The sequence below is a fragment of the Streptomyces sp. SID14515 genome (genome assembly GCF_010548505.1).
Classification (GTDB): Bacteria; Actinomycetota; Actinomycetes; order Streptomycetales; family Streptomycetaceae; genus Streptomyces; species Streptomyces caviscabies.
Genome location: NZ_JAAGMH010000097.1, coordinates 285,880 through 401,222, shown reverse-complemented (window position 1 = coordinate 401,222; position 115,343 = coordinate 285,880). Strand labels below are relative to the sequence as shown.

Annotated in this window: 92 protein-coding genes and 9 pseudogenes (1 of these 101 running past the window's edge); 47 read left to right on the top strand and 54 right to left on the bottom strand. The window is 69.2% G+C overall.

What is annotated here, in order from left to right; translation table 11 throughout:
- Positions 1–157 precede the first annotated feature (157 nt).
- Positions 158–1,048, bottom strand: a complete 891-nt coding sequence (locus G3I54_RS21905) for a nucleoside triphosphate pyrophosphohydrolase family protein (protein WP_164616559.1) — start codon at positions 1,046–1,048, stop codon at positions 158–160.
- 115 nt (positions 1,049–1,163) lie between these two features.
- Here G3I54_RS21905 and G3I54_RS21900 point away from each other — a divergent pair, with 115 nt between their 5' ends.
- The 4 genes from G3I54_RS21900 to G3I54_RS21885 are packed head-to-tail and all read left to right on the top strand — an operon-like array spanning position 1,164 to position 3,655.
- Positions 1,164–1,439: a phosphopantetheine-binding protein gene (locus G3I54_RS21900; RefSeq protein ID WP_164616558.1), complete on the top strand. Its 276-nt coding sequence runs from the start codon at positions 1,164–1,166 to the stop codon at positions 1,437–1,439.
- Positions 1,436–1,861: a helix-turn-helix domain-containing protein gene (locus tag G3I54_RS21895; RefSeq protein ID WP_164616557.1), complete on the top strand. Its 426-nt coding sequence runs from the start codon at positions 1,436–1,438 to the stop codon at positions 1,859–1,861. Before G3I54_RS21900 ends, G3I54_RS21895 begins: the two co-directional genes overlap by 4 nt.
- Positions 1,858–2,775 (top strand): ImmA/IrrE family metallo-endopeptidase, encoded by a 918-nt coding sequence (locus G3I54_RS21890; protein WP_164616556.1) that lies wholly within the window; start codon positions 1,858–1,860, stop codon positions 2,773–2,775. The genes G3I54_RS21895 and G3I54_RS21890 overlap by 4 nt, the downstream gene beginning before the upstream one ends.
- 52 nt (positions 2,776–2,827) lie before the next feature.
- Entirely contained in the window at positions 2,828–3,655 is an 828-nt protein-coding gene (locus G3I54_RS21885) for a hypothetical protein (RefSeq protein ID WP_203686847.1), read from the top strand.
- Between the two features lie 86 nt (positions 3,656–3,741).
- Here G3I54_RS21885 and G3I54_RS21880 read toward each other — a convergent pair whose 3' ends face one another.
- Positions 3,742–4,758 carry a nucleotide kinase domain-containing protein gene (locus G3I54_RS21880; RefSeq protein WP_164616555.1) on the bottom strand — a complete coding sequence of 339 codons (1,017 nt, stop codon included), beginning with the start codon at positions 4,756–4,758 and terminating at the stop codon, positions 3,742–3,744.
- Positions 4,759–4,806: 48 nt separating this feature from the next.
- Here G3I54_RS21880 and G3I54_RS21875 point away from each other — a divergent pair, with 48 nt between their 5' ends.
- Positions 4,807–5,097, top strand: coding sequence for a hypothetical protein (locus G3I54_RS21875; RefSeq protein WP_164616554.1), 291 nt, complete (start codon positions 4,807–4,809; stop codon positions 5,095–5,097).
- Positions 5,098–5,806: 709 nt separating this feature from the next.
- Here the strand turns inward: G3I54_RS21875 and G3I54_RS21870 are convergent.
- The 11 genes from G3I54_RS21870 to G3I54_RS21825 all read right to left on the bottom strand — a co-directional run bounded on the left by G3I54_RS21870 (position 5,807) and on the right by G3I54_RS21825 (position 19,723).
- The gene (locus G3I54_RS21870) at positions 5,807–6,364 is read right to left on the bottom strand and encodes a hypothetical protein (protein WP_164616553.1); all 558 of its coding nucleotides are present in this window, start codon (positions 6,362–6,364) and stop codon (positions 5,807–5,809) included.
- Positions 6,364–8,889 carry a type II toxin-antitoxin system prevent-host-death family antitoxin gene (locus G3I54_RS21865; RefSeq protein WP_239144473.1) on the bottom strand — a complete coding sequence of 842 codons (2,526 nt, stop codon included), beginning with the start codon at positions 8,887–8,889 and terminating at the stop codon, positions 6,364–6,366. The genes G3I54_RS21870 and G3I54_RS21865 overlap by 1 nt, the downstream gene beginning before the upstream one ends.
- A gap of 401 nt (positions 8,890–9,290) precedes the next feature.
- Complete coding sequence (locus G3I54_RS21860) at positions 9,291–9,692, bottom strand: XRE family transcriptional regulator (RefSeq protein WP_343240381.1); 402 nt, start codon at positions 9,690–9,692, stop codon at positions 9,291–9,293.
- 168 nt (positions 9,693–9,860) lie between these two features.
- A complete protein-coding gene (locus G3I54_RS21855; protein ID WP_343240380.1) occupies positions 9,861–11,873 on the bottom strand; it encodes a helix-turn-helix domain-containing protein in 2,013 nt (670 codons plus the stop codon).
- Positions 11,874–11,877: 4 nt separating this feature from the next.
- On the bottom strand, positions 11,878–12,651 hold the full coding sequence (locus G3I54_RS39625; RefSeq protein ID WP_239144472.1) for a hypothetical protein: 774 nt from the start codon (positions 12,649–12,651) through the stop codon (positions 11,878–11,880).
- Positions 12,648–13,757 (bottom strand): hypothetical protein, encoded by a 1,110-nt coding sequence (locus tag G3I54_RS21850; RefSeq protein ID WP_164616550.1) that lies wholly within the window; start codon positions 13,755–13,757, stop codon positions 12,648–12,650. Before G3I54_RS21850 ends, G3I54_RS39625 begins: the two co-directional genes overlap by 4 nt.
- A 292-nt stretch (positions 13,758–14,049) precedes the next feature.
- Positions 14,050–14,877, bottom strand: a complete 828-nt coding sequence (locus G3I54_RS21845; protein ID WP_164616549.1) for an ATP-binding protein — start codon at positions 14,875–14,877, stop codon at positions 14,050–14,052.
- On the bottom strand, positions 14,871–15,656 hold the full coding sequence (locus G3I54_RS21840) for an ATP-binding protein (protein WP_164616548.1): 786 nt from the start codon (positions 15,654–15,656) through the stop codon (positions 14,871–14,873). The genes G3I54_RS21845 and G3I54_RS21840 overlap by 7 nt, the downstream gene beginning before the upstream one ends.
- The gene (locus G3I54_RS21835; RefSeq protein ID WP_164616547.1) at positions 15,653–17,305 is read right to left on the bottom strand and encodes a transposase; all 1,653 of its coding nucleotides are present in this window, start codon (positions 17,303–17,305) and stop codon (positions 15,653–15,655) included. The genes G3I54_RS21840 and G3I54_RS21835 overlap by 4 nt, the downstream gene beginning before the upstream one ends.
- Before the next feature lie 593 nt (positions 17,306–17,898).
- Positions 17,899–18,897, bottom strand: a complete 999-nt coding sequence (locus G3I54_RS21830) for a hypothetical protein (protein ID WP_164616546.1) — start codon at positions 18,895–18,897, stop codon at positions 17,899–17,901.
- A gap of 334 nt (positions 18,898–19,231) precedes the next feature.
- Positions 19,232–19,723, bottom strand: coding sequence for a hypothetical protein (locus G3I54_RS21825; protein WP_164616545.1), 492 nt, complete (start codon positions 19,721–19,723; stop codon positions 19,232–19,234).
- A gap of 379 nt (positions 19,724–20,102) precedes the next feature.
- Here G3I54_RS21825 and G3I54_RS21820 point away from each other — a divergent pair, with 379 nt between their 5' ends.
- The 4 genes from G3I54_RS21820 to G3I54_RS21805 all read left to right on the top strand — a co-directional run bounded on the left by G3I54_RS21820 (position 20,103) and on the right by G3I54_RS21805 (position 22,654).
- Entirely contained in the window at positions 20,103–20,294 is a 192-nt protein-coding gene (locus G3I54_RS21820; RefSeq protein WP_164616544.1) for a hypothetical protein, read from the top strand.
- A 44-nt stretch (positions 20,295–20,338) separates the two neighbouring features.
- Complete coding sequence (locus tag G3I54_RS21815; RefSeq protein ID WP_164616543.1) at positions 20,339–20,725, top strand: hypothetical protein; 387 nt, start codon at positions 20,339–20,341, stop codon at positions 20,723–20,725.
- Between the two features lie 397 nt (positions 20,726–21,122).
- Positions 21,123–22,070 carry a hypothetical protein gene (locus G3I54_RS21810; RefSeq protein WP_239144471.1) on the top strand — a complete coding sequence of 316 codons (948 nt, stop codon included), beginning with the start codon at positions 21,123–21,125 and terminating at the stop codon, positions 22,068–22,070.
- 17 nt (positions 22,071–22,087) lie between these two features.
- Positions 22,088–22,654, top strand: coding sequence for a hypothetical protein (locus G3I54_RS21805; RefSeq protein ID WP_164616542.1), 567 nt, complete (start codon positions 22,088–22,090; stop codon positions 22,652–22,654).
- A 52-nt stretch (positions 22,655–22,706) separates the two neighbouring features.
- Here the strand turns inward: G3I54_RS21805 and G3I54_RS21800 are convergent, their stop codons facing one another.
- On the bottom strand, positions 22,707–23,549 hold the full coding sequence (locus G3I54_RS21800; protein WP_164616541.1) for a nucleotidyltransferase domain-containing protein: 843 nt from the start codon (positions 23,547–23,549) through the stop codon (positions 22,707–22,709).
- 1,616 nt (positions 23,550–25,165) lie between these two features.
- Between G3I54_RS21800 and G3I54_RS21795 the strand changes: the two genes are divergently transcribed.
- From G3I54_RS21795 to G3I54_RS21785, 3 genes are all read left to right on the top strand, one after another.
- Complete coding sequence (locus G3I54_RS21795) at positions 25,166–27,100, top strand: PQQ-binding-like beta-propeller repeat protein (RefSeq protein WP_164616540.1); 1,935 nt, start codon at positions 25,166–25,168, stop codon at positions 27,098–27,100.
- Between the two features lie 584 nt (positions 27,101–27,684).
- Positions 27,685–29,772, top strand: a complete 2,088-nt coding sequence (locus G3I54_RS21790; RefSeq protein WP_164616539.1) for an AAA family ATPase — start codon at positions 27,685–27,687, stop codon at positions 29,770–29,772.
- A gap of 38 nt (positions 29,773–29,810) precedes the next feature.
- Positions 29,811–31,670 carry an ATP-dependent helicase gene (locus tag G3I54_RS21785; RefSeq protein WP_164616538.1) on the top strand — a complete coding sequence of 620 codons (1,860 nt, stop codon included), beginning with the start codon at positions 29,811–29,813 and terminating at the stop codon, positions 31,668–31,670.
- A 78-nt stretch (positions 31,671–31,748) separates the two neighbouring features.
- On the opposite strand, the gene G3I54_RS21780 is transcribed toward G3I54_RS21785, so the two are convergent.
- Positions 31,749–33,173 (bottom strand): competence protein CoiA family protein, encoded by a 1,425-nt coding sequence (locus G3I54_RS21780; RefSeq protein WP_275407999.1) that lies wholly within the window; start codon positions 33,171–33,173, stop codon positions 31,749–31,751.
- A 136-nt stretch (positions 33,174–33,309) separates the two neighbouring features.
- Here G3I54_RS21780 and G3I54_RS21775 point away from each other — a divergent pair, with 136 nt between their 5' ends.
- On the top strand, positions 33,310–34,329 hold the full coding sequence (locus G3I54_RS21775; protein ID WP_164616536.1) for a hypothetical protein: 1,020 nt from the start codon (positions 33,310–33,312) through the stop codon (positions 34,327–34,329).
- A 126-nt stretch (positions 34,330–34,455) separates the two neighbouring features.
- Here the strand turns inward: G3I54_RS21775 and G3I54_RS21770 are convergent, their stop codons facing one another.
- The 3 genes from G3I54_RS21770 to G3I54_RS21760 form a co-directional block, all read right to left on the bottom strand.
- Positions 34,456–35,091: a hypothetical protein gene (locus G3I54_RS21770; protein ID WP_164616535.1), complete on the bottom strand. Its 636-nt coding sequence runs from the start codon at positions 35,089–35,091 to the stop codon at positions 34,456–34,458.
- 759 nt (positions 35,092–35,850) lie between these two features.
- The gene (locus G3I54_RS21765) at positions 35,851–37,395 is read right to left on the bottom strand and encodes a hypothetical protein (protein ID WP_239144470.1); all 1,545 of its coding nucleotides are present in this window, start codon (positions 37,393–37,395) and stop codon (positions 35,851–35,853) included.
- 22 nt (positions 37,396–37,417) lie between these two features.
- Positions 37,418–38,020, bottom strand: a complete 603-nt coding sequence (locus G3I54_RS21760; RefSeq protein ID WP_164616534.1) for a DNA-binding protein — start codon at positions 38,018–38,020, stop codon at positions 37,418–37,420.
- 545 nt (positions 38,021–38,565) lie between these two features.
- Here G3I54_RS21760 and G3I54_RS21755 point away from each other — a divergent pair.
- The 4 genes and pseudogenes from G3I54_RS21755 (at position 38,566) to G3I54_RS21740 (ending at position 42,171) form a co-directional block, all read left to right on the top strand.
- Positions 38,566–38,856 carry a hypothetical protein gene (locus G3I54_RS21755; protein WP_164616533.1) on the top strand — a complete coding sequence of 97 codons (291 nt, stop codon included), beginning with the start codon at positions 38,566–38,568 and terminating at the stop codon, positions 38,854–38,856.
- Between the two features lie 29 nt (positions 38,857–38,885).
- Positions 38,886–39,389: pseudogene (locus tag G3I54_RS39620) on the top strand (IS5 family transposase); the annotation flags it as partial.
- A gap of 1,043 nt (positions 39,390–40,432) precedes the next feature.
- Entirely contained in the window at positions 40,433–40,972 is a 540-nt protein-coding gene (locus G3I54_RS21745) for a DUF4365 domain-containing protein (RefSeq protein ID WP_164616531.1), read from the top strand.
- Positions 40,969–42,171 carry a hypothetical protein gene (locus G3I54_RS21740; RefSeq protein ID WP_164616530.1) on the top strand — a complete coding sequence of 401 codons (1,203 nt, stop codon included), beginning with the start codon at positions 40,969–40,971 and terminating at the stop codon, positions 42,169–42,171. Before G3I54_RS21745 ends, G3I54_RS21740 begins: the two co-directional genes overlap by 4 nt.
- A gap of 68 nt (positions 42,172–42,239) precedes the next feature.
- On the opposite strand, the gene G3I54_RS21735 is transcribed toward G3I54_RS21740, so the two are convergent.
- Complete coding sequence (locus G3I54_RS21735; protein ID WP_164616529.1) at positions 42,240–42,689, bottom strand: hypothetical protein; 450 nt, start codon at positions 42,687–42,689, stop codon at positions 42,240–42,242.
- A gap of 757 nt (positions 42,690–43,446) precedes the next feature.
- On the opposite strand from G3I54_RS21735, the gene G3I54_RS21730 reads away from it, so the two are divergent.
- Positions 43,447–44,628, top strand: coding sequence for an endonuclease domain-containing protein (locus G3I54_RS21730; protein ID WP_164616528.1), 1,182 nt, complete (start codon positions 43,447–43,449; stop codon positions 44,626–44,628).
- A gap of 255 nt (positions 44,629–44,883) precedes the next feature.
- Here G3I54_RS21730 and G3I54_RS39040 read toward each other — a convergent pair whose 3' ends face one another.
- Positions 44,884–45,138, bottom strand: a complete 255-nt coding sequence (locus G3I54_RS39040; protein ID WP_203686845.1) for a hypothetical protein — start codon at positions 45,136–45,138, stop codon at positions 44,884–44,886.
- A gap of 313 nt (positions 45,139–45,451) precedes the next feature.
- Here G3I54_RS39040 and G3I54_RS21720 point away from each other — a divergent pair, with 313 nt between their 5' ends.
- Positions 45,452–46,198 carry a hypothetical protein gene (locus G3I54_RS21720; RefSeq protein WP_164616527.1) on the top strand — a complete coding sequence of 249 codons (747 nt, stop codon included), beginning with the start codon at positions 45,452–45,454 and terminating at the stop codon, positions 46,196–46,198.
- Between the two features lie 366 nt (positions 46,199–46,564).
- Here G3I54_RS21720 and G3I54_RS39615 read toward each other — a convergent pair.
- From G3I54_RS39615 to G3I54_RS21690, 7 genes and pseudogenes are all read right to left on the bottom strand, one after another.
- Positions 46,565–47,003: pseudogene (locus G3I54_RS39615) on the bottom strand (hypothetical protein); the annotation flags it as partial.
- An 806-nt stretch (positions 47,004–47,809) separates the two neighbouring features.
- A complete protein-coding gene (locus G3I54_RS21715) occupies positions 47,810–48,400 on the bottom strand; it encodes a hypothetical protein (protein WP_239144469.1) in 591 nt (196 codons plus the stop codon).
- A 152-nt stretch (positions 48,401–48,552) separates the two neighbouring features.
- Positions 48,553–50,190 (bottom strand): hypothetical protein, encoded by a 1,638-nt coding sequence (locus G3I54_RS21710; RefSeq protein WP_239144468.1) that lies wholly within the window; start codon positions 50,188–50,190, stop codon positions 48,553–48,555.
- Positions 50,191–50,556: 366 nt separating this feature from the next.
- Positions 50,557–50,982 (bottom strand): hypothetical protein, encoded by a 426-nt coding sequence (locus G3I54_RS21705; protein WP_164616526.1) that lies wholly within the window; start codon positions 50,980–50,982, stop codon positions 50,557–50,559.
- 503 nt (positions 50,983–51,485) lie between these two features.
- Positions 51,486–52,130 (bottom strand): hypothetical protein, encoded by a 645-nt coding sequence (locus tag G3I54_RS39610; RefSeq protein WP_239144467.1) that lies wholly within the window; start codon positions 52,128–52,130, stop codon positions 51,486–51,488.
- A gap of 759 nt (positions 52,131–52,889) precedes the next feature.
- Entirely contained in the window at positions 52,890–53,504 is a 615-nt protein-coding gene (locus G3I54_RS21695) for a hypothetical protein (RefSeq protein WP_164616525.1), read from the bottom strand.
- A 988-nt stretch (positions 53,505–54,492) separates the two neighbouring features.
- On the bottom strand, positions 54,493–55,137 hold the full coding sequence (locus tag G3I54_RS21690) for a ScbR family autoregulator-binding transcription factor (protein WP_164616594.1): 645 nt from the start codon (positions 55,135–55,137) through the stop codon (positions 54,493–54,495).
- A 481-nt stretch (positions 55,138–55,618) separates the two neighbouring features.
- Between G3I54_RS21690 and G3I54_RS39035 the strand changes: the two genes are divergently transcribed.
- Together G3I54_RS39035 and G3I54_RS39030 are read left to right on the top strand one after the other, a co-directional pair.
- Positions 55,619–55,933: a hypothetical protein gene (locus G3I54_RS39035; protein ID WP_203686843.1), complete on the top strand. Its 315-nt coding sequence runs from the start codon at positions 55,619–55,621 to the stop codon at positions 55,931–55,933.
- Positions 55,896–56,231, top strand: coding sequence for a hypothetical protein (locus G3I54_RS39030; protein ID WP_203686841.1), 336 nt, complete (start codon positions 55,896–55,898; stop codon positions 56,229–56,231). Before G3I54_RS39035 ends, G3I54_RS39030 begins: the two co-directional genes overlap by 38 nt.
- Positions 56,232–56,566: 335 nt before the next feature.
- On the opposite strand, the gene G3I54_RS21680 is transcribed toward G3I54_RS39030, so the two are convergent.
- From G3I54_RS21680 to G3I54_RS21660, 6 genes and pseudogenes are all read right to left on the bottom strand, one after another.
- Positions 56,567–57,193, bottom strand: a complete 627-nt coding sequence (locus G3I54_RS21680; RefSeq protein ID WP_239144466.1) for a restriction endonuclease — start codon at positions 57,191–57,193, stop codon at positions 56,567–56,569.
- A gap of 137 nt (positions 57,194–57,330) precedes the next feature.
- Positions 57,331–57,537, bottom strand: a complete 207-nt coding sequence (locus G3I54_RS21675; protein WP_164616524.1) for a hypothetical protein — start codon at positions 57,535–57,537, stop codon at positions 57,331–57,333.
- Positions 57,538–57,828: 291 nt separating this feature from the next.
- Positions 57,829–58,331, bottom strand: a pseudogene (locus tag G3I54_RS39605) (carboxyl transferase domain-containing protein); the annotation flags it as partial.
- A 676-nt stretch (positions 58,332–59,007) separates the two neighbouring features.
- On the bottom strand, positions 59,008–59,487 hold the full coding sequence (locus tag G3I54_RS21670; RefSeq protein WP_164616523.1) for a GNAT family N-acetyltransferase: 480 nt from the start codon (positions 59,485–59,487) through the stop codon (positions 59,008–59,010).
- A gap of 123 nt (positions 59,488–59,610) precedes the next feature.
- The gene (locus G3I54_RS21665) at positions 59,611–60,693 is read right to left on the bottom strand and encodes a protein kinase family protein (protein ID WP_164616522.1); all 1,083 of its coding nucleotides are present in this window, start codon (positions 60,691–60,693) and stop codon (positions 59,611–59,613) included.
- Between the two features lie 1,013 nt (positions 60,694–61,706).
- A pseudogene (locus G3I54_RS21660) lies at positions 61,707–62,248 on the bottom strand (acyl-CoA synthetase); the annotation flags it as partial.
- A 452-nt stretch (positions 62,249–62,700) separates the two neighbouring features.
- On the opposite strand from G3I54_RS21660, the gene G3I54_RS21655 reads away from it, so the two are divergent.
- Entirely contained in the window at positions 62,701–62,931 is a 231-nt protein-coding gene (locus G3I54_RS21655) for a hypothetical protein (RefSeq protein WP_164616521.1), read from the top strand.
- Between the two features lie 555 nt (positions 62,932–63,486).
- Positions 63,487–64,077, top strand: a complete 591-nt coding sequence (locus tag G3I54_RS21650; protein WP_164616520.1) for a TetR/AcrR family transcriptional regulator — start codon at positions 63,487–63,489, stop codon at positions 64,075–64,077.
- A 12-nt stretch (positions 64,078–64,089) separates the two neighbouring features.
- Here G3I54_RS21650 and G3I54_RS21645 read toward each other — a convergent pair whose 3' ends face one another.
- A complete protein-coding gene (locus tag G3I54_RS21645) occupies positions 64,090–65,109 on the bottom strand; it encodes an SMP-30/gluconolactonase/LRE family protein (protein ID WP_164616519.1) in 1,020 nt (339 codons plus the stop codon).
- A gap of 248 nt (positions 65,110–65,357) precedes the next feature.
- Here G3I54_RS21645 and G3I54_RS21640 point away from each other — a divergent pair, with 248 nt between their 5' ends.
- A complete protein-coding gene (locus G3I54_RS21640) occupies positions 65,358–67,172 on the top strand; it encodes an NAD(P)/FAD-dependent oxidoreductase (RefSeq protein WP_164616518.1) in 1,815 nt (604 codons plus the stop codon).
- A 30-nt stretch (positions 67,173–67,202) separates the two neighbouring features.
- Here G3I54_RS21640 and rph read toward each other — a convergent pair whose 3' ends face one another.
- The 3 genes from rph to G3I54_RS21625 form a co-directional block, all read right to left on the bottom strand.
- A complete protein-coding gene (gene rph, locus G3I54_RS21635; RefSeq protein ID WP_164616592.1) occupies positions 67,203–69,848 on the bottom strand; it encodes a rifamycin-inactivating phosphotransferase in 2,646 nt (881 codons plus the stop codon).
- Between the two features lie 455 nt (positions 69,849–70,303).
- Positions 70,304–70,981 carry a response regulator transcription factor gene (locus G3I54_RS21630; RefSeq protein WP_164616517.1) on the bottom strand — a complete coding sequence of 226 codons (678 nt, stop codon included), beginning with the start codon at positions 70,979–70,981 and terminating at the stop codon, positions 70,304–70,306.
- A complete protein-coding gene (locus tag G3I54_RS21625) occupies positions 70,982–72,166 on the bottom strand; it encodes a histidine kinase (protein ID WP_164616516.1) in 1,185 nt (394 codons plus the stop codon).
- A gap of 190 nt (positions 72,167–72,356) precedes the next feature.
- On the opposite strand from G3I54_RS21625, the gene G3I54_RS21620 reads away from it, so the two are divergent.
- The 3 genes from G3I54_RS21620 to G3I54_RS21610 all read left to right on the top strand — a co-directional run bounded on the left by G3I54_RS21620 (position 72,357) and on the right by G3I54_RS21610 (position 77,639).
- The gene (locus G3I54_RS21620) at positions 72,357–72,680 is read left to right on the top strand and encodes a hypothetical protein (RefSeq protein WP_164616515.1); all 324 of its coding nucleotides are present in this window, start codon (positions 72,357–72,359) and stop codon (positions 72,678–72,680) included.
- A gap of 113 nt (positions 72,681–72,793) precedes the next feature.
- Positions 72,794–74,272 (top strand): alpha/beta hydrolase, encoded by a 1,479-nt coding sequence (locus tag G3I54_RS21615; RefSeq protein WP_164616514.1) that lies wholly within the window; start codon positions 72,794–72,796, stop codon positions 74,270–74,272.
- Between the two features lie 370 nt (positions 74,273–74,642).
- The gene (locus tag G3I54_RS21610) at positions 74,643–77,639 is read left to right on the top strand and encodes a family 16 glycoside hydrolase (RefSeq protein WP_164616513.1); all 2,997 of its coding nucleotides are present in this window, start codon (positions 74,643–74,645) and stop codon (positions 77,637–77,639) included.
- Between the two features lie 65 nt (positions 77,640–77,704).
- On the opposite strand, the gene G3I54_RS21605 is transcribed toward G3I54_RS21610, so the two are convergent.
- The gene (locus G3I54_RS21605; RefSeq protein ID WP_164616512.1) at positions 77,705–78,289 is read right to left on the bottom strand and encodes a DUF998 domain-containing protein; all 585 of its coding nucleotides are present in this window, start codon (positions 78,287–78,289) and stop codon (positions 77,705–77,707) included.
- An 86-nt stretch (positions 78,290–78,375) separates the two neighbouring features.
- A complete protein-coding gene (locus G3I54_RS21600; RefSeq protein ID WP_239144465.1) occupies positions 78,376–78,723 on the bottom strand; it encodes a DoxX family protein in 348 nt (115 codons plus the stop codon).
- Positions 78,724–78,822: 99 nt separating this feature from the next.
- Here G3I54_RS21600 and G3I54_RS21595 point away from each other — a divergent pair, with 99 nt between their 5' ends.
- Positions 78,823–79,305: a MarR family winged helix-turn-helix transcriptional regulator gene (locus G3I54_RS21595; protein WP_164616511.1), complete on the top strand. Its 483-nt coding sequence runs from the start codon at positions 78,823–78,825 to the stop codon at positions 79,303–79,305.
- A gap of 20 nt (positions 79,306–79,325) precedes the next feature.
- Here the strand turns inward: G3I54_RS21595 and G3I54_RS21590 are convergent, their stop codons facing one another.
- Both G3I54_RS21590 and G3I54_RS21585 read right to left on the bottom strand, forming a co-directional pair.
- Complete coding sequence (locus G3I54_RS21590; RefSeq protein WP_164616510.1) at positions 79,326–80,132, bottom strand: alpha/beta hydrolase; 807 nt, start codon at positions 80,130–80,132, stop codon at positions 79,326–79,328.
- An 85-nt stretch (positions 80,133–80,217) separates the two neighbouring features.
- Entirely contained in the window at positions 80,218–80,967 is a 750-nt protein-coding gene (locus tag G3I54_RS21585; RefSeq protein WP_164616509.1) for a TetR/AcrR family transcriptional regulator, read from the bottom strand.
- Between the two features lie 190 nt (positions 80,968–81,157).
- On the opposite strand from G3I54_RS21585, the gene G3I54_RS21580 reads away from it, so the two are divergent.
- The 4 genes from G3I54_RS21580 to G3I54_RS21565 all read left to right on the top strand — a co-directional run bounded on the left by G3I54_RS21580 (position 81,158) and on the right by G3I54_RS21565 (position 86,207).
- Complete coding sequence (locus G3I54_RS21580; RefSeq protein WP_164616508.1) at positions 81,158–82,366, top strand: saccharopine dehydrogenase C-terminal domain-containing protein; 1,209 nt, start codon at positions 81,158–81,160, stop codon at positions 82,364–82,366.
- A gap of 133 nt (positions 82,367–82,499) precedes the next feature.
- Complete coding sequence (locus tag G3I54_RS21575) at positions 82,500–82,907, top strand: YciI family protein (protein ID WP_164616507.1); 408 nt, start codon at positions 82,500–82,502, stop codon at positions 82,905–82,907.
- Positions 82,908–82,914: 7 nt separating this feature from the next.
- Positions 82,915–84,060 (top strand): DUF6596 domain-containing protein, encoded by a 1,146-nt coding sequence (locus G3I54_RS21570; protein ID WP_164616506.1) that lies wholly within the window; start codon positions 82,915–82,917, stop codon positions 84,058–84,060.
- 218 nt (positions 84,061–84,278) lie between these two features.
- A complete protein-coding gene (locus G3I54_RS21565) occupies positions 84,279–86,207 on the top strand; it encodes an HtaA domain-containing protein (RefSeq protein WP_164616505.1) in 1,929 nt (642 codons plus the stop codon).
- 149 nt (positions 86,208–86,356) lie between these two features.
- On the opposite strand, the pseudogene G3I54_RS21560 reads toward G3I54_RS21565, so the two are convergent.
- A pseudogene (locus G3I54_RS21560) lies at positions 86,357–87,652 on the bottom strand (glycoside hydrolase family 6 protein); the annotation flags it as partial.
- A 626-nt stretch (positions 87,653–88,278) separates the two neighbouring features.
- Here G3I54_RS21560 and G3I54_RS21555 point away from each other — a divergent pair.
- Positions 88,279–89,415 (top strand): PQQ-dependent sugar dehydrogenase, encoded by a 1,137-nt coding sequence (locus G3I54_RS21555; RefSeq protein ID WP_164616504.1) that lies wholly within the window; start codon positions 88,279–88,281, stop codon positions 89,413–89,415.
- Positions 89,416–89,470: 55 nt separating this feature from the next.
- Here the strand turns inward: G3I54_RS21555 and G3I54_RS21550 are convergent, their stop codons facing one another.
- The gene (locus G3I54_RS21550; RefSeq protein ID WP_164616503.1) at positions 89,471–90,067 is read right to left on the bottom strand and encodes an XRE family transcriptional regulator; all 597 of its coding nucleotides are present in this window, start codon (positions 90,065–90,067) and stop codon (positions 89,471–89,473) included.
- A 285-nt stretch (positions 90,068–90,352) separates the two neighbouring features.
- On the opposite strand from G3I54_RS21550, the gene G3I54_RS21545 reads away from it, so the two are divergent.
- A complete protein-coding gene (locus tag G3I54_RS21545; protein WP_239144489.1) occupies positions 90,353–91,930 on the top strand; it encodes an MFS transporter in 1,578 nt (525 codons plus the stop codon).
- 89 nt (positions 91,931–92,019) lie between these two features.
- Here the strand turns inward: G3I54_RS21545 and G3I54_RS21540 are convergent, their stop codons facing one another.
- Positions 92,020–93,261: an MFS transporter gene (locus G3I54_RS21540; RefSeq protein ID WP_275408004.1), complete on the bottom strand. Its 1,242-nt coding sequence runs from the start codon at positions 93,259–93,261 to the stop codon at positions 92,020–92,022.
- A gap of 247 nt (positions 93,262–93,508) precedes the next feature.
- On the opposite strand from G3I54_RS21540, the gene G3I54_RS21535 reads away from it, so the two are divergent.
- Positions 93,509–94,435 (top strand): LysR family transcriptional regulator, encoded by a 927-nt coding sequence (locus G3I54_RS21535; protein WP_164616500.1) that lies wholly within the window; start codon positions 93,509–93,511, stop codon positions 94,433–94,435.
- 134 nt (positions 94,436–94,569) lie between these two features.
- Positions 94,570–95,199, top strand: coding sequence for an RNA 2',3'-cyclic phosphodiesterase (thpR, locus tag G3I54_RS21530; protein WP_164616499.1), 630 nt, complete (start codon positions 94,570–94,572; stop codon positions 95,197–95,199).
- 95 nt (positions 95,200–95,294) lie between these two features.
- On the opposite strand, the gene G3I54_RS21525 is transcribed toward thpR, so the two are convergent.
- Positions 95,295–95,951: a maleylpyruvate isomerase N-terminal domain-containing protein gene (locus G3I54_RS21525; RefSeq protein ID WP_164616498.1), complete on the bottom strand. Its 657-nt coding sequence runs from the start codon at positions 95,949–95,951 to the stop codon at positions 95,295–95,297.
- A gap of 210 nt (positions 95,952–96,161) precedes the next feature.
- Between G3I54_RS21525 and G3I54_RS21520 the strand changes: the two are divergent.
- Positions 96,162–96,737, top strand: a pseudogene (locus G3I54_RS21520) (MFS transporter); the annotation flags it as partial.
- Positions 96,738–96,789: 52 nt separating this feature from the next.
- Positions 96,790–97,371: pseudogene (locus G3I54_RS21515) on the top strand (TetR/AcrR family transcriptional regulator).
- Here G3I54_RS21515 and G3I54_RS21510 read toward each other — a convergent pair.
- On the bottom strand, positions 97,365–97,853 hold the full coding sequence (locus tag G3I54_RS21510; protein ID WP_164616497.1) for a MarR family transcriptional regulator: 489 nt from the start codon (positions 97,851–97,853) through the stop codon (positions 97,365–97,367). The pseudogene G3I54_RS21515 and the gene G3I54_RS21510 sit on opposite strands and share 7 nt — an antisense overlap.
- Before the next feature lie 112 nt (positions 97,854–97,965).
- On the opposite strand from G3I54_RS21510, the gene G3I54_RS21505 reads away from it, so the two are divergent.
- Positions 97,966–98,376, top strand: a complete 411-nt coding sequence (locus G3I54_RS21505) for an Ohr family peroxiredoxin (protein ID WP_164616496.1) — start codon at positions 97,966–97,968, stop codon at positions 98,374–98,376.
- Between the two features lie 154 nt (positions 98,377–98,530).
- Here G3I54_RS21505 and G3I54_RS21500 read toward each other — a convergent pair whose 3' ends face one another.
- Entirely contained in the window at positions 98,531–100,081 is a 1,551-nt protein-coding gene (locus G3I54_RS21500; protein ID WP_164616495.1) for an alpha/beta fold hydrolase, read from the bottom strand.
- Between the two features lie 94 nt (positions 100,082–100,175).
- On the opposite strand from G3I54_RS21500, the gene G3I54_RS21495 reads away from it, so the two are divergent.
- Complete coding sequence (locus G3I54_RS21495; protein ID WP_164616494.1) at positions 100,176–101,294, top strand: MerR family transcriptional regulator; 1,119 nt, start codon at positions 100,176–100,178, stop codon at positions 101,292–101,294.
- Here the strand turns inward: G3I54_RS21495 and G3I54_RS21490 are convergent.
- A complete protein-coding gene (locus G3I54_RS21490) occupies positions 101,283–102,194 on the bottom strand; it encodes a LysR family transcriptional regulator (protein WP_164616493.1) in 912 nt (303 codons plus the stop codon). The two genes, G3I54_RS21495 and G3I54_RS21490, sit on opposite strands and share 12 nt — an antisense overlap.
- Positions 102,195–102,449: 255 nt before the next feature.
- Here G3I54_RS21490 and G3I54_RS21485 point away from each other — a divergent pair, with 255 nt between their 5' ends.
- On the top strand, positions 102,450–102,944 hold the full coding sequence (locus tag G3I54_RS21485) for a hypothetical protein (RefSeq protein ID WP_343240379.1): 495 nt from the start codon (positions 102,450–102,452) through the stop codon (positions 102,942–102,944).
- A 20-nt stretch (positions 102,945–102,964) separates the two neighbouring features.
- Here the strand turns inward: G3I54_RS21485 and G3I54_RS21480 are convergent.
- Positions 102,965–103,735, bottom strand: a pseudogene (locus tag G3I54_RS21480) (SDR family oxidoreductase).
- A gap of 203 nt (positions 103,736–103,938) precedes the next feature.
- Between G3I54_RS21480 and G3I54_RS21475 the strand changes: the two are divergent.
- On the top strand, positions 103,939–104,547 hold the full coding sequence (locus G3I54_RS21475) for a TetR/AcrR family transcriptional regulator (protein ID WP_203686833.1): 609 nt from the start codon (positions 103,939–103,941) through the stop codon (positions 104,545–104,547).
- A gap of 75 nt (positions 104,548–104,622) precedes the next feature.
- Here G3I54_RS21475 and G3I54_RS21470 read toward each other — a convergent pair whose 3' ends face one another.
- On the bottom strand, positions 104,623–105,285 hold the full coding sequence (locus G3I54_RS21470) for a TetR/AcrR family transcriptional regulator (protein ID WP_343240378.1): 663 nt from the start codon (positions 105,283–105,285) through the stop codon (positions 104,623–104,625).
- Positions 105,286–105,502: 217 nt separating this feature from the next.
- Between G3I54_RS21470 and G3I54_RS21465 the strand changes: the two genes are divergently transcribed.
- Positions 105,503–107,401 (top strand): RICIN domain-containing protein, encoded by a 1,899-nt coding sequence (locus G3I54_RS21465; RefSeq protein ID WP_164616491.1) that lies wholly within the window; start codon positions 105,503–105,505, stop codon positions 107,399–107,401.
- Positions 107,402–107,594: 193 nt separating this feature from the next.
- Positions 107,595–107,807: a hypothetical protein gene (locus G3I54_RS21460; protein WP_164616490.1), complete on the top strand. Its 213-nt coding sequence runs from the start codon at positions 107,595–107,597 to the stop codon at positions 107,805–107,807.
- A 22-nt stretch (positions 107,808–107,829) separates the two neighbouring features.
- Here G3I54_RS21460 and G3I54_RS21455 read toward each other — a convergent pair whose 3' ends face one another.
- Complete coding sequence (locus G3I54_RS21455; RefSeq protein ID WP_164616489.1) at positions 107,830–108,276, bottom strand: SRPBCC family protein; 447 nt, start codon at positions 108,274–108,276, stop codon at positions 107,830–107,832.
- Positions 108,277–108,572: 296 nt separating this feature from the next.
- Here G3I54_RS21455 and G3I54_RS21450 point away from each other — a divergent pair, with 296 nt between their 5' ends.
- Both G3I54_RS21450 and G3I54_RS21445 read left to right on the top strand, forming a co-directional pair.
- The gene (locus tag G3I54_RS21450) at positions 108,573–110,786 is read left to right on the top strand and encodes an AAA family ATPase (RefSeq protein WP_164616588.1); all 2,214 of its coding nucleotides are present in this window, start codon (positions 108,573–108,575) and stop codon (positions 110,784–110,786) included.
- A gap of 60 nt (positions 110,787–110,846) precedes the next feature.
- A complete protein-coding gene (locus G3I54_RS21445; protein WP_164616488.1) occupies positions 110,847–111,968 on the top strand; it encodes an AI-2E family transporter in 1,122 nt (373 codons plus the stop codon).
- On the opposite strand, the gene G3I54_RS39595 is transcribed toward G3I54_RS21445, so the two are convergent.
- Both G3I54_RS39595 and G3I54_RS21435 read right to left on the bottom strand, forming a co-directional pair.
- Positions 111,898–112,263, bottom strand: coding sequence for an alpha/beta hydrolase-fold protein (locus tag G3I54_RS39595; protein WP_343240377.1), 366 nt, complete (start codon positions 112,261–112,263; stop codon positions 111,898–111,900). The genes G3I54_RS21445 and G3I54_RS39595 overlap by 71 nt on opposite strands.
- Positions 112,264–112,680: 417 nt before the next feature.
- Positions 112,681–113,175 (bottom strand): TetR/AcrR family transcriptional regulator, encoded by a 495-nt coding sequence (locus G3I54_RS21435; RefSeq protein WP_343240376.1) that lies wholly within the window; start codon positions 113,173–113,175, stop codon positions 112,681–112,683.
- 43 nt (positions 113,176–113,218) lie between these two features.
- On the opposite strand from G3I54_RS21435, the pseudogene G3I54_RS21430 reads away from it, so the two are divergent.
- Positions 113,219–113,338 (top strand): annotated as a pseudogene (locus G3I54_RS21430) (FAD-linked oxidase C-terminal domain-containing protein); the annotation flags it as partial.
- A gap of 42 nt (positions 113,339–113,380) precedes the next feature.
- On the opposite strand, the gene G3I54_RS21425 reads toward G3I54_RS21430, so the two are convergent.
- Positions 113,381–115,343 carry the 3' portion of an FUSC family protein gene (locus tag G3I54_RS21425; protein ID WP_164616486.1) on the bottom strand. The gene runs 140 nt beyond the window's last position, so 1,963 of the gene's 2,103 nt are visible here — the last part of the coding sequence; its start codon lies beyond the right edge, outside the window — the gene reads right to left on this strand; it ends in the stop codon at positions 113,381–113,383.

Here is a 115,343-nt window from a genome sequence, read left to right as displayed (position 1 = left end):
CCGCAGTGCGTTAGCCGCACGCCAACCACCGGAACGGGGCTGCTCCGTCGCCGTTCGGACAGGAATCCGGAACGCAGGGATGACCCGGCCAGCTGGACCAGCCTCCGTTACGCCGTGCAGCCTGGACGAGAACCTCGTGAAGACCCCATAGCGGCCCTCAGGTTCCGTCCGGGGGCCCAATGAAGGTCAGCGTCTGTTCGTCCAGGTCGAGTTCCAGTTGCCCTCCGCCGTGCTTGCGTAGTTGTTGCCAGGCCATGTATCCGGCCATGATCGCCTTCTCCCAGTCCGCGGCCCGCAGGACGCTGACTTCGAGGTGGGCGGTCATGTGGTCGATGGTGATGAGCAGTTCGTGATCGACGTGGCGGGCGCCGTCGAAGTAGTGGTGTCGGCTGGCATAGGAGAAGACGAGGGCGCTGATGCCCTCCTCGATGGCGATGGCGCGGCCTCCGTCTTCGGCTTCGTCCATGCCGGGGCGGCTGCGGCGTTTGCGGCCGAGGAGGAACCGGGTGACGGGTGACCAGCCCAGGACGGCCGCGTGGGCGAGGTGGAAGGCGTCGTGGAAACGGTAGTCGTCCTCGATGTGACTCGCGCTGGTGAGGGGGTCGCCGGCGCGAGTGCCGTCCTCGCGGGTGAGGACGATGACGGAACGGCCGTCGGGCTGGCGGGTGGGGGTGAACGTGACCGTGGCGCGGCGTGGCAGTTGTTCGTGGGCGGGGTAGTCGGCGTCGAAGTGGGGGCGTTCGGTGCCGGGGGTGGCGCGCCAGCGGTCCTTGGTCTTTTCGAGGCTGGCGGCGGCGATGTCTTCGAGGTCGAGCCCGAGGAGGTGGGCGAGGGTGGCGGTGTACCACAGGACGTCGCCGAGCTCTTCGCGCAGTTGGGGCTTCGAGAGGCCGGCGTCGTCGCCGTCGCGCAGGCGCTTCTTGTAAGCGGTGGCCACGGAGCCGACTTCGCCGACCAGGCCGAGCAGCGGCACCAGGGCGGGGTCGGCGCCTTCGGCGGCGGGCTGCAGGGTTTTGAGGGCTGCGTGCTGGTATCGGGCGAGATGCACACCTTCTCCAATGAACGATCTTCCAACACCCTTGTCGGATTTCCCGACATCGCCCTACACTAGGTCATGCCGGGCTCCTCGTCCGGAAGTTCAGCGAAGGGACCGGATGCGGAGCATGCCGACACAGAGCGTCCAGGAGATCGTGGACATCGTGATCGGCCTCCTTGCCGAGCACCAGAACAGGCCTCGCGAGGATGTGTACGAAGAACTGGCTTCCGGCGGGCGGCACTTGCCCGTCGACTCCGTTCTCGTCATGGAGATCCTGGCGCGCGTCGAGAAGCGCTTCGGGGTCAAGGTGCCGGCGGACGCGGAGGCCGGGCGATCTCTGCGCTCGGTATGGACGTTCGCCGAGACCGTGTACGACACCATGCAGGCCAAGGAGCAACCATGAACGGCAACGTGCCATCCCCGACCGGGTCCGACGACCAGGCCGAGCAGCGGGTTCGGCTGGGCTTGCGGCTGAAGAGCACGCGGGAGTACCTGGGGCTCTCCCAGCAACAGGTGGCCGAGCGTACGGGAATTGTCCGGTCGGCCGTCAGCGACATCGAGCGGGGGATGCGGAGGGTGGAAGTGATGGAACTACAGAAGCTCGCACGCCTCTACCGACTTCCCGCCTCGTACTTCCTGGACGAGGAGGAGGCAGCCGATGCGGGTGAGCACGCGCTCGCCGGTCTGCCGCGGACCGGGCGCCCGTTGAGTGAGGGCGACCGCATCGAGGTGGCGAAGTTCATCCAGTACCTGCACGCCCGGCGCCAGGCGGAAGAGGAGGATGGGGTGCTGCGCCCGTCCCTGGGCCCGGAGGGCGGTGCGTGAGCTGGAACGACGCTCATGGGGCCGCGATGATCGCAGCGGCCCAGGCTCACGACGAACTCGTCGCCGGGGTTGATGCCTACATTGACGTGTTCGGGGCCCTGCGCCGGGCGGGTGTGGAGGTGATGGGCCAGAAGCTCGGAGGCCTGCTGGGGCTGTACGTGGACGACAACAGCGGAGCCGCACCCGGCTGCCTGGTCAACACCGGCCTGGAGGAAGTGGCCATGCGGCACACGGCCGCGCACGAGCTGGGACACCACCGGATGTTCCACGGGACCAGCGTCGACCATCAGGACCAGGCATCCGGCCGGTGGGGCGAAGGGTGGCCGCAGCACGAGCGGGAGGCGGAAGCCTTCGCCTCCTGGTTCCTGATGCCCCGCCCCGCTGCACGGGCGGCGCTGGACCGCTGCGGCCTGGATCTCCCGGAAGCGCCTGCAGACGTGTACCGGATGGCCCGATGGCTCGGCGTTCCCTACGCAACTGCCGTGCGGCACCTCGTGCGGCTCAAGATGATCGACCGCCATATGGAGACGGAGTGGCTGAAACACTCCCCCGCCGACCTCAAGGCCCAGTTGTCCGGCGGCCTGCCGGTCGGCCGCCAGGCGCATGTCCACGTACTGACCGCTGAGGCGCACGGCGGCACACTGCACGTCACCTCCGGCGACTGCCTGCTGCTGGCGGTACCCGGGGGGCGGTTCGAGGATCTCCCTGCAGGAGTGAGCGCCGACGCTCCGGATGCGGCCGGGCAGCTGACCCTCCTCGGCATCCCTGCTCCAGAGCCCTCGCGGGCCCTGTGGGTGGGTGACGGCCTCGTCGAGGACACGGTCCTGAGCGCGGTCACTGACGGCTCCGGGCCGTTCCTCATCTCCCTGCGGCGCACCCCCGGCCGCGAAGGCTCCGATCACTTCTGGTCCTGACGCACTGCACCACCGCACGGCGCCTACCATCCGCCGATCAAGGAGCGAGCCGATGCACACCTTCACCGTCGACGCCCCGGACGTCTCCCGCGCATGGCTGGAGGCCTGTGCCCGCCTGTCCAAGGTCCCCGGGAAGAAGGCCTTCCACACCGTGGTGCGCATTGCGGAGCCGCTCAAAGAGGACGCCCACCTGCGCACCGAACTCGACCGGGTGCGGGCAGCCCGCAGCAAGGATCCGCTGTACTCGATCGACACGGTGGTCAACACGCTCTTCCCGGTCGCTCTGGCCGCGACCTGCAGCACCCACGAGGAGCTCACCGACCGATACCGCGCCTTCTACCCGCGTTTGCAGGAGGTCCGCCGCAATACGCACGGCACCTATTTCGGGCGGCTTGTTGCCTACCCCGGAACACTGGAGAAGCCGGAGCCGGTGGACCAGCTCGCACGGGTCATCCGGAGGCTCGCCAAGCTGCGCACGTCATCCAAATGGAGCGCGGTCTACGAAGCGGGAACTGCCCAGGTGACCGACGACGACAGGTGGGAGGACGGGCCGCATGAGTCCGAGGCCGTGATCCGGGCGGCTGCAATGGACACCCAGACACTGGACTTTCCGTGCCTGAGCCACTGCTCATTCCAGCTCGATGGATCGACCAATACCGTGCACCTGGCCGCGTACTACCGCAGCCACTACATGTTCGCCCGCGCCTACGGCAACTACCTGGCTCTGGGGCATCTGTGCGCATGGGTGGCACGACACGCTGGCCTCACCCCGGGAACCCTGACCGTGATGGCCGGGTGCGCACGTCTCGACTGCACGAAGCTGGAACTCGACGCCGTCCAGAACGCTGTGACCGCACCGCTCTTCAGCCTCGGCGCTTGATTCAAGAGCACTTCCGGCCGTCCAGGCACTCCTCTGGCACCGGCGTACCCCGAGGGGCTGCCATGCCGCTGGCGTTGCCCTGGCCTTCAGGTGTCGAGGCCCCACTTGGGCGGGAACCACGCCTTCACGGGGGCCGCGTCGTGCCGGTATGCCTGTTTGATCCGACTGCGGCCGCTGATGCCGGCGATCTCGGGATGCGCGACGCGTGCGTACTTGTCGACCTCGCAGAACAGGTTCTGGCAGTCGATGAGCTGCAGAGGCCGGCCCTTCAGCCCGGTGAAGGGCAACTGCAGGCGGGAAAAGTGCTGTTCCTGGGAGTCCGCCATGTAGCGGATGACGTCTGCTTCGATGCCGTCAGCCTCGGGCCCGAAGCACTTGCGGATACCGTCGCGCGCACCGGGACCGGGCACGACGAAGTCCATCTCCGAGAACTCCAGCTGCGGAGCGTAGTTCAGGTCGATGGTGAACTGGTATGCCAAGAACGGTCCGAGTGCCGGGTAGCTGAGCAGGACCTCGTAGGCCTCGCGCATCGTGCCAGCTCGCAGGAGGCGGTCGGGCGCGCCGGTGGTCATCATCAGCTCCAGCAGCCGCAAGTGGTTGCGGTGCTTGCGCTTCTGCCCCAACTGCGGCGGCGGAACGATATAGGCAGCCGAGTAGAGCCGCTCTCCCTGGGCGAAGGCGGATGACAGGACCCGGTCGTAGGCCTGGTAGTCGTAGGTGTCCCAGCGCACCTCCCCCACGGCGCGGGTCAAGCGCTGCCAGGTGGCTTCCTTGTTGAAGACCTTGAACAGAAGCGTGCGGAAGAAGACGTTCTCCCACTCCTGCGGCCCTTGATAGATCACGTCGCGGATCAGGGTCTGGCTGACACGGTCGGCGGCACGGTAGCAGTTGGTAAAGCGGTGGCTGGCCAGGATCGGGTCATCGGTCCAGGGCCTAGGCTTGCCCTCCAGCCGGGCCTCGTATACCGCCTGCCGGGCAGCGGCGAAACGCCAGTAGGTGGCGAACACTGGTGTCGGTTGCAGCGTCCGGCCCGCCACCCGCACCGCTTCGGGTGCAGCGTCCTCACGCGCGGAGGCTTGACGGTCTTGCAGCAACGTCACCATGCACGCAATATATATTCGATATATGACCGATGTCACCGAGGGGGTACCGTGGAATTGCTGTGCCATCAGCAGCGCCACCAGACCTCCGTGGTCTGGCCCGAGGACATCGACCGGCGGTTGAACATCCTCGTGCGCGCTGCAGCGGCAGCCGGTGAACGCACCTCCCGGGCAGAGCTGCTGGCGGCACTCGTCGCAGCCGCGGAAACGGACCCCGAGGTGCTCGCGTCCTTGCTGCACAATTACCGCCGCTTGCCGGCCGACGCCCTTGCCGAGGACCACGACCGCAGTGACCTTCCCGTGGTGCGCTCCCCCGGGCCGCGGCGCGCCACATCTTCCTAAACGAGCAGAACCCTCACCAGTCACTGGAGGCTGAAGAACACCAGATCGGACCCCGGATTCGGGGCCGGGCGCAATGGCCTCGTGGGCAACTGCAAGACCGACGTCCGGGATAGCAGCGGCCAGCCTCAGGATGTGTGCGTTCAGTGAGCCGCCAGCACGCTTGTCTAGGGGGGGACCGTTCTCGGGGAGACCGAACGCAGCAGTGCCAGCACTGCGGTGCCTGCAGCCACTTCGAGGGCGTGTCCGTCTCGGCCTCGCGGCAACGCCCTTCGCCCGCACCGCATCAGTGCGAACAGCACGACCGGGCTAGAAGACGGACAGGGCTGCGGTGGGGGCGGTGAGGCTGTAGAAAGCCGAGGCGTCCCGGCTTGGAACGCTCCAGCGGGCCTTGGACGACCCCCTGCTCCAGAGCGTTGCGCAGCACGGCCACCTGAACGGTGCACTCAAGGCGCGCTTCAGAAAGCGAGGGGCGCACGCGCTCCTGCTCGCTGCGGTTCGCCGCCAGACCATCAGCGACCCAAACGCACCACGCACCCTGCCACTTGGCTTCGGCGAGTGACGGTGAATTCCCTCGCGTCCATGGCAACGCCGGACTGCATCCGGGCTTGCGCGGGTGCAGCGATACGGGGACGGCGAAGACGTCCCGGACGTCGGTTCATCGAGACGCACCTATGGCGCTGACCGTGCAAGAAGTGCTCGAGCCGATGCCTCAGACCACCTGGTACCAGCTTCCGGGAAACTGCCAGCCGTCGGTCCCGTCGCCGATGTCCTCCACGACGATGTCATCGATGAAGTACTCCTCGAAGACTTCGTCGGTCAGCTGGCCTGCCAGCCAGGCCTGTTCGATTCGGGCCCACGCTCCGTTTCTGCCGTCGATGCGCAACGGGGCTTCGCCTCCAGTCCCGCGGTCCCGGATGTCGCGTGCGATCTGGACGGTGCCGGTGATGCGGAACTGGTGGACCTTGAAGTCCGGTGGCAGTGGTGTGGCTGGGGTCGTGGCCGCGTCTTCGTAGGCGGTTCTGATCTGTTCCTGGTAGCTGCGGCGCACGGCGTATTCGGGTTCCGACAGCCAGTGGATCAGAGTCCGGGCTGTGACGGTGAGGCCTGCGCGTTCGAGGGCTTCGTAGCCGTGGCGGGTTGCTGTCAGCTGGACGAGCTGAGCGTGCCACTGCTTGGCCCGGTAGGACGTGAGGCGGCCCGCCGGTCGGGCTCCGTGGTCGCGCAGCAGGTGGTTGAGGGCTTCGCCGAGGGTGGCTCCCTGGGCCATCAGGGGTTCTCCTGACCGTGCTTGACCTTGACCTCGCCGAAGCCGGTGCCGACCTTGTAGGTGTCGGGCGCTGTGCCGTCAGGGGTGTGGAAGACGGCCTCGTCGACGTTGCGCAGGGCGATCAGGGTGTGTCCGGCCTGGACTGCCTTCCATGCGGTGACCCAGTGCCGGACGGATGCTTCCGCGACGACGCTCATGCGCCAGTCGGGCCGCCAGAAGGGGGACTTCACCGTGTCGCCCTTGGGCCACAGCAGACGCAGTGCGATGGACAGCCGACGTTTGTACTGGTCGTAGGGTGCGCCTGCGGCGTCGACGAGTTCGGTCCGGGCGCGTCGGGCTTCCTTGTAGAAGTGCTGGAAGAGGCTCTCGTTGGCACGCCCGGTCCAGGAGTCGTGGATACGGAGGGGTTCGGTGATGTGCCCGGATTTGATGAGGCGTTCGATGAGCTGGATGTGGGAGGTGACGGCCCATACCCGGCCATGAGCGTCGGCCCGATCAGCGAGTCGTCCCAGCGGGTGGGGCATCTGGGTGTGGGCCCAGGAGGGGACGTCGATGTAGAAGATGCCGGCCTGGTCGCGGGTGCGTTCCGGAAGAGCCCCGGTGTGGAGGAGTTTGTTGGGGGCGAGGGGAACAGCGGAGCAGGCCGACGGATAGGAGCCGTTGCGGTCGATGGTGCACAGCGCGCCGGGAGCGAAGCTGTCGGGAACGATGAGGGTGTCGCGCTTGCCCGCGCCGTTGCGGACGCGCTCGACCTCCGGGTGGACCCAGCGCGGTTCACCGTCCATGAACTCGCGGAACAGCGTCCACGGCACGTTTTCACGCTGGTCGGCGCGGACTGCCGGGAGAGGGTGCATCTTGGAGCGGCTGATGCTTTCCCTCAGGATGCTCAAGCCGGGGAAGACCGCGTCCTTCGACTCGTGCTCGTCGCCCGGCTGCAGCTCCATCACCTCTTCCCCCGGCTCAGCGTCCTCTCGCTGGTGGGCGACCGTCGCAGCCGCGGCGGGGCGTGGTGCTGATGAGGCGGTCTGCTCCGGTTCGGCGGAGCGCGGAAGGGGCGATGCCGACGCGGTGGCGTAGGCGTTCAGCGCGGTACGCAGCTGCTGTTCCAGCGGGCCGTCGTTCAGCGCCGGGGGGTTGGCTGCCAGTTCGGCCATGGGGTCGCGCAGCGTGGCCAGCAGTCCTTCGTCGCCCTGGCTCTTCGCGTCCCGGAAGGCGGCCAGGATCTGCTGGGCGGGGGCGGGCAGGCCCTGGCGGGCGCCGGAGGTGAAGGGCAGAGCAGCGCGCAGGAGCTGGTCCTCGACATCGTGGGCCAGGGAGTGGTGGAGGTTGGTGAAGCGGGCGTGGGCCAGGTCCTCGTTGAGGCGGGCGGTGGCCAGCGGTCCGAAGTCCCTCTCAGCGACCGTGATTTCGGCGGTGCCGTCGTTCTTGCGGAGGGTGAGGTGGATGGTGACGTCCGGATCCAGCTGTTGGATGAGGTGCGGATCGTCGGTGTCGATGACCGCGAGCACGGGAAGTCCGGACTGCCGGGCCAGGCGCGTCAGCGTACGGGCGGCTGCGGGAAGCTGGTCCCCCGACAGGGGGATGTGAGCGGCCGGTGCGCATTGGAGGCGGTCCACGACAATCAGGGCCAGGTCGTTGACGTAGGGGGCGGTCTGGGCGATCGCCTCGGCGGTCAGTGCGCTGCCGTCGTCGATGAGGAGCGGGGCCTGGGTGAGGCGGGCCTCGGCTTTCTGCGCTGCAGTGTGCTCGTGTCCGGTGAGGGTGTTGGTGGCGAGCCGGCGGTAGTCGGCGCCGGTCTCTGCTGCCACGATCCGTCGCGCGACATCTGCTCGGGTCAGGCCGGAAGCGGCGTAGAGCACTCGTTGGTTGGCCACGAGCGCGGTGTGGCGCGCCGCAGCCAGGGCGAGGAGGCTTCCGCCTGCTCCTGGGGCTGCGGCGACAAGAACGAAGCGGCCGGGCTGAAGGCCGCCGACGGCGGCGTCCAGGTCCGCGAGCCCGAACTGCGGGGCGGGGAGCGCTACGGAGGTGCGGACTTCACCGATGACGTCGCCCAGGGCCGCCAGTCTGCGCGGGGTGGCGTTCGTGACTGACGAGGCCTCTTGAGCTACGCCCTCCGCCTGCGGGGGAACGCTCGGGCTGCCCGTGTGGCCGGTCGGCGGTTCAGCGTTGAGTGCCGGGCTGGAAGGACCTGGCGGTTGGGAGCGGGCGGGCAGGAGGACGGCCACGGGGACCGAGCGGCGCAGGAGGACTTGAGGGTCTCCCGCTGCAGCAGCTCTCACCAGGTCGCCCAGGTCTTTCTGCGCGCTGGTCAGGGTGTGCGTGGTCAGCCCCGATCCGGCGTCCCGTGCTGCGGGCAGATGATCCAGCGGAGCCAGCACTGCCTCGTCGTGACGTCGGCGCACGTAGGTGACCTGGCCCTCCTCGGCCGCCTTCACCCGGGCATGCAGGGCAGCACGAGCCTGCTCCACTGTCAGGGACTCTGGTTCGGCCGCCTGACGGCTGAGTTCGCCTCGGCTCATACTCATCCCCTCCGCATCCTCTCTCAACAAGAGCAAAGAAAAGCTAACACGTTCGAGTACGTTAGTAACGCTCATCGATAAGTAATGGGCGATGCTTTCATGCGTATTGGCGTCTCGGGAGCGGTGTGGCGTCTTGAGGTCACTGGAAAGGCGTGGTGCGGCGTTAGGAGACGACGACCGGTCCGCTAGGGCACTTGGCTGCAGATGTTGCAGTAGTGACCGTGCTGGCTCGGCTTAGCGGCACAGTGGGCCTGGCACCGCTGGGTGTCGGGTACGGGGCGAGGCCGGCAGGCGTATCCGCCGGGCATGTGTCCGAGAGAGCATCTGGCAGGGGTAGCTCGGCCTGTCCAGGCACACGAGGTGGTGCCTGGCTGACTTGGTTGAGAGACAGTAGGGGGCGGTGGCCGCTAGATACGGATGTCGATGTAGTCGATCTCGTGAAGCTCCACTCGCAGACCAGTTGCTCGATGCCCGCCGTCTTGGAAGTAGGAGTCTTGCAGTCCGGCGGCGATGAGCTGGGCCAACCGGTCTTCTCCGGCTCCTTCGGCATGGGCCTCGAGCAGGGGTGTCGCGTATTCGGGGTTGAGCCGCTGGGTGAGGCGGCGGGGACGGCTTTCATCGGTGGTTCCGCGGGCTGCGGTGTAGCCGAACGTGGCGCGTGTTTCAACGGTGAGGCCGGCGACGGCCGCTTGCCGGGCGGCAGCACGGTTGCGGGCGCGGGGTTGCCAGTGAGCTTCAACCTCTTGGCGGAGACGGGCGGCGAGGGCGGGTCGCGGCCGGACGCTCTGCCCGTTGAGATAGCGCTGCACGGTTCGGGGGCTGATGTTCAGTCGTGCTGCGACCCGGTGGGGTCTGCCTTTGTCCAACTTGAGGAGATAGCGGAGTTGGGCTGCGGGGCTGTGAGGCAGAGGGCGGGTGAAGTGTTGTGCGGTCGCGCGATTGAGGCTCTCCCCGATAGGTCCCACGGTCCTGTTCTCCTATTCTCCTTGCTGTGCAGCGTCCGGTCCGTGGATGTGGCGGGCAGGGTTGCCTCCTTCTCTTAGCAGGGCGGCTGCCCAGGACATGGGCTGTGTTCCTTCGTGTTTGGCCATGCCGGGCGAGACTCCGAGGCGGAAGGTGCCGGGCAGGGGCAGGCCGGTGTCCGGCGTCAGGGGAAGGAAGTCCAGCGGCGAGGGGCCGCCGCTGGGATAGACGACGCAGTCGGACAGGACGGCGAGGGGGTAGTGGCCGGCTGCGGCTAGCTTCTGGATTTTCCGGTGCATGTTGGTTCGGGCCTTGGAGATGACCGCAGCGCGGATGTCAGGCCGCCAGGTGGGCCGATCGAGGGCGGGCCAGGGTTGTCCGGGCTGGTGGTGGGCCCCTTGGGGACGTTCCCGGAGCTTGCCGATGCCTCCTTTGACGGTGGCTTTGATCGCCCTCAGGACGGCTGCTTGGCCAGGGTCCTGCTGGGTGTGGCGGGTCATGGCATCGAGGTACTGCGCTGCGTCGAGGTCGGTGGTGACACCGAGTTCGGCCATTGTCTGGACGTAGGCGTTGCGCAGGTGGGTGTACCAGGGGCTGAGGTAGGGGCCGCTCTCACGCCTGATCCATGCCTGGAGGGGCTCGGGGCTGTAGCCGAGCTCGTAGGCGTAGGCGAGGGTGGGCGTGGCGTACCAGGCGGGCTGTTGGGGTGGGTGGCCGTCAGGGGTGAAGGGGCTGGGTAGGCGGGGATCCTGGGGAATGTGGGAAAGGTCGACGAGCCAGCAGCCGGGGGTTTTGGGGTCGAAGTCTGGGTGGCGGACGTGGGTGGCACGGCCGAGTCCGACGGTGAGTCCGTTGGTTGCAGCGAGGAAGGCGGTGTTGATGTCCAGGCCCACGGCGAAGGGCTGGGCGGATTCCCGTTCGCTGATCAGGCCGGGGTCGCGGACCCAGTCGTAGGCTTCCTCGTCGAGTACGTCGCTGTCGTGGCGGCCGACGGCCGCGGGGTGCTCGGCGGGAGCTTCGGGTGGAGCGGGCGGGTGGGGGTCGGTGAGGGAGCCGGGCACCTCGCCCCGGTGCCAGGTGCCGGTTGCGGGGTCCTTGACTGGGCGAGTGGGTGGTCGCAGCGCCGTCATCAGTTCTTGGCCGTTGACTGCGGTGGACCCGCGCGGGGTGAGGACACGATGTGCATAGTCCCCCAGGGCTTGCGCGAGCTGGGCGGGAGGAAAGGAGGCGATGTTGTCCCAGGACCGCGCTTCGAAGGCATCCCAGGGGAGGATGGCGAGTTGGACGCACTGGCGTTGTCTGTTGCTGGTGGGGCGGTAGATCCGGGGCCAGGGGCCGAATCCTCGGTGGGTGAGCTGCCAGTTTTCGCCGACAAGTTCGGTCACGGCGGGATGGTCATCAGCAAGGCGCAGGGAGCGCCGGTCCTCGAGGAAAAGAGGTAGGCCGAAGTGGGTGGTCGCGCCGGCCGTGAGCACGATGAGAGGGCCGGCGTCCTTGCCGTAGCGGTGCAGGCGGGAGGCTCCCAGGTGGGTGTGGTGGAGGGTGAAGTTGACGAGTTGGCTGAGGGTGGTGGCCGGGCAGTGCAGAGTTGTGCCGTCGCTGAGGTAGGCGTTCTCTTCGCCGTCCAGGACTGCGAGGGGGCCGTGACCTGCCCGTTGCGCGGGCACCGCGCGGTGGGTGGGTGCGGAAGTCTGGGTCGACGCGGGGTTGGTGGCGGCGGGTTTTCGTGGCGCTGCGGGTGCCTGGGAGGTCGGGGTATGCGCGGGGGCTGGCGGGTGCAGCGGTGCCAGCGCGTCGAGGAACCGTGCGTAGGCGGCTCGTTGCGGCGGTCGGGGTTGGGCTCGTCCGCTTTCCCAGGCTTCGACGTCCTGGATGCTCACTCGGAGGGTTGCGGCGAGTTGCTGTTCGTCCACGCCTGCTGCTTCTCGTAGGCGTCGTCGTTCGTCCGGGTCGGGCAGGGCGTCGAGCTCTGCCTGCGCCAGCAGCGCGTCGACTGCGGCGAAGAGATCCGGCTGCTCGTATGTCACGGGATCACCTGGGGTCGGTTGTTTCTGCGACGGGAAGGTCGAGTGCGTATAGGACGTCGCGGTGGGGTGCGTGGTGCTGGGTGTTGCTGGTGGGGTCCAGGAGGCGTCGTTCGATGTGTGCTGGGAGGTCTTCGGCGGGTGTGGGGCCGGGGTGGGGGCCATGGAGATGGTGGTGCAGGACGGAGAGGAGGTGCGCGGCTTCCTGAGGGCTGAGGGCTGTGGGCCGGTGGCTGTGGTGGATCAGCGATGCGGTCTGGTGGGGGGTGAGGAGGTTGGGGACGGAGGTGAGCTGCAGGTGTTCCTTGGTGCGCAGCAGCCGGTGGGGTCCCGGTTTTGATCGCAGGCGCTTGCCGAGGTCGATGGCGGCGTGTTCGGTCCGGCCTGGGTGCCACAGCAGTACGTCGTTCACCGTGGTGCGCAGCAGCCGGTGGCCGGTTCCGGTGAGGAGGGCGGCGTGCAGGATGGTGGGGTCGTCGGCTTTGGTGGTGGGTGGTTCGGCCAGGGGGTAGGGCGCGCCGTCGGGGGTGTCGGGGTCGGCGAAGAGGTTTTGTGGTGTGGTGTCGAGGGCTTTGGCCAGGTGCAGGAGGCGGGCTGCGCTGGTTGCGGCGGGTGTCAGGAGTTGTTCGAGGCGGGCAGTGGGGACGCCGGTGATGTTCTGCAGGTCCGTGGAGGTGAGCCCGACGTCGCGAGCGCGTCTGCGGATGTACGCGTATCGGAATGAGGGTGTGCTGAAGGCGTTGTCGGGTTCTTCGGGTGTACGGGTGGGCTTTTTCGTCATGGCGCCTGCCGTGTGGTGGTGCGCAGTGGGGCGGCGATGTGCCAGCACCTGGCTTGCTGGTGCCAGTCGGGTGCCGGGTGCGGGTGCACGAGTGTGGGGATGGGGAGGGCGAGATCTTCGGTCAGGGCGGTGAGGCGGTGTCCGAAGGTGTTGGAGAACAGGCGGAAGTGCGCCGGGGCTTGTTCGCGCTGCCGAAACAGCAGGGCGGCGTGCAGGAGTGGGCGGGCGCGCGGGGGAACGGCGTAGACGGTGGTGGAGCGGGGCTCGTCGTCTGAAGGGCTCTGGCCGGTGGGGTGTCCGTGGATGTGGCCGTGCGCGGGCAGGTGGATGCGGCTGGCGTTGGCTGTCACGGAGTCGACGGTGGCTGAGGCGACGAGGTCGGGGTGGGCTCCGGTGAAAAGGAGCGTGGCAAGACCGGCTGCCTGGGTTGGGCCGAGAATGACGCTGAGGTGTTGGACGGTTTTCGGGGTGCAGGGTCGGGTGGTGATGCCGGGGCCGCCGGCGGCATCGAGGTCTTCGGGGACGTCCAGGAGCAGTCCGTTGCGCAGGAATCCTGCCTGGGCGCCGCGGATGCGGATGAGGGTGTGCTGGGGTGTGGGGCTGTTGTGGGTAAGGCGGGAGAGGAAGTACTGCAGGGATGGAATGTCGTTCCATGGAGTGCCGAGGTCCGGTGGGTGCGGGCGGTTGCTGTGGGGGCGCTGGGTGAGCCAGTGGGCTGCGGCCTGGAGGGCGGCCCGGTACTGACCGTCGGCCTGGTGTTGGTCTTCGGGCAGCAGGCGTCGTCGCAGGTCGGCCCGGAAGCCGGTCATGGGGGTGGTCGGCAGATTGGGGAATGTGTGGTGGTGGTCGGGTCCGGCCTGCTTGACACGGGTAGCGGGTGCGCCGTGGTGGGTGATGGCGGCTCGGAGCTCTTCCTCGCTGTGCAGGCCGGTGTGAAGGTCTGCTGAGGTGAGCAGGGAAAGCAGTGCCTGGTGGGCCCGGTCGCCGGAGGGGTTGGCGTGCAGGACCAGTTGGATGCCGGTGTGCAGGCGTAGGGCCGCGAGTTGCTGTGCCCGTTCGAGGGTGAGCAGATGTGCGCGCAGGATGGTCACCTGGTGGATGTTCATGGCGGTGATCCAGCAGCTCACGGCTCGCCACGCATCAGCTGCGGGCAGTGCGGGGGCCTTGGCTGCCGTCTCCAGGCGGAGGCGGCCCAGGGCACTCAGGAGGTCGCGGGCGAGGTAGGCGGAGTTTTTCGTCTGTGGAGTGGGGTCGACGGCGATACGCCCGGTTTGCGGGTCGGATGCGTGCAGGGCGGCCCGCTGGGGGCGTGGATCATCCGTGGGGTCCAGGAACAGCAGGACAGGAGGTGCTGCTGGTGCAGATGCCGGGTTGTCGGGCTGGAGGTGTGCCTCGGGGTCACCGGGCGAGTTTGGTGGCGAGGCGGTCCAGGTGGTGCTGGCGGGGATGAGTGTCTCCGGTGCGTGTGAGGAGGCGTTGCAGGTGGCGGGTGGCGCCGGCCCAGCGGCGCAGATTCCCGCGGCCGTGACGCAGGTCGAGGTCGCCGAGAGCGGCTGAGGGCACGTCCTGCCACAGGGGGTGGAGGAGGGTGGCGGCGTGGGGCATGTCGTTGGCGGCGATCGCCTCGGTGGTCAGCCATGCGCAGGTCCGGGTGGACAGCATGGGGTGGACGTCCACTGCAGTGCGCCGGTCGGTGCAGCTGTTGAGGACGATGCACAGGCCTTGGGCTGCGTCGAACAGGTAGCGCAGGTATTCGAGGCAGGAGTGGGACATCTGGTGGACTTCGTCGAAGAGCAGCACCGGCCGCTGGGTGTGCAGGACCTGCTGGATCAGGGCGTCGGCGAGTCCCGGGTCTTTAGGGGGCGTGCCCTCCAGGCCGAGGGCGGTGTGCAGGACGGCCCGCAGGTCTTGCGGGCCGGGGCGGGCGCGTTCAGCGCCCAGGACGTAGTGCGGGATCCCCAGGACGTCCAGGAGCGCTCTGGTGGAGAAGGTCTTGCCGGTGCCCGAGGGGCCTGACAGGTGCAGGAAGGCTTGGTCCCGTTGGGCTTGTTGCAGGCCTTCCCGGACGGCTTGGACGGCAGGGGTGTGCAACGGTCGGATGCCCGGGACGCCCAGGAAGTGCAGCTCGGGCTGCACGGTGGTGGGCAGGAGGGCGTAGAGGGGGTGTGGTTCTGGGAGCCGGCCCCGCAGTGCACCTTTGTTGAGGTCCTGGCCGGTGTTCAGCACTTGCGGAGAATCCACTCGACGAGCTCGCTGTCGATGGTCTTCTTTTTGAGGAGCTTCTTGCCCTTGATGGCATGTGCGGTGACGCTGACCCAGTTGCGGAAGCCCCCGCGGGTGAAACGGATGTCGAGGGTACGTAGGTGCTCCGGGTCGACGCCGTTCCAGACGGGATGGAAGTTCGGGATGGTTCTCAGGACCTCCTCTTCGGACATGGCCAGGACCTCCTGGCGGATGTGGATGCGTGACGCGAGGGCGGGGTCGCTCTGCATGGTGTCGTAGGCTTCCTTGCCTCCGACGAAGATGATGGTGGCCCGGGTCTTCTCCGGGCCGGTGTCCCAGAGCCTGCGGATGTATTCAAAGCTCTCGCGCTTGTATTGCTGTGCCTCGTCGCACACGATGACGTAGGGACGGCGAGGGAGTGCCTCGGTGAGGACTCGGTACATCTTGGTCGGCTCCCCGGGCATCACGCCGGGCAGGTGAAGCTGGTGGAAAAGCGCCTCTCGAACGTCCTTGGGCCCTGGACGTGACCGGGTGAACTCCAGCGTCAGCAGGAGCTGGGGATCGACCTGCTTGAGCGCTGCTTCCGTTCCGTAGGTCTTTCCCAGTCCGGCGTCACCGTAGATGACGCTCATGCACCGTGCGTCGATGGCGTCACGAACGTTGTCCTGGATTTCCATGAGTGTGTCGGTGGCAACGGTCACCGTGTCCTTCAGATCGAGGAAGGTCCGCGGCTGCCCGTTCTGCGGCTGCTGCTCATCGGGAGCGGGGGCGGTCGGGCTCATGCGTCGGTGTCCTCTGCTGACGTGGGTGTGCCCGGTAGGACCCAGTCGGGGGCCGCCGGGTGGGCCGGGATGTAGGGCGTGGAGCTGCGCCTGGGAGAGGGCGCGGGTGGGGTGGACTTGTTCAGCGCGGTCTTCGCCTGGTGCACAGTGAGAACCTTGGTGAGTTCTTTCGCTTCCTGGTCCGGCTGGGTCATGGGGGCGAAGCGGGTGCGTCGTTCCTTGGCCGCTTGGTTCAGGACTCGGCGTGCCCGGGCTTCCTGGTCTGCTCGGGCACGCCGCACTTCGCGGACGGTGTCGGGGCTGGCCCGGTCGGACAGCTCGCAGGTGCCCAGGTAGCGGCCGTCGCCGTCGTATTCGTACACCTCGATCTCGTCGTGGTGGTGCGGCAGCCAGAACACCCGCACGCGGTCCCCGATGCGCCCGGTGATGCAGGAGCCCATGTAGTAGCGGTCTCCCAGTTGAATGCCCTTGGCTGTGACGCGGTGTCCTTTGCGGTCGCTCTCGAGCATGAACTGGTGCAGGGCCCGGGCCGGCACGTCACGCACCGGTGCGGGATCGCTCTCCCATGCCTGGTCGGGGGTCATGCCAGTGCGTGAGTTGATGTGGGAGCTGTTGTAGTCCCGGATCCACTGGTCCAGGAGCGTGATGAATCCGTTGAGCGTCAGCGGAGGGTCGGCGTCGCCTGACCTGGTGCGGTGATCGAGCTGCTGGCTTTTGGTGTAGCGGGGAAGGTCGGCGAAGAACCTTGTTGTGACGGTCAGGTTCATGCGCTCGACACCACCTTTGAGGTGAGCCCTTTTCACAACGTGGACAGGGATGCCGAGGAGAGCGAAGGCCGCGGTGGCGGTCTTGGAGAGGAAGTCGGCGCCTCTGTCGATCCGGACAAGATCGGGGCGGCCGCCTGCCGGCCCGAACTTTCCGTCTCTGCGCATGGAACTGTGCATCGCTGACAGCACGGAGCCCCGGTGTGCCGAGACAGGTGTGACGGCGTATCCCATGACCCTGCCGGAGCCCCGGTCGATGAACCAGGTCAGCCACGGGCGGACAAGCCGCCGGTTGGGCAGGGCGATGTCGGCGGGCACCTGTTTGTGGTCGCCTTCCCAGACCTCGTTACGGTGAACGGCCGGGCGCTGGAATCGTGGGTTGCACGTCTCGGCTGCGGGAAGCCCCAGGCGGAGTGCTGCTCTTTGGGCCGGGGTCAGGTCGCGTCGCACCGCGCGCCGCACGGCAGACAGAGAAACGGGCTTCTCGCCCCTGGCCACCGCATCGACGGCCAGCTCTTCGTGGGTGCGCTTCACATTGCCGCGGTGATAGGCGAGAAGGACCTCGATGTCCTCGGTGATCTCGAACCGCTGACGTGGCTTACGGTCCAGGCGGCCTTCACTCTCGGCCTCTTTCAGCCAACGCCATACGGTCCGCTCGGATTTTCCCAATGCCCATGCGCAGCCCTGCACTTGTGCGGTGGACAAGGTGTGCGCCTGTCGCTCTGCAAGCAGCGCTGTCACGGCGGAAGCACGCAGCGAGGCAGGGCTGATTCCGAGGTCTTCCTCGACGGGTGCGGTTGGTTTCACCATGCCGGCGGTTGCGTCGTGCAGGAGACGCGTAATGCGGCATGCAGTGGCACTTCGCCGGGTGGGTCCGATGCGCATGAGCGCAGTGCGGGAGGGGTGGTGTCTGACGGAATGGCGCGTCCGGGCATCGCATGGCTCGGCGCAGCAGTAGGGGGCATCAGTCTCGGTGGTCTTTCGTGGCGGGCGTGTCACACGCCCTAGCCGGATGGCGCCTGAGCGGTCAGACAATTTGATCAGCTTGATCACCTGGATCGGCCTCGTTGATCACTGTTGTCGAGAACCGTTCGCTGATGCCGTGATGTAGCTGGCTACGCTTCTGGTTTCGGCCGGTCTTGAACAGCCAGGTGGGCTTTGGTTCCGTTTACTCAGCCTCAGGCCGATGTGTCGCGGACAGGTTCGGGCACCCGCCCCTTGGCCCCGTCGCCACACCTGCAGTAGCGGCCATGAAGTTGGTCAGCCCGTGTGACAGCAGGCAACACGGACAGGGGGCAGGGCCGTGTCTTCGCTCCCCCCCACCGTGCGCCCTGCGACGCCCGCAGTTCCGTGATCCTGGCCGGCACACGCCTCACAAGGGCGCCGCGTGCTGGGCTGGAGAGCCGCCAGGGCGAGAGCGCGAGAACAGTCCTCCCTGCGGCGCCGCGCAGGCTGCCAGCGGGCAGCTGCGAGGGGTTTCAGATTGGTCGTAGTCGGCAGCCGAGCAGCGCCTCTTCGACGGCCTCGTACTCACGGGGCATGAGGCTGAAGACAGATGATTGGCCGGGGGCTGCGGTCAGCTGCTGGTAGCGGCTTGCCGCGGCCACCAGAGGCTGCGCCCACGCCGGTGCCCAGCCGGTCAGCTCCGCTTCGGGCAGGCGGATGAGAGTGGCCTGGTGAGTGGTGCAGCCGGTCAGGAAACGCACCGCGACGATGGCGGCGTGGACCGGGTGAGCAATGTGAGCATGGATGCGATCAGCGGCCACGCTGTCCTGGCGGGCAGGGTCGGTCGTCTGCTTCTTCCTGGCCACGACTGGCTTGTAGGGCCGGATGCTGTCAGGAGCGGGACGTCGCGGCGGCGGGGGCAGATCACACCAGGGGGCCTTCGGACTGGCGGGGTAGACCGTGTATGCATGCCGCCATGGGGTGGGTTTGCCGGGAGAGGCGCAGTTGGGTGGAGCCAGGGCGTCCATGCTGTCGATGCTGCAGTGGTCGACGGAATCCAGGAGCCGCTTGAGCGGTGCCGGCGCACGCCCATGGATCACGAGGACGAGGCGTATCCCGAGCAGGGCACGCAAAGCAAGGAGCCCGGTCCACTGCGAGGGCCTGATCCCCTGTGCCCGGCAGATGACGAGGCGGGTGATGCCGAGTACGGAGATCCAGGCTGCCACCGCTCTCCAAGGAAGAACCGATCCCGACGCCCAGAAGTCGTACTGGGGAGCGTTCGTCAGGGGGGACTTGCCGAGCGCACGAAGGACATCGTGGGCGAGAGTGGCCCGCATGGTGCTGACCGGGGTGGGGTGGACGGTGATCTGGCCCTGGTCGGGGCGATGTGCCCCAAGAGCTGCAGCCATGACGCTGCGCTCGTCGCCGGGATCGTGCAGAACCTCGACCGGTGGCAGGCCTGCCTCTCCCCCGCCTGGCGCCCAGTGCACACCCCAGGCGTCCCTTGTGTTCTGCTGGAATTCGGTAGTCACAGTAGTCCCTGTGCGTGGCGGAGACCTCACGGGCGGTCTGGCTTAGGCCACGGCTCGTGAAGGGGAGAATGCACTGTGGTGGGTCGTTTGGTCGTGAGGTTGCTGACCGCGGTTGCTGCGTGTTACTTGCTTCCGGTTCTGGCAGGAGCTGGGCAGGAAGTACAGGCAGTGGCTTCCGCCGCGTGCCTCTTGGTGGCGCGAAGGGCTGGGACGGTCGGTCGCGGGGGACAAAGCTCGAGTTCGTCAGGAGCGCGGCTACGGTCTGACCAACCGCAAGCACCTTGTAGATAGAACGGTGCTCGGATCCTCGCACTGGATATCTGCAGTGGTGCGGTCAGTTGATCATTGCTTCCACCAAGACCGCATTGAGCGCGTCGCGTTGCGCAGCGGACCCGATGTCGGCGGGCTCGGGGTCACCGCTCAGCCCGCAGCACAGCACGACTGACTGCAGCTTCTCCGCCATGTCCCACATGGCCGGCGTCATCGGAGTCGACGGGACATGCAAAGCGACCGACTCGCCGTCTCCGGGAGGCATGCGGAACAGCCCTCTGAAAGTTCGGCGCTTGCTGTCGAAGATCGCTTTCCACTCGAAGTTTCTGGGCGGGACTGCCGGGGCTGGCCAAGCCGGCCAGCCGAAGTACTGCACAGTTTCCTCAAGTTGCTGCGCCTGCACGGCACTCAGAACGATGAGTACCACCCTTTCCTCCGCAAAGGTGACGGTGACCTCCCGCCCACGAGGGACGGCGCTCTCCAGGCCTCCGGTCCCCACCGCACAGTGCGTGACAGTCAAATTGACGGGATACGGAAAAGGCTGCGGGTGAGTCATAGACCCAGCATGGCGCAGCATCCCGGCCCCCTCGCACTGGAAGACGCATACGCACGGACATGACCGAAACAGGCGCCGAGAGGACCGAGTTCGAGTCACTTCATGCGTCTGTTGGACCAGTCGCATGCGTAACCGGGGGTCGTCCCTGCCAACCAGGGCCGGGACTGGTCGTGCCGACCGGATTGCACCGAGCCGACCCGCAGGACGGGCTCATCAGGGAGATGCGACCTCTACCCAAGGAGAAAGTGTCGGCGTGTGGTTGTGGCAAGTTCCCAGCCACGTCGTCGGCCAAGAGCCTGGGCATGTGGCTCAGCTCTACCGCCGGTTCGCGCTCCCACTGTCTACGCTGGCAGATCAGGCGGACTCGCGACGGAGGCATATGAGCATCGACTACGAAGCGGCACTACCGCACCTTCGCGTGAAGTTTGCGGAGATGGGTCTCTCGTTCGCCGACGGCACCTTGGCTCAGGCGGCTGCCATGGGGATCACGCAACTGGCTGGCGCAACGGTCCGATCGAGAACGCTCAGGCCGGGGAGCGCGGGAGGAGGAACGGTCTCCATGACGGCGTGATGTTCGCCCGGAACACCTGGGTCTTTCACCAAGCGTCGGAGGCTGTGCGCAGCACGGACCAGTACTCTCTCCTCAGCTTCGAAGACCGGATCCTTGACCGTAGTCTCGTCTGGCCGGGCACCCGCAGCACACTCAGTCGCTTCGGTTACGGAGCGCTGGGTGACATCAGAAAGCACGCCAAGGGCCGGGTCAACTATCTCCTCGAGTTGGAGGATGTTTACGGGCAAGGCAGCGAGGAGTTTCTCCTGCTTGCAGGAACCGGAGCGCTGATTCAGCAGGATCACTTCGGTATGCCCGGCTGGGAGCCGGTTGTCGAGCGGATGGCTATGAGACTCCGCGATGAGGACAAGGAGTTCGTGTCCTACCTGGCCGCAAGAGAATGCCTCGGCTTCGAGGCCCGGGCTCGCTACAGCGCCGTCCCTGGTACATGACGATCTGCCGCGCGTCGTGGAATCTCTTCGCCTCGCGCCGTACCGGCTCGATGCCCAGGTGCTGCAATGGTTTACCTGGAACCCCGTACTGACCCACAGGGCTGCGTAGTCGAGGTCCGAGGCCGTAGTTGTCACAGGCAGTTCCGGGAGCACTCGCTCATCCAGCAGCGCTGCAGGCCGCCTGGCCCCGGAGCAGTTCACAACAGCCAGACCGCATGCAGGACGGCACCGCACTGGTGGGTGCCGATGAGCCCGTAACACAGCGTCGGACAGCAGGCCGTGGCTGATGCTGTGACCGAATGCGGATCTCTGCCCTCCCTTGTCCGCCTACGATCTCTCCAGAATCTCGGCTCAGCGGCTCTAGGCTTACTGCTGAGCCGTAGGACTGAGGGGGTACATGGTGGCCACGCTGAACCACATGAAGGAACGCACGGTTGGCTTTTACGAGGTGGTGGTCGTCAAGGACGGGGCAGCCCAGCGCATCCCTGAACCGATGGACTGGGATGGGGCTCTCGCAGATCTGGCACAGGCGCCCGTCGGCGCCCGCTCCCACGAGGGTGAATCACGGCTTGTAGGCACCACATTCCCCCACAATATGGAAGACCATCTGCTGCTGCACCGGGTGAAGGACGCCGGCGAATGGCTGTCGGTCATCAACTTCGACACCGGTGACCTCCGCGAGCTCGAGCAGTCGGCACACGAGGGCTACCTCGACACGTCCGTAGTGTGCTTTCTGCCGTTCGGCAACATCGTGGGCATCATGCCGGGCGGCGTCTCCGCCCCCAGCCACAAGTCCCTGGAGACCTGGCTCAACGGCATTGACATGTTCCCCGGCAGCCAGCTGCGGCTGCTTCCCGTCGTCGCACATTCCGAGATCGAGAAACTCAAGTCAGCTGTGGGGGCAAGCCGCGTCGAGGTGAAGGTCCTGGGCAACAAGATGGGCGCGCTCAGCGAACGTGAGAGGCGAGGCGGACTCGCCCGGCTCCTGCGCGTCGCCAGCGAAGAGTACGGAGAGATCACGGTCACGATGGTCATCGCCGTCCCGCGGGGCAAGGAACTCAACGAGCACCGAGAGCACCTGCTGGCGGACCTCGATGAGATCGCCGACGTCGTCACCGGAGCTGAGCGGGCCCGGGCACGGCTGGTGTACTCCGACCCCGGCGGCCCTGAGCAGACCCGTCTCGTGGAGCTGGTCGAGCACAGCATCACCGCCAAGAAGCGGGTCCCGGCCACCGACGCCGAAGGCAACTCGATCCGGATCGTGTCAGCGGTGGATGCCATCCTGGCAGCAGCGGCCGAGCACGAAGACGCGCTTCGGCTCGCGGTGGACGCGGGGCAGTCATGACATAGGCGGGGGATCGTGTGGGCGTCCGTACGAGCATCATCGACAAGTGGGCCGATCGCACCTGGGTCGACTACCTCATCGCGGTGGCGGTCATCGGCGCCCACCTGGCCACCGTCCGGGCAACACGGTCGGGAGACTGGCTCACCTGGATCGATTCCTCGCAGCGTACGGACATGTACGGCGCAGCGATCGGTGCGGTCTCCGCGATCGGCGGTCTCAGCGCCATCGCCATCGCCATCTACACCAGCGCGAACGGCGAGCGGTTGCAGGCCGTGCGACAACAGCGGCGAGGCGAGCTCCGGCGGACCTGGCGCAGCCTGCTCCAGGGCACCGCACTGGCATGCGGCCTGCTCCTGACTGCCTTCTCGCTCGACCGGGACGCGGACCCCTTCTCGGTACGCTTCGTCTTCGAATACGCCATGGTCTTCGCTGCGATGCGGTTCGCCCGGTTCATATGGCTCTTCGACAGAATCATGGCCGTCTCCGATGCGGATCTGGTGGAGGAAGGATCCTCCGCGGTGGTTCCTGTACGCGATCCCAACTGGCTCGCACGCCGTCGCAGCCAGTACGACAGCAGCACGTGACCTGAGGATCCACCCGTGTAGCCGACGGGCGACAGCACTTGGCAGGTATTGGCTACTGACGAGTTCGCGGTTCGATGAGCAGGGCGTCCATGGGTTTGCTGCGATGCGGGCGCATGACTTCGAGCCAGGTGACGCCTCCGTCCAGGAGGCGCCCCATATGCCCGAAGCCGTTCCACCCCAGATCGATGAAGCAACGCTCGGCCTGTTGCTCCCGACCGGACAACCGCTTGCCGTGCAAGGTCACTTCTGTGAGATCCATGCCTCGCTGCTGCAGGGAAACCAGGGCACACATCGCTGCCTGTCGCAGGGGGCTCGTCTTCGTCCACCGCCGGCGTACGTGCAAAGCGGCTTCCGGGTCTTCGAGTTCGGCGTCGGTCAGCCTCAGCGGCGTGATGCTGATCTTGCCCTTCGCATGGCGGCCGTACAGTTCGATCCTCGCCGGGCGCGGCACCGGGGTCTCCAGCTCCTCGAACGCGGCCAGCATGTGGTCCCGAGGTGCAGTCCCGGCTTCCGGGTCCGCCTTCAGCGAAGCAAGGCGTTCGCGAGCCAGGGAGAACGGCTCACCTCTGCGCCAGAGCAAGAACAGTTCGAATTTCTCGTCGAGCAGGCTGCTGCGGCCGCGGAATTGGAAGGAGATTCCGCGTGTGCGGCCCCTGAGAGCCTGCCGCATCGCTACATACGAGTCACGCCCGTTGATCGACGCATCCAGCGACTCGCCCAGCCAGCGCTCGTCCGTGCCGTGCTCGATAACGACATCCACGTCGTTCGGCTCCAGCGCGCCTCGCGCGTACGAGCCGAAGACGTACACCTCCTCCACCAGGCCCAGTGGCCAGGCGCCGCCTTCAAGCCGTGTGATCATGTCAGCCAGCAGACGCGTCGCCCGCTCACGTTTCACCCCGCTGCTCCGTCGGCATAGGCGGCACGGAACTCCTGAGTCGTCACAAAGACAGAACCCGGTACCGAACGTGGTCTCCCATCCTCAAACGTTCGCCCCAGTACCTCCGCTGCAGCCCTCCCCCGCTTCCGCTCATACACCTCGATGGCCGCAGCGAATTCCTCAGGCACTTCACGCCGGTCCACCACACCCATGACAGCTACCTGAGGGAACGAGCCACCGAACGTCTGCAGTCTCGACCACCCCAACGACCGGCCGGCTTTCCGCATCGCCGAGCGGATCAGCTCGACCCCACCCAACCCGGCAGCCTCCTCAACGCCGAGCCGGAGCTCGTAAGATCCCCCGAAGCCACCTCCGCCCGGCGGACACGACCGACGCAACAACGGAACGAGGACAGCGGCTAGACGCTCATGGCGCGGATCACCCGCATAAGACGGCATCCACCGAGCGTAGTCAGACAGAACACTTTCCACCCAGCATTCCGCCACAGAGTGCTCCCACCGCAAGGTGGGGACTTCTCGAAGGCTCGCGGGCCCCGGAGCCTCAACCATCTCCAAAGGCGCTGCCGCATAAGGACGTTATCCAGCGGTTGCGTGAAGGCGCGGAGGAGAGCGATGAGGGTCACCGAGTGCCCGTTGCAGGGGCCAGTGCCCGTCCTGCACCACCTGGCGGGGCCCTGTCTCTGGAATGCAATCGCCTCGTGGCACCAGTACGGCACGAGGGCTCCGTCCGGACTTCTGAGCGTGTAGACAGCGAGACGGACGCCAGGCGCAGCCCGACCGGTACGGACTGGTGGCTGATCGCCCAGACGTCGGGCCCTCGTTCGCCGCGGTGTCGGCCGCGAGGTCCAGGTGCTGTTGGTCACCGTCTACAGACACACCAAAATGACGGTACGACAGCTCGTCTCGCGGTTCCCAGCACCTCACCGAGGCATCAACCGCATCGGCTCCCTGTTCTCGCTCAAGCCCCGCTAGCGCACCGTCCTCGTCGCGGACGCCCTCCGGTTCCTCAATCACTGGGTCGATACGACACCGCGCTTCGTCTTGGCCAGCTGGCCGTTGCCCGGTGACCCGCGAGGACTTCAAGGCGTTGGCACTGTCCGGAGCCAAAGGTAGGAGCATCGGCTTGGACGCGCTGAGAAGGAGCTACACCTCGACATCCGAGGCACGCCCAGCCGTCCTCCCCCAGACTCCCTGCCCCGTTCCGTAACCTATTCGGCCGATGCGGTGTTACCCCGGCAGTGGCCGCCTGTGACGGCCTCGGCTTCCGTCGCGGCCCGTGACCGCGACACGGTGCACACAAGAGCCGAAAGTGGCTGAGCAGCAGCACAGATTATTCCGGTGAGCGTTCGTTTCTGCAGCCGGGTCACGGGGCTGTGCTGCGGTGAAGGACGACGCATGAATCCCCACCACTATGCGAAGCAGAGGGCCAAGGCTCTGACGCGGCAGAATGGCGAGCCGTATGTAGTGAACTTGGCACGGGTCCTACGTGAGGAAGCCGCGGCTGCCTCTGGTGGGGCGTCTTCCGCAGGTCCGTATTCGACGGGCGGCGGCGGCACAGTGCTTGAGCACCGTTTCGGGGCTGTCATGCTGTCTCATCTCCTCACACGTAGGCCGGTGCCCGCGCTCGGAGATCACATCACCCCCACCCACGTACGGTTCCAGGGACGCAACATCAGCAAGGTCGACGACATCCTGGTCCGTGGGCGTAGCGCGACAGGTGCGGAGCATCTGCTGTCGGTCGGGGTGCGCCGCCGGCCGCGCCTGGTTCCCAGCGAGGCAGACTCGGTGCAGCTCATTCGTGCCTACCTGGATGTTGTGGTCGGAGACTGGCCGTTGCTGCAGAGCGGTCGACAGCGGCTGGCTCTGGCGGTCGTTCCGGCCTGCCAGCCGGCGCACCAGCTAGCGGATCTGGCCAGCATCGCGGCAGCGGAGCCGACCCCTGCTGAGTTCAGGCGGCGGATGGCCTCAGGCGGCGGCTACGCGAACAAGGGTGTACGCGGTCGTCTGGCCCAAGTCGACGCGTTGGTCGCCGCCGCCCTGCGTCCAAGGCCCGCCGGCGGAGCTGCATGTTCACCCCACGTGCTGACCTGGCGTCTGTTGAGCAAACTCTCCCTCATCGAACTGCGTCTGGAGGGAGCTGACCTATCCGACAGGACTGAAGCTGTCGCGCGCCTTCAGCAGCTCACACCCGAGGGGCTGCCCTCCGAGGCCGATGCTCTGTTCTCCCGCCTCGCGGAGCTGGTAGGCATCTACGCACCCGAGGGTGCGGAGGTTTCCCTATCTTCTCTGACAGCCGATCTTCATGGTCTTGCGTGCTTTGCCCCCCTCGCTGGGGCGAAGGGCGCCGTTGGAAAGGCGAAGGTCACCGGTGTGCCGCAGCAAGCGAAATCGCAAGAGTCACGGGGCCGAACAGGTTCAGGCCGCCAGCAGTTCACTCTGTGGCGCGCGCCGACCGTAAGCGGCAAGGCTCTGCAGCCGGTACTTGAGAGCGAGACGCTCGTGGTTCGGGACGGATACTGGCTAGTGGGGTTCGACAAAACCGCAGGAAAGCGGATCTGGGCGCTGCAGACGGCCTTCGACGCCCTACCGGTGACGGGTTCCGGTCAGGTCTTCGTGGCCGACCGAAGCGGCCGGGTGGTGCCGATCGACGCACGGACCGGGAGGAAGGGTCGACCGCTGCCCATCCACATGACCGACGGGTCAGCGGTCGTGGATCGAGGCACGCTGTTCACCGCGGCACCGGACGCCCATGTTCATGCGCTCGACCTGGCCTCTCGTGTGCCGCTGTGGACGCGGCCGGTTGGCGGCGGACCTGCCGGCCCGCCCCGGGTGTGCGCCGGCCGGGTGTTCCTCCAGACCTGCCATGGAAGCAACAGCGGCGATGGCACCACGATGGACGGCGATCTGTGGGCCTTCGGCGCCGACGGCAGCCTGCACATGCACGCAGTACAGGAAGGAGAGTTGCTTCATTGGGCCGTCGATGACTCCAACGTTTACGTCGTCTCACGCCACCGGCCAGGTCAGGTCGGGATCACCGCTCTGGACTCAGACAGCGGACGAATGCGGTGGCATCACTCCTTCGACGGCGATCTTGCCGGGAAGCCTGCGCTGGCACGCCGCTCTGTCTACGTGACCACGACCGGTGGTGACGTGGTGGCGTTGGCCTCAGACACTGGGCGGGAACTGTGGCGGACAGGGGCGGGCGTTCGTGCAGCAGCAGCTGCGCGCGTCTGTGACGGCGTGGTCTATCTCGGGCTTTGGCAGCCCCGCCAGTTCATCGCACTCGACGCCGACTCGGGGGCTCAGCTGTGGCGGAAGAGGACCTCCGGCTCGTTCGTCTCCGCGCCGTTCACCGCTTTGGGCGTTGTCTATGCGTGCCATCGCGGCGGGCTTACGCACGGGTGGGACACACGTTCGGGCAAGGAGGTCCGGCGCGCCGAGGTGATGTGGGACGAAGCTCGGCAAGGCAGCTCCTTGGTTACCGGTGGCAGAGCGTATGTGACCGGCAGCGGAGGTGAACTCCTCGCCCTGTCCCTGCACGCGACCTGACAGCCCGAACGCCGCTCCCTGCTCCTGAGCGCCGGGGGCGGAGGGTGCGCATCAGGAGCAGGCAGCGGCTCGCCCACGACCGGAATATGTCTCTCGCTGCCTTCGTGCAGAGCCGCACCGCGCTCTGACCAGAGAGCTTCTCGCAGGGGTTCGGTATCGGGGTCGCAGCGAACGCCCGGCGCAGCCCTCTTACAGTGAGCGCGGGCGAGCGGAGGGCGAACAGCCTTGATGTCTACTTTGCCTTCTACGTCAGCGACAGCAGCGAATCGCAGTGAGTTCAGGGAACCCGTCACGTCTCCTTCCTCCTTCTTGACTCTCAAAGATGCACCGCTCTCTGACAATTCCACATGAGTCGAGTGATCTCCTGCAGCACGCCTGGCGTCCTGTATGCGGCCTATGCAGCGGGCCCTTCCGCGGCTGACGGCCCGCGGTCATGCCAGGCGCGGAAAAGCAGTGTGACGGATCTGGACACAAAGCCCATGCGCGGCAATTAGCATGATGATCTCCTCGCAGCTCCCTCATGGCGCAGGTTCCTTGTGGTGCGCCGGCGAGGGTGCAGCACGTCTTGAACCGCCAGGAGTGTCATGCAGCTCAGCCGCGTCCGGGTCAGGAACTTCCGCAACTTCGAGGACCTGACGATCGATCCGTTCCCCTCTCCCGCAGTCATCGTCGGGGAGAACGGGGTGGGAAAAAGCAATCTGCTGGCCGCGCTGCGCCTTGTTCTGGATCCCGACCTGCTCGATCGTCACCGTGTTCTGGGCTCCGACGACATTCGTGACGGCGGCCCCACGCTCGCCCAAGGGGTCGAAGTGTGGGTGGAGGTCGACCTGTCGGGCTTCGACGACGACCTGGACGCGCGCAGCGTCCTAGACGGGGCCATCATCCGTCTCGATCCGCTCACTGCCCGCTTGACGTACCTCTTCCGTCCCCGACGGCGTCCGGTCGGGGACGGAGCAGCCACAACTGGTCCGTCGACACCGGAGGCGGGTGCAGTTGAGGAATCCGCACGTCAGAGCGCGCAGGACGCAGATGCGGCGGCGGACGTCCTGACTGCGGCGGACTATGAGTGGACCATCTTCGGCGGCACTGATCCGGGCAACAGCATGCGGAACGTGAAGCAGTACGCCTCCTTCTCAGTACTGCCCGCTCTACGGGACACCGAGCAGGATCTTGGCCGACCTGAGCGCAGTCCGCTCACCCGGCTGCTGCGCGAGTTGCCTCCGGCACCGGAGATCCTCACACAGACGCTCAACACGATGAAGCAAGCCCGCTCCCAGCTCGCCAATGATCCCAACGTCGAGAAACTGACCAAGCACCTCACCAACCGCATCGTCGCGCTGGCAGGCCCCCGCCCGGGCATTGTGCCGTCGCTGGACTTCGCGGGGCGTGAGGAGGATCTGCTGCGCAGTGTGCGGCTGTACATCGACGCGGCCGGCACCCGTGACATCGCCCGTGCCTCCACCGGCATGGCGAACGTGCTGTATCTCGCGCTGCTGCTGGAGCGGTTGGAGCTGCGCCGCAACGCGGCGGAGGGCGAGGACACGCTGCTGGCCGTGGAGGAACCCGAGGCGCACCTGCACCCGACGCTGCAGCGGCATCTCTTCTTCCACCTGCTGCGCAGCCTGGACCGGTTGATGCTGACCACCCACAGCCCGCACATCGCTGCAGTCACCCCGCTGACCAGCTTGGTGCTGATGTACGAGGAGGGCGATGGGGCGGTGCAGGCCAAAGCCGTGCCGGCGTCGCTTCTGGAGGAGCGGGAGCGCAAGGATCTGGAGCGATACCTCAATGTCAGCCGGGCGGAGATCCTCTTCGCCCGGGGCATCGTCCTGGTCGAGGGTATCGCCGAGGCCTACGTGGTCCCGGCCCTGGCCAAGGCTGCCGGCCTCGACCTGGATGCGTACGGGATCGTCGTCGCCAGTGTCGAGGGCACCGCGTTCACCCCTTATGCGCGGCTGCTCGGACCCGACGGTCTGGACAGGCAGTTCTGGATCCTCACCGACGGCGACCAGACCGACCTCGACATCAACCAGTTTCCACATCTGCGGGAAGGGGGGCTCACCCGGGCTGTGGAAGCGCTGGACGCCCTTGCTCCACAGGCGCGGCTGGACTGCCGCGCACGGTTGGAGGAGATGCGGCAGCTCGCCCTGCCAGCCGACGGCAGCGCACGAGCGGGGCGCACACAGCTGGTGAAAGACGCGGCCGAACACCGTGTGTTCGTCGGCGAGCACACCCTGGAGGTCGATATCGCCAGGCTGTTGCACGTCGAGATGCAGGCCGCGTTCGACGAACTCGTTGACGGCCGCATTGCACGGCGAAACTTCACCGAAGCGCTGGAAGGAGCACGCGCGGCCACCACTCTGGAGCAGCGCGAGGCTGTCCTGACCCGCATCGAGAAGAAGGAGGTCAGCAAGGGGCGGTACGCCCAGCGGCTTGCCGCTCACATCGAGCAGGTCGACGACCTGCCAACGCGGATCCGTCTCCTGCTACAGGCCGAAGAGGACGCAGTTGTCACCCGTGACGATCTGCTGCGGATGGGCGGATGCGGGCCGCTGCTCGCGCTGATCAACCAGCTGTGCCTCGCCTGCCTGGGCCAGCCGCTCGTCCCCGCACCGGGGCCGGGGCCGGAGCCGGTGGCTGAACCGGCCGGAGAGACTCGCGCCGCCGGCTGACCCAGACCGCCCCGTCCGCGCAGCCCAGGAGAGATGCGATGCACCCGCCCCAGCTCGTCACTGCGGAGGTCCGGCTGCCCGCCGCCTTGGCCCAGGAGTTCACCGGCCTGTCACCCGAGCAGCGGGAAGCCGCCAGGCACCAGGGCAATCTGGTGGTACTGGCCGGCCCCGGCGCGGGCAAGACCCGCACCTTGGTCGCCCGTATCGGCTACCTGTTGGCCACCACCTCGCGACACCGCTCAGTGGCAGCCATCACCTTCACCGACACCGCGGCGGCCGAAGTCGGCGCACGGCTACGTCGCCTTGGGATGCCCGGCGGTCGACGTGTCGCGAGCAACACCATCCACGGATTCTGCCTCCGTCACATCCTGCGCCCCTACGCCCGCTTCGCCGACGTCCCTTTCCCGGACCAGGTGACCGTCAGCGACGACAAGCAACTAAAGGCATGGTGGGAACAGGCAGCTCTTGACTCTGGCCTGGGCCAGGTCGTCGACCGGGACATCACCAGTCTCAACAAGCAGCGGCGTCAACTGGCAGCCGGCGCGGACCCGCAGGATTTCGATCCGCGCTATCTGAAGACGATCGCCCGGTACCAAGCACTCCTCGACGAGCATCAGGCCCTCGATTTCGATGCCATGACCGAACGCGCCCTGGCCGTCCTGCGCTCCAGCGCCGAAGTCCGGCGCATGCTGGCCGCGCGCTTCCCTCATCTCGTTGTGGACGAGTATCAGGATCTTGGTCCGGTCCTCCACGCCATCGTGCTGACGCTGCTGGATTCCGGTGTGCAGGTCACCGCGGTCGGAGATCCCGATCAGATGATGTTCACCTTCCTGGGTGCCGACGCCCTTCACCTCGAGGAACTTCGGCAGCGCGCCGACTTCACCTCGCGTGTCCTGAGCGTGAACTTCCGCAGCGGTGGCCGCCTGATCGAGGCAGGTCTGCGCGTACTGGGCGCCTCTCACGGCTACCGGCCGGCACCAGACCGCGAGGAACTGGGACTCATCACGCACAGGAGGGTCGAGGGCGATCTCGACGCGCACGCCGCCCACGCCGTCGCGATTGCGCAGGAGCGGATCAGCGCCGGCACGCCTCCCGAAGAAGTCGCTGTGCTGTACCCCGGCAAGGGCCCCCTCCTCACGCAGCTCAAGGCCGAACTCGGCCGCACCCAGACAGCCTACGACGCCGAGAAGGCACGCAAGATCCCCAGCGGGCCTCTCGCGGACTTCATTTCCGACTGCACCAGCCGGTACTTGTCCGGCCCCCTGCCCGGGACCAGCGCACGCGTGGCCGGTACCGCACAGGCCCGCACCATCATGGACCTCGCGACCCTGTGGCACCGACGCCTCATCGACGCCGGTCTCGCCATCGAGGAAGACACCCCGCGCAGCCTGGCCCGTCGGCTCGCAGCCCTCCTGGACACCACGCCCGAACCTGCGCCCAGCGACCCTGCCAGTGCCTTCTTCGAAGGCGTCTGCGCTCTACTGGAGCTGGATGCCCTCGCACATGCCAGCTCCGATGAACGAGACCACACGGCGCTGGCAGAATGCCGGGCCGCATGCGCCAATGGACTTACCCTCGCCGAGCTCGCCGGCGGCCGCTCCCCCGGCCGAATCACCCTGACCACGTATCACAGCTCCAAAGGCCGCGAATTCGACGTCGTCATCCTCCCTGGCCTCATCAACAAGCACGTCCCCTACTACGGACAGTACGGCCTCACGGAGGGTGAACTACACATTGCACGAAGGAACTTCTACGTGGCGCTGACCCGCGCTCGCCACGAAGTCGTACTCCTCACCGGCAACTTCTTCACGGACGCCTGGAATGTGCCACGCCGCACCTCTCCTTCCATCTTCGCGCTCGACGTACTCACCGACAGCCCCGCACCTGATCATCAGTAGATTGCGGCTACACTCCGCAGGCGTGCGGTGAACTGGGTCTTCGTTCAAAGCAAGCCGAGCATGCCAGGCAGCTGCCGTTCAGCCGAAGCGCAGCTGCTCGTGGTCTGGCAGGTCGAGCACCACCAGCTCTTTGCACTCCAGGTCGCCGAGCAGATTGGCCTCCGCCCTGTTCCGCAAGAACACCCGCACCTGCCTGAGAGCGTGCGACGGTACGGCCACCTCAGGGCAGGGGCGGGCAACCCCGTACACGTGCCCGTCCGTGGTGATCAGCGGGGCGCCATGCCCATAGCGGAGTTCGGTGTAGGGCTCTTCCGGGATCCGGAGTTGTACCTGCTGCTTCTGGCGGGCCCGCGCCGCGACCGCTCTGAAGAACTCCTGTACTTGTTCCGAAGACAGCGGCGACCACCACGCTCTGCTGGCTTCTTCTGCACGCAGCACTCGCACGGCTGCCTCGGCTTCCTCTCGCAGCCGGCGTTCCTCGGCCTCCGCAACTTCCCGCTCGCGTTGGGCCACTTGTTGCGCCCGTTCTTTTAGCCACCGGGCGTGCCTCTCGGCCTCCGGTTGCCGTGACCGGCGGTTGATCTCCTCCACCTCCGCCGCGCGGCGGGCACTTTCGCGAGCTGCTTCCTCCTGCCGGACACGTTCGATCTCCGCCTGCGCCGCCAGCCGCGCTTCCTCCGCGGCCCGCTTCTTTTCCTCCTGGCGCCGGCGCATCGCCTCGTGCTCCGTCTGCAGGCGGGCGGAGTTCGCCGAGGTCCACCACATCCCTCGGCGCAGCACCCGACGCTTCACTCGGTGGTAGCGGCGCAGGCTCACCACTGGTTCGACCTGGCCTTCTAACGCCCAGCGCACGAACTCTGGCAACGGCGTCACACGCACGCCCCACGCGCCGAACGACCAGTTGAACGCAGCCACTCCATCGTTCACCGACCAGTTGCCGCCGGCCTCCGACGCCAGTGCCTGCACTGCAGGTGCTTCGTCGATCCACTTCGGCGCCTGCTCGTGCGGGGATACCCAGCACACCCGGATACCCGCTTGCGTATACCGGTCGGTGCGCTCCTTGATGTGCTCGATCGTGATTGGTGACAGTTGGGCCTCCCACGCCATCAGCTGACTGCCATCGGGGGAGGTGGCCATCACGTCTGCCCGCCAGGACTTGTCCGGCGCAGACACCTCCAGCTCTGCGTGCCAACCCGCGTCGCGGATCGCCCCGAGCAGCACCAGCTTCGTCATGTGGTGCTCGAAGCTCTCGTTCTCCAACGGGCAATCCTCAGGGCGCTTCCCGTTGTGCGCAAAGAACCGGGTGCCGCCCCGCAGAACTGCGCTCATCGTGCCTTCACAGTCCGGACAGGACAGCGGCGCCCGAGGTCTGACCCGGTGGATGTCCTCCCACGGAATCCTGCACCCGAGATCCGGCAACCCCGCATATAGCCGCCCGAAGACGGCATGCACCGTCGTATATGGCACGAGCCCCTCCTCTCGCACGAACCCACACCCATGCATAGCAGGGCGGGCCGACAGCAGCCCGAGCTCGGCGAGGAGCTTCCTCGGGCATTACGAGCCTGCTGCCTGCCGACAGCCGGACCGGTGCAGTTATCCCGGTCCCCGGGCGGCGACAGCCTCCGCATGCCTGCAATGGATGGTCGAGCTGATCTACAACGCAGTGCGGGTCTCCGCTTCAGATGCTGTCTCGCCGGGGTGCACCGAGGATGGTTACGTATCCCCTACCGACCTGGTTGTGCACTCCTCCTCAAGGGAGGGAGATGTGGCGAAGTTCCGAGAGGACTGGAAAGCAGCGCCCGGGTACATCCGCGGTCTCTGTATCGGGTCCCTGTGCTTGGGAGCGCTCTTGCTGGCGTTCCTGCTGACGACGGAGCGATGGTCGTATCTGTCCTGGCTGCATGACTCGGCCTACGGATCGAACCTGCTCTCGGCCGTCGTGGGTGTGCTGTTCGGCGTTCCCTTCACAGTGTTCTTCTTGGACGTCCTCAGTAAGGACCAGGCGGAGCGCTCCGAGAAGCGGGCCATTCTCAGCACCGCCGGGCGGGCCGCAGCCGACTACCACCGGACCGTGTGGGGCTTCCTGCCAACAGCCGGGCCTAGCGCCGACGCGGCGGTCACCATCGTCGTGGCCAAGGCCGAGCACTTCTACACGGAAGCTGTCACCAGGACCCTCAGCATCCGCAATCCTCCCCTGGGACCGGAGGTCTCACCATCCACGGATGTCTGGCAGCGAGCAGCTGCCGCAGCCGCCGCATTCCGGGACGCCGTCTACGCGGAGACGGACCTCCGAACGAGTAGACAGGCCTCAGAGTGGGCCCGCAAGGTCGAAGCCGAGTGGCGATTTCTGGAGCGCGGCCTCCGCATACGGCTGATCGCCGCCGGCTGCCCCTGGCTGGACCCCGACACTGCCCAAGCGATCAGCCGAGACCTCGACATCCTGACCGGACCCGACGCTAAGTGCCTGAAGGAGACAAGGCGTGCGATCCATCCTCTATCCGGAAACACGGCGCGAACGCTTGCGGACTTCCACACGCTGGCCAGCTGCGCCACCAAGGCGCGCACCTGGGCACATGCCCTGAAGACCCTGACGGAGTCATCGCGGCGCCCGACCGATCTATGGCCAGCAGCAGGCGGCCGTGCCGCTGTGGGTGACTGAGCACCCGGACGGGCGAATCCGGCCGCCTTCCCTGGCCTAGATGACGCAGCGGTAGCCCTTCTACGCTGCCCTAGCCGGGCCCCGGCGACGTCATGGCTGGTCCCCCGGCCCCCATGGCGTGCCCGGTTACCAGTAGCAGCGGATGGGGCCCGGTTCCCGGGGGCGGGCAGCAGCACGATTCTCGTCCGCGATCCGCTGCCGGTCTCGCCGCAGAGCGTCCACTCGAGCCTCGGGAGTGACGGCTGCGCCAACGGTGATCGCCTCGGTGCCGACCACCGGGGCCAGCGAGTATCTGCAAGGCGCTCTTCTGGACCACGAGGGTAGGTGGAGTCGGGCCACGCCGGGCGGGAGCTCGGCACGCAGCGCTCCATGCCAGCGGATCCATAGCGCTGGGTGCCCGCGGAGTGCTTCGTCGCGCAGCTTGTCCACGGCAGTACTGTCGTCCGCGCGATCGATCTCCACGGCGATCGGAGGGCCATCTTTGCGCATCACGCGCAAGTCCAGGTAGGCAGACCACGAAGGCGACCAGTAGGCGATGCAGCCCCCGCTCTTCAACACGGGCGGGTCGATGTAGCGCATCTGCGCTTCTGATCTGCACCTCCACCCCGATGCTCCCACCCACTGCACCACCGCCCGGGTGATGGCCTGGGTTGCCTCCTTGCCAGTCAGGCCGCTGAAGGAGAAGCCGGTTTCAGACAGGTATGCGCGTAAGGAGGCAGCGAGGCTCTCGGACTCGCCGACCTCCATCAGTTCATGGGCCATCCAGTGATTCTCCACTCGCCCACTGACAGGGGCCGGAGAGTAGCGGCGATCACCATCAGGGTGCCCGCCCACATCAGCCAGTGATGATCGCACGGCCTCGGAGGCCACGCGTGTGAGGGCGGCCCGCGCCGGCGAAGTGTGTTTCGGCCGAACCCGCAGTGCACGTTCAGCGTGTGAAGTTCGTGCGGCTGCTCACCCCGGACGACCAGCTCCTCGCACCCGCACCGACCTGCTGCCCTCCAGGCCCCCACCGGAGGCACATTCACCGTCCACTGCAGCCTGTAGACCAAGCATCAGTACAGCTGATCATGACCAGAGCGCGGCGATCGACGAGATTGATCACCTCTGACCTGCGCAAACATCCGGCTGTCATAGGAGTCTGCGCACGATTGACCTGGGCTTTCGTCACTACTGTCAGTGCCAGTTCGTCACCACCCGACAGTGAGAACTAGCAGGTCACTCGGGCTGCATCACTGACATCCAGGTGACGATCCTCCGCTGACAGCCTCATGCAGACCATCAGGGGTGATGGCGAGGGCCGTGCGACACCGCAGGTCAACAGCATGCGGCCACCGCAGGAACGGTGAGACCTCACACCGACAGAAGGCAACTGCTCACTATCGGCGCGGCCGACGGCGTATAGGAGGCGCCACTTAAATGACAGCGCAGAAACGCCACATCTTGTCAGTCAGAAGCACCACTACCAACCGCACCTGATTCAACAGATGTCAAGGCCAGGGGCACATCGGCTACGGAACGCTACTGCCAAATAGGTGGCTTCTTCGACTGGCATCCTGACGACCTCTCACACCAGGTGGTGAAGGTGGTGCCGGGGGTTGCGGGGTAGTGCCAGGCGCGGTCGCCGGGGGCGGGTGCGGGGAGGATCCCGATGTGGTTCCAGGTGGCGGGGACGGTGACGCGGACGTGCCAGTGGCCGCAGGCGAACAGGGCTTTGGTCTGTTCCTTCTGGGACCAGGAGGCGAAGGTGGCCGCGGTGACGCGGCGGGGGGTGCCGACTCCGGATTTCCAGGTGTGTTTGGCGTAGGCGAAGGTGCGGTCGTACTCGACCAGGGCGGGGAGCTGGGCGGGAACGCGGGGCGGGGTGATGAGTTCGGTGCGGCCCTGCCCTGCGGTGGCGTGGAAGAGGCCGCGGAGCTCTTCGGACAGGACGGGGTAGCCGTCCGCGTGCTGGCCCTTGGTCGGGATGGTGCGGGTCCACAGGTCACGGCCGGTCTGGGACGGTGAGCCCATCAGGACGGCGTCGGGCCAGTGGCGGCGCAGGGCCTTCCACAGCAGAACGAATGCGTCACGGATGACGGCGGGCTCGGCGCCGTCGGTGTCGAACCACTCCCCCGCCGACCGGATCTCGACATGCTGGTCGCCGTGTTCGCGCTGGTAGCGGGCGACGGGGTTGCGGGGGTGGACGAAGTGGCCGGCCATCCGGTCCTTGCCGCGGCCGGTGTCCGTGCGCCAGCCGGGTGTGGGGGCGTTCAGCCAGGCGGCGACGGTGTCCTTGAGGAAGGGGTGCTGGTCGGCCTGCCGGTGCCAGGGGGCGCCCGCGGTGATGTAGATCCGCTCGACGCCGCCGGGCAAGACGTGGAAGACGGTGTTGAGGATTTCTGCGGCGCTGGCGGTCGGCAGGTCGATGCGGAACGTCTGGTCACGGTGAACCAGCGCACCGGTGTGCGTGTCGAGGAAGACGGTGCTGCGGGCCTGCTGGGTGAAGTTCGGGTGCGTGGAGGCGAGGTTCGCGGTGTGAGCGAACCAACGGTCGCCATCAGGGCCTTCGGGGATACCGGGAAGGGTGCGCTGTGCTCCCTGGGCCGCGAGAGGAGCGGAGGCGGCCGGGGCTGACTCTGAGGGGGCTGCGGGCCGTTCGGGCTCCGCTGCCGTTTCAGGGGCGGGGCGGGTCATGGCCGGGGCGACCGTGCCCGCCTGGGCCGGGGTCTGTGCGTGTTCGGTGCTGCTGGGCAGTGCTGTTTCCCCGGCGGGCTCGGGGGCTTGGACGGCTGCGGCGGGCGGAGCTGCCGGTTCGGGCGACGGGGGCACGGGAGCGGGGTTTGGCTGTGCTGCGGTGATGAGCCGGTCGGGGGCGAGGATGGGGGCGATCGCCACGATATCGGCCAGGCTGAGCCCGGCGGCGGGAGCGATGCGCTCCGCCTTCGCCTTCTCGTATCCCGCGAGCGCATTGATCTTGCGGGCGCGGTCCGTCTCCAGTTTCTCCAGCGCGGCCTGCGCCTTCCTGATGCCGTCCCGCAGGACGCGCAGCTCGGCCAGCTCCGCGTTGTAGGTCTTTGCGTCCATCACGATTCCTTGTACCTGCAGGTCAGTTGGCGGAAAGACTTCCGGTGGAGACGTAGGCGACAGCGCCGCCCGAGTGGGAAGGCAGACGGGTGCTCAGAAGGAGGTCAGCGACATCGCGGTCAGCCTGCCGCGGTGCGGTCAGGTGCTTGACCGGGGTGGCCAGATCGGTGACGTACCCGGCCAGGACAGCGTCCGGGAAGACGTGCCGCCCGTCTTCCCTCTTCTCCCACGCCCCCAGGCCTGTCAGGACGGCCACCACGTAGCCGGACAGGGTCACCGGGAGTACTCCACCGGCGGCCACACTGGCGGCATCGCAGCGCCATCCGCCGCTCAAGCTCTCCAGAAGACCCTCGGGGGCAAGCCTGGCCGAGAAGCCGGTCCGCCGCCCGTCAGGACCACCGCCTTGGCGGGCAGCGTCGACACGCAACACACCGATCTCCTTCACGTCCAGCCTGTCCACAGGAGCGAAAGGGCGCACCCGCAGAGCCTGTACGACCTGAAGAGGAGTCATGACCCGCACGCCTCGGCGGGAGAGACCGGGCAGGACCTCTGCAGTGATGAGGCGGCGGAAAGTAGTGATGGCGCAGCCGAGTTCCTCGGCAGCCTGCCCCGTCGTGAGCAGCATTGCCTGGCTCCTCACCGATCGAGGCTCTGTCCTTGCGAACGTACCGCCAACCCTCTCCATAGGCAAGTCGACTCAGTTATCTGATCTGGCTTGTATCTGGTTCGGGAACAGGCGGCCGCGCGGCGCTCACGTCCGGCGGAACCTCATGACTGGGCCACGGCATGGGATCAGGCGATGTCTGCAGGGCGCGCGTGGCGGGGTGTCGGTGAAGAAGTCCCGCAGCGGCTGTTCGATGAGTCGCTTATGGCCTGGCCCCTCGGCGGCGACGTCGACTGCGGCCGTTGTCCCGGCCTGCACGCACGTGATTCCCGCCCTTCACGCTGCGCGGCTCACCGTACTTGGCTCTGCGGCGCACGGCTTTTGGCCGTGTGCTGCCCCGCCGTGCCTGCACTGGACCATCCAATCTGGGAACGCACGCGGTCAGAGCAGGCGTTCCGGGAGGTGCCCTGAGGCGTGCGGGGGCTTTCGGGCGTCACCTAGGCGGTTTCGTTTGGATCAAGGTGGGGCGAGTGATGACGGCGGTTCCGGGGTGGCACCCTGGAGCGATGCGACCTGGAACCGACGTCACCGAGAACGGCCTGCGGCATCTGCTCGATGAGTGGGATCCGATCGGCGTCGCTGACGACGTGCGAGACGAGTACGACTGCATGCTCGTCCCTCTCCTGCAGCGGCTCCGGCGTGGCGCCGACCAAGCGGAGATCGGCGAGTTCCTGCGGCATGAGCTGGAAGATCACTTTGGTCTCGCCCCTCTTCCGTCAGAGTCGGAAGCGATGGCTGCCAGAGTGACCTCCTGGTGGACAGTTGCCGTCCAGACCGATGACGCCAGCTGCGTGTAGTCGGCCCCTCCGGGTCGTCTGCTCGTCGTCTGGGTGTGCCGTTGACTGGCGCGCAGTGGGCGCGGATCGAGCCGTTGATTCCGGACCGGGGCACCGAAGCGGGGTCACCGAGAGGTGATCGACGCAATCGCCTGGAAGTTTCAGACCGGGGCACAGTGGGTGCAGCTACCGGAGAAGTACGGCAACTGGCGGGGCGTCTACAACCGGCTGCGGATGTGGTCCGCCGATGGCATGTGGGAGCGGTTGTTCACCGCGCTTGTGGCACAGGCCGACGCCGACGAGGAGCTGAACTGGGTCGTCTCGGTGGACTCCACGATCGTGCGAGCCCACCAGCACGCGGCCGGAGCCCGCAAAGAGGGGCCTCCGCCGGCGAGCCGGACGATCACGCCATCGGCTGGTCCCGTGGCGGACTAACCACGAAGATCCATCTGGCGGCAGATGGCAACTGCCGACCCCTTGCCTTTCATGTCACCTCCGGACAGGCCGGTGACGCGCCCGCCTTCGCCGACATGATGGCCCGGCTGCGTGTTCCCTGACAGCGTGGACGGCCCCGGACCCGACCGGAGGCAGTCCTCGCAGACAAGGCGGCAGCCCCGAGGCCCGTTGTTCCTGGTGAGTGCCTGTGGACCTCTGCTGACCTCTGCGCGCAGGCACGACGTCGGCCTACCGACGTGCCTCTCGTGCCGGTCGCCCGGTGGCGAGTGTGTGCGCGGCACCGGCGGTGGCTGGATAACCTGCGGGGAGCGGACACGACGTGGCTGTCGCTGGCCGCACTGCCCGAGGTGGTTCAAGCGCATCGGGAGCGAGTTGCGCTGGAACGGCGCCTGGGAGCGGGCGGGCGTTCCTTGTTCGCGGACGCTCTGCACATCACCGCCTTCTGGTGGAACGTGCCCTCCCTGTCACCGCCCGCTTGGGCCGCGCGCCGCAGAATGCTCACGGAACCGGCCGGCAGCGATCTACGGATCGCGCCTTTGGTGAGCTACCCGGAGACAGTGCGCCTTGCGGGTGAGCTGGCAACCTGGGAGCGACGGCGCCTCCGGGGCACGTGGGATGCCGATGCCGACCAAGCATGAAGGAAGCTGGTCGGCGGGCTCTTTAGGGGGTGGGAGATGCCCGCCCTGCTGGCGTCCTTGCCACTCGACCAGTGGCTGGACCAGCACAGCGGCCCGGTCGCTGCCCTCAGCGAGAAACGGCCGTCCCGGGGTCGCTGGCGTCGACTCCCGGTTCCTTGTCCTCACACGGGCTTTCCACCGGAGACTCCGTTGGAAGAACTGACCTGCCTGCCCTGGCGGTTCGGCGATGAAGCCCCGGAGCCTGACGTTACGCAGGTGTGGTCGGTGTCCGGTCGGGCTGAGATGTCAGGCGCCCCTGGCAGCGGAGCCGAGAGAAACCGTTGGGCTGGGATCAGGCATGTGGGCGCCGACTGGGGCAGTCGGCGCGCCATGACCGGTTTGTTCGCGGCCGGTGCAGAGTGACGTGGCTGCGGTCTGTCGCCTTCATGGAGTCGCGGCTGGTCGGCTAGAATTCTCGGGGCCGGCATGCAGCTGCGCCGGAGTGCTGGAGCGGGGACCAACGGGTGAACGAGGCGGAGTATCGCCGTGCGGGCATTCCCGCAAGCGCGCACAAGGAACGCGCGAGTTATTACACCCTCGGGTTGCTCGCCAACGGCGCAGGCTGTCAACTGCAGGATCCGCACCTCGACTACGAGTGCATCGACGTAACGATCCTGGCGTCCGGGTCCTTTCCCGTCAGAGCACCTCGCTTCGATGTCCAGCTGAAGGCTACGAGCAGCGGGCATACGGCGAGACTGCTGAGGAACGGTGACTACTCGGTCAAGCTGCCTGCCGAGCAGTACAACACGCTTCGGCAGCCGGGCTTCGTGCCGATGCGCCTGGTCGTTCTGATCCTTGCGGTAGGCGTAGATATTCCACAGGTGAGAAGCACGGAAGACCGTTTGGTTCTGGATGGCATCATGCTGTGGTCCGATCCTGCGGGCTGGGATCCTCTCGCTGCAGGGCAACGCTCAGGCACAGTGATTCTCCGGCGTGAGAACGAGTTCACCACGGAATACATCAAGGAACTGGTGAAGATTTTGGGAAACGGAGGTGGACGATGAGCAGGAAGAAGGTTTCTCCGAGCGATTTTCGCTCTCTCGCCCCTTCGGTACCCGCTGCGCAGATCTCCGGGTTCCTTGAATATTCCGGATGGGATCTTGTCGAGCAGCGTGACGGTCTTCTGGAGTACTGGCGCGATCCGGTTGCTCACCGACCAGAAGAAGGTCACGTATATTTCCTTCCACTGAACAGCACCATGCGAGATTACGATCGGCGGTTCCGTGAGTTCCTTGCGGAGCTGGCTGACCACTTCGGCGATACACCTTCACAGCTTATCCGGCGGATCAACGAGATCAGCTGGGACAGGCTACTTTTCCGTATGACTCATGTGGAACACGATGAGTCCGCCGGGCTCTTCCGCGCATCGGAAACGTTGAGTGCCGGCATGAAAATGCTGGAGCTCTCGGCGCTCTACACAGCAAACCCGCGAAGGAGATCATGGGGCGGAAATCGCAGCGCTCTGGTTAGGTACTACCTCGCAGAGGATGTGCGATTGGCACACACCGAGCGCGGCAGCTTCGTCTTCCCGATCCTTTCGCGGATCAGGCAGGACAGTGGGCCGGACACGCCTTTTGGCCGCGAAGTGGTGACCAACCTGTCCCGGGCCCTTGAGCGGATCAGTCAGTGGCCGGAGGAGGAAAGAGCCCCGGGAGAGGAGACCTTGGCCTTTGATGCGGCCCTGGCCAGGGCGTTGAGCCCGCTGGGACACCTTGGCCAGCTGGAGTCGTTGACTATTTCATTCCAGTGGGCCCCCGTACACGGTCTCCCTCAACACGTCCCTCGGCACTCTCTTGATTTCAGCACCCCCCGTATCCAGGCGATTTCCACTCTTGCACAGTCGCCTTCTATGCCCTCTTTCGATATTCCTGGCATAGTGCATGCTCCGGGCCGGAGGACCGTGACAGCAACGCGTGCCGTCCCATCGCGGTCACGGGTGTCCGGTCCTGTCATCGCTTGGGGTATGGATGACAGGAATAGGGAACGGGGCGAAAGCTCTACTTTCGTGTTTCTCCGGACGTCTTTCGGTGATGTACGTATGACTGTCAGCGAGGAAGAGTACGATTTCGCCCTGCAAGCCAGAGAAGACGGCAGGGCCGTTACGGCGGTCGGACGCCTGGTAGAGCGTGATGGCGTCTCGACGCTTGTCGGGCATATTGACCGAGGCGGGTCGAAGTTCCTGTCGAAAAGCCCAGGCAGCTGAGGAGAGCGGCTGCAGTCCCGCCCGGCTGCCGGAGGCCGGACGGGCCTCAACCGTCGCGTCACGCAGGTTCAGCAGTGCCACCCCATGGGGCGGAAGGCCGCATCGGCATCGGGGGCGTCTTCACCGGCCAGCAGGCGCTGCACCTTTGCCACGTAGGCAGCCGACGTGGTCCCCGCGGGTGGCGCCATCACGCCCGCGTGGGTCAGGGTCGCGGAGACGATGCGCATGGTCGGCACTGTCGGCCCGGACCAGTGGGCGTAGTCGGGTACGGGCACGGTGGGGGCGGTACCTCGCGACCTCCATGCGGCGTGGCGCACGCTTTTATCTCCGAGGAAGGATGCCTGGGCAGCGAGGTGAGTGAGCACGCGCGCAGTCGTTCCCGCGGGCAGGGCGAGATGCTCGTCCGTGGAAGGAGCCAGGTCTGAGCCCAAGGCACGCAGTGCACGGGCATCGAGGCGTAGCAGCAGGACTGCCATGGGCTGGGTGAGCATGGGGTCGAGCAGCATCTCGGCGAGCATGCTGCGCACGCAGTTGTGCAGCGGAGCGGGGACGCCGATGCCGCAGTGAGCTGCGGCTGTGGCCACAAGGCAGGTTTCCGCAGCTGAGCGGGCTTACCTGCGGGGGTAGGCAAACATGCGTTCCAGGTGTTCGGCGTCGTCTTCCAGGAGTCGAAAAGCGTGCGCCACAGGGGTGTCGCCGAGCCCTTGGGTGAACTGGGCGGGGTTTTCGGCCAGCTTGCCTGCGCGGGCCAGGCGGGGCAGCTTGCCGGGCAAGTCACGTCGGGGGTTGCACCTGGTGGACTGGCTGGTGATGGCGCTCGTCGTCCACCGCGGCGATGACCAGCAGGTGCACCCAGCTCGGCTCTCCGGCAGATGCCGCGTCCCGCGCGTGAGCACAAGGCGGTGATGAACATGACGAACAAGCAGCTTCTCCTGCTCGACGCCGATGCCTACGTGGCCGTGATGCGGTGCGTGTCCGCCATGTTCGTCGGGCTCACGGCCTCATGAGCGCACCAGCCTCTCGTGACGTCTCCAGCGCCGCGAAGCGGTGGCCCCGCGGTGAGGGGGCATCGGGTGGACGATGAGAATCAGCAGCCCGATTGAAATGACGTGCACTTCGACCGACCAGCACCTCCCGTCAGGGCCATTCGCTCCATCGAAGTGAGCAATGCGCAGCTCACAGAATCCGAACCCGCTCTATTTCAACGGAGTCACGACAGACACGTGGCCGCTCGACCGAGACAGTCTTGTCACTGACGGGTGGCATGCTCGCTGGATGATCAGTCAGAACTCGGCGGTGTGGTACTTGAACAATGAACTACGCGACTGCCCGATCCCCATGGCTCCTGAGGGATTCAGGCGTAAAGACCGGGCACCCCACGATTTCGTCTTCATCGGGCACGTGCCGGTGCGTACTTACAAGCTGGCCGGTCGGTGGCAGACCCAGCAAGCAGACGTCGTACGTGCTGCACGCAGGGTCGCCGTACTGCCCTGGGACCCCCAGGACCTCGTGAGCCCGGAGCCCGGAGCGGGCGGCCAGCTCACACCGGACGGCTTGGCGTACACCAGCTGGCGAACTCAGATGCAAGGGCTCGTCCGCACCAGCGCGTTCGGCTCCGCCTGCCCGTGCCGGGCGGGGTCTCCCAAGAAGCGACAGCCAGCCTCTCACACTCCGGAGTGCCTTCTTCGGACCTATCAGGACTATTCTATTGCCTGCACTTTCCCCGTGCGCGCACTGGTGCGGGCGGGCGAAACCTGGATGATTCCGCGCACTCTCGCTCACATTCTTGACCAGCGAGATGCCGAGGAGCGCAAACTGCTCAGCATCGACCACCCGTGCGACAGCTGCGGCGCCTCCAGCCCCGAGAACGGCTGGCGCACCCCGACCTCCACCGGCTGGAAGACCACGTGCCCCGCCTGCGCAGCAGCCACCCTGCGTTGCTATCAACAGCAGTTGCAAGGCATCCGGTACGGCCGTGTGCGGGAGAGCGGGCCGAGTGCTTCTGATTTCCTGTGCGCGACGTGCCCCACGCCTCGTCCCGCCACGGACTGGGATCACTGCCACGCTCACGATCTCATCCGCGGTCCTCTGTGCGGCAGCTGCAACACCAAGGAAGGGCACGGCAAGGATTTCCTCCAGCTGCCCGGCAGCGCGAAGCACCTCATGCGCTGCGACGAGTGCCACCTGCGGCGCGCCCTTCCCCCACACCACAGACTCGCCGCCCTGCGCCGGCACCTCCACCTGACCTGGGGCGTCACAGACTGCGACGGGGCGCTGCACATGTGCGTCCGTACAGAGCAAGCCGACGCAGGCAGCTACGACTGCACGATCCAGTGTTTCGGCCTGCGGTCTTCCAGCCCTGACCCCGGACCTGGCAGCTTTCACAGCCTGCGACTCACGCACCAGGAGGCTATGGACATCCTGACCGCCACGGTCGAGGAGGGGTGCGACCCCTGAGCCACCTACAGACCAGCTGGCACCAGGCCCGCGGGCGAGCATGATGTCCTCCCACGCGATGTGCGAAGGGCAAAAGGGTGCAGGCCAGGTAGTCTCGGCCAGGACTGTCGAGGCCGTTGACCGGCGCCATGTAGCGGGCCATGACCTGCCGGCCCGTGGTATAGCAGAACTTGCGGACCATGCCCATCACCAGGCGTGTAGCGTGAGCGACCTTGATCTGGCGGGGGTTGGTGTCGCTGTCGCGGGTGATGCCGATCAGGCGTAGTGGCGGCCGACGGCGCGGGAGGCCAGAAAGTGCGCGGTGCGGTACTCCGCCTTGGGTCCCAACCGCCCGCGGGCGTCGTCGTCGATCGCCCGTTTGAACGCCCCGTAGAGTCCCCGCTTGCGGGTCACAGCGACCATCAGGATCAGAGTGGACGTCTTGCCCGTTCCAGCACCTGCGACCAAGGCGAGGTCCTGGCCGGAGGCGAATACCTCGTGGGCAGCGTGCTGCTCTTTCGTCGGATCCATGACCATGGATTCCACTCCGGGAAGCGCGGCTTTATGTATCATGCCCAGAGGCTGAACCGACTGGCAGAAAGCGTCAAGTCAGCCATGTATTCGGTATATGGTTCCAGTTGTTCAGGAAACCATTTTAAGAGCCCAGGCCTACCCACTGGCTGTGGAGCCCTGCGTTCGCGGACATTCAGTTCCCTCCCGGCAGCCAGGGCGGTGAGATGCCTTGGCTCTGGGGGAATTTTTCAGTCCCGGTTCTATGATGTCGCAGCCAAAACCTCTGGGCGCCCTGGTGCCCAGCCTGACGCTTGCATGGGAGAGATGCGGGATGCTGACCTGTACCCGCCTGGCCAAGACGACGGGGCGCTTATGCCTCCGGGAAGCCGCAGAGTGGCCGTACCACGAAGACCTGCCCGCCCCGGTCGTCGCGTGCTCCAGCCACCTCACACCCGAGGAATGGGCCGCCTGTCAGCAGGCCCGTGCCCGAACCAGTGGTGAACTTGCCGCACGCCGGGCGGCAGAGAGGTCGGCACGCGAAGAACGAGGCGAGAGAACACAGCCGGAAGCAGCCCCCAGCGACTGTGCCGACCGGCCGTGCACCGGCCAGTGTGTCTCTCAGGCACGCGCCTGGGGCCGCGATGCCGACAGCGCACTGAGCCTGTGCGCGACCTGCGACGGCTTCGTTTGCCTGAACTGCGGTAAGACCGAGGTTCACGGCGAACTCGAAATCTGCGACCAGTGCGAGCAACGGGAAGCTGATGACTACGAGGCGGCGATCGCGTTATGGGACGAGACGGACGCCGGGTCGGATCCGCGTGTGCAGTTGTCGGCGGTGGTGACGGAGATCATCGCGGCCACCCGTGCCAGTTACAGCTTCGCCAATGCGCGCATCAACCACAGCATCGGGGTAGACACCCGCGTCGGGGCCGACGAGCAGACCATCCGCCGCGCCCTGTGGGCCGCGCGTTCCTGGCTTCACGAAGTCCAGCCCGCTCCGAAGCGAGCCGTCAGTGCCGTGCCCGACGCGCCGGACCTGACCGGAGGACAGTGCCCGCCGAGCCCGCTACACAGGTAGACGTCACTGCACCTGGAGACGGGCGATCAGAACACACGGACATCCCCGTCCAGCGCCGCACCGACGACACCGGAGGCCATGACGGTGACGAGTACGCCGAACTGACCGTCTGACCGGCCAGAACACCCAACGCCTACACAACGCGGCCGAGATCCAGCAACGCATCGAGAAGGCTGTAGTCACGCGCATCGTGATGAGACGCGCCAGCACGCGCACAACACCAACATCGCCCATACGGAACTCGGGACGGCATCGCCAGGTGCCTTACGCGCATCTCTGACGAACTGCGCTCCCTGCCAATTCAGGTACACCTGACACATGATCGCCCAAGCAGCTGAGAATGGGAGTCAGTGAGAGGAACGGCACTCAGGTAGATCGACTCGCAAGTTCGCTGACGCGGGTGATGGGTGGCTGGCCGCCGAGTGAGGTGTGGCAGCAGTGGCGATTGCAGGTGTAGAGGAAGTCCGCTAAAGCCGCTGTCCGCTCGACGTCCGAGATGTATAGCTGCTGGTAAATCCGCATCGAGCAGGTTCCGATTGAAACGCTCGACTTTTGCCGTTGATCTGCGGTAGACGCGGGGCAGTTTGCCGGCCGCGCCGAGAGAGCAGCAAGATCGCCGCCGCGAGCCCGGCGATCACGAGCAGCGTCACTCCCTGACCATCGGCCAGGACGATTCTCGATGCCAGGCCATTGCGGTAGGCCCCCAGGCGTTGTCCGTGAGCACGCGTTCGACGCGGGAGATGCCGTACGTGCGGAAGAAGGCGACCGCTCGGGTCAGGAAGCCCGCGCAAGTCGCGACCTGGTCACGACAAAGGCTCCTCGCGGGAGAGGGCCAGGCGGGGTCTCCCGGCGGCCCTTCACGCTCGGCGGCGCCACCGACAATGAGACCATCAACTCCGTTGCACATAAATCGAGTTGATGCTCGAAGTCGGCTTGATTCGTCCGCTCGTTTCCGGTATCCCCCCATTCTCTGATATGCCGTCAGTGTCCGGTGCTGCGCTGTCGGGCAGGATGGGCCGATGTCCGGTTAGCTCTTCTCCAACGATGCCCCCCGTCGACGGGAGCGCTGACGCTCCTGACCTGCTGGGGCGCCAGCAGTACGCCCGACATGCCGTCGAACTTCTCCACCAGGTGCACGAGCAGAGCGAATGCGGAGTCCCCGCGCTCATCGGCCCCTGGAGTTCCGGCAAGTCATCCGTCCTGCAGATGGTGATCCAGCACCTCAAAAGCGCGGCTGACGGCGTCGGCACCGGTGTGTGGTCGGTCGCCGAGCTGAAACCGTGGATGTACTCGGGCCCTCGAACCACTGACACTGACGCTGTTCAGCGAGATCCGCGCCGCCCTCCCCGACGATGGCCGGTGGTCCGAACTGCGCAGGAAGGTCGGAGCGTTCGGCCAGGCCGAGCAGTCCGCTGGGAAAGCTCACCGGACTGCTCGGCCTGGACTCCTCGGAGCTGATCAAGCTCGTCGCCGAACGCGTGGCCGGGGACACCAGCGCCACGGCCGCCAAACACACCGCCGAGACGGCGCTGCGGCAGGCGGGCCTGCACGACCATGGGGCCCCGGGAAACCAGCCATGCCTCCAGGGCCCGTCTTCCGGAGCCAGACAGGTCAACAACGGTGCGCCCCCTGCGCTACGTCGCGGCCAGCTCCGGAACCTCGAGAGCTTCCCACCCGGCGGGCCATCGCGGCCGCCTGCGGCGGCAGGTAGCTGTCCAGCGAGTCAACGTCGTCACACAGCCGTGCCTTCAGCCCGTGCAGGCACGCTTCGGTGAACAGTTTCTGCGGGTCGTCCTCGGGGCGCTTCGCCTGCTCAGCCTGGAGTTGGCCCTGGTGGTGCTGCATACGGTTCGTCGGCGTTCGCATCGCCTCGCACGACAGCGCCTTGTCCATCAGGCCCGACACGTGCGCGTGGTCCTCTTCCTGCGTGCCGTGCGCACGGATGTCCTGCTGCCCGGCCTGGAGGTAGCCCTTCAGCGTGTCGGCGGACATGCCGGTGCGCTCGCAGTACGCGGCGATCAGCATGGCCACCATGTCCGTGGTGTCCGCCGCGTCCGTGGCCCGGTACAGCGTCATCCGCTTCCAGGTATGCGCCTGGTCGGGTTCCGTGTACGGCAGTACCTCCTGGCAGTTCTGGACTGCCTCGGAGACGAGCTGGTGGACTGCCCGCCGCAGCGGCTCGGGCAGCGCAGTGGATTCCATGGCTCGCAGGCTAGAGGCGTCGCGCGCCCAGACCTCCGAGACGGGGCCTCACTCGGATGAGCGACGTGCTCCAGCGTCAACGACCGCGCTGACACGGACTCGACTGCCGGTTGGCCAAGGCGGAATTGGCCAACCGGCACAGGCCTGACGTGCTACACGACTTGGTCGTCCATGCGGTCGATGAACTGTCCGAAGGATTCGTCGTACCCGTCCTGCGACCGTGAAGCCAGCTCTTCGGCCACAGCGTTCCACCGGTCAGGGTCGCCTCCGCACATGCGTACGAGAGCATCGGCCGCTACGGGCTGGTCGTAGTAACTGAGCACGATGTGGGCACGTACCTGGCGAACCAGCGCATCGGTGCGGTGACGCGACCTGATGACCGCGTACTCAACCTGGTGGAAGAAGGAGCCCTGGTGGTCCTTGACTGCATCGAGCCAGGACTGCATCACGGCTTCCGGGTCCGTACAAGAGTCGAGCTCTTCATCCGTCAGGAGCCGGGGCACTTCCTGCTCCTGCTGGGCAGGGCTCGCTTTGTGCAGGACAGCCGCTTCCCTGAGCCACGCCGGAACTACGTCGTAGGTACGAAGCCACTGGATCTCAGCCGGGTGGAGGTGGTCCAGCTGATCGCAGACCAGGCGCCGCTTAAGGTGCGGGTTGCCGGCCAGGGACGCAAGGGCGCTGACACGGTTGTCATCGCTCAGGAGGCGCTTCGGTGCGAGGGGCTCAGGCCCGTCGAACGGATGGGGGCGTTCGACGGCCGTGGGCCGGGGCAGCTGCGCGACGGCCTCACACACCTTCGCCAGACTCTTCGCGTCGCCGCTGGTCAGAGCGAGGTCACGAGCAAGAGACATCACCTCGTACGGCCGAAAGCTCCGCAACTTCTTGGCGTGGAGCAGACTCCCTTCTTTGACACAATACGCGGTCGCCTCGTGCAGGGCGCTTGTGGCCATCTCCGCCAGCCGAGGATGCAGCACCACACGCCGGGCGATATTTCGCAGCCGCTCACGCTGGCTCTTTCCCGGCGTCGGGAGCTCCGCCCACTCCGAGAGTGCCAGGGCCGGCACGCATGCGGCCAGAACCTCGTCGGAGAGCTTCTCGGTCTCCACGCAGTCCATGAGAACGTGCTGGACCACCCGCCCGAATCCCTCGTTCCGCGTCAGCTCCAACCACCGGTCCGGGCACCGCTCCAGCACCATGCCCACCGTGCTCCAGACCGGCCACCCCGACGGCTCCCAGTAGCGCCCCCTCCCCTCGGCATTCACCGTCGCGAAGGCATTCAGCTGTGCGGCCATCAGTCTCAGACCGCCTCGCAGCACCGCATCGACCAGCCACTCCGGTGCCACCGGAAGCCGACTCAGATCGCTGCCCGGCTGCGGACTCTCCGCCGCCAGAACAACCCCGAGCAGGTCCTCCTGGCCCAGGGACTCGAGGAGCTCGAGCACCAAGCTTCGGTGAACGTCGTGCGATGCCAGCGCAGCGAGGAGCTCACCGTCGGCCGGACGGCAACGAAGAACAGCCGGGACATCCCGCGAACCCAGCACACCTTGACGAATGAGATCAGGAAGCCGCCTGGGTGATGCCGCGATCAACCGATCACGCAGCGCCTGCTCACGGACCCGGCCGAACAACGACGGCAGCGCCTGGCTGAACTCATCCTCCTGCCACCCCCGAGCGAAGCCCTCACCACCAGGAAGCAACCCGTCGACCACCGCGGCGAACGCCGCCTCCGGTAAATCCTCATGCTGGGCCAGCCGCACCCACATGCGGTACTCCGTACCGTTCACCGCCATTGGAACCTCCCCTGCCCCGGCTGCTGTTGCGACAGCAACGGTATGACGCACGTCACCGATCCCGGAGGCACATGCGAAAACTCAGGCACCCGACCTGGCTGAGCCTTCCGCGCGGCCACGTTCACGTCGGCCAGAAGGCCCACCAGTCTGGTGGGCCTTCTGGCCGACGAAGCTCCCGCACGGTGTCACGCGATCCGGGCGGAGGGCGTCTGTGCTCTGGGCCCCCGATACCGCGGGCGAGGGACGGTCGGGGCGCACCTACACGCAACCCGCTCGCTTCGGAGGCAATCGACGAGGTCCAGCGGCCAGGGGCTCCCCTTTCCCAGCCGGTCGAGCATGTCGTTCAGGAGCGTGGTGGCGCTCGCGTTACACGCCGGCCTCCGCTGGTTGGTTCGGATGCCGGTGGCTTGGGCTGGTGGTTTCCGGTCTGCCGAGGGTTGGCGGGGCTCTGGAGATGATCCTGCTGAGGGTTCCGGTGTAGGTGGTGCCGAGTTCGGTCACGGTGCCAAGGAAGGGGCCCGAGCCGTACCTGAGGGCGCTGACGTAGTTTTCCGGCAGGATCACCCGGTCGCCGACGTCGAGCGTGCCGGGACCGCTCCAGCTGTATCCGTAGCCGTCGACGGTGACGGTCTGGTCGCCATCGACGTTGAAGCGGCGGTTCTTGGCGTCGAGTTCTTCCCGGAGGGTTCGTATCTGGCGCTCAAGGTGTCCGACCTGGGCGGCTTCTGCGCGTTGTCTCCACTCTCGTTCTTTCGCCCGGCCGGTCTCCAGGCCCTGCCGGTATGCGTCCACGAGGGCCTTCTCGTGGTCGGTGGCGTGGAGTTTGCAGGCGAATCCCGGACCGGAGAACTACGTGCGGCAGGGAGTGCCGGACTTGGTGGGGCGCCCGCAGGGCCGGTGATGTATCTCGTCGAACACGGAGATTCCTCACAGAGTGGTAGGGCCGTGGCAGGTGTGTGGCGGCGACCTAGGGCAGGGTGGTCGGCAGTGAGGTCACCGGCTGGGAAACGGTCTGCGGGATGCTAGGCGGGAGTGGTGCGGCCTGCCTGGGTGCAGGTCAGGGTAAGGAGCTGGAGGTAGCCGTCCGGGGAGCTTGCCCGTTGCCTGTTCGAAGCGCCGCGATGTGGCGGGCTTGATGCCCAGGTGGCCGGCGGCGTCGTGGAGATCGAGTCCTGCGGTTTCGCGGGCCTTTTCGGAGGGTTTCGGCATTGTCGTGCCAGACCTGCGGCGCTGACTCGGTGCTTTCCCGGGCGACACCGGCTCGGGCCGTGGCAAGGGCTGCCTGGAATCGGTCGTTACGGGTCCGAACAGGAACCGGGCCAGCCGGGCAGCGTCGGCCTTGCGGTCGACACCCCCGCCCCAGGGCCGGGAGGCTTCCTCGTACACGCGGCCTCGGGCCGTGGTGCAGTCCTCGCGCTCAGCGGGGTCGACGCCGTAGGGGCTGTGCCGTCGCTGGTGCAGGCCAGCATGCTGTCCTTCGCGAGGTCCATGTCGCGGTCCTCGTCGTCGCGCTCGATCCCGTCGATCACCTCCCGGACCTGCTGGCGTTCCTCTGGTGACAGGACACTCGCGAGTGCCTCCGCGGCCGCCCGGGCTTCGTGCCGGCCCGCAGGCTCGAAGCCTCCGCCCCAGGCGTGAGATGCGTCTTCGCCCCCGGCCTTCTGAAAAGCTACGTCCATGGCTTCGAAGGTGTGCGGGCTCCACGCACGCATCATCAGAATGATTTCCCGCAAAGCCCCCTGGGTAGCAGGCTCCGTCTCCTGGACGGCACTGTTGCTGTGTCGGCGCCCGGCTCCGGTCATCCAGTCGGTGAAGGCCTCGGGCCGGCGGGGATCGGACAGCTGTGCGTCGGCGAACCAGAGTGCCGCCCTCATGACACAGGCGTGCGCGTGCTGGATGACGGCGTACCAGCCGAACAGCGCTTGGCGGTAGTCGTCCATATGCCGGTCTGCGTGCGGCAATGCTGCGGGCATTCGGCTGCGCTCACCCGGTACAGGGCGGCGCGGGTCTCGGGAGACGTCAGCAGAGCGGCGTCCAGGTGCTCATATTTGGGGCCACGGTCTCGGCGCTTCTCGAGCCCGTGCTCGAGGAAGACCTGGAAGCGGGGTTCCTCCCGCCAGTGAGCCGCAGCGCTGCGAACACGCACATCGTCTTGCCACGCTCCGGTCGCGATGGCCTCCCGCAGCGCCGAGGTCACGTCCCGGCGCAAGTCCGCAACCCATGCGATCAGGACCGGCAGGCACCGCGGATCGTCCCCAGCGCGGACATCACCACATTGACGTCATCGTGACGGTGAGAATGACGCTCGAACACACTCCCATTGATGCAGCAGATCCCGGCCCTGGCGCCCCGTGGGCGCGTGAAGCGCAGCGCTTTCATCCTGCACTACGGCTCGGACACCAGGCCCCAGTCGACTGGACCACCCAACCGAGCCTCAGGGGAAAGGGGTTGCCCCGGCATCTCCGGAACGTTTGCAATCCTCCCGATCCCTAAGGTCAGGATGTTGGAGGAGCCGGGTGGGCCACCCGTGTGGGTTTATTGTGAGGAAGCATGCCCGCCACGTCGATGAGGGGCACCACAACGGAGTACAGGCCCTCTCCGACAGGGTTGGCGAGTCAGTGGTGGCGCTGCGCCACGGCAAACCCGGCGCCCGAGATCAGGTCCGCTAGCTGCAGCGAGGGGCGCTGCGTGGATTGCCCTCACAGGGGGTGATCCAGATGCACTCCCCTAGACAGGTAGCGGAACTCGGGGTACCCACGGTCACGTGCTCCGCCTCGATGTCGTCGAGGTTCGTACCGGATAGGGCTCTCTGATCGTCTACCAGCATGTTGACCTTGCCCAGATTCCGGGAACCAGATCGCGGTGATGGCGGCAACGGCCTGGATCAGGGGCTCCAGTGCCTGCGGGAGAACCGCGTCTAGCCCGTGCTCATCCTGGTGGCATTCGACGGCTTCCTCCCGGGTGGTGCGCAGCAGCGCCAGGGCTTCGGTGACGTTGCGCCGACGGGAACGCGCCCAGGCTTCCTCCACGACCTCATAGAAGTCGTCGACGGTGACCTGTTGGTCCCGGTTCTTATGGGAGGTGAAGGCGACGGTGGACGACAGCAGCCAGTCGAAGAGCGCCGGTCCCAGAGCACGCGGCCCTTCCTCGAACAGGCTGCGGGCCATCTTGCGCGCATGTCCGGCGTTGCGGATCTCAGCGACGATGGGCTCCGCGTCATCGTCGCTGATGGCGACTGATCCGATCGACAGGTAGCGGCTGCGCTGCTCGCCGTGCAGCTGATCACCGTCCCACCCCGATTCATCGATGGTCACCCGCCGTCCCTCTCCCTCGATGTCCGCAGTGGCGCCGATTTGGTTACGGCGGGCGCAATTCGAGCCGGGCAGGTCTGTGCCTGGGTTGGGGCGACGGGAAGGATGACTCATGCGCGTGCTGATCTGTTGTGCGCCACCGCCTGGGCAACGCATTACCCGAGGTGCGCCAGCCCTCAAGATGAGGGCTGGCAAGCCGTCAGTGGACCACGAAGCATCGGGGCCGTGTGCTCGGCGAGGAGCTGCATGTCAGAAATCTGAGCCGGCCATTGGGACCGCGAGTTCCTCGACCGGAGAAGCCACAGCCGCATCCCGAACCCGACCGTGTCCTATCCCATCTGCTTCCCCTCTCCCGGGGCGAGAAAGTAACCGCGCGGCGCCCACTCTCACCGCACCCTTCCTCCCGGCGGACACGGAACAACGGCCAGGCAAGCGCAAGCTGTAAACCTCCCGCTTCTCGCTGTCGCCGGCGTCATGGCCGTATCGGAAGTGTCGGCGGCGCTCGCCTAGCGGGCACTGCGCTACGCGCTGGAGCAACTGGCCGCCCAGCAGATCGGCGGAACCGGCGACAACAGCGCCAACGATGGTCTCTCTCGAACGCACCTGGGTCAGGCAAGTTCCCTGGGCAGACACCCCGGGCTCAGAGCAAAAGACACCTTGGTCAACAGGCGAAGGCCTGACATCACCTCATGGATCAACTGCTGCACATGGACGTGCCACATGCTCGGCGAGGTAGGAGCCGGTGCCGGTGCTGCCGTACCCGGTGGGATGGCCGGCCGGTCTCCTGGGCGTGGTGCACCCTGACGGGCCGGGCATCGTCCCGGGGCGCCGACCGGACTCGGCCCGGACGGTGGAGACGGCAGCCCGGCACGGGTGGGCGTCCCTGGGCGGCGGAAACCCCGGCGACGCGGTACCGCTGGGCACTCCGGGACCGCGCCCATGACCGATGGTGCGGTGACAGGGGCGGAGCGGTGTGGCTTACGGCCCGGGTTCAGCGTGGGCGGGTTGTGCCTGCGGGGTGGCGTGGTGGGCCCAGGCGTAGTCGGGTGAGGACGGGCGGGCGGGCGAGGCCGGGCATGATCAGGGCCCACATGGCGCTGACTTGTTGGTGCAGGGCGTCGCGTTCGGCGAGGGCGAGGGCGAGTAGTTGTACGCCGCTGTAGCAGCCGACCAGTGTCCGGGAGGCTTCTCCGGGGTCGACGTGGTTCTGGAGTTCGTCGGCGTCCCGGGCGGATTCGAGGACGGTGGTGACGGCCCCCAGTGATGCCGCGTAGCTGTCGGCGGTCTGGTATGGGCCGGGCTCGATGGACAGGCGTACGGCGGCCCGCAGGACGGGGTCTTCCAGGATGCCGGCGGTGTAGTGGTGGCTGATGTCGATCAGGGCTTGGAGCCAGAGCTCGGGAACCGGGCCTGCCGCCATCTGTTCGGAGACCTGTTGGAAGTAGTCGTGCTGGTGGGACAGGATTGCGTCGCCGAGGTCTTCCTTGGATGCGAAATGGTGGTAGAAGCCTCCGCGGGAGACGTTGGCCAGGCGTTGGATCTCCGGGGTCGTCGCGCCGGCGTAGCCTTCCCGGTCGAAGACGATTCCGGCGGCCTCGACGATCCGCTGGACGGTGCGCTCACCGCGATCCTGCATCGTCGTCACGCCTCCCTGAGCCGTGTCCGACGCTACCCGAGACCCCGGCACCACGCTCGTCCTGGAGGAGCCTCCGTCCGGGTGTGGGAGGGGCCCTGCTGTGCCGGGCATTCCCAGGAGGCGTCTTGGGTATCTGTGGCAGGTGCCGCGGAGTCGGCGCTCCGGATCCGTTTCATGGGTAGCAGAGCGAGAAGGCGGTCGGGGTAGCGGAGTGGGGATCAGGGATGGTGCCTCTGACTCGTACGGCGGTCACCGGGAGTGGTTGGGGGCCTTCCTTGCCTGTGTGCCGGGGTGCGGTGGTGCGCGGCGTCGTCGCCGGGGTCCGAGGCGTCGGGGCGTCGGGGCGTCGGGGCGTCGGGGCGTCGGGGCGTCGGGGCGTCGGGGCGTCGGGGGTTTCCGTTCCTGCCGGCCGCGCCTTACGCGTCTCCTGGATCCCAGCCCGTCCGTCAGGGCGGCAGCCGCCAGGGACGCATTCAACGCGGTGACCCACCAGAACAGCATCTACGAAGCCACCGTGCCCGTAGCGCTGTACGTGGCGGCCATCTTGAACCACCCGGCTACCGCGGCAGGCGAACACGCCCTGGAGGCTGGCCTCCAGTTGCGCCACCGAACCCGCGAGATGCTGCTGGACCGGCTGGGCTCCACTGCCTACGACGCCGACGACGAGCGCGTCGCCATGGGTGAACGCTATTTCGGATTTCGGGGAGGGCTTCCTCGACGAATGCCCCGACATGCGGGCTTTCCGGGACCTGCGCCCGGTGATCTTCCGCGCCGTTCGCCCCTTCCTCACCCATGACAACGCGAAGCTGCGCGACGCGGTCCTCGTCGCCGCGGTCCCCCTCGCAGAGCACCATGCCCTCACCGGGCACCGGAACAGGCCGGCTGGCCTCGCCCACCGTCTGCTCAGCACCAGCACAGACCGACACAGACGTGACCGTGCACTGGATGCGCTGAACGCCTGGGGCCACGACACCAGCAGCCTGGAGAACGCGAACGACGTCGCCGCCCGTGGACTTCGCACCGGCGCGGAGGACCACGATCTGTGGTGGGCGAGCAACGGGGCAGGCGAACGCGCCGAAGGCCCGTTGTTCTGACGCAGAGAGGCCCAGTTCGCTACGCGGTGGCCGTCACACCCTGCGTACGCTTCACGGAAACGGAACGTGGGCCGGAACCGGACCTCGTGAGCATCGATGCGCCTGCCGGCCTCGGTCTCCTGTCAGTCAGAACGCAGCAACAAACACGACCGTCAGGAGCGGACCAGGCCAAGTGGGTTTCGTTCGCACCCTGTTCGGAAGAACCGGCGTGAAGCCGTACGTCAACGGGTCCGGTCCCTCCTCGACGACGACCACGGACACCTCACCAGCCTCCGCCCCCGCCCTGCCCTGCCCAGGCCTGGCCCCTGGCCCGGTGCCCTCCGCGTGCCTCTCGCTCACGCTCTCCGGCGGCGGCCAGCGCGCGGTGCGGGAATCCTCGGCAGCAGCTCCCACAAAGGGTGCGAGCCCCCGGCCCAAGCAGCAAGAACCCGCCGATCGGCCAGGTGCATGTCCAGCTGCACGGCCAGAGGCCCGCACCGCGCGGAGAACCGGCCGTTCGTGACGATCAGAACGATGTCCGCACCGTAGAGCTGGCGGGCGGTGCCATTGACCCGCTGGAGGTCAGGGGTACCGACCGCCGAACCGCGGTCGCCGTCCTTGCGGTGTTTGCACTGGATGACCCAGCTGCGGCCCAGCGGGTCGGTGGCCAGGACGTCGGCGCCGTTGTCGCCGGCCCCGCCGATCTGCCGGGCGTCGGTGCAGCCGTCACGGCGCATCAGGTCGCGCACCGCGTACTCGAAGTCACGGTGGTGCAGACTGTCCAGCTCCATCAGGCCGAAGCGCAGTGCCTGCTGCCGCACCCGGTCCCAGACCCGCTGCTGCCTGCGCCGGTGAACCCACCCCGCCCCACCGACCAGCGTGATCGCTCCCAGCACGATCAGGAACCACCAGTTCGCCACGAGCCAGGACACCGCCGCCCATATCACCGCCGCGGCCAGGACACCTACGCCGATGACCAGCATCTGGGCATCACGCTGCCGATACCACTGCCGTTGCCGCTGCTGGCGGGAGCGGGCAGGTCGGCGGCGCGGCACAGTACGGCGTGCGGGGCGGCGGCGTTGCGGGCGGCGATCGGCCATCGAGCGGCTCCGGAAAGAGGTCAGCGGCTGGAGTCGGTGATACCGGTGGCGAGCCGGCCCGGGGCGTCGAGGATGCCTTCGCCGACCGGGGTCGGGGCGATGACAACGCCGAGGGCGAGCACGATGATCACGGTCAGCTTCTCGTCGTTCCGGTACCGTGCCTCGGTACGGCGGCGCAGCCTCAGAAGAACGACGGCGAGCAGCACCCCCACGTTGATGGTCAGCATTCCGCCTGCCCCCGCACCGTCCCCGGTCTCGTTCCGACCCCCTGTGTATCCGCAACCGCCCCCGCAACGCTGCTCGGTCACCGGATGATGACGCGAAGTGGTCGGTTGGCCTGATCCGGCACGCTGAACCACAGGTGCGACAGGTCGCCAGGGTGGAACGAAGCAGGACGAGACACGACGAAGCACGACGAGGCGGCCAGTTCAACATCACCCCGTGGACGGGCGCAGGCGCGGGTGCGAACGAGGACGCGGCAAGCACGCACGGGCAGGCGCGGGCAGCTTCCCTTCACTTCACGGCACGGGCAGCTTCACGGCGCGGGCAGAGCGTCCAATCAGTCCGGAGCTCAGCCCGGCCCGGGCCTCCCACGGTGTGCGGGGACGGCCTGCGTTATCGAGCGGCCAGGAACACCTGGGTGTGTACGCCGACGTCTCCCCCGGGCTAAGGGACTTCGCCGTGGCGAGCTCGGGTGCGGTGACGGAGAAGGTAGCTGGCCGGGCTCGCCCAGGTGTTACTCGGTGCCGCGAGCGCCAGTGCGCGGCCTGAGCCGCCTTCCCCAATCAGCAGCGTCGTCACCGGTATGCGGGCCGTGACGACGTCTGTGAAGAGTTCAGCGACGGCAGGGCCCGCGCGCCGGTCACCTCTGCCACTGGGCCGCTCGCGGCACCCGGGGTGTCGACGAGAGTCACGACCGGAAATGCCCAACCGGTCGGCGAGCCGGATGAAACGGGCCGCGGTGCGGGTACCCGAACGGCCGGGCCGCGGCACCACACTGCGCCGCGCCACGTAGGGATCGCGATGGGCGAGAACCGGTTCACCCTCACAGCCCCGACGCACGCACGACCAGCAACACGGCCACAGCGACGACATGCCTCGTGCGAAAGGGTACCGGGGACCGGGCCGGTCAACCGATCGTGCGCAGTACCAGCCGTACGACTCCCATGGCGCCTCGCCCGACCCATCCGAGCAACCCCGCCTCCACGGCCAGTTCGGCGGCGTCCATGGCCGTCTCCCCCTGGTCCGACGATCCAGAACAGCACCAGAAACAGGAACGGGGCCAACGTCGTTTCCGTGCACCGCACTTCTTGCACATCACCATGCCATCGATTCTTCCTGCTGCCGCTCCCAGAACATCAACCGAACACACAGCCGAGAAGTGCACATATCTTCCGCTCATCCGGCAAAACGAGAGACTCGAAGCAGGGATCGCTCCCGGGACGACAGGCGCGGCCACCGGCAGTGACACGACGAAGTCCAGCGGCCGGCAGTTGCCGGGACGGTGGATGTGGTTGGCGGGGGCCGCGCCAGAAGACCGGAGTCTGCGCAGACCCCGGGGTTGGTGAGCTCATGTACGCGCAGTCTGCCGGACCTGCCTCCACCCGGGCAGTTGGTGGACCGCTGGTGGATGGCCCGGCCGTAAGGCGGGAGGCGACCAGGGTTCGAGAAGAACCGCCCGCCCGTGCACGATGCCGTCAGCGCTCATCCGGTCGGGCAGGGTGAGGCGGCAGCGCCCGGCCCAGACAGACGGTGAGCGGATCATCGGCGTAGTAGCCGAAACCTGGAACGCCGGTATAGCCGCACGAGCGGTACAGACCGATCGCCGCAGGGTGCCGTCGGTTCGTCTCCAGAACCATCGCCGGAGCTCCTGCCGCGGCGGCCGATTCCTCCAACCACGCCAGAACAGACCGGGAATACCCTCTGCCGCGACACTCATCGATGACGTACATGCGCTTCAGTTCCGCACGGCCGTCCGTACGCGAACGCCAGCCGCCCATGGCGACGGGCGCATCCTTCACGTATCCCACCGCGAACGCCCCGCGGGTAGGCGAGAACTGGCCCGGTTCGGTCGGGCTGTCGTCCGGCGCCCCGTAGATCTCGACGTACTCCGCCTGCAGACGCTCGACCAACCGGGAAACATCCAGGTGGCCGTAGGCACAGGAATGTTTTTCCACCCCCCGTCAACCTACCGGCCCCTGGACGGCACCCACCATCCGGCCGAGAAAGGTACGCCGAGAAGACCGTCGGCAGGCAGCGGCATGACAGCCGGTCGCTGACAGCCGGGGCGAGGGCCACGATCACCCCGGGGGCGCGGCGCCGGCGCCCGTATGCCGCTCGATCTGCGTAACGGGGAAAGGCGTCCGCTTGCTCTCGGTGAGCAGACGGCGGAAGAAGGAGTCCACGACCACGGCAGGGCGTGCGTGCCGGTCGATGATGGCTGTGATCTCGGGCGGGATGCCGTCAGGTCGCCGGTCAGCGACCCAGTCGTGCAGGAAGGCTTCCTGTTCCGTGTCACCGCGCACGCCGTCGAGCACGTGGTACCGGAGCAGGTGGCTCCCGGTGTAGCAGTGGTCGTACGCGAAGTGGTCCGCGAGGAAGGTGGACTCGTCCGCCGAAAGATCGAAGCGAGAGCTCAGGGCAAGTCCGAAGTCAGCGAAGTAGAGCCGGCGCCCATCGGTCAGGATGTTGTCGAAGTGAGCATCGAAGTGGACAAGTCCACGAGAACTCATGAAGGCAGCTCCGCTGACCAGGGCCTCCTCCACCCAGGGCAAGGGCGAGCTGCTTCCGTCGTCCGGCACCGCGGATTCACGCTGGTGGGCCAGCCATCCGGCGAGTGTGTGCGGCACGTGCTCCAGGAAGACCACCACGCTGGAGGAGGACTGGCCGATGGCCTCCAGCCGGCCACGGACGGCGGGTGATCCCTCCCAGTGCGCGACGGCCCCTTCCAGGCCCCCGAACTCGTCGATGAATCCTTCTGGAACGGAATCGGGCAGAACCCGCCAGTGATACATCAGAGGAAATCCCGCATACTCGCCGCCGAGGACCCAGTTCGTGGTCATGGTGTGCACGGCAAGCTCCCGCCAGGCACCGAACCCGGCAGAGCCCACCCCGTACTGGTAGAACATCGGCAGTTCGAAGACGTTCGCCGTCGACCGCACGTTCTCCGGGCGCAACTCGATGTCCGTCAAAGGGATCCGCTTGACGAAGACACGCGTTCCGTCGATGTCCAGCTCTGCCGACCTGCCGCCAATGCCCGACCCGAGCGGGGCAGCGGCTGCCACGACCTCCCCCAGCCGGTAGTCGCTCAGCAAGGAAAGCTGAGTGCTCACGGCCCCGTAACCGGCCAGGCGCGTGGAGCGCAGCACATCCTGGCTCAGCATCAACAGCTCTCCTCGGTGCCCGAACCAGGGGCTTCGGCAATCCCGCGTACGGCACCAACCCTACGCAGACAGGGGTCAGCCACTCTCATGAACAAATCCCCCCGGAACAAGATCAAGAACTGTCGGCGAAACGCGGGCACGCTCCGGCGCGGTCGCCGGCCCCTGACACGGCCGCTCCACCAAGGTGTCCCGGCTCGCGACACTCCCGCACGTACCCACCCCCGCGGCCCCAGCCCTGACCCCGGAACCGGCCCAGCCCCCGCCCCGGCCGTGAAGCCCGGGTCGGCGACCCCGGCGGCCCAGAAGAGAGCGGTCCCTGCCCCCGCGACACCGGCACCACCACCGCCACCAGCCATGGCGATCAGACGGCCAGGCACCCCGGCCCCGGCACCCGCCGACCCCGACACCCTGGACACCCGCCCGCCGCCGGATCCCGCAGCACAACCAGCCGGAGCAGGACCACGACGGCCACCAGCGCCGACTCACGGGCCACGCATCGGAGTCGGGTGAACGCGAGCATGCCCGCCAGCATCCGGCTGCCACCCGTCACGAACAGCAGTCCGCTACACAGGAGTTGCTGGACGCCACACCGAGCGGAGCGACCAGCAGCTCCCCGACAAGCGCTGCTGATCTTTGAAACCGGCCTGTACGGGCCCGACCGGCTCGGCGACCATGTCGGCCGAGGCAGGCGCTCCAGGCGGCAGCACAGGCAGGGCGACACCCCTGACCCGCACCGCCGAGCCGCGACTCACCACGGATTCACCGGGCACCCAAGGCGCGCTCAGCTCCACCGGGGTGATAGCCAGGCAGCAGTCGCCCCCTTCCCCGTCGCCCCGCACACCACTCACCTCCGCCCCGGCTTCACAGCGGGCGGTGCTGCGATAGCTGAGGCAGCACACTGCGACGCGGCTGGACTCGCCACGCGCCTCGCCCCCGCATCGTCCAGGGAGCCAGCCCCCGGACCGGCCACGGTAGTGAGGGAAGCAGAGAGCCGGCCGAGCCCAGAGCCGGGCTCAGATGCGAGCCCAGGTGCGGAGGGCTCTCTTCATGATCTTGCCCACGTCGTTGCGCGACAGCACGGTGAGGTAGCGGACAAAGCGTGGACGCTTGCGCGGGACGAGTCGCGAGGCCACATGATCCGCCAACCCCTCCTCCAGGAGGCTGTTCTGCATCGTTCGGTACGATCCACTCACCCAGGCCAGGATCCGGCGCGCCCGTCACCGCGGCATCGCGTACAGCCGGGGCTCCATGAGGACGTTCTCGATCTCCCCCGCACGATCTTGTACCCACCACTCTTGACGAGGTCGCCGGCCTTGCGCCCCACAATCCGTACGTACCCGCACCCGTCCGGCTCGCACACCGCCATGTCACCCACACGAACCAAGCCGACCTCGGCGAACGCCCCAGCGGCGACATCCGACCTGTTGAGATACTCCAGGAACAAATTCGGACCACGTACGTGGATCTCACCCACCCGATCGGACCCGTCCGGGAGTTCACGGCCCTCCTCCTCGACCAGACCCAACTCGACACCCCGCAGCGGAACGCCGACGGACGCCACCCACAGCCCGCCATCCACCCGAGGATAATCCGTCTACACGGAACAAGCGGAAACCCACACACGAGCACACCCCTGAAGAACCACCACCAGACATCCTCCAGGGCCGATACGGACCAACCCCCACAGTGCAGACAGCAGCTCCTCACCCCGACCCGCCAAGACCACCAACAGCCCACTGACAGGTGACCCGATGGTGCAGGTAGCGGCGTGCTGGAGCACCCTGGCGAGGGGGCACGTTCCGCATTCGAGGTATCGCGGCCGATCCCCGCTCACGCGGCAGGTCGGATTGACCTCGCGGTCTACGAAGAAGCCGGGCCCGGGCGGGGCCGCAGGCAGCCGATCAGGTTCTTTGCGGCGGGATCTCCGCGTGCCGCGTACGCCGTCGATTGGTCTGATGGTCAAGGTGGCTTTGCAGGCATATGCCGATGACACGAAGGAGAACGTTCATGATCCGTCGTATTGCGATCACCCTGGCAGCTGTCGCCGCAGCCGGCTTCGTCGCCGCGGCCCCGGCTTCCGCGAACGGGGAGAACGGACACATTGGCGGCGGGCACGCTGGCATCGAGGCCGGCTGGGCCAGTGGCGAGTACCAGAACCTGGGCGGCCCGTACGGGATCACGACCATCAAGGGCCAGGCGGCCTACTTCGACGCGGAGCGCGGCTGGGTCGTCCGCTGACTACCGCAGCCGGACGCACGTAACGCGTAGTTCCAGATGGGAGCGAGGGGCCTGTGCCACCGTGGCACGGGCCCCTCACTCATCCCATCCCCCACAACAGGTCAGCGCCGACCGCCAAGGTGACCGTCGCGGCTGCGCCGGCGTGCGGGGGATCGTTTTCCCGTGGTGGTGACGCCCGGTTCCGATGCGGTGGTCCGCACCGGGCCCTTCCTGATGGGCGGCGACGTCTCCGTGTACGTCTTCCCTCCCAGGCGGACCGGGCGGGACCACCGCCGCGCGTGCGAGGATGGTTCCGAGGCCGCCCTTCGAAGTCGTTGGCGCAGCACATGGCCATCTTCAAGATGATCGACACGGGCAACGGCCGGGCGCCAGCCGCGGCGATGCGACGTCGTGTCCGCACGGTCGCGAATGTCCGGCTGCTCGACTTGGGCCCGGAGAACGACAGCAGCTGGCACGGCCCGCCCGTACCGGCGGCCGTCCCAGCCCTCCCCCGCAGTCGGCCGGCTGGGTGCAGACCCGGGGAAGCCGCATCGGCCCGGCCGGTACCCTTCCCGGGTGACCGAGCAGACCGAACCGGACGGGCGGCGACCCGCGAACGACGGGCCCAAGGCCGCCGCCCGTAACCGGGCCGCCCTGGTCGCCGCCGCCCGGGAGATCTTCGCGGAACACGGGCTGGAGGCTCCGCTGTCCGCGGTAGCGCGCAGGGCCGGGGTCGGACAGGGTGTTCTCTACCGCCACTTCCCCGACCGGACCGCCGCGGTGACCGCGGTCCTGGAGGAGAACGTACGGCAGATCGAGCAGGCAGCCGAGGCCGAGAACACCTCCTTCGCCGCGGTGCTCGGTGTGCTGACGTGGCATCTCACCGAATCGGCCGCCTTCATCGGGCTTCTCCACGCCGACCGGGCGGGCAGCCACTCCGGGATCCGCGCGCACGCCCTGGCCCTGTCCGGGCGCGTCGAGCGTGCGCTGCGCAGACAACTGCCCCCCGGCCATCGACTGGGTGCGGCGGAGGACCTCGTGCTCTCGGTCGCCATGGTGTCCGCCGCCGTCATCGGCCCCACCCGTGATCAGCGCGAGCACCGGGCGCTGGCCGCCTGGCGGTTGCTCGGTGTCGAGGTGGGGCCGGTGCGGCCCTTCGGCGGTTGAACTGTGGGCGCGTCAGCCGCCGTTGGACTGCCGGATGCCTTTCGCGAGTGCGTCGAAGGTGTACAGGTAGCCTCCCGCGGGGCCGCTGACAGTCAGGTACGCCTTCGTCCCGCCGGGCGTGATGGCCACGTTCGTCGCCGATTCCAGGTCCCCGTCCCGCGAGGGGACCTCGACCGTCGCGAGCCGCTCACCGTGGCGGTCGTACACGGCCATGGCCGCCCGCCCGTGCAGCCCCTGGTAGAGATTGCCGTCCGCATCGACGGCGATCGAGTCGGTCTGAGCGATCCCGCCGTCCACACGGATGGCGGTGTGCCGGGAGATCACTCCGCCCTTTTCGTCGAGGCGCAGGTAGGAGATCCGGTTCTCGGTGAGTTCGCTGAACCACAGCCCTCGGTGGTCCGCGTCGAACGAGATCCCGTTCGGTGCGGCCAGGTTTTCGGCCAGAACGGTCGCCTTCCCGCCCTCGCGGGCGATCCGTACCAGACGCCCGTGCGCCGCGCCCTCGGACAGACCGCGTGAGTCGCTGACGTAGAGGTTGCCCTCCTGGTCGAAGACGATGTCATCGGGGTTCATCCGCGCTCCGTCGACCTCGCCGGAGAAGAAGGTCCGCAGGTCGCCGCCGCCGGGGGCCAGGCTCACCACCTCGCCGTGCGCGAAATCGCTGAGGTAGAGCCGTTGGTCGTACGGGCTGAACTGGGCCGAGGTATAAGCCCCTTCGCCGTCGGTGTGGACGGCACGGGACGTCTTCCTGGCGACGTCGACGCGTATGACCTTGGGCTTGCCCTCGGGCGCGGTGACATCGACGACGTACAGGCCGCCGTCCTTGCCGAACACGGGGCCCTCCAGCAACGTCATTCCCGTCTCGGTGTGCGTCCGGGTCAGCTGCATGTGCTTCTGCGCCCGGATGGTCCTGTCCGGGGAGGCCGGCGCCCCTTCTCCTTCGGGGGCGCCGGCCTCGGCGCCGCATCCGGTGAGGAGCAGTGCGCCGATCGTGGCGAGCACGGCAAGAGACCGGGCCGGTGTTCGCTGCATGGAGAGGGGCTCTCTTCCTGTCGACGGTGCGGGTTCTCGGGGAAGGGCGGGCGGGCGGGGGTACGTGACGGGCCGTGTCGAGTCGGGTCGGCAGCGCTCAGGTGATGGGGCCGGCGGTGTGCGTGCGTCTTTGGCCGGATGTCGTCGCCGCCACCGGACCACAACCGGACAGCGCTGTCCGGTAGTTGCTACCGTAGCGGACGGGTCGCCCGCCCGGGGCCGCCCCGACCATCGGATCGAGGCCCCGCATGACGACTCCTCAAGTCCCGGACCCCCACCAGCTCGCCGCACTGCGCGAGCGCTACCGCCACGAGCGCGAGCGGCGCGTCCGGCCCGACGGCGCCGCCCAATACCGGGACGCCGACGCCGAGTTCGGCTACTACGCCGCCGACCCCTACACCGAGGAACCGGACAGGCGCGGCCCCCGCCACGACACCGTCGACGTCGCCGTCATAGGCGCCGGGTTCGGCGGCATCCTCGCCGGGGCGCGCCTGCGGCAACAGGGCGTGGAGCGTGTCCGGTTCGTCGAGAAGGGCGGTGACTTCGGGGGCACCTGGTACTGGAACCGGTACCCGGGCGTCCACTGCGACGTCGAGTCCCATGTGTACCTGCCGATGCTGGAGGAGACCGGCTACGTCCCGGAGTGGAAGTACGCCCCCGGTGACGAGATCCGCCGCCACGCCGTACGAATCGCGCGCACGTACGGGCTCTACGCCGACACGTTGTTCTCCACCGGCGTCACCTCGCTGACCTGGGAGGAGAATTCCGAGACATGGATCGTGGCCACGGACCGCGGTGACGCCTTCCGGGCCACCTACGTCGTCAACGCCACCGGCACGCTCACCGACCCGAAGCTCCCCGGGATCCCCGGCATCGAGAAGTTCACGGGCCACACCTTCCACACCTCACGGTGGGACTACGCCTACACCGGCGGCACCCCGCAGGGCGGCATGACCCGCCTCGCGGACAAACGGGTGGGCATCGTCGGCACCGGGGCCACCGGCATCCAGGTCATCCCGATGCTGGCCCAGGACGCCGCCCACCTCTACGTCTTCCAGCGCACCCCCTCCACCGTGGACGTACGCGCCAATCGCCGCACCACCGCCCGGGACGTCGGCGCCGACCGTGAGGGCTGGGCCCGCGGGCGGCGGGAGAACTACCTCCGCATCGTCTCCGGCGAGGACGCCGGCCAGGATCTCGTGGCCGACCGGTGGACCGAGTCGGCGGGCCTGCTGGAGAAGCTCCTGCCGAGCTTCCGCCGGCAGAGCGACCGAGCGGAATTCGAAGCCGCCTACGAGGCCGCCGACGCCGCCAAGATGAACGAGCTGCGCGCCCGCGTCGAACAGAGCGTCACGGATCCGGAAACGGCCGAGAAGCTCAAGCCCTGGTATCGCTACGCCTGCAAACGCCCCACCTTCTCCGACCTGTACTACCCGGCGTTCAACCGCGACAACGTCACCCTGGTCGACACCGCGGACACCCACGGCATCGAGCACGTCACCGAACACGGCGTCACCGTCGGCCCCACCACCTACCAACTCGACTGCCTGATCTTCGCCACCGGGTTCAACGTCGGCACCTCCGGCATCAGCTCGGGCAAACTCCCCGTCCACGGCCGGAACGGCGTCCAGCTGCTGCACAGCTGGGCCCGGCGGGGCCCGCGCACACTCCACGGCTTCACCAGCAACGGCTTCCCCAACCTCATACAGATGGGCGCCCTCCAGAACGCCAGCAGCGTCAACTTCACCCACATCCTGGACGAGCAGGCCGTCCACGCCGCCGCCCTCATCACGGCCGCCGAAGCCGCGGGCGCCCTCATCGAACCCTCACCCGAGGCCGAGGACGCCTGGATCGCCGTCCTGGCCGAAAACGCCCCCGACCACGCGTGGTTCCACGCCGAGTGCACCCCCGGCTACTACAACCGTGAAGGCCGCGGCCGGCCGAACGGCGCCTTCGCCTACCCGCACAGCGCCGTCGCCTTCCACGAACTCCTCGCACGCTGGCGCGCCGAATCCATCGAAGAAATCCTCCAGGACCGGACCGCCCACCACAGCCACCGCTGACCCGGCCCAGCCCGGGCCGGGTACGGCGCGTCAGGGCAGGATCTCCACGTACCCCTCCCCACCGTGCACACGGATCCGCTGCCCGTCCCGGACCAGCGCGGTAGCCCGCTCCACCCCCACCACAGCCGGCAGACCGTACTCCCGGGCGATGACCGCACCATGGGTCATCTGGCCTCCCACCTCCGTCACCAGACCCGCGATGCCCACGAACAGCGGCGACCAGCTCGGGTCCGTGAAAGCCGTCACCAGGATGTCACCCGCTTCGAGATCGGCCCGGGCCATGTCCAGGACGACGCGCGCCCTTCCCTCCACCGTCCCGGCGGAGACCGCCAGCCCGGTCAGAGCCCCCTCCGGCACATCGTCACGCCGGTACGCCCCGGTGAAGACCTCACCCTCCGACGTGAGCACCCGCGGCGGCGTCAACGCGTGATACGAACGGAACGCCTCCCTGCGCCGTGCGACAAGCCCGTCATCCACCCGGTTCCCGCGCACGGCGTCGTGGAACTCCTGGAACGTGAGGTAGAAGACGTCCTCAGCCTCGGAAAGCACACCGGCCCCCACAAGGCGTTCCGCCTCCGCCAGCAAGGCCTGCTTGTAGACGAAGTACCGGCTGACAATCCCGTACTTCGGATACTCCCGGTACCCGATGAACGTCCTGACCCGATCGATCATCCGCTTCGTCTCATCAGCCTTCCCCTCGCCGCCCGGCAGGGCCCGCAGGCGTGACAGCACCTCCTGTTCCTTCCGGCGCGCCTTCTCCCGCCCCTCCCCGAAACGCCGACCGGCCGCACCCGCCTCGAAGATCCGCACATTGTCGAGGATCACCGGCACCAGCGTGATCGGCCGCTCACCCCAACGCGGCCTGGTGATGTCGATCTCGCCGACACAGCGCATGCCGTACCGGTCGAGGTAGGCGACGATGGCCTCGCGCGACTCGGCCCCGCCCGGGAGCTTCGCCAGGTCGTCCAGGAAACCCCCGTCCCCGGCACCCCCAGCCTCCCCGGCGCCCGCGGCATCCCGCAGGAACGCCACCACCTCCGGCCACGGGCGAATCACATCCGCGACGTCGAGCAGGTCCAGCCCCATCTCCGACGTGATGTTGTCCGGCGCGGACAGCGTCAGCGTGTCAGCCGCGTTCTTCTCGCCCAGCCACTCCCACAGCCTGTCGTTCAGCCACCATGTGGCCTCCATCCCCGCCATGATCACCCGCATGCTCAGCGGATCGCTCAGCACCCGCTTGTGCTCATCGAAAGCCTCCAGCAGAAAATCGAACAGCGCCGGACCTGTCTTCGTCCGGATCTCCCGCTCCAAGGCTTCGACCGACGCCCGACTGCGCTCGATCAGCCCGGCGACGACAACCGGATCGGTCTCCACCGGGGCAGGCGCACCGGCGGGCGGCGGCCCGCCGGGCGGCACCGCGCCCACAGGCGACGGGACGAAGCCACCACAGCCGAGGACGGTCTCCAGAGCATCCCTGATCAACGGATCACCCTTCCCCATCGCCTCGAGGAAACCCTCGCGGGTCGCGGGTGAAGCCACCCGCTCGGTGACGTCCACGAACAGCCGCCCACCGGCCTCCAGCATCGGCACCAAAGCCGTCAGCTGCCACATCGAGTACCCCAGAGGCCGCATCGGGTCGGTCATCATCTGCCCATGGCCGACCGAGACATAGACACGGTTCCCACCATCACCATCACCGGCCACACGCACCGGGGTCGGGACCGGGAAGAGCGTGGTGATCGGGCGGCTCTGAACGATCCGGAACCCGTCCTCCACCAGACACCACTCGATGTCCTGCGGGCAGCCGAAGTACGCCTCGATCCGCCGGCCCAACCGCACCAGACCCACAGCCTGCTCATCCGTCAGCGCCGGCCGCTCCTGCTCCCACGCATCGACCGCCACCTCTCGCGTACCGCCACCCGGCACCGGACGAACAACTCGCTGCTTGGCGGCGATGGCCCTAGCGACCACCTCGCCGTCCCGCACCGTGAAGACATCCGGGTTCACCAGACCCGACACCAGGGCCTCACCCAGACCGAAGCCGGCCTCCACCGTGGCCACCTTCCGGTTCCCCGTGACCGGATCGGCCGTGAACAGGATGCCCGCCGCCCGCGGAAAGACCATCCGCTGCACGACCACCGCCATACGGACCGCACGGTGGTCGATGCCGTTGCGCCGCCGGTAGACCACCGCCCGCTCCGTGAACAGCGACGCCCAGCAACGACTGATATGGCGCAGGACCTCCGACGTCCCGACCACGTTCACGTACGTGTCCTGCTGCCCGGCGAAGGAAGCGGCCGGCGAATCCTCCGCCGTCGCACTGGACCGCACCGCGTAGGCGGTCTCCTCACCGCGCCCGGCGAGCGCGCCCGTGATCGCCGCCGTGATGTCGCCCGGCACAGCGATCTCCTCGATCGTGCGCCGGATCCGTGCGCTGAGCGTGCGGATCGCCTCCCGGTCGTCCGGGTCCACGCGCGACAGCTCGTCGAGCTGACCGTCGAGCGCGGGAGCCTGCGCCATCACCCGCCGGAAGGCGTCCGTCGTCACACAGAAACCACCCGGCACACGGACGCCGTCGATCCTCGACAGTCCGCCCAGATGCGCGCCCTTGCCGCCGACGACCGCGACCTGCGTCTCGTCGACCTCCCGCAGATCCACCACGTACCGCTCGGTCATCGCGACACCTCCGGGGCTGCTGTACGCCGTCGCACCGCGGTGGCCGGTCGCGTCACCGGAGTCTCGCTCTCTGTCGATCTTCTCGTCGAACACGTTCTTCTCATCAGGCACGTTCTTCTCGTCGGGCACGTTCTCATCCCCTGGTCGTCTTCCTTCCGGCGAGCCCTGCGACAGCCGCGCCCGGGCCGGCGGGGCGTACCCCCGCAACCGCACGACCGGTCCCACCCGGATTCGACGTCACCGCGCCCCCGGTACGTCGGCACCGACACGCGCACGTCGTGCCGTCGATTCCGCAGGTGGTAGCGGTCGGCCGACGATTCTGCGCCATCACCCGGGCCTTGCCGCAAGCCCCCCGGTGAGCTATAAGTTGAGAGTGGCAAGGAGATCTCTCTCCTTGCCTTCGTCGTTTGCGCGACCCACGTGAGACCCGGCCCGCTCGGGGCGTTGCCGCGGGGTCAGTCCTCCGCGTCGCGCACCAGCAGCGCGATCTGCACCCGGTTCTGGACCGCCAGCTTGGAGAACAGGCTGCCGGTGTGCGCCTTGACGGTCGCGACGCTGATGTGGAGTCTTTCGGCGATCTCCGGGTTTCCCAGGCCGTCCGCGATCGCCCCGGCGGTCTCGCGTTCCCGTTCGGTCAGTGCCGACAGCCGGTTCCGTGCGGCCCGGCGGGACGCGTCACGGGCGTGGGAGGACTGCGGGCCGGTGGCCGCGGCGATCACCCGTGCCGTGGCGGCCGGCGACAGCACGGGGTTGCCGTCCGCGACGGTCCGCACCGCGTCGAGGATCCGCGACGGCTGGGTGTCCTTCAGGACGAACCCGAGGGCTCCGGCCCGCAGCGCGCCGAGCACCAGGTCGTCGGAGTCGAAGGTGGTCAGCATCAGCACCCGGGGCGGCGCGGGCCGGGTGAGGAGTTCACGGGTCGCGCTGAGTCCGTCGAGGACCGGCATCCGTACGTCCATCAGCACGACGTCCGGCCGGTGTTCGTCCACCACGGTGATCGCGGCCTTCCCGTCGGCCGCCTCCGCGACGACGGTCAGGTCCGGCTCGCCGTCGATGACCAGGCGCAGTGCCATGCGTACCAGTTGGTCGTCGTCGACGATGACGACGCGCACCGGCTCCCGCTCGCTGTCCACTCAGGTCCTCTTTTCATGGGTGGGGGTCGGCCACGGCAGTCGCACGGTGAGGACGTACCCGTCGTCGGGTGTGGGGCGGTGGTGGAGGGTTCCGCCGGCGAGGTCGACGCGTTCGGTGAGGCCGAGCAGGCCGAATCCCGATGCCGGTGGCCGTTGTGCGGTTCCGGTGGTGGCCGGGGAGTTGCGGACACTGACGCCGAGTCCGTCGCCCGCGCCGCCTTCGACAGTGATGTGGACCGGTGCGCCGGGAGCGTGTTTGGCGGCGTTGGTCAGTCCTTCCTGGACGACGCGGTAGCAGGTCCGTCCCACGACGTCGGTCGGTGTTCCCGTGACGGTGGTGGTCAGCGTGACGTCCAGGCCCGACGAGCGGGCGTCGGCCACCAGGTCGGGGACGCGGTCGAGGGAGGGCTGTGGCGGTTCGGGGTGGCCCGGGTCCGCCCGGAGCACGCCGAGGACGTCCCGCAGTTCTTCCAGAGCCTGGTGGGAGCCCTCGGCGATACCGCGGACCAGGAGCCGGTTCTCCTCGGCTCTGAGGTCGCCGCGGTGGTCCAGCACTCCGGCCTGCATGGCGACCAGGGAGATCCGGTGCGCGAGCACGTCGTGCATCTCGCGGGCGATCCGGTTGCGCTCCAGGACCCGTGCCTGTGCCGCCCGTGCCGTCTGTTCCCGCTCCGCGCTCTCCGCGCGGTCCCGCAGGGACCGTACCTCGACGCGGCGCGCCCCGACGGCCATGCCCACGGCCACCGCGATGCCCGCGGTCAGGGCCGGCAACGTGAGCTGGAACCAGAACGTGCCCGGCGGGTTCTGGACCGGGTAGAACCCGTCTGCGAACTGCGACGCGGTCACGTACGCCAGGACGACGGCCCCGATCTCCACGGGCCGGCGGCGGGTGGAGATCGACCCCAGGGCGAGGAGGGCGGCGCCGGTGGCGAGCGCCGACGCGGTCGAGGCGATGGTGACCGCCATGGCGACGGCCAGCGGGAAGCGTCGCCGCCACAACAGCGCGGTCAGGCAGGCGAGGGCCAGGAGCGGATCGCCGATGCGGAACCAGGGGTCGGGTCCGGCGCCCTGGTTGTGCAGCAGCACTCCGACGTAGAGCCAGATCGGCACGCTCAGCGCCGCGGCCGCGGCCAGCCGCCAGGTCTGCTGCCACCAGCCGAGCCGTGGCGCGCCGTCCGTGTTCACCCGTTCAGTATCGCGAAGCCGTAGGGCCGGTGAGTCAGCCCCAGGGCGGATGCGCGTTGGACCGGAGTCGTACGGGCGTCTCGTCTCTGGTCGGTGTCGCTTCGGGCCGCGGGGCCGATGTGCCCGGTTCCGCCGCGCGGACAGACTCGTCCCCGTGCCGAGAGGACCGTACGTGGGACGGAGGAGCGCGATGCGTGAGCGTGGCCTGGTGGTGCTCGAGGCGGCCGGGATGGTGGTGACGGCCCTGGCCTCCCAGGCGGTGATCCGCGGTCTGCCCGACCGGGACGCGGAGCTGCTGTGGGGTCTCCTCGGCCGGGTGCCGGGCGGCTCTGCCGGTCCGATGGTGCTCCTCGGGCTCGTCGCGCTGCTCTCGGTGGTGTGCGGTGGCTGGGCGCACATCCGCCGGGAGTCCGCTGTCGAGCGGGCCGGCGGCTACGGGGTGGTCCGCGGGCGGGAGACGGTCCGAACCGGTCCGGGAGGACGGGCCCGCTCCTCGGCGTCGCCGAGGGGGTGAGGGCCGAAGGGCGGTGGCGGCCCTCATGACCGCTGGTACGCCACACCGTCAGCGGCGGGCGCTGCGAGCCCGCGTTTCCGGCGCCTCGTGCGCCCTTTCCAGGAGGAGTTCAGATGCGTAAATCCTTGTCGCTCGCTCTCGCCGCCGGCGCGGTGGCGGTGGCGGCCGCGATGCCGGGGGCGTCGGTGGCGGCGACTCCGGGAGCCGTGGGCGCGGGTTCGGACGCCGTGCGGTGGGGTCCGTGCCCCGAGGACGTCTCCTCGCCCCGTCTGGAGTGCTCGACGCTCGACGTCCCGCTGGACTACCGGCGCCCGGACGGTCGCCGGATCGAGATCGCGATCTCCCGGCTGGCGAGCGAGAACCCGTCGAAGCGCCGCGGTGTGCTGCTGACCGATCCTGGCGGCCCCGGAGGTTCGGGGCTCGACTATCCGGCCGTTCTCGCCGCCTCGGGGCTGCCCCGGGGGGTGCTGGACTCCTACGATGTGATCGGCTTCGATCCCCGGGGTGTCGGCCGCAGCTCGCCGGTGACCTGTGATCTGACGCAGGAGCAGCAGTACCGCGGCAACTTCGCTCCGTACGCGCACACCGCGGCCGACGTCGCGCGGGAAGCGGGGTACGCGCGGACCGTCGCGAGGCAGTGCGCCACGTCGCGGACGGCGTGGATGCTGCCGCACATCACCACCGCGAACACCGCGCGCGACATGGACCGGATCCGGGCGGCGCTCGGCGAGCGGAAGATCTCCTATCTCGGCCATTCCTATGGCACGTACCTCGGTGCGGTGTACACGACGATGTTCCCGAGGCGCGGCGACCGGGTCGTGCTCGACAGCAACCTGGGTCCCGGCGGTTACGACGTCACGGCCATGCGGTTGTTCGCCCGTGGGCTGGAGGACCGGTTCCCGGACTTCGCGGAGTTCGCGGCCGCGCGCCCCGAGTACGGTCTGGGCAGCACGCCGGAGCAGGTGACCGCGAAGTTCTTCGACCTCGCGGAGCGGTTGGAGAGGAAGCCGGTCCAGGGTGTCGACGGGACGGCGTTCCGCGGGGTCACGTTCGAGCGTCTGTACGTGGATGCCCTCATGCCGCACCTGGCGGAGTTCTGGAAGGCGCTCGACACGGACCGGCCGTTGCCGCCCTCCTTGCCGCTGCCGGCGAACCTGGAGAACCTCATGGCGGCGCGCTTCTATGTGATCTGCGGTGATGCGCGCTGGCCGGGGACGGTGCGGGAGTACCAGCGCAATGTGGTGGTCGACCGGCTGCGGTATCCGATGCTCGGTGGCTCCACGGCGAGCATCGGGCCGTGCGCGTTCTGGCCGACCGGACCGGTCGAGCCGCCGGTGCGGATCGGTGACCGGGGGCCGTCGAACGTGCTCATGGTGCAGAACGAGCGCGACCCGGGGACGCCGTTGGCCGGCGCCCTGGAGCTGCGGCGGGCGTTCGGCCAACGGGCCACGATGGTGACGGCGGATCAGGGCGGGCACGGTGTCTATCCGTTCGACGGCAACGTCTGCGCGAACGACTCGGTGACGAGGTTCCTGACCACCGGGAAGCGCCCGGTGCGGGACCTCGAGTGCGCGGCGGAGCCGGGCGCGTAGGGGCACAGGCCTCGGCTGAGGGGGGGTGCTGCCCCGCGTCGATGTCGTCCGGCGGGGGCGGGTGCGCGAGCTCGTGGTGGAACACCAGGGGTGGTGTCCGGGCTTCTGGTTGTTGCTGACTGACAGCCAGATGCCTTGTACACCAAGGCGTTTGAGCACTTTGCATCATCACCGGCGAACTTTGAACACTGTGGTGACGAAGTATGGACGCCGCCGGTAGAAGCCTCCTACTGTTCTCGGCGCAGCCACCGGAGCCCCTGTCCGGAGCATGCGCTGCCCCACCGCACGAGCCGAACGTTCACCCCCGGGCGCCGGGTGGCCCCACCCACCGCCGCGACGTGCCCCTCGCCGCGAGGGGCCAGGAGGAAGAATGCATCCACGGCCGCTCCACCGTTGCCGCAGACATCTCACCGGTCTGCTGGTCTCCGCGTTCCTCGTCGGCGCCTTCTCCGCCGTGCCGGCCGCCGCCGCGCCGGCGCCGCGGGACGAACTTCCGCCGCAGGAGCCGGGCGTCACCCTGCGCGTCTTCGATGTGCAGGTCCCCCTCAGCGAACTGTGCGACATCAAGACCGGACAGACGCCGAACGTCGACAAGTTGATGCCCGAGATCGACTGGAGCTCGCCGGACGACTTCGGCTTCGAAGACCACTTCGTCTCCGAGATCACGGCCAACCTCACCGTGCCCGAGGACGGTGCGTACGCCTTCCGGCTGACCAGCGACGACGGTTCGCGGCTACGGGTCGACGACTCCACCGTCATCGACCACGACGGGCTGCACGGCGCGGACCCCAAGGACGGCTCCGTCGAGCTGACTAAGGGTCATCACGCGGTGCGGATCGACCACTTCGACCGTACGGGCGGCCAGCAGATCACCTTGGAGTGGAAGCCGCCCGGCGCCGCGGACTTCGCCGTCGTGCCGAACTCCGTGCTGAGCACCGACGCCGATGTCGTACGGGTGACGGCGCCGGGCCGCAAGGAGTGCGAGGGCGCGCTCGACTCCCCCGGCGACGGGCTGCCGCTGACCGCGACGCACCCGGACTACGCGCTCACCGATCTGCGTCCCGCGGGCTTCGAGCCGCAGGTCACCGCGATGGACTGGCTGCCCGACGGCCGGCTCGCCGTGACCACCTGGGGAGGCACGGACAACGAGACCGGAGAGGTCTACCTCCTCGATGGCGTCCAGGGCGAGACCGGTCCCGGCAGTGTGACGGCGAAGAAGGTGGCCGAGGGACTCAAGGAGCCCATGGGCATCAAGGCCGTCGACGGCAAGCTGTATGTCTCCCAGAAGCATGAGCTCACCGAGCTCACCGACTCCGACGGCGACGATGTGACCGATGAGCGGCGGACGGTCGCGACCTGGCCGTACGGCGGGAACTTCCACGAGTTCGCCTTCGGCCTGCTCTACCGGGACGGGTACTTCTATCTGAACCTGTCCGTGGCGATCGACCTGGGCGGGGCGACGACCGATCCGCAGCCGGCGCCGAGCCGCGGATCGACCATCAAGGTGAACAAGGAGACCGGTGAGGTCGACTACGTCGCCGGTGGCCTGCGTACGCCCAACGGCATCGGCTGGGGGCCCGAGGGCGACATGTTCGTGCTCGACAACCAGGGCGGCTGGCTGCCCTCCTCGAAGCTGCTCCACATCAAGCAGGACCGGTTCTTCAACCACTACACCAACCCGGCGGGGCCGTTCGACGCGAAGCCGGTCACCAAGCCGGTGCTGTGGCTGCCGCAGAACGAGATAGCCAACTCCCCCAGCACACCGCTCCAGTTGACCGAAGGCCGGTTCGCCGGGCAGATGCTGTTCGGGGACGTCACGTACGGCGGGATCCAGCGCGCCTATCTGGAGAAGGTCGACGGCGAGTACCAGGGCGCGGTCTTCCGCTTCACCCAGGGCCTGGAGGCCGGCGTCAACCGGATCAGCATGGGCCCGGACGGTGCGATCTACGCCGGCGGGCTCGGCGCGGGCGGCAACTGGGGCCAGGAGGGCAAGCTGACCTACGGGCTCCAGAAGCTCTCCCCCAGCGGTGACAAGGCCTTCGACATCCTGGCCATGCGCGCGAAGCCCGGTGGTTTCGAGCTGGAGTACACCGAGCCGCTCTCCGAGGAGACAGCCGCGAAGCTCGCCGAGAGCTACCGGGTCGATCAGTGGACGTACGCCCCCACGCCGCAGTACGGCGGGCCCAAGATCGACGAGGAGTCGCTCGCCGTCAGTGCGGCCACTCTCTCCGAGGACGGCAAGAAGGTCACGCTGACCATCCCGGGGCTCAAGGCGAACCGTGTGGTCCACGTCCGCTCGCCGCGCCCCTTCAGCTCCGCCGACGGTACGGAGCTGTGGAGCACGGAGGCCTGGTACACGCTCAACTCGCTGCCGGGCGACCAGCCTCCGGCCACCCAGTACGAGGCGGAGGAGGGCGCCCTCACCGGAGGTGCGGGGGTCGACACCGAGCACGCGGGCTACTCCGGCGGCGGCTTCGTCGACAACTTCGGCGAGGAGGGCGCGGCGGTCACCTTCGACGTGGAGGCCGGTGAGGCGGATACGTACGACGTGGGTCTGCGCTACTCGAACGGGCCGAACCCGGCTCCCGGCACCAAGACGGTGAGCGTCCACGTCAACGGTGAGAAGGTGCGGCAGATCGAGCTGCTGTCCACCACCGACTGGAAGACCTGGTCGACGGGGACCGAGCAGCTGGAGCTGCGCGAGGGCCGCAACACGATCACGTACTCGTACGACAGCGGCGACACCGGTCATGTGAACCTGGACATGATCACCGTCCATCCGAAGGGCGCCCGTGTCCAGCTCTTCGACGGCACGGACCAGGCGGCCTGGCAGCATCCGGACGGGCGCACACCCGAATGGCCGGTGAGCGATGGGGAGATGGAGATATCCGGCGGGGACCTGCGGACCAAGCAGGGCTTCCAGGACTTCCGTGCGCATGTCGAGTTCTGGCTGCCGAATCTTCCGCCGGACGTGACCGGCCAGGACCGGGCCAACAGCGGTGTGTACCTGCAGGAGCGTTACGAGGTGCAGATCCTGGACTCGTACGGTGACACCACGCTCGCCGACAACGAGGCCGGGGCGATCTACACCAAGAAGGCTCCGGACGTGAACGCCGCCACGGCGCCGGAGACCTGGCAGACGTACGACATCACCTTCCGCGCCGCCCGCTACGACTCCTCGGGCAACAAGACGGAGGACGCTCGGATCTCCGTCGTGTGGAACGGCGTCACCGTCCACGACGACGTGGCGGTCGACGGTGCGACCGGCGGCGGGGCGGCCGAGGGTCCGACGGCCGGGGCGATCAAGCTCCAGGACCACGGAAGCAAGATCCGCTACCGCAATGTGTGGGTCGAGCCGCTCACCTAAGCCGACCTGAGGCAAGGGTTCCGGGGCGGCGGCCTGCTGTCGCCCCGGATTCCGGTGGCGGCCCGTCAGGCCGTGCTCCGCCGGCAGGAGACGACGACCAGGAACGGCCAGAGCGCCTGGGCGAACGTCACCACGCGCTCGGCGACGCCGGGCGCCCCCGCGCTCTGCAGTTCCGCCAGGAACCACAGAGCGCTCGCGCACATCAACGCGCTCGCGGCGAGGGACACATCGAGTCTCAGGCCCCACGGCACCGGCTTCCTCCCCCGGACGGCGGCCAGCGGAGGCCACACCGCCAGCAGCAGGAGGCCCAGGGTGGCCACGGCCCCGTGCTCCAGCGCCCCGCCGCTGCTCGGTGCGGGCACCAACGTCAGGGCCAGGGCGCACAGTCCGCCGCCGGCCAGGGCCACCCGTCCGGGGAGCGCCGCCTGCCGGAGCGCGTTCGCCGTCACCACGTAACACGTTCCCAGCACCAGCAGCATCCCCGTCATCAGCCAGTAGCTGGCAGCACCGTAGGCGGCCAGCACACTCAGGGTGTGCCTCGCGGGGTCGTACTCCGGGCCTTGGCGCAGCTGCGCAATCGTCCAGGAACCGACCAGGAGCACGGGGGCGCAGCCGGAGGAGACCAACGCCCACCATGGAGCAGATCGCATCGAGCCAGCATAAATGCGCACATCTCGCTAACCGCTGATCCCCGCACCCCGGGCCGGGGGCGCGGCGATCGGCGGCGTCCGGGGGCTCAGGCGGACAGTACGCGCAGGACCAACGCGGCGACCGCCAGCAGGGCGAGCACCACGGCCGGGGCGATCTCGTAGTCCTTGGCGCGCACGTGGAAGACGACGGCCCCGATGAAGTACAGGGCGACGCCGATGGCGGCGGCCGACCCGATCAGCGGCACGCCGAGGCCGATCAGGAGGCCGAGGGCGCCCGCCGCCTTGAGCGAGGCGAGCCGGGGGAACCAGGTGTCGGGAACGCCCACCTTGCCCATCGAGGCCGTGATGGCCTCGTTGCGTGTGAACGTCAGCACGGCGGAGGCGCCGATGGCGAGGGCGAGGAGGACGCCGACCACGGCGTAGGCGATGAACATGGGTTACCTCGGGATCATCAATGATGGATCTGAATATATCGTTGATGACTATAAACGATTTTCTTCGTTCCACAATGGATGCCCTGATACCGTGGGGGAATGCCAGCTCAGGACAGGGCCATCAAGGAATCCGCGGGACCGTCGATGTCTCCGGACCAACGCCTCGGCTTCCTGCTCGCCTACCACGGCAATGCGACGCAGACCCTGATCCACAAGGCGCTCGCGGCCACCGGGCTCACTCCGCGGCACATGATGACGCTGCTGCAGCTCGCCGAGGGGCCGGTCACGCAGAAGGCGCTGATCGAGCGGCTCGACGTCGATCCCAGCGTCCTCGTCGCCCTCCTCAACGATCTGGAGGGCGGCGATCTCGTACGCCGCCGGCGCGACACCGCGGACCGCCGCCGGCACATCGTCGAGATCACCCCGCAGGGGACCGAGCAGCTCCGTACGTCGGACGTGGCCCTCGACGCGGCGGAGCAGGAGCTCTTCGCTGACCTGTCCGAACGCGATCAGGGGGCGCTGCGCCGGTTGCTGGGCAAGCTGCGGACCTCACCGCGGGACTTCAGCTGCACGGAGGACTGAGCTCCGGGGCCCGGTGTCGGTCAGAGCACCGTGTCGTCGGCGGTCCCCGCTTCCGCTCGCCTGACGGGCATCATCGTCTCCACCGCGTCCTGCGCGAGATGGTCGAGGATCAAGCGGTTGACGAGAGCCGGCTTCTCCAGCGGAACCAGATGGGACGCGCCGGGCACGACCGCGAGCTGTGAGTTGGGGATCGCGCGGTAAAGGGCGGTCGTGTGTTCCAGCGTCATCAGGTCGTCATCGCCGACCATGACCAGGGTGGGCGCCACGACACGGGCCAGCTCCTCGGTCGTGAGCGTCGGCTGGGTACGCCACATGTCGATCACCTTCGCGGCCACCACCGGCCAGTGGCCCGCGCCGTCCGGTGCGACGGGCTCGTACAGCTCCCGGAAGAAGGCGAGGTCGGGCCCCTCCGGCGTCATCGCGTCGAGCATCGACGGCTCGACGAAACACTCCGGGCCCGGACGGAAGTTGGCGCCGATCGCCACGACCTTGCGCACGAGGTCGGGCCGGGCCATGGCGACGAGCAGCGCGACCACTCCCCCGTCGCTCCAGCCCACCAGATGCGCCGGCCCTTCGACGACCTGCTCCAGGAAGGACACGGTGTCCTCGGCCATGTCCTGGTACGTCAGCGGCCCCGCCACATCGGCCGTGTGCCCGTGGGCGCGCCGTTCCGGCAGGAGGACTCGGTAGGCGGCGGCGAGGTCGGCGCGCTGCGCGCCCCAGGTGTCGTTGGTGCAGAAGCCGCCGTGCAGCAGGACCAGCGGGTCGCCGGTCCCCTCGGTCTCGTACCAGGTCCTGACACCTGGCAGGTCCGCGTACTCGCCCATCGCTCCAGGCCTCTCCGGGACGCCGTCGTCTCCGGCCAGTCTGCGCCGCGACCCCGGGGGCCGCCACACGGAGCCGTGCGGCCGCCTACGAGCGGTCCCGGTCGACGCCCGCGTCGTCCGGGCCGCTCCCGCGCCGCGCGCGCCGGACGCTCGCCGCCGCGCTGTCGAGGAGCATCTCCAGCGCCGTGGGGTAGGCGCTGTCGTTCATCCTCGCCACCAGCAGCGGCGCGGTGGCGGCGATGTTCGGGTGGGTCTCCGCGGGCAGCCGGGCGTAGGTGGCGCGCCAGACCCGCTCGTCGGCGGCCCGTGCCGCTTCGGGCAGTGCCAGGCTCGCGGCGTCCAGTGCGGCGAAGGCGAGCGCCTGGTCGACGAACGCCTGGTAGATGCGTACGACGTCCGGGTCGGGCAGCCCGGTCGACCGCAGGATGCCGAGGACCGCCTCGTCGCCGGCGATCTCGTTGGCCCGGCCGCTGACCCGGCTGGCGGTCAGCACCGCGGCCTCCGGGTGGGCGAGGTAGGCGGTGTGGATGCGCAGGCCCACCTCGCGCAGGTCCTTCCGCCACTCCCCACCGGGCCGCCATCCCCGCATCGCGCGTCCGATCAGCTCGTCGGCGATCGCCAGGGTCAGGTCGTCGATGCCGCGGAAGTAGCGGTAGAGCGTGCTCGGGTCGGCGCCCAGCGCGACGCCCAGGCGTCGCACGGTCAGTCCGTCCCGGCCGTGTTCGTGGAGCATGCGCAGCGCCGTCTCGACGATCAGGTGCTGGGTGACGACCACGCCCTGCTTGGTCGGCCTTCTGCGTCGGCGCCCGTCCTCGGGAACCACTTCCTTCGCCATCGGAGCCCTCCTCTTCCGGTCCGGTTCCTGCCTCGTTCCGGTCCGGTTCCGGGCTCGGCGCCCTGCGCGGACCTGTCGGACCCGAGCTTATGCCAACTGCGTTGACGTTACTCAAGTACGCCCCTTTCATGGACGAATCCAAGGGCATCGGGCCGCACGGCCCGGCTCATCGACGAAAGGCACATCCGCCATGCGCGTACTGCTCGTCGGCGCAGGTGGCGTGGGCACGGCGATCACCAGGATCGCCGCCCGCCGCTCGTTCTTCGACCACATGATCGTCACCGACTACGACCTGTCCCGGGCCGAGGCCGCGGTGGCCGCGCTCGGCGGGGAGCGGGCCCGGTTCACCGCGCTGCGCATCGACGCCTCGGACAAGGAGGCGGTCACCGCGCTCCTCGCCGAGCAGCGGTGCGACATCCTCGTGAACGCCACCGACCCCCGGTTCGTGATGCCGCTGTTCGAGGCGGCGCTGGCCGCCGGCGTCGACTATCTGGACATGGCCATGTCTCTCTCCTCCCCGCATCCGGAGCGCCCGTACGAGGAGTGCGGGGTCAAGCTCGGCGACGGGCAGTTCGAGCGCGCCGCCGCGTGGGAGGAGGCCGGCCGGCTCGCGCTCGTCGGGGTGGGCGTCGAGCCGGGGCTCTCCGACGTCTTCGCCCGGTACGCCGCGGACGAGCTGTTCGACACGATCGAGGAGATCGGTGTCCGCGACGGTGCGAATCTCACCGTCGAGGGCTACGACTTCGCTCCGTCGTTCTCGATCTGGACCACCATCGAGGAGTGTCTGAACCCGCCGGTGGTCTGGGAGAAGGACCGGGGCTGGTTCACCACGGCCCCGTTCAGCGAGCCGGAGGTCTTCGACTTCCCCGAGGGCATCGGGCCGGTCGAGTGCGTCAACGTCGAGCACGAGGAGGTCCTGCTGATCCCGCGCTGGGTGGAGTCCCGGCGGGTCACCTTCAAGTACGGGCTGGGCGACGAGTTCATCGAGACCCTCAAGACGCTGCACAAGCTCGGTCTGGACCGTACGGACAAGGTGAGCGTGCCCGGCGGTGACGTGTCGCCGCGCGATGTGGTCGCGGCCTGCCTGCCGGATCCGGCCTCGCTCGGCGACCGCATGCACGGCAAGACCTGCGCCGGCACCTGGGTGAAGGGCACGAAGGACGGCGCGCCCCGCGAGGTGTACCTCTACCACGTGGTCGACAACCAGTGGTCGATGCGTGAGTACGGTTCCCAGGCCGTGGTCTGGCAGACGGCCATCAACCCGGTGATCGCCCTGGAACTCGTGGCGAACGGCGCGTGGAGCGGCGCGGGCGTGCTCGGCGCCGAGGCGCTGGACCCGCGCCCGTTCCTCGATCTGCTCATCGCGTACGGATCCCCGTGGGGCCTGCGCGAGCAGTGACCGCGGGCCCGTCCGCGGCCCTCCGGAAAGAAGTCGAGAAGTTTTCGGGCGACGATGTCGAGAACCAGGATCCGGCTCCGTCCCCGTGGTGAGAGCGGCCAGAATGGGTCGCACGGCATCGAGGAGTAAGACCATGGCCAAGTACCTGCTGCTGAAGCACTACCGCGGAGCCCCGGCCGCGGTCAACGACGTACCGATGGACCGGTGGACGCCCGAGGAGATCTCGGCGCACATGCAGTACATGCAGGACTTCGCGGACCGGCTGGAGAAGACCGGGGAGTTCGTCGACGGCCAGGCGCTCGCTCCCGAGGGCGCGTGGGTCCGGTACGACGGTGAGGGCCGGCCGCCGGTCACCGACGGTCCGTTCGCCGAGACCAAGGACCTCATCGCCGGCTGGATGATCATCGACGTCGACGGTTACGACCGTGCCGTCGAGCTGGCCGGTGAGCTGTCGGCCGCTCCGGGGGCGGGCGGGAAGCCGATCCACGAGTGGCTGGAGTTGCGCCCGTTCCTGACCGCGCCGCCCACCGTCACGGAGTGACGCCTCGATGGACGAGGCCCTGCTGCGCGGCCTCACACCGAGCGTCCTGGGAATCCTCGTCCGCCGCGGAGCGGACTTCGCGGCGGCCGAGGACGCCGTGCAGGACGCCCTGGTCGAGGCGGTCCGCGTCTGGCCGGACGATCAGCCGCGGGATCCGAAGGGCTGGCTGGTCACCGTGGCCTGGCGGCGGTTCCTCGACGCGACCCGGGCCGAGGCCGCCCGCAGACGGCGGGAGGGCCTCGTCGACGAGGAGCCCGCGCCCGGGCCCGCGCCGGCGGCGGACGACACGCTTCAGCTCTACTTCCTGTGCGCCCATCCGTCGCTGACGCCGTCGTCGGCCGTCGCGCTCACGCTGCGCGCCGTCGGCGGGCTCACGACCCGCCAGATCGCCCGGGCGTATCTGGTGCCCGAGGCGACCATGGCGCAGCGCATCAGCCGGGCGAAGCGCACCGTCTCCGGTGTGAGGTTCGATCAGCCCGGCGATGTCGCCACCGTGCTGCGCGTCCTCTATCTGGTCTTCAACGAGGGCTATTCCGGTGATGTCGACCTCGCCGCCGAGGCGATCCGGCTCACCCGTCAGCTCGCGGCCGCGATCGACCATCCGGAGGTGGCGGGGCTGCTCGCCCTGATGCTGCTCCACCACGCCCGGCGCGCCTCCCGGACCGCGCCGGACGGGAGCCTGGTGCCGCTCGCCGAGCAGGACCGGGGGCGCTGGGACACCGCGGCGATCGCCGAGGGGGTGGAGATCCTGCAGGCTGCGCTCGCCCGCGACCGGCTGGGCGAGTTCCAGGCCCAGGCCGCCATCGCGGCACTCCATGCCGACGCGCAGACCGCCGAGGAGACGGACTGGGTGCAGATCGTCGAGTGGTACGACGAGCTGGCGGGCCTCACGGACAGCCCGGTCGTCCGGCTCAACCGGGCGGTGGCCGTCGGCGAGGCCGACGGTCCGCGCGCCGGGCTCGCCGAACTCGCCGCGCTGAGCGACTCGTTGCCCCGGTACACCGCGGTGGCGGCGTATCTCCACGAGCGTGACGGCGACCCGGCGACGGCGGCACGGCTGTACGCGGAGGCCGCCCACCAGGCCCCCACCCTCGCCGAGCGTGCCCATCTGACGCGCCAGGCCGCCCGGCTCAACGCCGAGCGTCCGCGGTGACGGCCCGGCGCGGGCAGGTGGTGACGAAGCCGACCGGCCGACGGTTCGCGGCGCACCCCCATCGTGACATTTAGGTAAGCCTCACCTAATATGCGGTTGTCGTCTTCGGGTCCCCCACATTCCAAGAAGCCGGTATCCCCCCTTCTTTCGTTCGCCTCCCGGGAACGGCTCCGTCCAGACGTGCGCCGTCCCCCTCCCCCGAAGGAGACATGCAGCGCATGTCCATGCCCCGCCGCGGCCGCCTGGCCGCTCTCGCCGCCCTCACCGTCATATCCGTGGGCGCCGGCGTCCTCGCCGTACCCGCGTCCGCCGCCCCGGGCGTCCACGCCGCCGCACCGGCGGAGGCCGCGGGCACCACATCGGCGGCCTCCCCGATCCTGGTGTCCGGCGGGTCCTCGTGGGGCTTCAAGGAGTCCTGGGTCCGCTACGTCACGTTCTCGGGCGGTTCGGTGGAGGTGGCGGGCGGCGCGACCAAGGACGCGGCCGGGCTGATCGGCTATCCCGTCAAGCACGGCTCGGTGGACGCCGCGAAGCGTTCCGCCGATGTGCGCTTCGGCGGCTCGGTCACCTACGCGGTGCCCAGCCACGGCATCACCGCCATCACCCTCGCCAACCCGCGTGTCGTCATCAAGGACGGCCGGGGCACGCTCCAGGTGGACCTGACGACCGATCTCGTCGCCGGTGAGGCCCCGGTCACCACGCCCGGCGTGCCGCTCGCCGCCCTCACTGCGACGGCGGGCGCCCTCGACGGATCCACCCTCGACTGGCGCGGCATCACGGCCACGCTCACCGCCGAGGGCGCGGAGGTCTTCGCCTTCCAGGGCCAACCCATGTACCCGGTCGGCACCGTCCTGGATCCCCTCGCCGTCAGCGGCGGCGTCAGTGTCCCCACGCTGACGGTCAGCCAGGTCAGCGGGCTGGGCGCGGAGACCGAGGTCACCATCAGCGGCAAGGGCTATCAGCCCGGGCGCGGGCTGTACCTGGCCCAGTCCATCGCCCTGCCCGGCACCACGTACCCCAGCGTCTACGGGAACGCGGTGTACGTCCGCCAGGTCGGCGCGGACGGCACCTTCAGCGTCACGGCGAAGCTCACCGAGACGTTCACCCCCTCCGGCGCGCCCGCCGTCGACTGCCGCACCACCGCCTGCTTCATCACGAGCTTCAACTCGCACGACGGCAGCGACCCCACCTGGCTGCCCTCCCGCGCCCAGGACGTGGCCCAGCCGCTGAAGTTCGGCGTCGAGGTCCCCGCCGCCACCGTCACCCGGCACCCCGCGTCGCGTACCGTCCGCTCGGGCGCCACCGGCACGTTCACCGCTGCCGCGACCGGCGCGGACTCGGTCCGCTGGGAGCGCAGCACCGACCGTGGCGCGACCTGGAGCACCGTCGCCGAGGCCGCCTCCACCACCCTGTCGGTGAAGGCGTCAGCCGCGCTCGACGGCCACCGCTACCGGGCCGTCTTCGTCAACGCGTCCGGTGAGACGGCGACGTCGGCCGCCACACTCACGGTGTCCGCCGTGCCCGCCCGGATCGTCTCCTTCAACGCCTCGCCCGAGCCGGTCGGCAAGGGCGCCAAGCTGAAGGTGGTCGGCACGCTCCAGACCGCGGGCGCCACGGACGACGTCTGGCGTCCGCTGGCCAAGGCGCCCGTCCTGATCGAGTTCCGGTCGAAGGGCGGCAAGACCTGGAGCCGGACCGCCACGGTCACCACGAACAGCAAGGGCGCCGTCTCGGCATCGGTCACCGCCGTCAAGGACGGCACCTGGCGCGCCCGTTACGCGGGGACCGCCGAGCGTGCCGCGGCCGTCAGCTCCCTGGACTCCGTGGACGTCAAGCTGCGGACCGCCGTGTCCGGTTTCAACGCTTCCCCCGAGCCGGTCCGCAAGGGACGCACCATCACCGTCAAGGGCACCCTGCGCAGCCTCGACGGCACCTGGAAGAACACCTCCGGCCAGTCGGTCAGCATCCTGTTCAAGGCCGACGGTTCCAGCAAGTGGAGCAAGCTGGCCACCGTGAAGACCAACAGCAAGGGCGTCTTCTCGAAGGGGTTCACCGCGAAGAAGGACGGCACCTGGAAGGCGCAGTTCAAGGCCACGTCGGCGCGTCTGGGCACGACCAGCTCCGGCGACCGGGTGGACGTGCGCTGACCCGGGCCACCCGACCGCACCGCACTGCACGCCGCACCGCACCCGGCGGGGCTGTTCCCGTCGGGTGCGGTGCGCACGCCCCGATCGCCGTGGCTCGGCGCCCGGGTGTCCTGCTAGACGCCGCTGCCGGCGCTACCGGTGCTGCCGCCGCCACCGTCGAGCGGCGGGTGGGCGTTGCGGAGCAGTTCCTGGAACTGTCCGGAGAACCAGTGCCCGGCCACCGGGGAGTCGGGCAGGGCGCCCGTGAGGTTGAAGCCGTTGCGGCCGTTGCCGGTGTACGTCGGATCGCACATCCGGTCGAAGCCCTTGCCCTCGTCGTTGTCGATGGGCTCGCTGCTGCCGTCGGACTCACCCGGGGGCTTGGCCCAGACGTAGGCGTCGATCCCCGGCTCGGGCGCGACCGTGGGCCGCTCTCCGATGCCCGCGCCGCTCTGGTTGCACCAGTTGCCCGCGTGGATGCGGCGGTCGGTGCGGCTGCCGTCCACATAGGCGTCGACGTCGGTCAGCGGTCCGGGTCCGGCGGGCCGGGAGGAGCCGCCCCAGCCGTTGCGGGCGGTGTCGATGAGCATGCCGAGGTCGGCGGCGAAGCCCTGGCGGACCAGTTCGGCGCGCAGGCCCTGGGCGAACGAGAGCTCGTCGACGTAGTGGTTCCAGTCCACCCAGCGCGACTGGCGCACCGTGGCGCCGTTCACGGAGTCGGTCACCGCGAAGTGGGGCTCCTGGAGCGCCGAGTAGTTGGCCGTGTTCACGATGAAGCCGTGTACGTCGGCGATGGTGGCGCCCTCCATCGTCGCGGCCTTCTTGAACTGCTCGGCCGCGGGAACGAAGTTGGAGTCCCAGCCGAGCCAGCCGTGGTGGGCCGCGTCGACGTAGTTGTAGACGTTGGGCAGGGCGCCGAGCGTGTGCAGGGCGTACCCGATGCCCTTCTCGTAGTTGCCGTTGGCCTTCATCGTGGCGCACTCGGGCGTCGAACCGGCCGTGCCTCCGGCGTTGGTGACGAGGTTGGGCAGTGAGTCCGGTTCGATGAGCGTGACGATGCGCAGACTCGCGTAGGCGGGATCGCCGAGTATGTCGGCGATGGGGTCGACGTAGTCGTTCTTGTAGCGGTCGAGCTCGGTGGGGCCGAGTTCGCCGTTGGAGGCGAGTGCGGCGCAGTCCCGGCCGGGCAGGTTGTAGACGACGACCTGGAAGAGGTCGGCCCCCTGGCTCACGGCCGTGTCGAGGTGCGCTCGTAAGCCTCGCGCGCCGGGTGTGCCTTCGATCGCGGCGATGCGGTCCATCCAGACGAACGACGGCTCGTTCGCGATGGCGCCGCCGCCGGGTTCCGCGGCGGCCTTGGCGGACCAGTCGGGGTTCACGTACGCGGTGGCGCCCGCATAGGGGTTGTCGACGCGGGCGGCGGCCGACGCCTGTCCGGGGACGGCGACCGCGAGCGATGCGCCCATGATCAGGGCGGACAGTGCGGCGGCCGTCGTTCTGCGCGGTGCGTGCGGGGTGGTGGTGCCTCGGATTCTCATTGCGGCTCCGTGTTCCTCTCGTACGTCCGTCACGGGTATCGACGGACGGGTTCAGGGGTCCGTGACGCTCGGGGAAGGAGAAGCAGGGGAAGCGGGTGGGGGGAAGCGGGTGGGGAAGCGCGCTTGTGGGAGCGCTCCCAAACTGACGGGGCATCCGATGACTGTCAAGCGTTCCAACGCAATCACCTTGTGCGGAGCGGCAGTTGGCGACGACTGGAGCGCTCCCATCGTGGAGCGACGACATCGGCACGACCGGCATGAGTGCGTCACCGGTCGAGTTCGCGTCGACGATTGGCCGACTACCGACTTGCAGAGGCGCAGGGCCCACCGGGGAGCGCGCTGCGGAACACGGCTGGAACACGCCGGGGAACGCACGGCGGGAGAAGATGCCGTAACGCTGGTCTAGGCCAGGCCGTGTCCGTCCCCCTATCCTCACCTGTAGCCGGTGACACACCCTTTCCCCCACCCAGGTTGCCTGCCGGCTCGCGCCCCCCACTCAACTCCGCTCGAGCAGCCGGGTGATCTCCCCCATTCGCCGCCTCCAGGAGGCCACGGTGAAATTTCGCACCAGAAGCTCGGCGATCATCGGCACGCTCTGCCTCGTCACGTCGTTGGCCTTGGCCACGGCGTCGGCCGACGAGCCCGCCGCCCCGGTTCAGCCGGTGAACGCCTCCCTGACCGAAGTGGCCAAGGCCCAGGGCCCGTCCGCCGGCGCGGCCGGGCCCGACGACACGCTGTGGATCGCCGAACGCGCGGGCACCGTAAGGGTCCTGGACGGTTCGGGTCTCGGCTCTCCCGTCCTCGACATATCCGACGAGACCACCACCGACGGCGAACGCGGCCTGCTGGGCGTCGCGTTCGACAAGACGTTCGCGCACTTCTACATCTCGTTCACCGACCTCGAAGGCACCAGCACCATCGACGAGTTCGCCGTGGAGAACGGTCAACTCCAGCCGGACACGCGGCGGACGGTTCTCACCCAGACCCAGCCGTACGCGAACCACAACGGCGGGGACATCAAGTTCGGCCCCGACGGCTATCTGTACATCGCTTTCGGCGACGGCGGCTCGGGCGGCGACCCGCACGGCAACGGGCAGAAGCTCGACACCCTGCTCGGCAAGCTGCTGCGGATCGACCCGAGCGGCGGCGAGCCGTACGCGATCCCGGCGGACAACCCGTTCGTGGCCGACGCGAACGCGAAGGACGAGATCTGGGCGTACGGGCTGCGCAATCCGTGGCGGTTCTCCTTCGACGCGGGCACGGGCGACCTGCTGATCGGCGACGTCGGCCAGAGCGACTGGGAGGAGATCGACTGGGCTCCGGCGGACAGCGAGGGCGGCGAGAACTACGGCTGGTCCTCCATGGAGGGCACGCATCCCTTCCGGGGCGGCACGGAGCCCGCGAACCACGTCCCGCCGGTGCACGAGTACGACCGTACGGGCCTCGGGTGCTCGGTGACCGGCGGATTCGTCTACCGCGGCGAGGCGCTCCCGGACCTGCAGGGGAGCTATGTGTTCAGCGACTACTGCGACGGCACTCTGCGTACGCTCCAGATGGCGGACGGCGAGGTGACCGGCGTGGGCGACCTCGGAGTCAGCGCCGGCGAGGTCATCTCCTTCGTGGAGGGCGGTGACGGCGAGCTGTACGTGCTCGGCAGCAACGGCACCGTCTCCCGCGTCGACCCCGCGTGAGCCGCTGAGCCGCGCGGGCGCCGGCCGCACGGACCTGCGCCCGGGGCCCCGCCGATCATGACGATCGGCGGGGCTCCGCCCTTTCCGCGCCGTCGCCGCGCTGGTGACCGCGGCGGGCGTCCCGGTCGAAGATGCCCAGCAGCTCGCACGGTCCGCCCTCGGCGCCGATCGCGTGCGGGAGCATCGTGGGGAACTCCGCCGCCTGGTTCGTCTCGATCCGCAGGCGCCGGTTGCCCAGGAGCAGGATCGCGGTGCCGGAGAGGACGACGAGCCACTCACGGCCCGGATGCGCGCGCAGGCGCGCGGGGTTGTCGGGCGGCGGCTCGGTCATGCGCTGGCGGATGACGGTCATGCCGGGTTCCGCCTTGATGGGCCACCGCATCTGACCGTGGGCTCCGTCGATCATCGGGTTGGAGACGATGTCGTCGGACGCGGTCTCGACCAGCTGGTCGAGGGAGGTGTCCAGGGCACGGGCGAGGGTGACGAGCTGGTCCAGGGCCAGTCGGCGGCGGCCGTTCTCGATGCGGCTGAGTGTGGACTGGCTGACCTTCGCGCGGGTGGCCAGTTCCTCCAGGGACCAGCCCTGGGCCACGCGCAGCGCGCGGATGCGTTTGCGTACGAGGCTGCCCAGCTCGCCATCTTCTTGCGTCATAGGCATGATTGTATGCCATTGAGGCAAGTCGCGCTTAGCGTCGTTCGTGCTCGGCCCCGGAAGAAGTGGGCTCGCACGAAAGAGGTATCCATGAGTACGAACCAGCCCGGTCCGGTGAGCGTCGATCCGAATGGCGCCCCGCACCTGTCAGGCGAGGGCGATGGGGTGCCCGCCGAGCACCTGTCCGGCGAGGGCGAGGGGCTGTCCAACGAAGGTGCGCCCGGCGAGGGTGTGCTCGACGCGCGCCGGCGGCGCACGATCCTGATCACCGTGTGCCTCGCGCTGATGGCCGTGATCGCCTCGGTCTCGGGCCTCAACGTCGCCCAGCCCGACCTGGCCGTCGCCTTCGACGCCTCGCAGAGCACGATCCTGTGGATCATCAACATCTACACCCTCGCCCTGGCCGCCCTGTTGCTGCCGCTCGGCGCGATCGGCGACCGGCTCGGCCGCAAGCCCGTGCTGCTGACCGGTCTGGCGGTCTTCGGTCTGGCCGGCGCGGCGGCGGGGCTCGCCCCGTCGGCCGAGGTCATGCTCGGCGCACGGCTGCTCAGCGGGGTGGGCGCGGCGATGATCATGCCCATCACGCTTGCCGTGATCACCACGACCTTCCCCGAGAACGAGCGGGGCCGGGCGATCGGCGTATGGACCGGGGTCGCCGGAGGCGGTGGCGTACTGGGCATGTTCCTCTCCGCCGCACTGGTCGACGTGGCGAGCTGGCGGTGGTTGTTCGTCCTGCCGCTGGTACTCGGCGCGGCAGCTCTCGTCATGACGCTGCGGTACGTTCCCGACTCCCGCGAGGTGTCCCGGCATGGGTTCGATGTCGGCGGTGCGCTGACCTCGGTCGTGGCCGTGGTCGGGCTGATCTTCGTTCTTCAGGAGGGGCCGGAGCGCGGCTGGACCGCACCCGTGACGCTGATCGGCCTCGCTGTCGGAGTGATCGCCGCCATCGGCTTCGTGGCCCGGGAGCTGCGCCGCGGGGATGCCGCGCTCCTGGACGTACGTCTGTTCCGCGAGCGCGGACTGGCCGGGGGCTCGGTCACGCTTCTTGTGGTCTTCGGGGTTCAGGCGGGCATCTTCGTGGTCCTCTTTCCGTTCCTCCAGGCCGTCCTCGGCTGGTCGGGACTGCTGTCCACGCTGGCCCTCATGCCCATGGCCGTCCTGATGATGATGGCCTCGGGCCTCGCACCCCACCTGGCCGCACGGATCGGCGCCCGCGCGACCATGGCCACGGGCATCCTGCTGGCCGGGGCGGGGCTCGCGCTGATGGCCGGAATCGTCTCCGTGGACGGCGGCTACCTGTCCGTGCTTCCGGGCATGCTGGCGATGGGCCTCGGTATGGGACTGGCGATGACGCCGTCCACCGAAGCCATCACCGGTGCGCTCCCTCGCGAGCGCCAGGGGGTCGCGTCCGCGCTGAACGACGTGACCCGGGAGTTCGGCACCGCGCTCGGCGTCGCTCTGCTCGGTGCGCTGCTGTCCTCCGGCTATCGCGGTGCCATCGACTCGCGGCTCGCCGATGTCCCCGACGGCCCGGCCGACGCCGCGCGCGAAGGCGTCGCCAACGCGGTCGAGGCGGCGAACGGGGCCGGGCCGTACGCACAGGAGCTGGTCCGCGCCGCACGGCAGTCGTTCGTCGACGGCTGGCAGAACGCCATGTGGGCGGGGGTCGCCGTGATGGCCGCGCTGTTCCTCTATGTGCTGGTTCGGGGGCCGCTGCGCCCCGCCCGCGCCACGGAGAGCCCCCGCCCCGCGGAGAGGAACCCTCACCCGGTGGAGAGCCCTTCGCGGGCGGCCGGCCCGGACGCGACGGCTTCGCCTGATGCGCCGGGCGTCTCCGGACGGGCCGACGCGATCGTTTCCTGAGTCCTGGCCGAGGGCGGGCGTGCCGGGCCGGGCCGGGCCGGGCGTGCCGGCTCAGGCCGTGGTCAGTGACCGGAGCCGGGCACTCCGGCTCAGGCCGCGGTCAGGGCCGGCTCCTCCGGACCGCTGGTACGGGGCCGGCCCTGGCCCTCTTCCTCGCGCGGCAGCAGCCACGGCGTCGCGAGGAGGAGCACGCCGGCGATGCCGATCGCGATGCGCGCGTCGGTGAGGGCGGCCAGGACACCCCACAGAGCGGTCAGCAGCGCGATGGCCCCGACCCCGGTCACCTGCCAGGCCGTCAGTACCCGGCCGACCCGGTCGGCCGGCACCCGCTGGAGGCGTTCCGTCGCGAACAGCGGGTTGAACACGCCCATGCAGGTGATCAGGGCCAGTTCGACGGCGATGACCAGGAGCACTCCGCCGGTCCCGGACATGACGAAGAACAGCCCGACGGGCCACAGGGCGCGCAGGATCCCGGAGGTCCTCATCACGCGCCGCCGTCCGTAGCGGGCTTCCAGACGCGGGGCGGCCTGGGCGCCGACGAACCCGCCGACGCAGGGCAGGCCGAACGCGAGCCCGTACTGCCAGGCGGCCCAGCCCAGGTCGTCCAGCAGCAGGACCGCCATCAGCGGTTCGGTGGCCATGATCAGGGCGTTGACGGCCACGGTGTTCCGGAACAGCGAGCGCAGCAGCGGGTCCTCGTGGATGAACTTCCAGCCCTGGACCAGGTCCGCGGCCCGGAACTTCTCGGCCGGGGCGTGCTCGGGTGCGGCCTCCTTCTGCCGGATCGCGCCGATCCCGAGCGCGGACAGCAGGAACCCGGCGGCGTTGGCGATCACGGTGACGGCGGGCCCCAACAGGCTGATCGCCGCGCCGCCCAGCGTGGGGCCGACCGCTGTGGCGGTCCAGGTGGTCGTCTCGAAGCGGCCGTTGGCCACCAGCAGATGGTCCGGGCGCACGAGCTGCTTGAGATACGCGCCCGCTGCGGAGGTGAACGCGATGTTGGCCGCCGCGCCGATCACGGAGACGATCAACAGCTGGGTGTAGGTCAGCGTGCCGGTGAAATAGGCGAGCGGGATCGTCAGCAGGGCGCCGAACCGTACGAGGTCGGTGACGACCATGACCGGCTTCTTCCGCCGGGCCTCGACCCAGGGGCCGAGCGGAAGCGCGAGGAGTGCTCCGGCCGCGAGGCCGGCAGCGGCAAGCGCCGAGACCTCGGCCGGGCCGACGTGCAGCACCTGGATCGCGATCAGCGGGAACGCGCCGAACCCCAACCAGGTGCCGGCCGTGGAGGCGGTGAACGCGGCCCACAGCCATCCGAAGGAGCGCCCCAGCTCCGGCCGTACGCTCTCCTGCCGTGCCCGCTCATGTCCTGCACGCTCTTGCCCTGCCGCCTCTTGCCTTGGCCGCACTCGCCCTGGCCACGCTTGCCCTGGCCGCTCTTGCTCTGCCATGAAATGAACCTTCCGCCACAACCGATCGTTGACGGCGAGGATTCGACCAGCAGAGCATGCCTGTGATCCAACAACCGTTCAGCCGGTGAGCCACAACCGATCGTTGTGGAGGCATAGGGTTCGGGGCGTGGACATCGAAGCCGTGCGTACCTTCGTCACCGTCGCGGACACCGGGCAGTTCCAGGAAGCCGCCGTGGATCTGCGCATCAGCCAGCAGGCCGTCTCCAAGCGCGTGGCGGGCCTGGAGCGCGCGCTCGGGGTGACTCTGTTCGTCCGCACCGCTCGCGGGGCTCGCCCCACTCTGGACGGGCAGGCCTTCCTTCCGCACGCCCGGGAGGTCCTGCGGGCCGTGGAACGGGCCGCCGCCTCGGTACGTCCCGGGGACCGGGTGCTGCGCGTGGACGTGCTCCACCGGCGTATCGCCCCGGCGCTGGCCGTACGCGGCTTCTACCAGGCGCACCCGGGCACGGACCTGGACGTGGTGACCCTCGCCGACGCGAACGTGGCCGGGGCGGCCGAGGCCGTGCGGGCCGGCGAGGTCGACGCGACCTTCCGCGCCGTGCCCGCGGGCGCGCTGCCCGACGGGATCGGCGCCGAGCGCGTCCTGGACGATCCGTTGCAGCTCCTCGTCGGACCGCGCCACCCGCTGGCGTCCGCCCGGTCGTTGACCCCGGCGGACCTGGCCGGGCACCGGATCTGGATCCCGGGCATCAAGCAGGGCACCGAGTGGGCCGCCTACTACGACGAGCTCGCGGAGGACTTCGGTCTGCGCGTCGACGCGGTCGGGCCCGACTTCGGCACCGAGGCCCTGATGGACTCGATCGCCGACTCCCCGGCGCTGGCCACCCTCGTCGGGTCGCGGGACAGATACGTGTGGCCGACCGCCCATGACCTGCGGCGGATCCCGGTGGTGGGGCCGACGCCGGTCTATCCGCACGCGTTCCTGTGCCGGACGGACAACCCGCACCCGGTGCTGGCGGCGCTGCGCAGATACCTCGTGCGAGTACGGCCGGAGCCGCCGGCCGACGTCTGGACACCGGCCTGGGCCCGCTGACGTACACCGCCGCCCCGGGACGGCCCCGGCTCGCGCCCGTTCTGCGTCATCTCCCCGAGGGCCCCTTCGAGCTCGACGACGAGGGGCGCGCCCGCGTTACGGCACGGGCGTGGCCGACACGTACCGTACGGCAGGTGAACGAACCGCTCGAAGCCGTGACCGGCCCCTTTGCGGACGAACCCGTCCGGGCCACGACGACCCGCGTGTTCCTGGCGCTCGCTCCGCCCGACGGAGCGAAGGAAGAGCTGGCGCAGGCGCTGCGGCCGGCCTACGACGCCTACCCCCGTATGCGGTGGAACCGCATCGAGGACTGGCACATCACCCTGGCGTTCCTCGGTGAGGTACCGGTCACCGCCGTCCCGCCCCTGATGCCGCCGCTCGCCGCGCTCGCGGCGCGACAAGCGCCGCTGCGGCTGGCGCTGCACGGCGGCGGGCACTTCGACGAACGGGTGCTGTGGACCGGGGTCACGGGGGACCTCGAAGGGCTGCACCGGCTCGCCACCGACGTACGCGCCGTTGTCAGGGAGTGCGGTGTCGCCTTCCCGGATCGGCCGCTCCGACCGCATCTGACCCTGGCCCGGTCCCGCCGGGGCGACCAGGCGGCCACGGTGGAGGCGGCCGCCGGGCTGGCCGGGTTCGCCGGGCGGAGCTGGAAGGCGGGGCGCCTCCATCTGGTCGGCAGCAACATCGGCCGCGGCCCGGGGCCGATCCACTACCGCGACATCGAGGCCTGGGACTTCCGGGCCGGGGCAAGCGGGGTCTGAAGCGGCGCGTCGGCCGCCACGGCAGCGGGGCAGCGGCAGCTCCGGCCGGGAGTCAGGAACCGGCCGGGGGCCGAAAACCAGGAACCGGCGGGCGGCTAGCCGAGAACGAGCGGGACAACCGCCGCCAGTTCGCCCAGTTCGGATGTCTCGGCGGCGGTCGGGGCCCGCCGCCCGGTGCCGACCAACAACACGTCCTCGTCGGAGAACGAATCCGGGAACGCGGCCCCGCTGATCCGCTCGACCATGTCACGTGACCGGGCGAGCCCTTCCGGGGGCGGCCCCGCCGCGTCCGGGAGGTGCATGACCAGGTCGAGGTGGTGCAGCGTCCACTCCAGGACGTACGCGGAGAGGTATTCGCCGGCGGTGAGAACCTCGCCGCAGGTGCTGACCCGGAGATCGGGATCGGCGAGCCGTGCGGCGCGGCCCGCGGCGGAGCCCACGTCGTCGAGGTGGAACGTGAGCAGACCCGGATCCTGGTAGGCGGCTGCCAGCCGCACGGTCAGGGCGTCGAGCGGATCGTCGCCCGTGGGTGGCGTAGCGGAGACAGTCCAGTAGGTCACCGCGTCACGGGTCGGCTCCGTTTCGGCGGGTGTCACCAGCGTGATCAGGACGTCCTGTGCGTCGATGATCAGGTGGCACACCAGGTCCCGCACGAGCCAGCCGGTACAGCCGGACGGCCGGTCGAAGTCCTCGTCGGAAAGTCCGGCGACAGCCTCACGCAGTGCTGTCCACGAGTGTGCGAAGAGATCCACACCGGCAACGGTAGTGCGATGGCGGAATGACGGACAAGCCGAACTTCCCGGTCACCCGGACTCGTTCCCCGCGGTCTCGTTCCCCGCGGTCTCGTTCCCCGCGGTCTCGTTCCCCGCGATCTCGTTCCCTGCGGGCCGGGCGTGCGTCAGCAGGAACTCGGTCGCCCGCGCGATGGCCTCGGCGGGCGTGCTGTGGACAGCCTCCGACTCGCCCTCGCCGGCATCCAGCTGGTCACCACGCAGCGCTTCCAGCTCGTGGAGAGCTTCACCCCACTGCGGGCCGGATTCCTCGTCGCGGCCGTCGCTCTCGGCGCGTTCCCCACGGCGGTGCTCGGGGGTGCGATCCTCCACCGTGTCGGCCTGCTGCCCCTCGTCACCGGAGGCCTCGCGCTCGGAGCCGTCGGCACGGTGGTGGCCCTGATGAACTTCGCCACCAGCTCGCCCCTCCTCGTCACCGGGCTGATCATCACCGGCAGCGGCCTCGGCGCGGCCATGTCCGTCGCCTCCAGCGCGATCATGGGCAACGTTCCCGCCGGCAGGGCGGGCATGGCCTCGTCCGTCGAGGAGGTCTCCTACGAGTTCGGCGGCCTGGTCGCGGTCGCGCTCCTCGGCAGTCTGCTGACCGCTGTGTACTCCGCGACCATCGACCTCCCCGCCGGGGTATCCGACCGGGCGCGCGACAGCCTCGACAGCGCGCTCGCCCTCGCCGCCGGCGCCCTGGCGACCGGGCTTCTGCTGCGCCGCCACGGCCCCGGCTCGGCACTGTCCGGCCCCGCGCACCACTGAGCCCCGTACACCACCGATCCGACGGCCCACGCCCCGACGACAGGGAGCAACCATGCGGACCAGCAAACGAACCCAGATCCTCGACGCCGCCACCCGGGTCGTGCAGCGTGAAGGCGTCAAGAGCGTCACCTTCGACTCCGTCGCCGCGGAGGCCGGACTGACGAAGGGCGGTCTCCTCTACCACTTCGCCTCGCGCGACGACCTCGTCCAGGCGATCCACCAGCATCTGGCCGACCGGTGGGAAGCCGATCTGGTCGCGGCGGCGGGGAAGCCCGCCGCCGCGACCACCCCTGACGAGCGGCTGGCCGCCTACACGCGGGTCGCCATCCAGAGCGCCAGCCGTGCCGAGCTGCTGCTCATGCTCGAAGGCTCGACGAATACGGCACACGCGGCCGTCTGGGAAGCCGTGACGGAACGGTGGGCACCGCCCCCGCCCCCGCCATCTCCATAGGCATCGGCATCGGCATCCGCATCCGCATCCGCATCCGACGATCCGGCCGCCGCGCTCGACCGATTCATCCTCCGCCTGGCGGCCGACGGCCTGTGGCTGTACGAATCCCTCACCTCCGACCGGCTGGACCCCGCAATGCGGCGGGCCGTCGCCGGGCGCATCGCCGACGCCCTGGATCAGTAGGCGTCGGCGGCCTTCCCCAGAGCGGTGGTGAGACGGCCCAGCACCTCCTGCAGCCCGAGGACCTCGTCCAGGGACAGGCCGGTCGCGGCCAGCACACCACGGGGGACGGACAGTGCGCGCTCGCGCAGTCGCGCGCCCTCGTCGGTCAGGTCGATGAGGACGGAGCGTTCGTCCTCGCGGCTGCGTTCGCGCCGGACCAGCCCTGCCGTCTCCAGTCGCTTCAGCAGCGGCGAGAGGGTCCCGGAGTCCAGCTGGAGACGCTCCCCGATGGCCTTGACCGGCTGCGATCCGTGCTCCCACAGCACCAGCATGACCAGGTACTGCGAGTAGGTGAGACCGAGGTCCTTCAGCGCCTGCCGGTAGAAGCCGCCGAACGCTCGCGACGCGGCGTGCAGCGAGAAGCAGACCTGATGGTCCAGCCGCAGCAGTTCCGCGTCGGGGACGGCGGGGAGTTCGGGCGAGGCGCTCGGAGCAGTGGTCATGGAACCAGCGTACCGCCGACCACGCCATTGAGTTGTGCACAATTCAGTTGTGTGCAATCTTTATGCCAGTGGCCGCGACCATCCCGGTCGGGGCTCCAGAGGAGGGTCACCCATGGACGCGTTGTACACCGCCGCCGCCACCGCCAACGGGCGCGAGGGCCGTGCCGTCAGCTCGGACGGTCAGATCGATCTGCCCCTCGCCATGCCCCCGGCTCTCGGCGGCAACGGCAAGGGCACCAACCCCGAGCAGCTCTTCGCCGCCGGCTACGCGGCCTGTTTCGCCAGCGCGATGGCCGCGGTCGGTCGCCAGATGAAGGTGGACACCAAGGACGCCTCCGTGACCGCCGAGGTCTCCATCGGCAAGGAGGGCGACGGCTTCGGGCTCGCGGTGGTCATGCGGGTGGAGCTGCCGGACTCCCTCGCGGGCGAGGCCGGACAGAAGCTGGTCGAGGCCACCCACGCCTACTGCCCGTACTCCAAGGCCACGCGGGGCAACATCGACGTCGAGCTGGTCATCGAGTAGTCGCCCTCTTTCCGCCCCGCGCCCACCCGAACCCACCGTTGCCGCAGCGGGGGCCGGCCGAGAACGCCTTCGGCCGGCCCCCGCTCGTCGCGGTGCCACTTCCCCGGCAAGAACCGCGCCGCACGCTCCGGAGCTGCCACACCCTCTGGTGGTGTCAGCCCTTCAGGCGGGCCAGCACCGCGCCCACCGCGCGGTGCACGGCCTCGCGCGCCTCGTCGGTCGGGTCCAGCGTCTCGAAGCCGTGGCGTCCCTCCGGTACGTCGATGATCTCGACGTTCGCCCCGCAGCGGGCGGCCTCGGTCAGGAACTCCTCGACCGTCGCGGCGATCTCGGCCATCTCGCGTCCCGCCCGGACCAGCACGACGGGCAGTCGCCCGGCGTCGGAGAGGGTCCGGACCGGGTTGAAGCGGGCGTCGGCCAGTCCCCAGCTCGGCAGCGGCGCGAGGATCGGGTAGTTCGCGGCCACGCAGCGCAGCCACGCCGGAGGCTTCGCCAGCCAGTCCGCCGCGAGCGGGCCCCCGCCCGAGAAGAACCACAGCGCGATCCGGTCCGCGTCCACGCGCGGATCGGCGCGCACCCGCTCCACCGCGTCGGCCACGTCCGCGGCGGCCGTCCCGTAGTCGGCCACGGAGTGCAGGCGGTGGTCGAGCGTCACGCCCACGGCCCCCTGCCCGGCGACGTGGCGCGCGTATCCCGTCAGGGTCGGCCAGTCCCGGGGCGTGGGCCGTGCCTCGGCGGGTACCGGGCCGCCGTGCACGAAGACCACGGCCGGGTGCGGGCCCGGACCGTCCGGCGGATACAGGTCGGTGTTCCCGGTCCGCTCGCGGGACCGCTCCGGTACGTCGAGGAGGAACGGCCGCAGATGGGCGGGCGGGTCGGCGGCATCGGTGGAGGTCAGCCTGTGGCCCGCGCCGGACGCGGCCTCGATCAGGATCCCGGCCAGCTCGGCGGGGCAGGACAGCATCGGCCAGTGCCCCGTGGGCAGCTCGAAGAAGGCCACCCGGGCGTCGGCCAGGGCTCGGAGGGCGGGATCGCCGACGTCCACCATGATCTGGAGCATCTCGACGCCCGGCCCGTTGCCGGTGCACAGCACTCCGGTCACGGGCACCCCGGCCACGGCGCCGGTGAGCCGCAGCGGCTGGAGCAGCGTGCCCAGCGGCTGCGGCGCCGCGAGGGCGGTGAGCCCGTCGAGCGCCGCCTCGGAGAGACCCGCGGTGCTCCCCCAGCGGGACCACGCGTCCCGGGCCGGGGGCGGCAGCTCCCCGCCGCCTGCCCGGTCCCCGCTTCCGGCGGCGCGCTCCGCCACCTCCTCGCGCAGGCGCTGGTCGGGCACGGCGGCCAGAGCGGGGACGCCGTCCTGGGGCATCCCGGCGTCGAGGTGGACGATCCGGGCGATCGACCGGACCCGCCGGTCCGCCGCGCCGAGCACCGGATGGATGCCGTAGTCGTGGCCGACGAGCACGATCTCCCGGCCCGGCTCCCCCTCCCCCTCCGCCACCACCGAGTCGATCACCGCGAGTACGTCCGCGATATGCGTCTCCAGGTCGACGGTCCCGCCAGGGCCGCCGTGACCGCCGGTGCGTCCGCCGAGTCCGGTGAGCGCCGCGATGCGCACCTCGGCACCGTCCGCGGTCAGCCGCGCGGCGGTGTCCCGCCACACGTGCGGCCCGGTGAACGCCCCGGCCACCAAGATGAATACGGTCATGGTCCCTCCTCGTCACGATGCCTTCCGCGCACCGGCCCGAATCCCCCGGCAGCGCTCGCCGGTACCGTAGGAACTCCCCCTGAGGGAGGTTCAAGTGTTCTCGTCGTCCGACGGCTTGTGCACCATCGGTGAACTGGCCGAGCACGCGGGCGTCAGCGTCAAGACCGTCCGCTTCTACTCGGACCGCGGACTGCTGCCGGAGGCGTCCCGCAGCGCCGGCGGTCACCGCAGGTACGCCCCGGAGGCCGTGGAGCGGCTGGCGATGATCCGCTCCCTGCGCGGCCTCGACCTGCCGGTCCCCGAAGTGCGCCGCATCCTCGACGAGCAGGACGAGCGGGACGGGGCCGGGGCGGAAGGCGCCGACGGTACTGGTGGTGCGGGCGGTACGGGTGGTGCGTTGGAGGACGCTGTGGCCGGGCGGCTGCGTCTTCTGGGCTCCGAACTCGCGGCGTTGCGCTGGCGGGAGGCGGCGCTCCGGCTGGTGCAGGAGTGCCCGCCGGCCGAACGGCCCGGCCGGCTACGGCTGGTCGGTGCGGTCGCCGCCCCGCCGAGCACCGCCTCGCTGGCCCGTTTCTGGCGTTCGTGGCTGCCGGCCCGTATGCCCGCCCGCTCCGTCACCGCGTTCCTGGAGGCGGCGGTGCCGCACCCGCCCGACGATCCGCGGCCGGCCCAGGTCCTCGCCTTCGCCCGGCTGCACGCCTTCGTGACCCGTCCGTGCGACGGCGGGGGCGGCGGCTCCTGCCAGCCCCGGGCGCACGGCGTCGCGGGGGCCCGTGCGTCGGCCGTGCTGTACGCGGGGCTCGCCGAGGCGTACGACCTGGCGGGCGGTGAGCTGCGCCGTGGTGCGGAGCCCGCTCCCGGTGAGGCGCTGGACGGATTCGTGGACGCGTACGCCAGCACGTACGGCGCCCACGACACGCCCGCCTTCCGCCGTGTGCTCGCCGGCCGGCTGGCGGCCGATCCGCGCATCGACCGGTACTGGGACCTGACGGCCGAGGTGATCAGCGCTCCCGGCGGCCGTCCCGAGCCGACCCCGGGGTCGGCGCACGACTGGCTTCTGGCGGCGCTGGAGGCCCAGTCGGAGGCGGCGGCCAGCCACGGCGGTGCGCGGGGCGGCCAGGCGGGGGCGGGGAGCGGGTTCGACGGTGCGGGCCCGGATTCCGGCGCCCCCTCCCCCGTACCGGATGGTGCGCGGGCCGTCTCACCCCGGTGAGCGGGGCTCCTCGTGCTCCGCGACCGCGCTGTGCAGGAACTCCCGCAGGGCCAGGGCCGCCGGGAGCGGTGCGTCGGGCAGTGCCACGTGCACGGTCCGGCGCAGGGTGGGGTCGGTGAGGGGGCGCAGGACGAGTTGGCCGGGGACCGCTCGCGCCGCCAGTGACGGGACCAGGGCCACGCCGAGCCCGGCGGCCGCGTAGCCGAACTTGCCCGCCCATCCGGCGATCCGCATGATCCGTTCCGGGGTGAATCCCGCTCGGGCGCAGGCGTCGGCGAGCATCGTGGGGCGGTCGCCGTAGGCGCTCTGGATCCAGGTCTCGTCGCGGAGTTCGTACAGGTCGACGGCTTCCGCCCCGGCCAGGCGGTGCCGGCGCGGAAGGGCGATGAGCAGTTCGTCCTCGCACAGCACGGTCGTCGTGATCCCGTCGGCCGAGGGCAGACCGTACGGGTAGTCGCTCACGACGGCGAGGTCGAGCGTTCCGTCCGCGAGCTGCCGCATCAGCGTGCCGGTCGGGCTCTCGACGGCCGCCACCTCGATCCCCGGCCGGGCGTCCTTGAGGGCCCGCAGCGCGGTCGGCAGGAGTGCGATGTTGGCGGTGGCGAACGCACCCGTGTGCAGCGGCCCGCCGTGTCCGGCGTGCAGCACGCCCAGGTCGCGCTCGGCCCGGGCCAGGCGGTCGAGCACGTCCACGGCGTACCGGTGCAGCAGCCGGCCGGCGGGGGTGAGCCGTACGCCTCGCGGGAGGCGTACGAACAGCGGGCCGCCCGCCCGGTGTTCCAGCGCGGCGATCCGCCGGGACACCGCGGACTGCGTGTAGTTGAGCCGGTCCGCCGCCTGTGTGAACGATCCGGTCCCGGCCACGGTGACGAGCAACCGGAGCGATTCGTTCTCCCACATGTCCTCTCCCCCTCCCTGGCTCTTCGCTCTGCCGCCGAGCTCGTCGCCGTGCGGCCACCGGCATCATCGCCGATCACATTCCTGTAGCGCATGGGTTCCATGCGATTCAGTCGCTGGTGTCATGTCTCGGGCAGCCATAGCGTCGTTCACGCGGCGGCGCCGGCTAGAAAAGGCGCACGACCGTCCGGGCCCGCCGCTCGCTCACCGACGACGCGCAAGGGCCCGGTGGCCTCGATCCCGAGAGGGCGGTTCATCGTGCGACAGACCCGGAGCGGACCGGAGTTGGGGCAACGGATCGGCTCGTACCACGCCGTGGGCATCGCGGGCGCACTCTCCCAGGCCGCGCTGCGGACCGTCACGCTGCTGGTGGTCGCCCTGATCGTCGCGCTGATCTGGATCCGGCCGAACTCCGCGCTCCTCAAAGGCACTGTGGCCGCGGCCGTGGTGCTCGTCCTGTTCGGGCTGCGGCTGGCATGGCGCACCGTCGTGGCCCGGCGCGGCGGCAACCGGTGCCGGCTGCACAAGGGCGGCGTCGCCGTCACCGGGCCGTTCGGCGGGGTGCGGGACGCGATGGTGTGGCGGGAGGTGACCGGTCTGCGCAGAGTGAGCAGCGCGTCCCTCCTCATGGCCTTCCACCGCGTCGAGCTCGAACGGCGAGGCCGCCCTCCCCTCACCTTCACCGCGTTGGGCGTCGAACCCGCCGTGATCGCGGTCCTGTTGCAGCTCGCCGCGCGCAACGGCCTGGAGTAGCGGGCCCGGCCCGCCCGGACTCAGACGGCGATGACCGCGGCGCCGACACGCCCGCCGTCGACGTCCACCACCGTGCCGTGCACGAAGGCCGCCTCGTCGCTCGCCAGCCAGACGGCGGCGTGGGCGATGGCCTCGGGGGCCCCGATGTCGCCGGCCGGGGTGCCCTTCATCATGGCCTGGCCGGGGTGCGTCCCGCTGTCCCTGACGGCGGGTGCGGCGATCACGCCCGGCGAGATGGCGTTGACCCGTACGCCCAGCGGGCCGAACTCGGCGGCCCAGCCCCGGGTGAGGGTCTCCATCGCGCCCTTGGTGGAGCTGTAGAGGGTGCCGACCGGGATGCCGAGGCGGGCGACCCATTAGCCGAGGTTGATGACGGCTCCGCCGCCCGCCCGCACCATGGCCGGGACGACGGCGGCGGTCAGGAAGAAGGGCGCCTTCACGTTCACCGCGTAGACGCGGTCGAAGGTCTCCTCGTCCGTGTCGGTGGTCGTGGAGCCCGGGAAGATCCCGGCGTTGTTGACCAGGATGTCGATCCGGCCGCCCAGCGCCCGGGTGGCCTCATCGGCGAGCCGGCCGGAGACCGCGACGGTGCCGTCGAGGTCGGCCGCCACGAAGTCCGCGCGTCCGCCGGCCGCGCGGATCGCTCCGACGACCGCGAGCCCTCGTTCCCGGTGGCGGCCCGAGACGACCACGTGGGCGCCTTCGGCGGCGAACGCCTCGGCGATGGCCTGTCCGATGTTGCTCGTCGCGCCCGTGACGAGCGCCGTCTTTCCCTGAAGCCGTCCGCCCATGGCGCGTCTCCTCATCTCATGATCCCGTGCGCACTCCCGCGTCCGGGGGCCTCGCCCGACCGGCTCCGCGGGGCGGTCCGGTGATCCGGACCACGGCACCGACTGTGCTCCGATGAAAATGGACCGGCAAGTCCAGTCCGGGCAGCCGCCCTACCGGCGGCTCGCCTAGGATGGACCCGCCGGTCCAGTCGAGGAGGATGCCGATGTCACAGGCTTCGACCGCGAAGGGGCGCGCCACACAGGCCCGCATCGTCGAGGGCGCCGCGGAGGTGCTGCGCGAGCAGGGCGTCGCCTTCACCACGCTGGACGACATCCGGGACCGCACCGGTACGAGCAAGAGCCAGCTCTTCCACTACTTCCCCGGCGGCAAGGACGAACTGCTCCTGGCCGTGGCGGAGTTCGAGGCGGGCCGCGTACTGGCGGACCAGCAGCCGCATCTGGACTGCCTGGATTCCTGGGAGTCCTGGTACCGCTGGCGGGACGCGGTGGTGGAGCGGTACGAGTCGCAGAACGACCAGTGCCCGCTGGGGTCCCTGTTCCTCCAGGTGGGCCGTACGGAGCCGGGCGCGCGGGCCATCGTCGCCGAGCTGATGCGCCAGTGGCAGGAGCGCATCGCGGACGGCATCCGCACCCTGCGCGCTCGCGAGCTGGTCCCGGCGTCCGTGGACGTCGACCGGAATGCCGCGGCGCTGCTGGCCGGGATCCAGGGCGGAGTGTCGATCATGATGTCCACCGGCAGCTCGGACCATCTCAAGGCCGCGCTGGACACCGGGATCGACCGGCTCCGCTCCACGCCGGCCGACATCCACTGAGCGCCGCGGTCCGCCTGTCCTGAAAGGATCCCTCCTGGCCCCCCTGTACGAGCCCGGGGCCCGGGGCCCCTGCGGTCAGCCGGTGGTGCGCGGGCCGAACCGTTCGGGGGCGAGCTTCGCCAGCAGCGAGGTGACCACGAGATCGGTCGAGGCGGCCATGTCGACGGATTCCGGCGACAGGAGCCACTGGACCTGCAGGCCGTCCATGACCGCGATGATGGCGTTGGCCGCGTTGTCGGTCAGGTCCGCCCGGTCGGGGGGCAGTTCGCAGGCCTCGCGCAGGGCGTCGGAGACAAAGGCGCGCAGCCCGTGGTAGCGGTCGCGGAAGTAGTCCTGGGCGGGGTGGTCGTCGGTGACGGACTCCGCCGAGAGCACCGCGTACAGCCGGACGATGCCCTCCCGCTCCGCGTTGAGCAACGCGGTGTTGACCAGGTGGCGCAGGAAGTCCAGCCCCTGGGGGCGGTCGGGTCCGAGGTGCTCGATGTCCCTCTGGTCGCGCAGTTCGAGCACGCTGGTGAGGAGCAGGGCCTTGGAGCGGAAGTAGTGCAGCACTCCCGCCTGGGTGAGGCCGACCCGGTCCGCGATCTCGGCGAGCGAGGCGTTGTTGTAGCCACGGGCGGCGAAGGCGTCCATGGCGATGGCCAGGATGTCCTGCTGTCGCTGCCGGGCTTCCGGGCTGCGCGGCGTGCGGGGTTTGGCCGGGCCGCGTGCCGGTCTGCCCACTGACTGGTTGCTCACCGGGTCAGCTTAAGCCTGCCGGAGCGCCGGTGAAGATCTTCCGGACAGCGGTGAAGAACACCGGAGCCGACTACTTACTAACCACTTAGTGGGTGTGCTTTCATGCCGTTGTCCCGCCCTCTTGTGACCGGCACGCCCGGAGCGAGGCGTCCGCCGCGCTCCCCGTCGGCCGGGGTACCACCTGTCAGCAGGTACGAACCCGAGGAGAGCCGCAACCATGCCAAGCCCCACCCCCCTGCGTTCGAGAGCGCGCGCGGCAGGCGCCGCGTTCGTCGTGGCCGTCGCCGCACTCGGCGTCAACGGCGCCATCACCACCGCCCGGGCGGCCGACCCGGCCGCACAGGTCTGGGTCACCACTCCGGACGGCTCCAAGAAGCTCACCCCGGAGGGGAACGTCCCCTTCGACGGAACCCCGCAGGCGGTCGACATCCGCGTCGACGCCGCCGACAAGGGCCAGAAGTTCACCGGTGCGGGGGCCTCGGTGACGGGCGCCTCCGCCCATCTCCTGCAGAGCCTCCCCCAGGCGCAGCGCACCGCGGTGCTGAAGTCGCTGTTCTCCGCGGAGGGCGACGGCATCGGGCTCAACTACCTGCGCCAGCCCCTGGGAAGCACCGACTTCGACGCGAACACGGACGCGTACACCTACGAGGACACCCGGGGCGCCTTCTCCATCGACCGGGACCGGAGCCAGATCCTCCCGGTGCTGAAGCAGGCCACCGCCGTCAATCCCGCCATCCGCTTCATGGGCTCGCCCTGGTCGCCCCCGGCCTGGATGAAGACCAACAACTCCCTCAACGGCGGCAGCCTCCGCACCGAGCACTACCAGGCGTACGCCGACTACCTCGTCAAGGCCATCAGGGCGTACGGGCAGGAGGGCATCACCCTCACCGACCTCACGGCGCAGAACGAGCCGGAGTTCGCGACCAGTTACCCGTCCATGAGCATGACCTCGGCCCAGCAGGCGGACTTCCTCCGGGTGCTGGACCGGACGCTCACGGCGGCGAACCTGCCGACCAACATCCTGGCCTACGACCACAACTGGGACCACCCGAACTATCCGCTGGACGTCTTCGCGCGGACCGGCGGCATCCAGCGCATCATCGGCGCCGCCTTCCACTGCTACGGCGGGGCGCCCGCCGCGCAGAAGCAGATCGCCGACGCCGGAAAGCGGGTGTTCTTCACGGAGTGCTCCGGCACCGACAGCGAGAACCCGGCCACGACGTTCGGCGACACGCTCAAGTGGCACGCCGAGAACCTCGTCGTGCAGAACATGCGCAACGGCGGTGAGACGGTCATCAACTGGAACCTCGCCCTCGATCGGAACGGCGGCCCCCACCAGGGGCACTGCACCAACCGCTGCAACGGCATCGTCGAGATCGACGGCGGCCAGGTGACCCGCAACGCCGAGTTCTACGTCCTCGGCCATGTCTCCAAGTTCGTGCAGGCCGGCGCGGTCCGGATCGGCTCCACCAGCCAGGGCGCGGGAGGGGTGCAGAACGTCGCCTTCCAGAACAGCGACGGCAGCCGCGCGGCCGTCGTCGTCAACACCGCTTCCGGGTCGCAGCGGTTCTCGCTGACGGACAACGGCAGGTCGCTCGCGTACACCCTGCCCGCCGGGGCCGTCGCCACGTTCACCTGGGACGGGAACGGCGGAACGACGGACCCGCCCGCGGGCTCCATCGACCCCGCCGCGTGGTACCAGGTGCGGAACGTCAACAGCGGCGCCTGCCTCGACGCCGCCGACTGGGGTACGGCGAACGGCACCGCGCTCCAGCAGTGGGCCTGCGGGACCGGGGCCAACCAGGGCTGGCAGTTCCGGCCGACCGACGGCGGCCACTACCAGGTGGTGAACCGGCACAACGCGAAGGCCTGGGACGTCGACGGCGGTTCCGGGGCGACCGCGGACGGCACCAGGGTGCACCTGTGGTCGTACGAGGGCGGCGTCAACCAGCAGTGGCGGCCGGAGGCCCTGACCGGCAGCGGGCAGTACCGCTTCGTCACCCGCCACAGCGGCAAGTGCCTGGCCGTCGACAGCTCGTCGACGGCCGACGGGGCCAGGCTGTCGCAGCAGCCCTGTTCCGGCTCCGCGGCGCAGGCGTTCACCTTGACCGGCTGACGCGGGGGCGGAGAATCTCCGTACGGCAGGGACCCTCGTTCCGCGCCGCGACGGCGCGGCGCGGAACGGGGCCCCGGCTCGACGTCCGCTTTACGGGGCGGCTCGACGAAATCGGGCGCGCCGGAGCCTGTTCCCGCCCGACGCGCCCTCATATGCTTCGCCTTCTGCGTGTTCGCCCGCTTCAGGAGGTCCCGTGCCGGCCCGCGCCATGTACTGCTACACCTGCGATTCCGACGAGCAGCACCGCTCGCTCACCGCCGCCGAGAAGACCTGGCTCCGGGGCCGGACGGGCCGCCGGAGCGTCGACGAGTTCTTCATGTGCCAGGCGCCGAGCTGCCGCAATGTGCGCAGCGGGTTCAACAAGCACCCCTTCGACCCGGTGATCCGCGTACCCCTGCCGGACTGACCGGCGGCGGGAGCGGCATCGCTCAGGGCGCTTCGACGGCTTCCTTGATGCGCTGTCCGAACGCCGGCGCGTCCTTGCGTGCCGCGCTTCCCGCGAAGCCGACCAGCAACTTGCCGACCCCGTGGCCCTCCAGGACGTTGAAGAGCCTCACATGTGTGCCGCCGTCCGGCGTGGGTTCGAGGTCGTAGCCGCCCTCGGCCGCGGTGATGAGGTTCTTGGACTGCTCGTGCCAGCGGATGCGGGTCGGGGCGGACAGTTCGCTGATCTCGAAGTCCCGCCGGGTCGTCATGCCCGCGTCCTTGACGGTGCTGTGGAAGACGGTGCCGACGTGGATCGGCCCGTCCGGCGATTTCTCGATGCGCTGCACCCGTGGGCTGAATTCGGGGTCGTGCGAGCCGTCCGCGAGATAGGCGAAGACCTCTTCGATGGGCCGGTCGATGTCGACCGTGGCTTCGAAACGTGTGCTCATGGCTCTCTCCGGTCAGCTGGGACGCGGCAACGCGCAGCGGGAGATACGACGGGCACGGTCACCGGCGGAGGGGCGACCGCGCTCGGCGCGTCGCTCGGTCCACGCTACCGGAGCCGGACCAGGTCAGCCTGTCGGCCGCCGGGCACGAACAATCCCCGGACCTTAATTGCGGTCCGGGGATTATCGCGCGTATATTGGATTCTTCTGCGCTCACGCAGAAAGGCCCCGCTCGGGGGCCTTATGAGTACGAATATAACTGGCGGGGAGCCGTTTTGTCAAACCGGGAAAGCGACGAATTGCGGGAAGAGCAGGAATTCATCGACCGGCTCCATGCCCGGGTCGACGCCCTGCGCGGCGTGGCGTCCGAGGGTGTCGAGCGCGCGCTGACGCCGGTCGGAACGGGCCAGCAGGCGCGGCTTGAGCGCGACATCCTGGTCGCGGAGCGCTCGGGTCTGCTCGCCGCGCTCAACGCGGTCGACGGGTCCCTCTGCTTCGGTCGCATCGACCGCTCCGACGGGCTCGCGCACCACATCGGCCGCATCGGGATCCGTGAGGACGACACCGAGCACACTCCTGTTCTGATCGACTGGCGTGCGCCGGTGGCGCGTCCTTTCTATCTCGCCACGGGGCACACGCCGATGGGTCTGCGTCGGCGCAGGCACATCACCACCGAGGGCCGCACGGTCACCGAGCTCCATGACGAGATCCTGGATCTCGGGGACCGCGACCGCACCGGATTCGAGGATCCGAACGGTGACGCCGTGCTGCTCGCGGCGCTCAATTCCGCGCGCACCGGACGCATGGGCGACATCGTGCGGACCATCCAGGCCGAGCAGGACGGCATCATCCGGGCCCCGCACCGCGGCGTCCTCGTCGTCGAGGGCGGCCCCGGCACCGGAAAGACCGCCGTCGCGCTGCACCGGGCCGCCTTCCTGCTGTACGAGCACCGCGAGCTGCTCGCCAAGCGGGCGGTGCTCATCGTGGGCCCCAACCCGGCGTTCCTGCGCTACATCGCGGAGGTGCTGCCCGCGCTCGGCGAGACCGGGGGGCTGCTCGCGACGCAGGCGGAGCTGTTCCCCGGGGTGCACGCCACCGGTACGGACACCGCGCGCGCCGCCACCGTCAAGGGCGGCGAGCCGATGGCCGAGGCCCTCGCCCTGGCCGTACGCGACCGGCAGCGGCTGCCGGAGCCCGGCGCGGCGATGGTGATCCCGCACGAGGACGGCGGGGATCTGATCCTGGACTGGGAGATCGCCTACGAGACCCGGCAGGCGGCCCGGGACACCCGCCTGCCGCACAATCTCGCCCGCCCCCACTTCGTCTTCCGGGTCATCGACGCGCTCACCGCGCAGCTCGTCGAGCGCATCGGCGCGGACCCCTACGGCGGGCCCAACTTCCTCGGCCCCGACGACGTGGCCCAGCTCGGCCGGGACGTCGCGCTGAGCAAGGAAGTGCATGCGGCCGTCGACGAGCTGTGGCCGCCGCTGACCCCCGAGGGCTTCCTCGCCGACTATCTGGCCGACCCCGTGTACGTACCGGAGGAGGACGCCGACGCAATCCGCCGCCCGGCCGGAACCGGGGCGTGGACCCCCGCCGACGTACCGCTGCTCGACGAGGCCGCCGAGCTGCTCGGCGTCGACGACAGCGCGGAGCGGGCGGCGGCCGAGGCGGCCCGCCAGGAGCGGGTCGGCTACGCGCAGGGCGTGCTGGAGCTCTCGCGGGGCTCGGAGAGCTACGAGTTCGAGGACGAGGAGTCCGAGGTCCTCGCGGCCCACGACATCATCGACGCCGAGCGGATGGCGGAGCGGCACGAGGAGGCCGACCACCGCACCGCCGCCGAGCGGGCCGCCGCCGACCGTACGTGGGCGTTCGGGCACATCATCGTCGACGAGGCGCAGGAGCTCTCGCCGATGGCGTGGCGGCTGCTGATGCGCCGGGCGCCGACCCGCTCGCTGACCCTGGTCGGCGATCCGGCCCAGACCTCCGAGGAGGCCGGCGTCGGGTCCTGGGAGAAGATCCTGCGACCGTACGTCGGTGACCGCTTCGAGCACGTCACGCTGGAGGTCAACTACCGTACGCCCGCGGAGATCATGGAGCTGGCCGCCGGAGTCCTGCGGGAGAAGGACCCGTCGTTCACCGCCCCCGTCTCGGTGCGGTCGACCGGCGAGAAGCCGTGGACGCGGGAGGCCGGGGAGGATCTGGCGGGCGCGGTGGCCGAGGCCGTCGCGGAGCTGACGCCCCGGGAGGGACGCCTCGCGGTGATCGCGCCGCGGGCGCTGCACGAGGAGATCGCCGCGCCGCTGGTCGGCGTCGTGGCAGGTGAGGCGCCCGACCTCACGCACCCGGTGGTGCTGCTGGATCCGCGCCAGGCCAAGGGGCTGGAGTTCGACCATGTGCTGGTCGTGGAGCCCGCCCGGTTCGGCACGAGCGATCTGTATGTGGCGCTCACCCGTGCCACGCAGCGCCTGGGCATCGTCCACCGGGAGGAGCTGCCCCCGGCGTTGCGGTGACGGGAGCCGCGGGCAGCGGGGGTGGCCGGAAGACGGTGGGCGAACCCATAGGCTGACGCCATGTCTTCGCCATTGAGTTCGACCAAGACCGCGGCTGCTCTCCGCACGTCGGCACGGGTCTCGGCAGAGTTGTTGTTGATCCTGGTGGCGGCGGCGGTCGCGCTGTGGGTGCTGGGACGGATGTGGTCGGTCGTCTGGCCGCTGATAGTCGCACTGTTCCTCACCACGCTGACCTGGCCGCTCGCCCGCTTCCTGCGCGGGCACGGCTGGCGGCCGGCGCTCGCCGCGTCGGCGGTGACGGTGTTCTCCCTGCTCGTGGGGGCGGGCATCGTGGCGCTGATCGCGGTGCCGGTGGCGGACCAGTCCGGGGAGCTGGCCGGCAGGGTGGTCGACGGCATCGAGAAGCTCCGCGAGTGGGCGGCCGGTCCGCCGCTGAACATCGGCGACGACCAGATCACCGGCGCCCTCGACACCGCGACCACCAAGCTCCAGGACAGTGTCGGCAGCGTGGTCACCACCGCCGTCACCGGGGTGAGCACGGTGGTCAACGGGCTCGTCACGGCGGTGCTGGCGGTCTTCCTGATGTTCTTCTTCCTCAAGGACGGCGCGCGGTTCCTGCCGTGGCTGACCCGTCAGCTTCCCGGCCGGCTCGCCACCGACATCCCCGAGGTGGCCTCCCGCAGTTGGGACACCCTGGGCGCGTTCGTCCGGTCCCAGGCGTTCGTCGGTCTGCTGGACGCGGTCTTCATCGGGCTCGGCCTGTGGATCCTGGACGTGCCGCTGGTTCTGCCGCTGGCGGTGCTGACCTTCGTCTCCGCGTTCGTGCCGATCGTGGGGGCGCTGTTCGCCGGATTCGTCGCGGTGGTCATCGCGTTGGTCTCGAACGGGCCGATGGACGCCCTGATCGTGCTCGGGATCATCATCGTGGTGCAGCAGTTGGAGGGCAATGTGTTCCAGCCCATGATCCAGAGCCGGGGGCTGGGTCTGCACGCGGCGACGATCCTGCTCGCGGTGACGCTGGGCGGCAGCCTGGCCGGTGTGGTGGGGAGCCTGCTCGCCGTTCCGGTGGCCGCGCTGCTCGGGGTGGCCTGGAACTATCTCCGCGAGCAGCTCACGGAGGAGCCGCGGGAGCCGGAGCCCGAGGCCGGGGATCTGCCCGCGGATTCGCCGGTTCCGTCGTAGCGTCCGCCTGCGCCGCCCTCATCGTCCTCGTCGCCCGAGGTTGCGCAGCACCGACGGCAGCGCGCTGCTGCGCAACCCCCGCTCCCAGTACGGCGGGGAGTGGGCGCCCCGGTAGAAGTGCGTGGAGACCGACACCCCGTGGGCGCGCAGCCGGGCGGAAGAGGCCCGGGTGCCGTGCCGCGTAGGCGAGCGCGCCGAAGCCGCCCTGCGACTCCCCCGCCGCGACCCGCCGGACCCCCGCGCCGTAGAGACGCTCCAGCAGCGGGCGGACCTCGGCGAGGTGGAAGGTCTCCACCCGCGGGGCACCGCCGGGCGCCGTGGTTCCACCAGTCGCTGTAGAAGCCGAAGAGCGGCACCGCCGGCATGACCACGAGCACGTCGCGCAGCTGAGGGAGCCGGTCGACCGCGTAGTCCTCGGTCCACGCCTCGGGGTCGCCGTGGCCGCCCGCCAGCGGATACAGGACCGGCCATCGGTCACCGCGGTCACGTTGCTCCCAGCCGTCCGGTGTGAGCAGCCGGGCCTTCGAGGACCCGCCCAACGCCTGTGACCGTACGGTCAGTTCGAGCAGCCGGTCGCCGATCCACCGCTCACCCGTCACCCGGATCCCGGCGGTCCCGCCCGCTGGCGGGGCCGCCGCCCGGCATCCTCCGCGGGGAGTCGGCCCGTACGCCGCCGGGAGCGGGCCGGAGCAGACGGGGCAGGCGGGAGAGGTCAGGACGGAGAGCGGATCGCGGCCAGGAGTCGGGCACAGCGTGCGGCCATCTCCGTCGCGGACTGGTCGGGGTGGGAGATCCACCAGCCGACGAGCGCGCCGACCGTGCCGGTCCACACGTGTTTCAGCGCGTCGGCGTCCAGCGGATCCTGGTTGCCCTGTCCGTGCAGGACGTCCGCCGTGCCGGAGGCCGCGAGGTCGTCGATGGCCGCGCGGCGGGCGTGGGCGGCGGTGTGCAGGTCAGAGCCGGGCTTCAACGTCCGGTCGTACAGCACGAACCAGGCTTCCCGCCGCTCCTTCTCCAGTACGTCGAAGACGGCTGCGAGGACGCGTGGGGGAACGCTCGACGCCACGGGCGTGCCGCCGGGCGGATCCGGCGTCATCGCCTCCTCGATCGCGGAGCGGAGCCGGTGGGCGATGTGTTCCAGGCAGGCGAGATGGAGCCCGTCCTTGGAGCCGAAGTAGGTGTAGAGCATCGGCTTGGTTACCCCCACGCGCCGGGCGATGGAGGCCATCGACGCCGAGGCGTGTCCGTGCCGGCCCGGGTACGACCGGCAGCGCCCGGAGCCGTTCGCTCTCGCCCTGCGCGCCGCCAAGCAGGCTCTCGACCCGGCCGGGATTCTCAACCCGGGCGTGTTGTTCGACACGGCGGGGTGACGGCGGGGCGATGCGGCGGGTGGTGGCGGGGCCCTCGGCCGGTCAAGTCGGGCGGGCGTCCGGCGGGCCTGTGCCGGGTGCCGGCGTCAGCGAGGACTCGATGCGGGTGAGTTGGTGGGCGAGGCTGGTCATCCACACCTCCAGGTCGACGGACAGGGGCGCCGGCGGTTCGCGGTCCGGACCGCGATCGGGTGCGGTCCGCGGCGCGGGCCCCGGCCGCTCCTCGGTGAGCAGGGCGGCGATCCGGTCGGACTCCGCCTCCAGGCCCGACGCGGTTCTTCGAGCCCGGACGGCGGACCCGTCGCTCGCGCCGTACTCCGGGCGGAGACCGAAGCGCGGCAGCCACTGTGCGCCGAGCAGCATGTGGTTGGCGGCGATGAGCAGGGCGTGCCAGTCGGCGCGGTCTGTTTCGCCGGCGGTCGGGGCCTCGGCGCGGTACTGGGCGTACGCCGCCTCGGCGAGGCGCAGCCGGTGGACGCCCGGCAGGGTCGCCGGCGCGGCGCGCGAGCCGCCCGAGGGCGCGAGCAGCGCCTGTGCCGTCAGCGGCACCAGCGGGGCGCACGTTCTGAGCAGCCCGGCCATGGCCAGGCGGACCTCTCTTCGTGCCCCGGCCGGCCAGGCGAGCAGCCCGCACAGCAGACCGATCACGCTGCCGGTGACGACGTCGATCATCCGCGCCTCCGGCAGCCGCAGGGTGACCGGGGCGATCTGGGCGAACGCGGTGGCGACGACCAGCGTGAACAGCGCCTGCGCGTACGCGAGGCCCAGCAGCGGCCCCAGGGCGAAGGCCGCCAGCATGACGGGGGCGAGGAGGACGGCGTACACGTCGGTGTGCCGGCCGAGTCCGATCACGAGCGCCCCGGCCACCAGCGCGCCCGCCGCGTTGCCCGCCACCGCCCGGCGGACCGCCTGCCAGGTCGCACCGGCGGTCGTACGTCCGAGGGTCAGAACGGCGAGGAGCACCCAGAACCCGTGGGCCAGGTCGAGGGAGCCGGCCACCGCGCGGGCCGCGGCGAGTCCGAGCGCGGTCCGTACGGCGTTCTGGAACAGCACCGACCGGAACGTCACGTTGCCGAGGACGCGCCGGGCCCACAGCCTCGGTGTGGACAGCTCGGCGTACCAGAACAGTTCGCGCGGGGCGGCCGGCTCGGTGGGTCCTCCGTGCGTGCCGATGTCGACGGTGATCTCCACCATCCGCGCCGATTCGGCGAGCGCCAGCACCCGGGACTGCCGTCGCAGCACCTCGACGGGGGGCCGCTCGCCGGGTGGTCCGGTGGCCAGCCGCACCCGGTCCGCCTGGAAGCCCCGCATCGCTTGCTCCAGCGCGCCGGCGGGCGGCGGGCGGCTGCCGGTGCGCAGGAAGCGGGCGCAGGCGGTGCACAGCTCCGCGACCCGGTCCAGGAGTGCGGCGGACTCGGGATCGGCGGGCGCCGGTGGGGCTTCGGCGAGGGTGGCCAGCTGGTCGAGGAGTCTGCGTACCGAGCGGCCCGCCTGTTCGAACGCGCGGTCCGTCCGGCCGGCGCCGGCCGGACGTTCCGCCGGTGGTACGTCCACCAGTCGCAGCTTCGCTCCGGCGGCGCGCAGCCGTGATGGTGGTACGCCGCCGGGGGCGGCCCCGCGCGCCGCCTCGTCGAGGGCGTCGGCCAGCCGTTCCCGGTAGGAGGGCGCGGCCGGATCGGGCAGCAGCACTTCGAAGGCGGCGAGGAGCAGCACACCGGCCGTGAGTCCCGACAGCCGCTCCACCAGCGTGTCGGGGGCGTACGGCGGGAAGCAGGCGAGGATGTAGAACAGCTGGAGTCCCGGGGCAGCCCCGGCCGGGCGAGGGCCGGCCACCGCCGCGAACGCCAGCAGGAATCCGACGAGGAGCATGCCGCCGACGGCTGCCCAGGTGTCGACCGCGAGCAGGGTTCCCAGGGTCGCCAGGACCAGCGCCGGGGGCAGGGCCCGCACCATGACGGACGCCCGCTGACGGCCGGAGCCGGGGACGGCCGAGAGGAGGCCCATG

What these genes read in the sequence shown, in the direction of transcription:
- G3I54_RS21545 (WP_239144489.1), top strand. Translation starts at nt 90,353, where the DNA reads ATGGCCGTGATCGCCTCGGTCTCGGGCCTCAACGTCGCCCAGCCCGAC.
- G3I54_RS21445 (WP_164616488.1), top strand. Translation starts at nt 110,847, where the DNA reads ATGTCTTCGCCATTGAGTTCGACCAAGACCGCGGCTGCTCTCCGCACG.
- G3I54_RS21765 (WP_239144470.1), bottom strand. Translation starts at nt 37,395, where the DNA reads ATGGACGCAAAGACCTACAACGCGGAGCTGGCCGAGCTGCGCGTCCTG.
- G3I54_RS21615 (WP_164616514.1), top strand. Translation starts at nt 72,794, where the DNA reads ATGCGTAAATCCTTGTCGCTCGCTCTCGCCGCCGGCGCGGTGGCGGTG.
- G3I54_RS39610 (WP_239144467.1), bottom strand. Translation starts at nt 52,130, where the DNA reads ATGGACGACTACCGCCAAGCGCTGTTCGGCTGGTACGCCGTCATCCAG.
- G3I54_RS21710 (WP_239144468.1), bottom strand. Translation starts at nt 50,190, where the DNA reads ATGGCGGTGAACGGTACGGAGTACCGCATGTGGGTGCGGCTGGCCCAG.
- G3I54_RS21465 (WP_164616491.1), top strand. Translation starts at nt 105,503, where the DNA reads ATGCCAAGCCCCACCCCCCTGCGTTCGAGAGCGCGCGCGGCAGGCGCC.
- G3I54_RS21840 (WP_164616548.1), bottom strand. Translation starts at nt 15,656, where the DNA reads ATGAGCCCGACCGCCCCCGCTCCCGATGAGCAGCAGCCGCAGAACGGG.
- G3I54_RS21775 (WP_164616536.1), top strand. Translation starts at nt 33,310, where the DNA reads ATGGTCGAGCTGATCTACAACGCAGTGCGGGTCTCCGCTTCAGATGCT.
- G3I54_RS21675 (WP_164616524.1), bottom strand. Translation starts at nt 57,537, where the DNA reads ATGCTGACCATCAACGTGGGGGTGCTGCTCGCCGTCGTTCTTCTGAGG.
- G3I54_RS21585 (WP_164616509.1), bottom strand. Translation starts at nt 80,967, where the DNA reads ATGGCGAAGGAAGTGGTTCCCGAGGACGGGCGCCGACGCAGAAGGCCG.
- G3I54_RS21820 (WP_164616544.1), top strand. Translation starts at nt 20,103, where the DNA reads ATGAGCATCGACTACGAAGCGGCACTACCGCACCTTCGCGTGAAGTTT.
- G3I54_RS21780 (WP_275407999.1), bottom strand. Translation starts at nt 33,173, where the DNA reads ATGCATGGGTGTGGGTTCGTGCGAGAGGAGGGGCTCGTGCCATATACG.
- G3I54_RS21770 (WP_164616535.1), bottom strand. Translation starts at nt 35,091, where the DNA reads ATGGCCCATGAACTGATGGAGGTCGGCGAGTCCGAGAGCCTCGCTGCC.
- G3I54_RS21895 (WP_164616557.1), top strand. Translation starts at nt 1,436, where the DNA reads ATGAACGGCAACGTGCCATCCCCGACCGGGTCCGACGACCAGGCCGAG.
- G3I54_RS21880 (WP_164616555.1), bottom strand. Translation starts at nt 4,758, where the DNA reads ATGGTGACGTTGCTGCAAGACCGTCAAGCCTCCGCGCGTGAGGACGCT.
- G3I54_RS21740 (WP_164616530.1), top strand. Translation starts at nt 40,969, where the DNA reads ATGAGCAGGAAGAAGGTTTCTCCGAGCGATTTTCGCTCTCTCGCCCCT.
- G3I54_RS21590 (WP_164616510.1), bottom strand. Translation starts at nt 80,132, where the DNA reads ATGGGCGAGTACGCGGACCTGCCAGGTGTCAGGACCTGGTACGAGACC.
- G3I54_RS21885 (WP_203686847.1), top strand. Translation starts at nt 2,828, where the DNA reads ATGCACACCTTCACCGTCGACGCCCCGGACGTCTCCCGCGCATGGCTG.
- G3I54_RS21510 (WP_164616497.1), bottom strand. Translation starts at nt 97,853, where the DNA reads ATGACCACTGCTCCGAGCGCCTCGCCCGAACTCCCCGCCGTCCCCGAC.
- G3I54_RS21665 (WP_164616522.1), bottom strand. Translation starts at nt 60,693, where the DNA reads ATGCTGAGCCAGGATGTGCTGCGCTCCACGCGCCTGGCCGGTTACGGG.
- G3I54_RS21850 (WP_164616550.1), bottom strand. Translation starts at nt 13,757, where the DNA reads ATGAACATCCACCAGGTGACCATCCTGCGCGCACATCTGCTCACCCTC.
- G3I54_RS21490 (WP_164616493.1), bottom strand. Translation starts at nt 102,194, where the DNA reads ATGTGGGAGAACGAATCGCTCCGGTTGCTCGTCACCGTGGCCGGGACC.
- G3I54_RS21715 (WP_239144469.1), bottom strand. Translation starts at nt 48,400, where the DNA reads ATGGAATCCACTGCGCTGCCCGAGCCGCTGCGGCGGGCAGTCCACCAG.
- G3I54_RS21605 (WP_164616512.1), bottom strand. Translation starts at nt 78,289, where the DNA reads ATGCGATCTGCTCCATGGTGGGCGTTGGTCTCCTCCGGCTGCGCCCCC.
- G3I54_RS21825 (WP_164616545.1), bottom strand. Translation starts at nt 19,723, where the DNA reads ATGACTCACCCGCAGCCTTTTCCGTATCCCGTCAATTTGACTGTCACG.
- G3I54_RS21620 (WP_164616515.1), top strand. Translation starts at nt 72,357, where the DNA reads ATGCGTGAGCGTGGCCTGGTGGTGCTCGAGGCGGCCGGGATGGTGGTG.
- G3I54_RS21790 (WP_164616539.1), top strand. Translation starts at nt 27,685, where the DNA reads ATGCAGCTCAGCCGCGTCCGGGTCAGGAACTTCCGCAACTTCGAGGAC.
- G3I54_RS21655 (WP_164616521.1), top strand. Translation starts at nt 62,701, where the DNA reads ATGATCCGTCGTATTGCGATCACCCTGGCAGCTGTCGCCGCAGCCGGC.
- G3I54_RS21575 (WP_164616507.1), top strand. Translation starts at nt 82,500, where the DNA reads ATGGCCAAGTACCTGCTGCTGAAGCACTACCGCGGAGCCCCGGCCGCG.
- G3I54_RS21595 (WP_164616511.1), top strand. Translation starts at nt 78,823, where the DNA reads ATGCCAGCTCAGGACAGGGCCATCAAGGAATCCGCGGGACCGTCGATG.
- G3I54_RS21600 (WP_239144465.1), bottom strand. Translation starts at nt 78,723, where the DNA reads ATGTTCATCGCCTACGCCGTGGTCGGCGTCCTCCTCGCCCTCGCCATC.
- G3I54_RS21570 (WP_164616506.1), top strand. Translation starts at nt 82,915, where the DNA reads ATGGACGAGGCCCTGCTGCGCGGCCTCACACCGAGCGTCCTGGGAATC.
- G3I54_RS39040 (WP_203686845.1), bottom strand. Translation starts at nt 45,138, where the DNA reads ATGGATCCGACGAAAGAGCAGCACGCTGCCCACGAGGTATTCGCCTCC.
- G3I54_RS21720 (WP_164616527.1), top strand. Translation starts at nt 45,452, where the DNA reads ATGCTGACCTGTACCCGCCTGGCCAAGACGACGGGGCGCTTATGCCTC.
- G3I54_RS21550 (WP_164616503.1), bottom strand. Translation starts at nt 90,067, where the DNA reads ATGACGCAAGAAGATGGCGAGCTGGGCAGCCTCGTACGCAAACGCATC.
- G3I54_RS21680 (WP_239144466.1), bottom strand. Translation starts at nt 57,193, where the DNA reads ATGCTGGTCATCGGCGTAGGTGTCCTGGCCGCGGCGGTGATATGGGCG.
- G3I54_RS21760 (WP_164616534.1), bottom strand. Translation starts at nt 38,020, where the DNA reads ATGCTGCTCACGACGGGGCAGGCTGCCGAGGAACTCGGCTGCGCCATC.
- G3I54_RS21645 (WP_164616519.1), bottom strand. Translation starts at nt 65,109, where the DNA reads ATGCAGCGAACACCGGCCCGGTCTCTTGCCGTGCTCGCCACGATCGGC.
- G3I54_RS39625 (WP_239144472.1), bottom strand. Translation starts at nt 12,651, where the DNA reads ATGACGAAAAAGCCCACCCGTACACCCGAAGAACCCGACAACGCCTTC.
- G3I54_RS21500 (WP_164616495.1), bottom strand. Translation starts at nt 100,081, where the DNA reads ATGACCGTATTCATCTTGGTGGCCGGGGCGTTCACCGGGCCGCACGTG.
- G3I54_RS21870 (WP_164616553.1), bottom strand. Translation starts at nt 6,364, where the DNA reads ATGGCCCAGGGAGCCACCCTCGGCGAAGCCCTCAACCACCTGCTGCGC.
- G3I54_RS21810 (WP_239144471.1), top strand. Translation starts at nt 21,123, where the DNA reads ATGGTGGCCACGCTGAACCACATGAAGGAACGCACGGTTGGCTTTTAC.
- G3I54_RS21690 (WP_164616594.1), bottom strand. Translation starts at nt 55,137, where the DNA reads ATGCAGGATCGCGGTGAGCGCACCGTCCAGCGGATCGTCGAGGCCGCC.
- G3I54_RS21505 (WP_164616496.1), top strand. Translation starts at nt 97,966, where the DNA reads ATGGACGCGTTGTACACCGCCGCCGCCACCGCCAACGGGCGCGAGGGC.
- G3I54_RS21455 (WP_164616489.1), bottom strand. Translation starts at nt 108,276, where the DNA reads ATGAGCACACGTTTCGAAGCCACGGTCGACATCGACCGGCCCATCGAA.
- G3I54_RS21865 (WP_239144473.1), bottom strand. Translation starts at nt 8,889, where the DNA reads ATGAGTATGAGCCGAGGCGAACTCAGCCGTCAGGCGGCCGAACCAGAG.
- G3I54_RS21640 (WP_164616518.1), top strand. Translation starts at nt 65,358, where the DNA reads ATGACGACTCCTCAAGTCCCGGACCCCCACCAGCTCGCCGCACTGCGC.
- G3I54_RS21755 (WP_164616533.1), top strand. Translation starts at nt 38,566, where the DNA reads ATGCGACCTGGAACCGACGTCACCGAGAACGGCCTGCGGCATCTGCTC.
- G3I54_RS21610 (WP_164616513.1), top strand. Translation starts at nt 74,643, where the DNA reads ATGCATCCACGGCCGCTCCACCGTTGCCGCAGACATCTCACCGGTCTG.
- G3I54_RS21835 (WP_164616547.1), bottom strand. Translation starts at nt 17,305, where the DNA reads ATGCGCATCGGACCCACCCGGCGAAGTGCCACTGCATGCCGCATTACG.
- rph (WP_164616592.1), bottom strand. Translation starts at nt 69,848, where the DNA reads ATGACCGAGCGGTACGTGGTGGATCTGCGGGAGGTCGACGAGACGCAG.
- G3I54_RS21785 (WP_164616538.1), top strand. Translation starts at nt 29,811, where the DNA reads ATGCACCCGCCCCAGCTCGTCACTGCGGAGGTCCGGCTGCCCGCCGCC.
- G3I54_RS21900 (WP_164616558.1), top strand. Translation starts at nt 1,164, where the DNA reads ATGCCGACACAGAGCGTCCAGGAGATCGTGGACATCGTGATCGGCCTC.
- G3I54_RS21735 (WP_164616529.1), bottom strand. Translation starts at nt 42,689, where the DNA reads ATGCTCGCCGAGATGCTGCTCGACCCCATGCTCACCCAGCCCATGGCA.
- G3I54_RS21730 (WP_164616528.1), top strand. Translation starts at nt 43,447, where the DNA reads ATGATCAGTCAGAACTCGGCGGTGTGGTACTTGAACAATGAACTACGC.
- G3I54_RS21580 (WP_164616508.1), top strand. Translation starts at nt 81,158, where the DNA reads ATGCGCGTACTGCTCGTCGGCGCAGGTGGCGTGGGCACGGCGATCACC.
- G3I54_RS21565 (WP_164616505.1), top strand. Translation starts at nt 84,279, where the DNA reads ATGTCCATGCCCCGCCGCGGCCGCCTGGCCGCTCTCGCCGCCCTCACC.
- G3I54_RS21475 (WP_203686833.1), top strand. Translation starts at nt 103,939, where the DNA reads ATGTCACAGGCTTCGACCGCGAAGGGGCGCGCCACACAGGCCCGCATC.